Source organism: Agarivorans sp. D1326 (assembly GCF_056958115.1).
The window spans coordinates 57672-173014 of sequence record NZ_JBTWEN010000008.1; the positions used below are offsets into that span (position 1 = coordinate 57672).

Below are 115343 nucleotides of genomic sequence, written 5' to 3' on the forward strand. Positions count from 1 at the left end.
TGTGACATTGTATTGCCACTGGTAGCAATTGCGACTCCGATTGAATACACCCGTAATCCGTTACGTGTATTTGAATTAGATTTTGAAGAGAACTTAAAAATTGTTCGTGAGTGTGTAAAGTACAACAAGCGCATCATCTTCCCGTCTACCTCTGAAGTATACGGCATGTGTACCGATGATGAGTTTAATGAAGACACTTCACCGCTAATTACAGGTCCAATTAACCGTCAGCGCTGGATTTACTCGACCTCTAAACAGTTATTAGACCGAGTTATTTGGGCTTACGGCAAGAAAGACGGCCTTAAGTTTACCTTGTTCCGTCCATTTAACTGGATGGGCCCACGCTTAGACAGCTTGAACTCAGCACGAGTTGGCTCTAGTCGCGCGATTACTCAGCTAATTTTGAACCTAGTTGAAGGCACACCCATCAAGTTGATTGATGGCGGCGAGCAAAAACGTTGTTTCACTGATATTTCTGAGGCCATTGAAGCCTTGTTCCGGATTATTGAGAACAAAGACGGCTTATGTGATGGACAGATCATCAACATTGGCTCGCCAGACAACGAAGCCAGTATCAAGCAAATGGCTGAAACTTTGGTTGAGAAGTTTGATGCTCACCCACTGCGCGAAAAATTCCCACCGTTTGCCGGCTACCATTTGGTAGAAAGCAAAACCTTCTACGGTGACGGCTACCAAGACGTGCAGCATCGTCGCCCAAGCATTCGCAACGCCAAGCGTTTACTTGATTGGGAACCAAGCATTATGATGGAAGACACCATCGAGGAAACCCTCGACTTCTTCTTAAAAACAGCTGTTGATGAGTAATAATGAGTTCGAAAGACACCATTAAAGTTGGCCTTCGTATAGATGTTGATACTTTTCGTGGCACGCGCTTAGGCGTGCCCAAGTTATTAGACATCTTTCAACGCCACAATATTAAGTCGTCGTTCTTCTTCACCGTTGGACCCGACAACATGGGGCGCCACATTTGGCGCCTTTTGCGTCCTGCTTTCTTGAAGAAGATGCTCCGCTCAAAAGCCGCCAGCTTATACGGTTGGGATATTATCTTTCGAGGCACCTTTTGGCCCGGCCCCGTGATCGGTAAAAAGCTTGCTTCGGTGATTAAAGATACCGACCAAGCAGGCCATGAAATTGGCTTGCACGCTTGGGATCACCATAAGTGGCAGATGAAAACCGACAGCATGTCACAAGCCGAACTGGGTAAGGAAATCCGCAAGGGTTATCAATTGCTTGAAGAAATCACCGGAAAAGACGTGCAATGCAGTGCAGTGGCCGGTTGGCGCTGTACCGAAACCACCCTAGACGAAAAAGAAGCCTTTCCATTTCGCTACAACAGCGATTGCCGAGGTGAATCTATTTTTGTTCCCAAACCAGGAATGGCACCACAAATTCCAGTTACTTTGCCGACTTACGATGAATTAATTGGCCAAGACGGCGTAGACGAAAGCAACTACAACCAAGCCATTCTTGATCGAATTAAAGCCGATGCGTTAAATGTTTACACCATTCATGCAGAGGTTGAAGGCATTGTTTGCGCAGAGATGTTTGAGCAGCTGATTATTAGTGCTAAACAGCAAGGCATAGAGTTTGTACCGCTGTGTGAGTTGTTAGATCAAGATTATGTAACTTGGCCACAAGACAGCATATTAAATATAGAAATGGATGGGCGCGAAGGCTGGTTAAGTCATCAAGCCTCGGTTGTTCGCCCTCATACCAGTTAAACCAGGAAGTACCATGCGCCACTTACGAATTAACCTAGCTACTTGGGTGCCGATATTCTTTATCATTTTGTACCTATTACCTTTGGGTCTGCGTGATCTTTGGTCTCCCGATGAACTGCGTTACGCTGAAATCTCGCGAGAAATGGTAAGCAGTGGCGACTGGGTAGTTCCTCGCTTTAACGACTTACGCTACTTCGAAAAGCCAGTAATGGGTTACTGGATGAACGCGGTCTCACAACTTGTTTTTGGCGAAACTAACTTTGCGGTGCGTGCTGCTTCAGCCTTTAGCGCTTTAGGGGCGGCTTTTTGCATATTTTTGCTGCTCGCGCGCTTCGCCTCTCGCCCAGTTGCTTGGTTAAGCTCCGGCATTTATTTAAGCATGTTTATGGTGTCTGGCGTGGGCACCTACAGCGTATTGGACAGCATGCTTAACCTTTGGCTAACCGCCAGCTTTAGCGCCTTTTACTTTGCCATTCGCAGCGAAGAACTGCGGCAACGAGCCAAATATTATGGTTTGGCAGGTTTTTATTGTGGCTGTGCGGTACTAACCAAAGGCTTTTTGGCACTAGCTTTACCTGTGTTAGTGGTTGTTCCCTACATGTTTTGGGATAAGCAGTTTAAAACCATTTTGAAATGGGGTTGGTGGGTAATGCTGCTGGCCGTTTTAGTTTGCTTGCCATGGGGCTTAGCCATTCATGTAGCAGAGCCAGACTACTGGCACTACTTCTTTTGGATTGAGCATATTCAGCGCTTTGCGGCAGACAACGCCCAGCACTCGGCGCCTGTTTGGTACTACCTGCCATTTTTAGCGGCTGGCGTTTTACCTTGGTTATTTTGGTCGCCCAGTGCAATTGGTCACTTAAAAGGCCAAATGCACTCGCCATTGTTACGCTACGCCTTATTGTGGGCGATATTGCCGCTGCTATTTTTCTCCATGGCTAAGGGCAAACTCGCTACCTATATTTTGCCAATAATGGCACCGCTGGCGATCTTGTTTGCCTTTGGTATTCAACAGGCTTTTGCCAAATCCTGTAAGGGTTTAACCTGGGGAAGCTGGTTAAATGCAGTTTCATTTGCACTACTTGCGGTTACCACCTTGGTACTGCATTACGCAGGCAAACTGCCATTAGACGCCGAAGAAGCTTACCGCCCATGGTTGCTATTTAGCATCTTTGCTTTTTGGTCGGCCATGGCCTTTATAGCCATTAAAGCCACCAGCTTAAACGGCAAAGTCGCCAGCTACATGCTAATGCCTTTGGGTCTATTCATGCTAGCTTGGGCAACCTTCCCAAATGTAAGTATCTACTCAAAAATGCCGGCTAAGTTCATGCAGCAAATCTCGCATTTAGTAGAGCCGAATACGGTGTTAGTAGCCGATTACCCCGATACTATGTCGGCGTTTAACTGGTACTTTAAGCGTGAAGACGTGTACCTAGTAGGTCAAAAAGGCGAGGTGCGTTATGGCTTAGAATACCCAGATGCCCAACATCGCTTTATCGAAACCAAGCACTTAGCTGAATTTATTGAGCAGCAACGCCAGCATGCGCCAGTAATGGTTTATTACCGCGATAAACCGGATATGGATGGCACGCTGCCTGAAACCACCGAGCGTATCGACAAAGGCCGCTATACCATCCTTTATTATCAAGCAGCAACTGACTAAATTATGCTTAATATAATGCTGATCGTGGCGTCTATTGGCTGTAGTTCGTTAAGTCAGTATTGGCAGAAACGTGCGGCTTTGCTGTTTGCCGCTCAACCAAATTTAAGCACGCTCGAGAAACTACTGTCTAAACCTTTATTATTAGGCATTATTTTCTTGGGCTTGGGCGCTATTTTTTGGCTAGGAGTATTAAGCCAGTGGGACGTATCGGTTGCTTACCCGCTGTTAAGCAGCAATTTTGTCATCATGTTGCTTATCTCTAAGTTTGCATTTAATGAAACGGTTACTCCGCGTCAGTGGTGTGGCGTGGGGCTGATTGTATTAGGTGTCGCCTTTCTTGGTGGCGTGGAACAGTTTTTATGAAAAACCATCCGCAAAGTGTGGTGTTAGCCTTACTAAGTGTCGCCTTTATTTCGCTGGCTCAGTTAGCCATGAAATGGGGCATGACCCAATTAAGCCTGCAATTTCCAAGCTTGCAGGAGCTTTGGCATGCAGCGCAGTATAGTGCTTTAGTCTCAAATTATTTGCCTTACTACATTAGCGTAGTAGCTGGTTTAAGCTTTTATGCCTTATCAATGCTGTGCTGGGTAATGGCATTAAAGCACCTGCCTCTTTCACTTGCTTACCCCATGCTTAGCTTAAGCTATGTTATCGTGTATGTAGCAGCCATTAGTTTACCTTGGATAGGCGAAGCATTTAGCTGGCCAAAGGCTCTAGGCATAGTGCTGATACTAGCAGGGATCTATTTGGTATTTCCGAGCAAAAAGGCCAAGCAAAATTAAGCGCGGTGTTTGTTGTGCCTTTATGTAAAAGGGGTGAAGCCTGCGCTGTTAAATATGTGAATACTCAAGTATTGTTGGATAGATACGATAAGTTATTAATAAGTCGCATGGAGTTTGCGCCAATATGAAACGCTTTTTCGACCTGCTTGCCATTGTTTTTTTACTGTTGCTGGCAACTTCGGTCTTTTTCTTATTCTCTTTCCATCCCGATCGCTACAAAAGCGATTTTTTGCATTGGTTCAATCAGCAAAGCGACTGGCAACTTAACTACAACAATACACAATGGTCACTCAACAAACCTCTCAGCATAGAGGTATTTGACTTAGAACTCGCCAAATCTGGCCAAGCAGCCATGCTCACTAAACAAGCCAAGCTAAACTTAGCCTTGATGCCTTTGTTGCAGGGTAAAATTCAGATAGATAGCCTGCTACTGGAACAACCACAACTAGCACTTACCCAACAACTGTTTAGCCAAACATCAGACAGCAGCGAGCCTACCGAAGCCAACAACATCAGCTGGTTAAACGCAGTTCAAATCAATCAGCTATTGCTCAAAGACGGCGACTTACTATGGCAAGACCAGCAACAGTCTTACCGACTAGAACGCTTTGAATTAGCTATAGAAGACTGGCAGATTGATCTTAACGAACCCGCGCCAAGCCATTGGCAATTCACCTTGCATAGCTCAGCTCAGCGACTTACAACCCCATGGCAAGACATCATGTTGCCACAGCTAAGCCTTGCCTACGGCCAGCAGCAGTTAGTGATAGAGCACATCGGGGCCGACCTATTACAAGGCTCGGTTTATGCCTCGGCCGAACTGAGCAATAAGCAACTCACCATACGCGAGCTCGCTTTAAACAACTTTAGACTAGAGCACTTTGCTCCAGAACCTAGTGCTCAAGAACCTAGTGCTCAAGAAAATCAAGCTGCAGCCCCATCAAGCAGTGAGCAAGATTGGTTAAATAACTTGCCTGAACTTGCTTGGTTAAGCAGTATTCAAATTGACAATTTATTGCTAAACCAACTTAGCTTAGCCACTCAGTTGCAAGGCCACAATGTGGTGCTGAACAAACTAACGGCAGAGCTAGAAAATATAGCCAGCCCATGGCCTTACCAAGCCAACAAGCTGCGCGGCGAATATGCTTTTATTGCCGATGAGTTAGGTATTGACCACATTCAATTCAGCGATCTTACCGCTAGTGGGCAAATAAGCGATGGCCTATTTTCCGTAGATGCCTTACGTAGCCAGCTATTTAAAGGGCAGCTAGGTTTGTCATTAAGTTATCAATGGCAACAGCAAGCGCTGACTCTGCATCAATTGCTGCTAAGCAATAATGAAATTCCGATCCAACCCAATTGGTTACCTGTAAGTGACAGCACTACAGCAAACAACCAAGAGAAAAACTTAGAGAAAACCCCGGCACCATTACAGCAGCTAAACATTGAACAACTTGAGCTACAGCAAGTGAAGCTGCTGTCTTACGCTGATCAACTTCCCTTTTCGGCTACCGGTTTAAATGTTGAACTGCGTCAACTGCAAGTAATTCAAGATGGTCAGTGGCAAAGCATTGACCAACTTTGGCAACCACAAAGCCAAGTTTTTATTGAAGCTCCAGAGCTGGCTTATCGCGGTATGCTACTCAGCCATGTCAGCTTCGACTTGGGTGCAGACCAAGAGATTGGCTATTTTAACTTGTATGGTGAGCTGCCCTTAGGCCAATTTGAGTTGCAGGGACAAGCCTTATTAGATCAAGAGCACAAACCTTGGCAAGCTGAAATCTCAGGCCTATTGCTCGATATTAGCCCACTGGCGCGCTTAGCCAATAATCGCCAATTTAGTTTAGTGGGAGACCTAGAGCTTGCGGGAAAGTTAAGGGGTAAGCTCAATGACTTTGGCTCAAGTATTGATGGCTCGATTGATTTTCACAGTCAGTTAATTCAACTGCCAGGTGCCGATTTAGAAGTGACCCTCGACCAAATTATTGAAAGCCCGCGGCAATATTATGAAAAACCCAACCCATTTATAGCCAGTGGCTGGCCGATATTTTGGCAAGATCCGCAAAGCTTGCCTAAAGGCATCACCCAATTTACTAACCTGGCGCTACGCGCAGAATTAGAACAAGGCAAACTAAAATTGGCTCCTCAAGAATTATCCGGACTACGTTATGGACTCACCCTAGCGGGTGAAATTGACCTAGCTAAGCAACGCTACAATCAACTAAAGCTTGTGGTAGCCGACCAACCTTGCTGGCGTTTAGTTCATACGGTACATGGTGCTTGGAGCAAGCCCCAAGTGAGTTTTGATCATTACCTTTCGCCACGCCGCTTCTCAGTTGATCAGCAAGACTTTACTCGAGCTCCCAGCATACCGCAGTGTCGTTACCCATTAACAGAAGAAAGCTTGCAGTAATAACGGTTCACTCGCTTAACGTTGCCAAAGCTAATGACATAGCATGTTCGATAAAGCAGTCGCGCAGCGGATTTTGACTGCTGTCTTTGCGCCAAACAAAGTTAAAGCTTCTACGCATATCTAGATCTGGTGTATTTAGAGCAATCAGCTCGCCCGCTTTTATCGCCTGTTCCACACTACGAAAAGGTAAGCAACTTAGGTAAGCCCCGTCGGCGACTAAGGCCACTAAACTGGGCACATGGCTATACTCTCGCCATACTTTGAGCTTGGTGATTTTGCCATGAATGGCGCCGTTAAATATATCTCTGGTTCCAGAGCCTGTCTCACGCAGTACCCAACGCGCTCGGCTTAGCCGAGATAGATTTACTTGCTCTAGCTCAGCTAAAGGATGCTGCTTACCCGCCACCACGACCAGCTGGTCTTCACACCATACTTGCTGGGTAATCCGACTATCTGAACAATGTCCTTCAATAATGCCAAGTTGCAAACGGTAGTCGAGTAAGCCCGCTATCACCGCTTCGGTATTGCTGATTTGTGGGCTAATCGCTAAGTCGGGATAAGTTTTATCTAAACCGGCGATGATTTGCGCTAAGAAGTACTCGGCAATGGTTTGGCTAGCGCCAACACTGAGTTCGCCACTGATCACTTGCTGGCCGGCAAAGCCTTGCATAATGTGCTGACTTTCCATCAACACGCGCTTGGCTCGCGGGCGTAACCAATGCCCCCAGTGATTGAGGCGAAGACGCTTACCTTGACGCTCAAATAGCTTTTGGCCTAAGCCTGTCTCTAGCTGATTTAGGGCCATGCTGGCAGCAGATTGGGTCATTGCCAGTTGCTGAGCAGCAACACTCACACTGTGGGTTTCGGCAATAGATACAAACACCGATAACTGCTTAAGGCTAAAGCGATAAAGATGTTGCATATAAGTTTTCCTGATTGTGCGAGCCAAGTATATTTACATACTAAATATACTTGGATTTACACACAAGAACAGCTGGAGGATGTATCTAAACGCTTAACTATCGAGTTCAGCCTGAGGCTTAGGTAGGATGACATAGAAACCTTTGAATTCAGCTGCCACTTCTTTGTTATGGCACACTTGAACAGTCACGGTCATTTTGCATTTTTTGCCTTCAATGAGCGGCAGTAAACTGCCTTTCATTTTGCTCTTCTTCACCTTGGCTAAAGCATCTTGGTCAATCGCTTTGCGATGTTTAATCTCCCCTTTAGCCAATACGATGTCACCTGCAAATCCATGCTCTTCTAACATCAACCAAATCATTCCCCAACCCGACAATACCGCCTGGCTGTATATGCTGCCAGCAAACATGGTGGAATGCGGGTTGCCGTTTCCGGCAATAGGTAATTTAGTGGTCAACTCGTTACCGGTGTATTGATGTAAACGCACACCCATTTTTTCGCTTAGAGGAATTTGTTGGTTAAACATCTGTTGTAGCTGAGTACATAGCTTGGGTTGCCTTACAAAGCGGTGCTCTGGCGACAACTCTTTAACCATTTGCTGTACTTTAATTTTCACTTTATCGAAGGTAGGATTGCCGGCAGGTTCAAAACCGCAGCTGGTAAAAAAGGCTTGGGCATCTCCACGTGCGTTTACCACAATGCGTTCTACTCCTTCATCGTGAGCGGCTTCTTCTAAGGCCATCATCAATAAAGTGCCTAAACCTAGTTTTCGCTGCTCAGGACACACCGCTACATGGCGAATCAGTGCCTCTTTATTATCACTTAAAAACAAACGCCCAACCGCTAAAGGTTCACCTTGGCGGTCACGAATCATGCGGTGAATACTGTGATCATCATAGGCATCTCGTTCACTGCCTAATGGCAGCTGCAAAGGCTTGTTCAATACTTCCCAGCGAAATCGATAATACTTATCCATTTCACCCGATGCATCCGGACAAATTACCTTAAACATGGCGGTTCCCTTCTTGCTTTGCTAGCAGACCTGCTGAAGCTCTCCAGTGTCTTACTATGACACTTGTCATTAACAATAATTCACTCAGCATAGCCTACATTTATTTTGTAGCTGCTTTGCCAACTTTACATATTGCACTTAATTGCAACAATAAACCAACACTTAACATGGTAGTTAGCATGTCCATCACACTGTGGTAGTTCAAAAACCACATCAGCCATAAATAAACAAAGTAAGCCAACCAAGAAACGAAGCGTTGTTTTGGCAAGACCCTATGAATAGCCAGCTGTAGACTAAAAGCAACAGCGGTATGGGTGCTGTAATCTAAGGCTAAACGCGGCCACCATTGCCAGTAGTTATCAGCAAACATCAACGAATAGCTAATCAAAATACTCAGCAATAAAAAACCACTAATTTGCTTAAGCTGCTGCCGAGAGTCACTGCCATCAAAAAGTCGCCATCCCAGCCAAAGCAGCACAACCACTAGCAAGGGCGTGTATAGATCAGCCAATAAGGCTAAAAGTTGGTTCAACAAAAATTACTCCAGATGCATCAAGCAAGCCGACAAGCTTATACCAATCACACTAAGTACGGGATCAGAAATATCGCAGGAAAAATATTCGAGAATAAGGCAGGATTTTTCGATAAGTAGTTATTCTACAATCAAAAATTCTAACGCAGTTATCGAGTATTTTAACCAGATAGAATGAACAGTTACTTAGTACGATTGGTATTACTATTGCCTAGCATTTACATATAGAATGCTTATTCGATAACACGATATTAAAGTAGGTTGCTGCTCAATGTTCAAAAAAAGCGTAGTTTTCTTAACCGTGCTAATGGTTAGTGCTGTTGGAGGTCAATTCTTTAGCCAATACCAATATCAGCGTCAGGTAGAGCAGCTAACCACCAAGCTCAATCAGCAACACGCTTGGTCTTACCAACAAAGCCTAATAAGTAAAGACTGGTTCACTCGCCAAGAGCAATGGCAAATTGAGGGTAACTTTGCAGATCTTGGTTTAGAGCCACAAGCTTTCACCATCATGCTGCAGCATAAAATCAGCTTTTGGCCCTTATGGCTTAGTGGCGAATGGCAAGTGGATGAGCAACAAGGCGACTACCAACAATGGCTGCAAACCAATCAATTAAGCAGTATTCCCCATCTTGGTCAGTGGCAGGCCAACTTACTTACCCAAAATTTAAAGCAATCGCTAAGTATCGATAGCTTCGAGCACAACTATTCGCAGGTAGACTTGCACTTTCATCCCTTGCTGATTACGTCAAATAGCGACCTAGATTTTGCTAAAGGCACTGCCAGCCTAAACTGGCAAGGTATGGAACTAGACGATAGTTCACAAAATGGCGACCATATTCATCTACAGCAAGTGAGCGCTAGTGAGCAGTTTAGCCAACGCCAAGGTTGGACACTTGTAGAAAGCGCCAACTGGTCAATAGAGCAACTAACCCTACAGCTAGAGCAAGGCAACACCTTGTTAGATTTGCAAAACTTAGTAGTGAGTAACCAGTTTAGCGAACAGCAACAACGTGCATTTATGAGTGTAGATAGCTCTTTGGAACAATTTGATTTTAAAGAAGCGCAACAAAGATTTACCTTGAATGAGCTTGTTTTAACTTCCAAGATCGGCGGCGTTCCAATGCAAAGCTTGATAGCTCTTGCGGGGGCTAATCAACAGCAGCGCTCAGAGCAAGACTTAGATGCCTTGGTGCAAGAGCTTATTTCAGAAGGCATAGAGTGGCAGCTAGAACAATTAGCATTAAAGATTAATTCTAATTTTCAAGATCTTGCCATGGTTGGAGATATAAAGCTCTCGGGCAATGCAAAACTTCTGCCCTTTGAGCTAAATGCCGTAAACAGCCCATTGCAGCTTCTCCGCTATTTAGATCTAAATGTAGAACTAGATGCCAATGACAGCTTGTTTAACTACAGCCCCTTATCGGCTTACATTATGGCGCTGCGTAGCGCGGGTTATTTAATTCATCAAGATGGCCGCGACCAGAGTAAACTCATTTTTAATGACAGTGAATTTACAATGAATAGCCTACCGGTGAACTAAAGCTGACTTAACCAAGCAAACACAGCAAGCCTATTGATTTTTTCACACCTAGCCCTGAATTCCTAGCCAAAAAAAACGGCGCACTAGGCGCCGCATAAACAGGGATTAGAAAAAAACACACTTGTGTACTGCACTACTGTTGCTGCTGTTTCTTCAACTGCTCCATAAAATGGGATTGCGCTTTTGAAGATCCGGCACGCTCTGCCTCCTCAACTAGGTTTAAGGCCCTAGAGAGGTCATTCTTTTCTACCGCTTTACTAATCTGCTCAAGATAGAAGTTCTCAGTATCGCTGAGCATCTCTTCTTTAGTTTGGCTAGCCACTACTGCTGTAGTTGCTGTTGCTGCCGCGGCAGTGCTCGCTGACTCAGCTTTTACTGGTGCTGGCTCAACGGGCGTAACATTCTGTTGGGTTGTGCTTGCTGGTGTAGTAACAAAAGACGAACTAAACAACACGTCTGCAAAGCGAATATCTAAGTTACCAATAGGCGAATGCTTAGAGTAATATTTAAAGGTAGCTGGTAACCCCCCGCCCGTTTTTTCTTCATAAACAGTTTTAGGGTCTATCAATTCGGTTCTTCCAGCAAAGTCAGTTGCCTTGCTATAAACCAGCAAGTAACGAGCACGCTTAGCTTGCTCTGGCAACAATTCCTGTTTCATGCTGAGGAAGCCTTCCGCATTTAAGGTACTGTCTTCAACTCGAAGCACTTCTTTTAGTCTTTCATCATAGAAAATAACAGTAGGTACAAATACCGTTCTGCCAACAATGCTATCTAAGTAAAAGGTAAACTGGGTGATGTTTTCAGGAATCAACAATGCTGCGGTGTAAGAGTTTCCTTCAGGAAAACGCACTACCGGTGATTTTTCAGTAACATCAATCCGATTTGTTCTATCTAAGGCTAATAACTGGTATTGCAGTTGCGAAGGAAGTAATGGTGAAACATTATTTGACTGCAGATTGGCAGCAATTTTTGCCTCATCTACATATTGGGTGTTCCAAGTGCGAAACGGGTCAGTGACTTCAAAAGGCTTTTCATCACTAGAGCTTGAACAGCCGCTAGCTAATATACAGCCCACAATTACCGTTAATACTTTTTTCAAATTTCCACCTCTTAATTGTGGGCGCTAAACGCTTAGCGCCCACTCCTTGGTTGAGTACCTAATAAACTGTACTCAGCTTAGCTGGGTTTACCACCAAGCTTCAACCATGGCACCAATTTTTGTTAAGTCGTACTTATCGGCACCATCTGTTTTAATCTCACCCGTTACCGCGTAGAAGCGAACTACAGGACGAGACCACATGAAGTGACCCACTTGGAAGTTTTGAGACAAAGTAACTTTCCATGCATCACTACCTTTGCCGTCTTGCTCAGTAGCTTGGAAACCAGCTTCTACAGCAGTGGCCATGAACTCATTCCAGTGGTGTTGTGGACGAACCGCAACGCTGTACTCATTGTTTTCTTTAAAGTTACAGGCTTGACGGCCATCTTCACACTCAATGCGTAACCAGTTGGCGTTGTATTCCATAGCAGTCATTTCGCCGAAGTTAACTGCGCCATCTAAAAATACACCGTAGCTGTCTGCGTTAACATCACGAACATTCGACCAGTTGTGACCCGCTGAATTAGAGATGGTTAAAGCGGCAGCATCCGTCTCGTAACGACCGGCTAGTTGGAACCAACCATTGCTTAAACCTTGACGGTATGAAGCAAAGAATTGGTGGGCAGAATCATTATCGAAACCGTCTTTTTGCGCACCGGTAGCAAAGGCATAGTTATAGCGGAACTTCAATGCACCTTGCTCGCTTACCTTGATGTCGTGCCAGTTAAGCATTAATTGGTTCACTTGACCATCGGCAGTATCAGGGGCGCCAGCACCAGAGCCCGCTTGAGTCCAACCTAAATCTAGTTGACCTAAACCTACATTCAGATTATCAACACCAGCACCCGAACCATCGGCACTCATCATGAAGTAATCACTTAAACCGCCTTGCTCACGACCATAGAAGCGTTTACCCGCCCATACGTAAGCATCTGGTTGAGAAGCAAAGATACCTTTACCGCCACCGTAGAACTGAGCTAGACCAATGGTATCGCCCCAAGTTGGCGAGTAACCAGGAGTGTTTAACATTACATTCATGTCAAACTGAGCGTCGCCATTCTCAAAACCTTGAGTAAGCATGAACTCCATCCAGTTACCTTCGTTACCTAGACGGCCAACACCATTAATTACACCGTAATCACCTTTGATAATTCTGATTTCATCGTCAGAAGTTTCTTGAGCATAACGGCCGTAACCAGAGAAATTAGGGGTACCAGCGAATGAGCTAAGTGAGGTTGCCGCGGACGCGACTGCAATTGCAATTGTAAGCGCTTTCATTTTCATTTTGTTCAACTCCGTGTGAATCTTGAAATTTTATTGGAAGCTTTTTTTATATATGGCCAACTAGCCATGGTTTAGCAGTATAGAGCTCAAAATAAGATAAATAAGTGACCTCCATCACTAATGAAAACGCTTGCAAATAGCGGCGATCACAAAATATACAAATTTCATACATTCTGTTTCATGAAATATTCTCGAAATCCACATCATTCCAAGAAAGCACTTACACACATAAGACATTGAATTAAAAACAAAAAATACCCACAAACCAAAGGCATGAAACAGCCATGAAACAAATGATGTTTTTTCACATCAAGAAGTTCATTACAAAAATCGAACTATGTGAGGCATATCAAACAATTTTTCCCAAGTAAACATATGCACATTTTTGAACGCTACCATTAGCGTTAACAAGCTATGTTAACTAGGCATTTCAAGGCTCTCAGTTATTTTCATTTGACCTTTTACTCTAAAATTTAAACAAGAAAGAGTGAAACAGATGTTAGCGCACACCTCTATTCGATAAGAGTTCAAACCTCATTGCAGCAGATTTCCCCCTCCTTCAATTAAGACGAAACTCAACTAATGTTTTTTTGGATGAGCGATAGCCATGCCAAGCTAAGAAACTTGTCACGCATGCACTTGTATTAAAAGAAATAGCGAGCAAAGGCCGCACTACATATAGCTTACAGCCAGTTAGCAAGTGGGAAGAAACAACACTATCTAACGAAAAATGACAGCTTCTTTCATGGCTTTCCTATTACGAAATCTTTTATTGAAGCGGATCACTTTTTCGAATTGAGGCGCTAAACAAGCAAAGCTCAACTGTTAACATGCCATGTGAAAGCGCTTACACATCAAGGTATTTAGAGAGGTTGAACCAATGTTGCATCGTTATACCGCACAATCCAGTTATCACGGCCAAGTAAACGACTTGATGAGCCCAGGATTAGCGGATGAGTTTATTCAACCTTGGTACGTACCATTAAGTACGACTCCAGCAGATACAGGAATTGCTTTAGGTGGCATTGGCAGTGCTTATACCTTTACGCCAGCGGGTACAACGCCGCTATTACATATGCTTCCCGGCCTGCATTTAAGTGACCAACAGCGTGATAGCCTGCGTTTAGAAGACTTCTATTTAAGCCAAACTCCGGCCGACCAGCAACAGCTGGTAATTGTTAATCTCAGTGATTTTCAGCAAAAGCAAAAATTCTTTGCCCTAAGCAAAGCTGAACAAGCACCGCTATTTACGCCTGACATGAATGTTGAGCAACAACTTGCCACGCTTCAACTGCTGCTTAGTGAACCAGAGTTCTATCAGTGGAATGCTGCAAACTTAGAGCGATGGAAAGTAGAACTATCCAGCAAGACTCAACAACTGATTACAGCCGCTAAGCAAACCACCCAGCTGAATATAAGTTGGCTATTAGACTTTTACGATGGAGCCTTAGGTCTGCAGCAACAATCACAGCAGGCCTTAATTGGCGATTGGGAGTCAGAACAATACAACGGTGTAGCGGCTTGGCCTTGTGAACAAATAGACTACAGCGCACTGTATCCGGTGGCTAAACAACAGTTTAGCGGCCAACAAGCGATTCAAGTGAGCAAATACCACTACAGCCCGGTTATTCCAAACCATGAAGATTGGGCAGCGTTACCAATAAGCTATACCCGAGTGGTATTACACAATACCAGTGGCCAGCGACAAAGCTTTAGCCTAGTGAGATGCCTAGAGAACCTTTCTGGTTTTCAGGCAATTAAACAGCGTCCAGGGGTTCAAGATGCAGCATGTAGCTTGGTAAGAGCAGCCAATGCTCAGCAAGCTCATGCCACCAGCTGGCAAACAGAAGGCAGCCATCACTACGCCATAGAAATGAGCGGTAAAGCTAGCCCTGGCGTGGATTTTGACGGCCAAACCTGTATTTCGGTATCGGCGCCAACGCAGTGTTGCGTGAGTGCAAAACCTTATTTTTATAGCGACACCAGTGCCCAACAGATTGCCGGAGCACTCGCCAGTGGCCGCTTTGCACAGGCGGTTGACCGTGGCATTTATAGCGGGCGCGAACTAAGCTCAAGCGCCTTATGTGTTAGTGGCGAGCTAGCCCCAGGCGAAAGCGTTGAGATCTTATTCTCGCTGGTTCTCGACTTCCCACATATTCAATTACCCGGCTTAAGCAGCCAGAAAAAATACCGCCAGTTCTACCCTGAGTCGCAAGGCCGCGCCATAGCCATATGTAAGCACGCCATTGAAATAGAGCCTCAAGTGCAAACAGCCCTAGCGACGGTTAATCAACAATTAATGCCCGATGCATGCTTGGATACGCTGCCCATGTCCGCCAGCGGCAAGGTCGAAACCCGCACGCTAGCGCTAAACACCTTGTCATTTTTGGCTGAAGCTACAGTGTGGGATGAACAAGATCGATTCTTAGTACGAGAGTGTGCCGACTATCCATTTTTCAATTCCTTAGACGTTTACTTTTACGGTTCATTCTCGCTGTTACAGTGCTTCCCACGCTTAGATGGGGCAGTAATGCGCCACTTCTCACAGGCAGTTTTGGCGGAAAACAACATTGTTCGCCGCCACCACGAGTATGTAGGCCTGCCGCATGCAGACCTACCCAACAGCAAAACCGAAGGCCCTCGCGCAGTGCGCGGCGCGGTGATTCATGATCTCGGCAGCCCCTTTGATGCTAAACCCGATGCCTATGATTGGCACAACGTTAAAGAGTGGAAAGATTTAGCCCCCAAATACATTTTAATGCTGTTGCGTCATTATCGCTTTCACGGCGATAAGGCTTTGCTGCAAGATTGCTGGGAAGCTTGCCAAGCAGCCATGCACTACCTACAAGCAATGGTTGAGCCTGGACAATGTTTCCCATTAACCCGTGGCACCGACGACACCTTTGATAACCTGTCTTCACACGGTATTTCGGTATATTGCGGTTCTTTGTGGATAGCCAGCTTAGAAGCTTATGCCTGCATTGCAGAACTGCTAAACAAAGCCAGTATTCCGCAAGAATACCGCTACCTTGCCAGCCGCGCTCGTAAGCAATTTCAGGCCAGTTTATGGGATGAAAAAGCCGGCTACTTCCACTTTTATGTTACGCCTTTGCAAATTGGTGACGTAACAGAAAAACGGCGCGAGCAACTGATCACCAGCTTACTCGACAGCCCATTTTCTCAGCAGTTAAAGCTAAAGCAAGACAGTTGCTCTGTGGAACTGGTGGAAGCGCTTAACCGCTGGTTATCTACTCCTGAACTGTTAGAACTTGGTGAGCTAACAACAAGCGTTGAGCGCTTGTGGGCTAAGCACCATAGTAGCCAAACTTGGCCGATTGACGCCGAAAACCCAAAATTATGCCGCCAACTTCGTAAATTAGCGCTAGTTGCCTTGGGCGATTTTTGGCAACCCTCATGGTTAGATAAGATAAGCCTAGACAGTGATGACAGCTTTGCCGATCAGCTATTGGCCGATAGCTACTGCCGGATGTTGCAATTGCCTGCAGTCTCTAGCGAGCAACAACAACGCCGCGCCCTAGAGTACGTTTATAAACACAACTACCAAATAAACAGCGCGCGAGTGGGAGCAGCCAATTTAGTTAGCCGCTACGGCGAGACTAAAGAGTGGGATAATTTTCAAGCTCACGATGTGTGGATTGGGGTGCAATACTCTTTAGTAAACGCCATGGCTGCCCTGGGCATGCAACAGCAAGCAGCCGATTTACTCAGTGCCTGCTACCGAAACTTGTACCTAGATGCTCGCGTTCCTTTTGCAGCACCTGAGGGCTTTAACGCCAGTTGCCGTTTTGACGCCACGCAGTTTGCCCAGCTAGATGAGCCAGCAGCAATCGAGCTTAGCAAAGCGCTTATCGAGCTAGGTTTACTTTATGCCGATGGCCGAATAGCCGCCGATATTCCACGCCAGCTCAGCGAATTTAAACTGCGCAGTGCCGTAGTGTGTCAACAATTTCAGTTAGACAGCCAAACGCTGTTTTACGCCCTTCACCATACCGGATTGAAGTACACCGCTGGTCGTTACTTCCGCCCTGGAATGATCTTTTCACTGCCTTTGGTTAGCTCAACAACCAAATCAGAACAGCATTCAGCTTAATAATTTGAGGTAAATATGAACAAGCAATACGGTTACTTCGATGACCAAAACAAAGAATACGTTCTAACTACGCCAAAAACGCCGATAAAGTGGGCGAACTATGTAGGAACTTTAGACTTTGGTGGCTTAATTGATACCACTGGTGGCACCGTAGTATGTAAGCAAGATCCGGCGTTAAACCGTATCACTAAGTATATTGCTCAGCTGCCTCAGTCTGAGTTCAAAGGCTCAACCATTTACATACGTCGTAAAACTGAGCAGGGCTACCAGCTGTTTTCTCCGTTTTATACGCCGTGTTTAGAAGCTTTAGACAAGTTTGAGTGTCGCGTAGGTTTGTCTTACACCCGCTGGGTTGTGGAAGCACAAGGCCTACTAATTGATGTAAAAATCTTTGTACCACAACGCTCTAGCACCTTATTGCAAGACATTAAGGTGACTAATATTAGCCAGCAAACGCAAGCAGTAGATGTAGCGCCGGTGTATGAATTCACCCACTTCGATGCATTAAAGCAGCTGGTTAACGCTGACTGGGTTCCACAAACCATGACCCTGAAGGCTCACGCTGAAGATAGCGGCCATGTAGTGTTAGAACAATACGCCTACATGAAACGCGATAGCGCAGTTAACTACCTAAGCTGTAACCGCCCTGTTGATTCATGGGAAGGTGATCGCCGAGCATTTTTAGGCGATAACGAATTTGGTTCTTGGTCTAAGCCTTTGTCGTTACAAGAAGAAAGCTTAAGTAACTCTGAATGTGACCGCGGCGATAACGTAGGTGCCTTGTTGGTTAAACTGGGCGAACTGGCACCAGGACAAACAGAGCGAGTAATCACTCAACTTGGCCAAGTACCTAGCTTGCAAGAAGCTGAAGCAGACATTGCCTTATACCGCAACGAACAAGCCGTTGACCAAGCCTTTGCCGAGCTTAGCGGTTTCTGGGAAAACTATCTTGATGTAATGCAAGTAGACACCCCAGACAACGCCATGAACTCTATGCTAAACGTGCACAATCCACGTCAATGTCATACTACCAAAAATTGGTCTCGCTACTTGTCGCTTTACCAGCTAGGTTATGGCGCCCGTGGTATTGGCTTCCGCGACTCCTCGCAAGATTTAATTGGGGTAATGGCACATATGCCGCAAGAGGCACGCGAATTTGCCGAGCGCTTGTTGTCGGTACAGCTAGAAAACGGCTCAGCCATGCACCAGTACTTCCCGCTCACTATGGAAGCCAATGAAGGTGACTCACGAGAAGAGCCTGATTGCCCAGATTACTACGGCGATGACCACTTATGGATTGTGCTTACTGTTGCACAATACTTAAAAGAAACTGGCGACCTAGAGTTCTTAAACAAACCCATTACTTACTACAGCAAAAATCTGGAGCTGGCCGACCGCAGCCAAGGTAGTGTTTACGAGCACCTACTAAAATCCATTGATTTTACTTGGAACAACATTGGTGAGCATGGCCTACCGCTATTGGGCTTTGCCGATTGGAACGATACGGTTAACTTACCAAGTGGCGCAGAATCTTTATTTGTTGCCAACCTATTTGGTAAAGCCTTAAAAGAGTTAATCGACATTGCGTCAGCCATTGATGATAAAGCCAACCTAGAGCTGCTTAACGGCTACTACCAAGAAATGAAACAACGGGTGAACCAACATGCTTGGGATGGTGAGTGGTGGGTACGCTACTTTACCAACGAAGGCGAGCCTATTGGTTCTCATAAAAATCAACATGGTAGCTTATATACCAACGGACAGTCTTGGCCGGTTATTTCAGGTTTTGCCGAAGGCGACCGGATGCTGGCAGGCCTAGATGCTGTAAACCACAAACTCAATACCAAGTACGGCATTATGTTATCGGGCCCTGGCTACAACGGCTTTGATCCTCAGCTTGGTGGGGTAAGTACTTACCCACCGGGAGCAAAAGAAAATGGCGGCATTTTCCTGCACTCTAACCCTTGGGTAATGATGGCTGAAACCATTGCAGGCAACGGTGACCGAGCTTTTGAGTACTACAACCAAATTAACCCGGCTTTCCATAACGACAACTTGGATGTGTTCCAATCTGAACCTTACTGTTACCCACAAAACATATTAGGTGCAGAGCACAAACAATTTGGTATGGGGCGCAATGCTTGGTTATCTGGTACCTCAGCTTGGACTTACGTGGCGGGAACCCAATACATACTAGGTATTAAACCTACTCTGGTAGGCCTAGAAGTTGACCCATGTATTCCTAAAGCTTGGCCAAGCTTTAGCGTGAAACGTCGCTACCGTGGCGCCCAGTACAATATCACGGTGAGCAACCCTCAAGGCGTTAGCTCAGGCGTAGCAAGCATTAAAGTTAACGGTGAAGCAATTAGCGGTAAGGTGCTTCCGGTGTTTAACGATGGTGAACATCAAGTAGAAGTAGTGCTAGGCTAAGCCACGCAACAAACACAAAAAAGCCAGCGTAATGCTGGCTTTTTTATATTGTGTCATTGCTTAGAAAATATTAAGGCTGAGCTAAAGACTCTTGAGTTTCACCATCAAACAAGTGTACGAAGGTGGCATCCAAAAAGATGTCTAATGCACTGGGTAATTTAGTGTGCTCAGCCGGCGCTTCGATAATAATGTTCTGTCCACCAAGTTCGGCTTTTACATGCATAGTTGCGCCCAATAGCTCACTATCTGTGAAAGTCGCTTTGGCAGCAATCACATGGCTAGGCTCTAGCTGCTTTTCATGCAAATGAATATCGTTAGGACGAATGCCCAAGGTTAGCTCTTGGCCTTCTTGCAACTTCCCAACGAACTTCTCAGGAGCTTTAATCTCTTGGCCTGCGAGCTCCAATAGCCACTCACCCTGCACCTGCTTGGCCTTAGCTGGGATCATATTCATTGACGGAGAACCGATAAAACCAGCAACAAACTGATTTTTAGGTTGGGTAAATACTTCGTAGGGCGTGCCGATTTGAGCAGTAACCCCTTTGTTCATTATCACAATGCGGTCGGCAAGAGTCATTGCCTCGACCTGGTCGTGAGTCACGTATAAGGTGGTTACGCCCAATTTGTTGTGCATATCTTTGATTTCTGCACGCATTTTGCCACGCAGTTTAGCATCTAGGTTAGACAGCGGTTCATCAAACAAGAATAGCTTAGGTGTACGCACCATAGCACGCCCCATAGCAACTCGCTGGCGTTGACCACCCGACAACTGCTTAGGCTTGCGATTAAGGTAATCAGTTAGCTGCAGCATCTCGGCGGCCCACTCTACCGACTTCTTAATCTCTTCTTTCTTAACCCCTTGAACCTTAAGTGCAAATGCAATGTTTTCATACACTGTCATATGCGGGTAAAGCGCGTAGCTTTGAAACACCATCGCTAAGTCACGGTCTTTCGGGTCAACATCATTCAGGCACTTATCACCCATTTTTATTTGACCCGAAGTGATGGTTTCTAAGCCGGCCACCATCCTTAAGATGGTTGACTTACCACAACCCGACGCACCGAGTAATACAACAAATTCACCATCACTCATCTCTATGTCGAAACCTTTTACGATTTCGACCTTACCGTAGCTCTTACGAAGATCTTTAAATGACAGTGACGCCATAATTATGCTCCTGCGCGTTGTTTTAGAAACTGCTGAAAGTAAGTAGCACTTTGTTTAGGTACCCGTTGCTGGGTATCGTAATCGACATATACGATGCCAAAACGCTTTTCGTAACCAAAGGCCCACTCGAAGTTATCCATTAAGCTCCAAGCAAAATAACCTTTTAATTCAACCCCTTGCTCAATGGCATCGGCAACCGCATTTAAATGTGATTGATAGTAATCACAGCGCTGCTGATCAATCACCTTGCCATCTTCTAGAGTATCTGCCCCTGCCATACCATTTTCAGTAATAAAAATTGGCGGGAGTTCATAGCGCTCATTTAGCTTGGTGAGCAAGCCAGTTAAGGCTTGTGGACACACTTCCCAACCCATGTCGGTGCGCTCAACGCCCTCTAGGGTCACCTGTTTAGGGCCATTATCGGTGGCTTTGATCACATGGCGGGTGTAATAGTTGATGCCCAAGTAATCGATGGGCTGTTTAATTAGCTCCAAATCACCCGGCAGAATGGTTGGCCACCATAGCGGCTGCTGCTGGCGAATAGCATCTGGGTATTGCCCCTCGATGATTGGCTGCAAAAACCAATGAATGCCTTGCTGCTCGTCAAAGTCGGCTGCCAACACATCTGCAGCATTATTCGGATCTGCTGGATAAGCCGGAGTGAAGTTAAGCACGATGCCATGTTCGGCACTTGGGGCATTCTCACGCATCTTAGGCAAGGCTAAACCATGGGCTAAAAGAATATGGTGGGCAGCCTGAAAGCCAAACTTATCTTCAGTTAAACCGGGGGCATGTTGACCATAACGATAGCCTAAGAAGGCACTACATAAGGGCTCATTAAAGGTGGCATAGCTATAAACATCATCACCAAGCGCTTTGGTCATGATGTCGGCGAATTCAGCGAATTTATACGCAGTTTCACGACTTAACCAGCCACCTCTATCTTCGAGGTATTGCGGTAGGTCCCAGTGATATAGGGTCACAAACGGCTTAATACCTAGCTGTTTAAGTTTAGCAATTAGCTGTTGGTAAAATGCGATACCTTTGTCATTAACTTGACCTTCTACCGGCATAATCCGTGGCCAAGCAATTGATAAGCGATAGGCATCAACACCTAGCTCTGCAATCATCTCTAGATCTTCTTCCCAGCGGTGGTAGTGGTCACAAGCAATGGTGCCATCATCACCGTTGGCTACTTTTCCTGGGGTGGCGCAAAAGCGATCCCATATGGATTCGCAGCGCTCATCTTCTTGGTTAGCACCTTCAATTTGGAAGGCAGCTGTCGCTACACCAAAAATAAAGTCAGAACGGCGAAACGGGGACGACTTTGGAAAATCAAAAGACATACAACAACCTCAAACTGCGCCCAATGGGTCGCATGTTACACATTTTATGGGATTAAAAAGACGACCAGTTTTCACTGGAGATCGATGTTAGCTATAAATTTGAAAAAACTTATAGCTAACACCAAGCAAGGAGTCGTTTAATGCTGGGGGGGAATAATCACATTCAAACTCCTTACATATAGATAAGCTTGTTAACTAACTGGTGGGGCAGTAGATTCACGCACAATAAGCGAGGGCTCTAATTGCACACCGTTTACTAAATTTTTGTCGGCCAAATTTTGCAACACCATATTGGCGGCAATGGTGCCCATTTCCTCAATCGGGAAACGAATGGTGGTGAGCTTAGGGCGCAAATAACGTGAATAGAACATGTCATCGTAGCCTACCACCGAGATACGCTCAGCCGGTGATTCGTTATCTCGCGACAAAATGTCATAAACACTAATAGCGATGTTATCGTTACCACACACCACACCAGTAAAATCGATGCCACGTTGAAATAACTTAGCCGCCGCTTTGGTACCACCATCTTCTTGATACAAACCTTCAACAATAAGTTGTGGATCGTATTCTATGCCCGCTTCACTCAGCGCATTTCGATAACCTTGCAGACGCTCTCGAGCATCAAAATGCACCAATGGGCCGGTGATCGAAGCAATCCGAGTATGGCCTAAATCAATTAAATGCTTGGTGGCCAAATATCCACCTAACTCATTGTTTAAATAAATACAGCGATGCGCTAACTCAGGCACATAGCGGTTTAATACAAATACATTTGGGTTGCGGGTACACAGCTCAATCAATTCGTCATCACTCATGGCTTGAACCACCAGCAATATGGCGTCAACACGGCGCGAATTAAGAAAACGAATAGCTTCACGTTCTTGCTCGATATTATCGTGCCCACTAGTGGCAATAAGGTGCTGACCTTCTTTGCGTAATACCGATTCAATACTGTGCATCATGGGACCGAAAAATGGACCCGATAAAGTACCTACTACAATCCCAACACTGTAAGAGCGGTTGGTAGCCAGAGCCTGTGCAAAAGAGTTAGGTTGATAACCCAATTTGTCCATGGCGGCCATAACTCGCTCGCGATTAACATCGGAAACTTTGTTATTACCGTTCATTACTCTGGATACGGTTGCTTGCGAAACACCCGCTAGATCAGAGACTTCCTTGATTGTTGCCATTATTACTATAGCCTCTCTGTATTTGTAAGCGCTCTCACACAAAACCTTTCGGGGCACAGTCAGATTTTAAGTTTACTCGTGAAAGCGCTTTCTCTTAATATGACCGATTAAAGTCATTTGTGTCAATTGCCTTTCTAGGCAGCAAATCTGATATGTGAGCCGCCGCAAAGTTTCGATTTTATTGATGAAAATTAAACCTGCAGCCAAAAAGTCATAGGCCCATCATTGACCAAAGATACCTGCATATCGGCAGCAAATTCACCTGTTTCAGTAGGCATTCCGCGGTCACGACAAGCGCTAACAAAGTATTCATAAAGGTGATTGGCCTGCTCTGGGCTAGCGCCTTTAGAGAAGCCTGGGCGTAAACCTTTGTCGGTATCTGCCACCAAAGTGAACTGGGATACCACCAATAGGCTGCCACCCGCTTGCTGCACGTTAAGATTGGTTTTGCCTTGTTGGTCGGCAAAAATACGGTATTTAATTACTTTTTCACAAAGCTTAGTGGCCTTTGCTTGGTCATCACCTTGCTCTACACCCAACAACACTAATAACCCAGGTCCTATTTCACCAATAGTTTGATCAGACACACACACGCTGGCTTGTGTCACCCGTTGAATCAACGCAATCATTCAGACTCCTCAATGATACTACTGCTATCTTGTACTTGTTGGCCCTCGGTAAATTCGCCTAAAGCGGCGGTAATTTCGGCGCCAATTAACACCACTATCCAACTCACATATACCCATACAAATAAAATGGGTATGGTGGCGAGTGCACCATAAATAACTTGGTATGAAGGGAATGAGGCAACATAGAAAGCAAAACCTCGTTTACCCAGTTCAAACAACAAGGCCGCCACCACAGCACCACTTAAACCATGGACAAAACGGATCGACTTATTTGGCACCAGCAAATACAACAAACAAAATGCGCCTACAGAAAATAACAAGGGCACCGTGCGAAGCATTTTATTCCATATACCTAATAATGTTTCATCGGCAAACAGCTGCATGGAGAAGATGTAAGAACTTAGCGCCAAGCTACCGCCCATTAACAAGGGGCCTAAAGTTAGAATCATCCAATACATAGGAAAAGCACTACGCCAACGGCGTTTTTCCTCAACCCGCCAAATCATATTCAGGCTCTTATCAATCGCCGAAATGAGCATTAAGGCCACTACGGCTAAAGCTGCGATACCTACTGCTGTCATTTTCGATGCGTTTTCAACAAAGCCACGCAAGCTCTGCTTCACCACTTCACCAGAAGCCGGTACAAAGTTACTAAACACAAAATCTTCGATTAAGGTTTGAAAGCCGGAAAATACTGGGAAGGCGCTAATAATTGAAAACGTTACTGCTACTAAAGGCACTAAAGACAGCAAGGTAACGTAAGCTAATGAGCCGGCGATCATGGTCAGTTTTTCTTGTTTTATCCGCTCAAACAAGAAAAGCGCAAACGCTTTGCTTTGCTGGAAAAGCGCTTGCCAATTAGGCGTGTTTTTCTGCCCGCTCATGATTCATTTCACTCCTTTGCATTATCTCGCTAAAGGATGAACTAGTTAATGACGCAACTCAAGTTTAACAAGGGCTTAAGCCACAAACTTGGCTAAAAAAAGCTGAACAAAAGCTGATGTTTTTTTGAACTGAATCACATTAAGTGCTAGACTCCCGCCCCATTTCCTTTCGTTCTTTATTGGATCCTAAGAACATGTTTGAATTTCCTAAATTTCGGGGAGCAACAGTCAAAAATGACTTACTCTCCGGTTTAACGGTTGCGCTAGCTTTAGTTCCTGAAGCAGTTGCCTTTGCCTTTGTTGCCGGCGTAGAACCTTTAGTAGGTTTATATGCAGCATTTATGGTGGGGTTAATTACCGCTGTAATTGGTGGCCGTCCAGGTATGATCTCGGGTGCAACTGGCGCGCTAGCGGTAGTAATGGTGGCCTTAGTCGCAGATCACGGTGTGGAGTATTTATTTGCCACTGTGGTGCTCATGGGTATTTTGCAGGTCTTAGCTGGGGTCTTCCATTTGGGTAAGTTTATCCGCATGGTGCCACACCCGGTAATGCTAGGCTTTGTAAACGGCTTGGCTATTGTGATTTTCTTGGCTCAGCTTGGTCAGTTTAAAGTGCCCAATGCCTTTGGCGAACTAGAGTGGATGCAAGGCAGTCAGCTTTGGATCATGTTAGGCTTGGTGGCTATCACCATGGCAGTTATTCACTTCTTGCCAAAACTTACCAGCGCAATCCCTGCTTCTTTGGTGGCGATTGTGGGTGTTACCGTAGCAGTGCAGGTATTAAACTTAGATACCCGCACAGTGGTAGATTTTGTACGCGGTATGACCGGTGACGCTAACGCAACTATTGCTGGCGGTTTACCAAGCTTCTCTATCCCAAGCGTGCCATTCAACTTAGAAACACTGAAAATCATCTTCCCTTATGCCATCGTACTGGCGGCTATCGGCTTAATTGAGTCACTACTAACCTTAACCGTAGTTGATGAAATGACCGGTACCCGTGGACACGGTAACAAAGAGTGTATTGGCCAAGGTGTGGCTAACGTAACCACTGGCTTCTTTGGTGGTATGGGTGGTTGTGCAATGATTGGCCAGAGCATGATTAACATTCGCTCTGGTGGTCGTGGCCGCTTATCGGGCATCACCGCGGCACTAGCACTACTGGGTTTCATTCTATTTGGTTCTTCACTGATAGAGATGATTCCTCTCGCCGCTTTGGTCGGTGTAATGTTTATGGTTGTGTTAGGCACCTTTGAATGGGCCAGCCTGCGCATGATTAATAAAGTGCCTAAAGCTGACTTCTTTGTGATTGTGCTGGTATCTGTCGTCACCGTATTTACCGACTTAGCGGTAGCGGTGGTGATTGGTGTAATCGTATCTGCGTTGGTATTTGCTTGGAACCACGCTAAGCACATTTACGTAACGACCACTAGCGTAGATGACGACCATAAAGTTTATGAGTTGGATGGCCCCTTGTTTTTTGGCTCAACGGCTAACTTCTTAGAGCTGTTCAATCCAGCTAACGATCCAAAAGATGTAGTGATTGATTTTGCCAAGTCGCGAGTAAGTGATCACTCAGCGATTGAAGCCATCGATACCTTGGCAGAGCGTTACGAAAAAGCCGGTAAAACTCTTCACCTTAAGCACCTTAGCCCAGAGTGTCGTAAACTGCTAACTAAGGCAGGAAGCGCGGTGGAAGTTAACTTAATAGAAGATCCAAGCTATAAAGTGGCCACCGACACCCTCGACAACTAAGCCTATCAGTAACTAAATCTAAAGCCGCTACTCGTTTGAGTTAGCGGCTTTTTTGTGCCCTTCATGCTAAGTTATCAATAGGTTTTTTATCTAAAGGCCAAACGGTGACGAATACCTACTTATCCGACTTAGGGTTGCTCATTTATGCCTTGCTAATTGTCGCGGTGGCGCTGCAAGTAATGCTAAAGCGGCGGCCTGTGGGAGTTACTTTAACTTGGCTACTGCTGATATTTGCACTGCCACTAGTAGGTATTATCTGTTATCAACTGTTTGGCGAACGTTACCTAGGGCGACTGCGAGCCAAACGTGCTCGCCTAATGGAAACTAAGTACAAACAAAGCGTGCACCTGTTTAATAGCTCCCCCCACGTAGTAAAACAATCCTGCTCCGATGTAGCGGAGCCGCTAAATCAACTTACTCGTCGGCTACTTGGTTTGCCAATTCTAGGGGGGAATCAACTCACTAACTTTGAAGACTCTCTGGAAACGTTAACCCAGCTCACCACAGACATACAGCAAGCAAAATCTAGCATCTACATGGAGTTTTACATTGTTCAGCAAGGTGGGTTGCTTGACCCTTTACTTACGGCACTAGCCGAAGCAGCTCAACGAAAGGTGAGTGTTTACTTACTGGTAGATTCGGTTGGTTCGAGTGAATTTCTTAAGTCTAGCGCTTCATCTCAGTTATTGGATGCTGGTGTAAATGTAGTAGAAGCACTGCATGCCAACCCAGTGCGCATGTTGTTACAACGTATCGACTTACGCCTACACCGAAAAATTGCAGCGATAGACCAACAAATTGCTTATACCGGTTCAATGAACTTAGTCGACCCACGCTTTTTTAACCAACAGCGCGGTGTCGGACAGTGGATAGATCTCATGCTAAGAGTAGAAGGCCCTGCAGCTTTGAACCTACAAGCGGTAGTTGCCTACGACATAGAAATGGAAACCGGCGAAGCACTTATCGAACAGCTTGATTTACTTTCTACTACGGCTTCGGTAGGCCAACAACGAATGCAAATAATGCCATCAGGGCCGGGTATTTTTGGCGACCACATTATTCAGCTGCTACTTACCTCGCTATACCTCGCTAAAAAACAAATAGTGCTCACCAGCCCTTACTTTGTGCCTGACGAAAGTTTACAAATGGCGCTGGTTACCGCGGCCAGCAGAGGTGTTGAAGTAAACCTGATCCTACCCGCTAGGACCGATTCATTTTTGGTCCGCTACGCAAGCCACTCTTTCTACCAGCAGCTACTAAATGCCGGGGTAAACATCTACAAATTTAACGGTGGCTTGTTGCACACTAAAAGCCTGTTAATAGACCAACAAGTTGCTCTAGTGGGAACAGTAAACTTAGACATGCGAAGCTTATGGCTAAACTTTGAGGTGACTTCGATTATCGATGACAAATCCTATGCTGAAGATCTAGATCGCATCATGCAGCATTATCTTCAACAAAGTACACGTATTAATGCACTCGCTTGGCGAAAACGGCCAATTTACCGTCGGCTATTAGAGAATATCATCCATATATTCAGCCCATTGCTATAGAAGTCGACAATCAAAAGCTCCAATCCGACCAAATCAAAATCGCATAAGTATGCAAAACCATTTGTTTCCAAGCTCACTAACCCAGCCCTTTTCAAGTAGCTAAAAGTGTAACGCACCTTTCAGAAAGGCCAATAGCACTACAATATGCCAATAAAATGAATAAGGCTTTCATAACAGCAAATATGCGCTAGGACACAGTTATAGACAATAACCACCCATAAAAAGTGACTAAATTCATAAGAACCACTCTAATTGATAAAAATATAACCATGGTGAATAACTAGCCTTGCTAGACATTTAAGGGACTAATTAGGTTTACTTGTGAGTTATCAACAACCCAGTGCAATTGCTCCTAGAAAATTGCAATTATCAGCATCGTCTGTAAAGCAACTAGCTATACAGCATCAAGCGGACGAACTCGCGCAACGTTACCAACGTTACTTTCAAGCCAGTATTGCGAGCAATCAGGAAGAGGTAACCAAAATCTATCAATTACGGCATCGCGTTTACTGCGAAGAATTTCAGTTTGAGCCAAGCAATCACCAGCAAATTGAGCGCGATGTTTACGATAGTTATTCCCATTACTGCCGAGTTCAGCACCTTAACTCCGGCTTAGATGCTGGATGCCTAAGAATGGTTAGCCCCAGCAAGCAGCAAAGCATACCTTTGCTAGACACCGGCCAAACAGTGATTAGTCATCAAGAGCTACATCCCGATAATTTTGCTAAAGAGAGCATTTGTGAAGTGTCGCGGGTGGCCCTAGACACTCAGTTTCGTCGCCGCAAAATCGATCTCAAAAATGGCGCTGCGCCAGCTGGAGCGGGTTTAAGCGCATTTAGCCAAAAGGAACTGCGAACCTTTCCCTATATCACTATGAGCTTGTATTTAGCGGCATCAATTGTTGCCGAGCAGTGCGGAATAAAACATGCGTACGTAATGGTTGAGCCCAAACTTGCTCGCAGCCTTTCTATGTTCGGCATTAAAATGACCAGAATTGGGCCAAATATCGATTATCATGGCATCCGCGCGGCTTACCATATTACGGTTGAACGTTTCCAAGAACACTTACCGCTGTTATATCAACCTTTGTTTGAACTAATAAAACAAACGGTCAACCCCAGCCCTGCACTATTAGCGAGCACTAATCAGTTAGATGCAGTGGGCCAGAATAGATAGTTACTTCAGGTATAAACATGCAATAAAAAAGGCAGCCTAGGCTGCCTTTATAAATCTTAGCTCACCTTAAGCTTTAGGCGGGCGAGATGCACGTTTACGCTCATTCTCAGTTAAGTGACGTTTACGAATGCGGATGTTCTCTGGTGTTACTTCTACCAACTCGTCGTCATCAATAAACTCAAGCGCTTGCTCAAGGGTCATTACGATTGGCGGCGTAAGTACTTGCGCTTCATCGGTACCTGATGCACGAACGTTCGTTAGCTGCTTACCTTTCAAACAGTTTACTGTTAAGTCGTTGTCACGAGCGTGAATACCCACAACCTGACCTTCATATACTTCATCAGCATGCTGAGTAAACAAACGGCCACGCTCTTGAAGATTAAACAAGGCGTACGTTAAGGCTTTACCGGTTGCATTAGAAATAAGCACACCATTTTGACGTTGACCAATTACTCCACCTTTGTGTGGACCATAATGATCGAAAGTATGGTAAAGCAGACCAGAACCTGAGGTTAAGGTCATAAACTCGGTTTGGAAACCAATCAAACCACGTGATGGGATCATGAAGTCCATACGAATACGGCCTTTGCCATCTGGCGCCATGTCAGTTAGCTCGCCTTTACGCAAACCAAGCTGCTCCATAATGCTACCTTGATGCTCTTCTTCAACATCAATAGTCACTACTTCATAAGGTTCTTCTAACTGGCCATCTACAGTGCGCAGAATTACTTCTGGGCGAGATACCGCTAGCTCGAAGCCTTCGCGGCGCATGTTTTCAATCAAAATACCTAGGTGTAGCTCACCACGACCAGAAACACGGAACTTATCTGGATCATCAGTCTCTTCAACACGTAGTGCAACGTTATGAACCAACTCTTGTTGTAAACGCTCAAGAATGTTTCGAGAAGTAACGTACTTACCTTCTTTACCAGCAAACGGAGAAGTGTTTACTTGGAAAGTCATGGTTACGGTAGGTTCATCCACTGACAAGGCAGGCAATGCTTCTACATTGGTTTGATCACAAATGGTGTCAGAGATTTTTAACTCGCCTAAACCAGTAATAGCGATGATGTCACCGGCGTTAGCTTCGGTTACTTCATGGCGATCTAGGCCTAAATAACCTAATACTTGACCTACTTTTCCGTTCCGGGTTTTACCATCGGCACCCACAACAGTGATTTGTTGGTTTGGTTTAACACTGCCGCGTGATACACGACCAACACCAATAACACCAACATAAGAGTTGTAATCAAGCTGAGAGATTTGCATTTGCAAACCTTCGCCTTCTTTAGCTTCAGGTGGAGCAACGTTATCAACGATAGCTTGGAACAAAGGTTCCATGTTGTCAGTTTCTACGCCTTCTTCTGAGCTAGCCCAGCCGTTTAACGCAGATGCGTAAACCACTTGGAAATCTAACTGGTCATCGGTAGCACCTAAGTTATCGAACAAATCAAATACTTGGTCCATTACCCAATCAGGACGAGCGCCTGGCTTATCAATTTTGTTGATTACCAGAATAGGTTTTAAACCTTGGGCGAATGCTTTCTGAGTAACAAAACGGGTTTGCGGCATTGGGCCTTCTTGGGCATCTACCAACAACAATACAGAGTCAACCATAGATAAAACACGTTCTACCTCACCACCGAAGTCGGCGTGTCCAGGGGTATCTACGATATTGATGTGGTAATCGTTCCACTCAATCGCCGTGTTTTTTGCCAAAATGGTAATACCACGTTCTTTTTCAAGATCGTTTGAGTCCATTACCCGCTCTTCAGCATCACCACGCGTTTGTAGGGTTCCAGATTGCTGCAGTAATTTGTCTACCAGGGTAGTTTTCCCGTGGTCTACGTGAGCAATAATGGCGATGTTTCTTAACTTATCTAGCACGGCTTTCAGCCCTTTTTATTGTGAGGTAAAAGTAAAAAGTGCGCCATTGTACATATAAACGGCAAATTCTCATAGTTTTAAGTTGATCACGGTTTTTCCGCTACCCAATTAGGGTATGATAGCTAAGGCCAAAAACTCACTGCACCAAAATGGACAAGAATGGCACCAACAAAGTGCAAAGCTCTGCACTAAATTGATGCCTAATCAATTTTTAGCCATTAAAATCAGCACCTTATGTGTTGGCATAGTTTTAGCTTGATGCAACACAACCACGATTATTCGTATAAATAACTATTAAATCGATTGAACCATCAATTTTGATGACACTGGAGGTTAAAAACATGTCTGCAGAAGTTTTAGCTTTGCTTAAAGAGCAAGAAGTTAAATTTGTTGACCTACGCTTTACTGATACTAAAGGTAAAGAGCAACACGTATCTATTCCATCTCACCAAGTTGACGAAGATTTCTTCTCAGACGGTAAAATGTTTGATGGCTCTTCAATCTCAGGTTGGAAAGGCATTAACGAATCAGACATGGTATTGATGCCTGATCCAGCTACTGCTGTATTAGACCCATTCACAGAAGAAGTTACACTAAACATCCGTTGTGATATTCTAGAGCCTTCTACAATGCAAGGTTACGACCGTGACCCACGTTCTGTAGCTAAGCGTGCTGAAGAGTACATGCGTTCTACTGGTATTGCTGACGCAGCATACTTTGGTCCAGAGCCAGAGTTCTTCTTGTTTGACGATGTTAAATACAAAACTGACATGTCAGGTTCTATGTACAAAATTGATGCTGATGAAGCATCTTGGAACTCAGACAAGCACTTCGAAGACGGCAACACTGGTCACCGTCCTGGCGTTAAAGGCGGTTACTTCCCAGTAGCTCCAGTTGATTCTTCACAAGACCTTCGCTCAGCAATGTGTCTAGTTCTTGAAGAAATGGGTCAAACTGTTGAAGCTCACCACCACGAAGTAGCTACAGCTGGTCAGAACGAAATCGCAACTAAATTCAACTCTATCGTTGAAAAAGCCGATGAAACTCAGGTTCTTAAGTATGTTGTTCATAACGTAGCTCACGCTTACGGTAAAACAGCAACCTTTATGCCTAAGCCAGTTGTTGGTGATAACGGTAGCGGTATGCACGTTCACCAATCAATTTGGAAAGACGGCGAAAACTTATTTGCTGGCGACCTATACGGCGGCCTATCTGAAACTGCATTGTTCTACATTGGCGGTATCATCAAGCACGCTAAAGCTATTAATGCTTTTGCTAACGCTTCAACTAACTCTTACAAGCGTTTGGTACCAGGCTTCGAAGCACCAGTTATGCTAGCTTACTCAGCGCGTAACCGTTCAGCGTCTATTCGTATCCCAGTAGTACCATCGCCTAAAGCGCGTCGTATTGAAGTACGTTTTGCGGATCCAACAGCCAACCCATACTTAGCATTCTCTGCAATGTTGATGGCTGGCCTTGACGGAATCAAAAACAAAATCCACCCTGGCGACGCTATGGACAAGGATTTATACGACCTACCTGCAGAAGAAGCGGCTGAAATTCCACAAGTGGCAACTTCACTTGAAAATGCACTAGCGAACCTAGATGCTGACCGTGAATTCTTAACTGCTGGCGGCGTATTCAGCAACGATTACATCGATTCTTACATCGCATTGAAATCTGCTGACGTTGAGCGCATCAACATGACAACTCACCCACTTGAGTTCGAATTGTACTACAGCGTATAAACAAAACGTTACACGGCTTAAAAAACCCGCTTTAAAGCGGGTTTTTTTATTGCTTTTCAATACGTTTTTGCCCACCTTTAGCAAGTTGAATGGAGGAATTATCAATGAGCAAATGGTTTGCTATAGCTTTATTAATCAGTGGCGCAGTCTTTGGTACCCAAGCTGCTGACAAAATTTATCAATGGGTTGATCAGGATGGTGTAACGCATTTCTCAGACCGCCCTCAAGTTGGCGCCACTGAACTCAAGGTAGATGTTGCTCCTCCGGCCACTGACGGCCCCATTGTGACACCGCGTACCCCACTGAAAAAGAAACAAAAGCCTATTCAGTATCAAGTTAACATCACTAGCCCGAGCCATGAGCAAACCATTCGAGATAACGAAGGCAAAATCTCAATCAGTGCTAGCTCTACCCCGCTTCCCTTAAACAGCATGGGCTACAAATTGGTGCTTGATGGCGTACCACAGGGGCAAATCACTAAAATGGGTAGCTTCCAGCTCACCAACATTGATCGCGGCGCCCATACAATTCAGGTGCAGCTAGTTGATGATTCAGGCAAGGAAATTGCATCGTCTAAGCCCATAACCGTATTCTTGCACCGCGCTAACGCATTTGGCGCAGGAGCGGCCTCAGCAGGGGGAGGCTAATTAGTCACTCTCTGCTTTTTGAGGTTAAACTCAGTGCAGGAGCACCAAAATGGTGCGTATCATTCAGGAGAGAGTAGTGTTAGATATTTCTGGGCTCGAGCGCTTAGTATTGGAAAATCAAGTAACGGCCATAGTGCTGCTTGATGCAGAGCTAAAGATTCAATACGTTAATGCTTCAGCTGAACAACTACTCGGTCAAAGCGCTAAGCGGCTTATTGATGAGCCGCTGGCCACCCAAGTAAAACATAGCTCACTGGACCTCAGTAAACTGGGCACCGTATGTAGCTCTGGGCAAAGTTTTACCGATAATGAAGTGACATTGGTTTTCGATAGTCATCATGCGTTGGTTGAGCTATCTGCTACACGAATCAACAACCAAAACCAAAATTTGCTGATGCTGGAAATGCGCGCCATCGGCCAGCAAAAGAAGATCTCTCAAGAACTTTATCAACACGCCCAGCAACAAGCAGCGAAAGAACTGGTTCGCGGCTTAGCTCATGAAATTAAAAACCCGCTTGGTGGTTTGCGTGGCGCAGCGCAGTTGCTAGAAAAAGAGTTAGTTAACCCAGAACTGAAAGAATTCACCGGCATTATTATTGAGCAAGCTGACCGCTTAAGAAAGCTAGTTGATCGTTTGCTTGGCCCTCAGCGTCCAGGCTTGCATGAACTGCACAATGTGCATTCAGTACTCGAAAAAGTACGCCAGCTGGTTAAGCTTGATCTACCAGAAGGCATTAGCGTTGAGCGCGACTACGACCCTAGCATTCCAGATTTTGAGATGGACCATGAGCAACTGCTTCAGGCTTTCCTCAATATTGTTCAAAATGCGGTTCAAGCCTTGGGTGAAAAAGGCGGGAGTATCAACATTATTACCCGTACCGCTCATCAAGCAACAATTGCCGGCCAGCGCTTTAAATTGGCTGCAGAAATCAGAATTATCGACAATGGACCAGGCATTCCAACCGAACTGCTCGATACCCTATTCTATCCAATGGTAACAGGGCGCGAAGGTGGTACCGGTTTAGGATTGTCTATTGCACAAAATTTAATTAATCAGCATAAAGGGAAGATTGAATGTGCCAGTTGGCCAGGTCATACCGAATTTACCATTCACCTTCCTCTCAGACGTTAAGGAAGTACTAACATGGCAGCAACAATATGGGTCGTTGATGACGACAGCTCCATTCGGTGGGTGTTAGAAAAAGCGTTAAAGACTGCAGGTTACGATTGCTTGAGTTTCGCCGACGGTGAAATGATGCTTCAGCAGTTAGATTATGAACAGCCCGACGTAGTGATCTCAGACATTCGCATGCCTGGTATGGACGGTTTGAGCTTATTGGAAAAGATCCAAAGCCATTTCCCTGAGATGCCGGTTATTATTATGACCGCCCACTCAGACCTAGATAGTGCAGTAAACGCTTACCAGCGCGGCGCTTTTGAATACTTACCTAAGCCCTTTGATATCGATGAAGCAGTGGCTCTAACCGAGCGCGCAGTAACGGTTTCTCGTGAACAAAAAGGCAATAAAGCAAATAACAAACCTAGCTCGCCAGCACCAGAAATCATCGGCGAAGCGCCTGCTATGCAGGAAGTCTTTCGCGCCATAGGGCGCTTATCTCGCTCAAGTATTTCGGTGCTGATTAACGGACAATCAGGTACCGGTAAAGAGTTGGTAGCCCACGCTTTACATAAACATAGCCCTCGCGCCAGCGGAAGTTTTATTGCGTTAAACATGGCGGCTATTCCAAAAGATCTTATTGAATCAGAGCTATTTGGCCACGAAAAAGGCGCGTTTACTGGCGCCAACAACATCCGCCATGGCCGTTTTGAGCAAGCCAATGGTGGTACCTTGTTTTTGGATGAAATTGGCGATATGCCGCTGGATATTCAAACCCGCTTGTTGCGTGTTCTGGCCGATGGGCAGTTCTATCGCGTAGGTGGCCACTCACCAGTGCAAGTTGATGTACGAATCATCGCAGCTACCCACCAAAATCTTGAGAAAAAAGTGGCCGAAGGCGACTTCCGCGAAGACTTATTCCACCGCCTAAACGTAATTCGTATTCACTTGCCGTCATTATGTGAGCGCCGTGAAGACATTCCGGCTTTAGCTAAGCACTTCTTAGAAATAGCCGCAAAAGAATTAAATGTAGAAAGCAAATTACTGCACAAAGATACTCAACGCTTTATGATGCAGTTAGCGTGGCCAGGTAACGTTAGACAACTAGAAAACGTTTGTCGTTGGTTAACGGTAATGGCCAGTGGCCAAGAGGTGCTGCCAGCGGACCTTCCACCAGAATTGAGCCAACCAGTAGTGGCAGAAACAGGCGAGACAGCCGATGCCAATTGGCGTTCGCTGTTAAAAAGCTGGGTTTCTCAACAGTTAGTCTCCGGCCAAATAGACATTCTTGGTGAAGCAATGCCTGACTTTGAGCGAATCATGCTAACTACCGCCTTAGAGCATACTCACGGTCATAAACAAGAAGCTGCTAGGCTTCTGGGCTGGGGGCGCAATACTCTCACCCGCAAACTTAAAGAGCTAGACGTAGAAGCCTAGAACACGACGAGCAGCAAAAAGGAGAACAATGAGTTCTCCTTTTTTGTATGAACGCTACAACTATCGATGTTGTTAAGCCTCCACCAGAGGCGCGCTTTTATAACTGCAGGATTTTTGCGGACAAACTTCTCGCTTACCAGCTGCTGTTTTCTTAATGACTAATAACTTCCAACCACAATCCGGGCAAGGCTTGGCGATAGGCTGGTCATTCACTGCATAGGAGCATTTAGGGTAAGCGTTGCAGGCATAAAACGTTTTACCATAGCGGGATTGTCTCGCGGCTAGCTTCCCCTTATTGCATGATGGGCAGTTTATTTCAGGCGTGCTTTGTGCCTGCGGTTGAGCCGATTCAATATGCTGACAGCTAGGAAATGCACTACATCCAATGAACATGCCGTAACGCCCTTGGCGCAGCATTAACTCTTCACCGCATTCTGGACACTCAGTCCCAGGCAGTACTTTATCCAAAGAATGATCTTGCTGGTGCAAAGCTCGGCTATAGCCGCAGCTCGGATACTGGCTGCAGCCTAAAAAGGGACCTGATTTACTATTTCGATGCTGCAGTTCACCACCGCATTTAGGACAAACATCGTATTCTTTTTCTAAGGCGTGTTCGTGGGCAGAAAATAACTTTGGATCTATCTTTGACATGCTGACACCTCGTTAAACTTTGCTAAGCATAACAAAATGGCGCGAATAGGCTATTGATTCGACGCAAGCGCAGCCTTTATCGAAGCAATAATTGGTGCACAGCCCTGATGGCAGCGCACCTTTTATCGTTGAGTCAGAGTTTAATGCAGCGGACCATCACCCAAATCGAATAATAACTCTTCCATTTGCTGATAAGCCGACTCACTGCCTGGAACATTAAATAGCACCATTAAAATGACCCATTTTAAATCTTCCAGTTCTAACTCTGGTCCATCAAGTTCCATTACGCGGTCAATTACCATTTCGCGAGTTTCCGCGTTAAGTACCTTCATCTGCTCTAAGAACAGTAAAAAGCCTCGGCACGGTACGTCCAACTTGGCAATTTCTGGTGCGGTATACACCCGTAATGAGGGAATCTCAGAAGGATTTAAATAAGGCTGTTTGTCGCTATCTTGCAAAGCTGCAAGCTGCTCCAACCAATCTAGTGCCTTATAGATTTCTTCTTTATGAAACCCTGCGCGACTGAGCTCTTCTGTAAGCTCATCGTGATCCATCAACAGCTCTACATCACTATGAATGTAGGTTTCGAACAGATACATGAGGATATCAAACATAGTTAGTTCCTCCTCAGCTTGACGTAACCACCTGGCACAACGGCCACAACACCCAATATCTCTAACTCAGTTAACTGAGCCAGTACAGCATCAACAGGTTGTTGAGTGCTTAAGACTAAATCATCAATTGTTGTAGTCTCATAAGCTACGTTATCCAACAATTGTCGATAAGGCAAATCTTGTTCTTGCATATTTTGCTCCACCGCATACAACGGCAAAGCTGATTGCCCAGAAAAAACACCCAACTCTTCTATTATATCGACCGGACAAGTCACCAATTTAGCTCCTTGTTGAATCAAATGATGACAACCGGCATGCAAGGGGTCATCAATAGAACCCGGCATGGCAAATACATCACGGCCTTGTTCAGCGGCGTAATTCGCAGTGAGTAAGGAGCCACTGGGAAACCCCGCTTGCACCACTAAGGTTGCTAAACTTAAGCCACTAATAATGCGATTACGTCTTGGAAAATGATTGGCTTTGGCGGCGGTACCGGGCCAAAACTCGCTCACAATTGCACCCTGTTCACTGATTTGATGCGCTAGCGCCTGATGACGCTTTGGATATACCCTATCTAAACCCGTTGCCACAACCGCAATAGTGGCATCAGCTTTAGCTAACAGCGCCCCTTTGTGAGCGGCAGCATCAATTCCCAACGCCATACCGCTAGTAATGGTGATCCCTTGCTCTGCAAGTTGCTGAGCAAAACGCTTGGCATGATTTAAACCCGAAACGCTAGCATGACGACTACCTACTATTGCTAGCTGAGGTTTATCTAACAGTGCGGGATTACCACGCACAAATAGCAACAGAGGAGGACGTTGGATATTGCGTAAGCATTCCGGGTAGCGTGGGTCAAAACACCCCAATAAGTGGCAATCGTCTTGTTCAAGCCAGGTTAGTGCTTGTTCAATGCGTGCTTGTTTGGGTTGCAGTAGTGCAGAAATTTGCGGAGGGCTAAATTGCCAAGCAGCCAATTGGCTGGCATCAGCAGCAAATAACTGCTCGACACTGCATTGGCTTAAAGCAGCTTGCAAACGTGCCATCGAGAAACGGGGCACGCCTGCAAGTTTAAGATATTGAACTACCGATAAATTCGGTAGCAACTATAGGTTCTCCACCAAATAGTGTGGGCGAAGAATGACCTTGCTATCGGTAATAATCGCGTAGCTCAATTTCTCATAGCTCTTAAATACCATCAGCTCACCCACTTTCTCGTTAGGCAGCGATACGCGCTCGTCATCGCTATTAAAGGCACGGTCGAAGTGATTAGCGGTTTCTTCGTAAGACTTACGCCTTACTTTATCAATCATCACTTTCCCAGGCTGCGCCACGGCAAACATATCGCCAGGGGCCACGTTATCGCGAGTACCTTTGTTTATCACCACTACATCGTAACGGCTCATTACTGAGGTATCAGTTGCAGCAGAAAGAATGTAGCCACTACTTTCCAACTGTTTGTTATTTGGAATGAAATAAGCAGGCAAACGATCTTGGTCTGGTAGCTCCAGCATAATATCGCCTTGGCGAATTTCTTTTAATACCTGCGTCACCTTAAACTGAGTGATGTTGTCTTCATGCTGACGCTCAGACACTCCAACGCCAATAAAGTTAAGCACCTGGCCTAGTTCTTCTTTAGTTTCCGGATCATAATATTTGTCCGCAACGCGATATATTCCGTAGTACTGGCCTGGCTTAGTTTCGCCACGAGCATACATTGCACGGCCAATGGCAATACGCGACTGCGCATCATTGTCACCAAGCACATAAGGTGCGCCTTTCAGCATATCTTCATCGGCAATATGGTCATGTGATAAAAATGCGCTAATTGAGGCCAGTGGCACCGTAGGAATAGGGCTCGCCTTTTCTTCAATGCGTGCCTTAGGCGTGACTTTTACAATACGCTTACGCACTAAACGAGGCTCACCGTCTTCATAAACTAACGATAAGCGATCACCTGGGTAAATCAGGTGCGGATTCTCAACTTGTGGGTTGTATTGCCACAAGCGCGGCCAAAGCCACGGAGAATGTAAATACAAGGCTGAGATATCCCATAAGGTATCGCCTTTTTTCACAACATAGACTTCGGGAAAATCCTCCTTTAGTTTCAGTGTGTCAGCAATAGCACCTCCCACTAAAAACAACAAAGAGGCCCAAAGCCAAACTAATTTTTTCCCTTTCATAGTGTCTCCCAGCGACATCCCTATATCCAAAGCTGTTTTTTAGTCACATAAATGACTAGAATTACCGACAATCTACCAAAACCTGATTGAAGACAGAAGTTATGGCTGTACTTGAAGTATTGCGTTTTCCTGATGAACGCCTGCGTACTATAGCGCAACCCGTTAATAATATTGACGATAAAGTTAAAACTATAATCGAAAACATGTTTGAAACCATGTATCAAGAGGAAGGAGTTGGCCTAGCTGCGACACAGGTCAACATTCACCAGCAAATTGTAGTGATTGACGTATCAGATACGCGAGATCAACGACTTGCGTTAATTAATCCTGAAATCATCGAAACCGATGGCGAAGCATTAAATGAAGAAGGTTGTTTATCGGTTCCTGAATATCGTGCCCAAGTGCCAAGAGCAGAAAAAATCAAAGTGAAATCTTTGGATGCCGACGGTAACGAGCAGATATTTGAGGCTGAAGGCCTACTGGCTATTTGTGTGCAACACGAACTAGACCACTTAAAAGGTAAATTGTTTATCGATTACTTGTCGCCTCTTAAGCGCCAACGAGTAAAAACCAAACTCGAAAAACTTGCTCGTCGCAAGTAAGCAACCACAAAGGTACAACACAGCATGACGCCATTGCGGATCATCTTTGCCGGCACGCCGGATTTTGCGGCGCGCCATCTAAGCGCATTAATTGCCAGTGACCACCAAGTCGTTGCGGCCTATACCCAGCCAGATCGCCCGGCGGGTCGCGGTAAAAAGCTGCAAGCTAGCCCAGTAAAGCAGCTAGCGCTTGAGCACGGCATTGCAGTTTACCAACCGGAAAACTTTAAGAGCGAAGAAGCACAACAGCAGTTAGCCGCGTTAAACGCCGATTTAATGGTTGTAGTGGCTTACGGTTTGCTGCTGCCTCAAGTTGTTTTAGATACACCGCGTTTAGGTTGTATTAATGTGCATGGTTCTTTACTACCTCGCTGGCGTGGAGCGGCACCGATTCAGCGCTCAATTTGGGCTGGCGATACCCACTCGGGCGTGACCATCATGCAAATGGACATTGGTTTAGATACCGGTGACATGCTGTTATTAGATGAAGTTGAAATCGCCAAAGATGAAACCAGTGCATCACTGTATGACAAACTGGCCGAAGTAGGCCCGCATTCTCTGGTTAAAGCTGTTGAAGGTTTGGCAAACGGAGAGTTGAGCGCTACACCGCAAGACGATAGCCAAGCAAATTACGCCAAAAAGCTTAGTAAAGCAGAAGCCTGTATTGATTGGCAACAAGATGCCGAATTTATTGAACGCTGTATTCGCGCCTTTAATCCTTGGCCTATGAGCTACTTCACCCTAGCGGATAAAAACATCAAGGTATGGCAAGCCAGCGTACAGCAGCACTCAGGCCAACAAGCTCCAGGCACTATCATTGCGGCAGATAAACACGGCATTGTAGTGGCCACCGGCAAAGATGCTTTGCGCCTTGAGCAAATTCAAATCCCAGGCAAGAAAGCCTTAGCCGCCGCAGACGTACTAAATGCTCGAAAAGAGTGGTTTGAACTTGGTGCTAAGCTGGAGAGTGCTAATGGCTGAACAGCCAAAAAATAAGCAAATAAATGCCCGCGCAGCCGCTGCAAACATTTTGTATCAAGTGGTAGACCAAGGCCAGTCACTAAGCCAAATGCTGCCACGAGTATTACCTCAAGTAGTGGCGCGCGATCACGCCTTGGTAAAAGAGCTATGTTTTGGTGTGCTGCGTTGGCTACCGCGTTTTGAAGCGGTTTTGCAACAGCTAATGGATAAACCGCTAAAAGGCAAAATCCGTAATGGTCACTTTTTGCTAATGGTTGGCTTGTACCAGCTGTTCTATATGCGAGTGCCAGCTCATGCTGCGGTGTCGGAGACGGTATCTGCCACCAGCCAGTTAAAACTGCACAGCCTAAAAAAACTGGTTAATGGTGTATTACGCAATGCCGAGCGCCAACGCGAGCAATTAGAGCCCCAGCTAACTGCCAACGACAGCTTACAATATTGCCACCCGAGCTGGATAAGCAAACGCTTAAAAGCCGCTTATCCAGAACAATGGGCGCAAATACTCGAAGCTAATAACCAACATGCTCCAATGTGGATAAGGGTTAACGCACTGCAAGGTGAACGCGATACTTATCAAGCAGAGCTAGCGGCTTTAGAGATCGCCAGCCAAAGTTCCACGCTGGCGCAGCAAGCCTTATGTTTAGACAAAGCACAACCCGTGCATAAACTACCTCGTTTCGCCGAAGGTGCATCTTCGGTTCAAGATGGCGCCGCGCAAATGGCAGCCAGCTTATTGGATGCGCAGCCCGGTGAGCGTGTATTGGATGCCTGCGCTGCACCAGGCGGTAAAACCTGTCACATTCTAGAACTACAACCAGCATTAGCTGAGCTGGTTGCAGTAGATACCGAACAAGCACGCTTAAACCGTGTAACAGAGAATCTTGAGCGAATAGGTTTAAAAGCAACCTTGCATTGTAACGATGCCAGCAAACCTGAACGTTGGAATGATCAGCCTTTCGATCGAATTTTGTTAGACGCCCCCTGCTCGGCCACTGGCGTTATTCGCCGTCATCCCGACATCAAATGGTTGCGCCGTGATAGCGATATTGCAGAGTTAGTGAAGCTACAAAAAGAAATCTTAGAGGCACTTTGGCAGCAGCTAAAACCCGGTGGAGTTATGCTTTACGCGACCTGCTCGGTGTTGCCCGACGAAAATAGCCAGCAAATTGCGGCATTTTTGCAACAAACCGCGGATGCTGAACTGGTGCCAATTAACCAAGATGAAACAGCAACTCAACCTGGTTGGCAACTTTTACCCGGCAACAATAACATGGATGGTTTTTATTATGCTCGACTACGGAAAACCCTTCCTTAGGCTTGCCTTTCACGCCATCAAGAGTAACACTAAAAAATAGCAATAAACGCTTAAGGTATTGTTAGCAAATGAAAATCATTATTCTTGGAGCGGGCCAAGTAGGTGGCACGTTAGCGGAAAACCTCGTGGGTGAGAAATCAGATATCACCCTGGTAGATACTAACCAAGACCGCTTGCGAGAGCTGCAAGATAAGTTTGATTTACAGGTTGTATTTGGTCATGCCGCCCACCCCAGCGTATTACGTGAGGCGGGTGCGCACGATGCCGACATGTTAGTCGCGGTAACGAACAGCGATGAGACCAATATGGCGGCTTGCCAGATTGCTTACACACTGTTTAATACGCCAAATAAAGTGGCGCGAATTCGCTCTGAAGAGTTGCTCGCCGAGAAAGAGGCACTGTTTTGCAATGAGGCGGTTCCGCTCGACCACTTGATAGCGCCCGAACAACTGGTTACCGACTACATCAGCCGTTTAATTGACTACCCTGGCGCATTGCAGGTGATGCAATTTGCCCGAGGTCGAGTAGGTCTGGTAGCGATTAAAGCCTACTACGGCGGTCCTTTGGTAGGTAATGCCTTATCGGTATTACGCGACCACATGCCCGATATTGAAACCCGAGTAGCAGCAATTTTCCGCCAAGGCCGCGCAATTCGCCCTCAAGGCACCACTGTGATTGAAGCAGATGATGAGGTGTTTTTTGTAGCAGCCAGCGACCATATCCGCAAAGTAATGGCCGAATTGCAGAAACTTGAGAAACCTTATCGACGCCTAATGATTGTTGGCGGCGGTAACATTGGCGCCGCGCTAGCTAAGCGCTTAGAAAGCCAATACAGTGTTAAGCTTATCGAACGCAACCAACGCCGCGCCGAGCAACTGGCAGAAATGCTAAACAATACCATCGTATTTTGTGGTGATGCCTCTGACCAAGAGTTGCTCAGCGAAGAGAACATCGAACAAGTTGATGTATTTATCGCAGTAACTAACGATGACGAAGCCAACATCATGTCGGCCATGTTAGCCAAACGTATGGGCGCTAAAAAAGTGATGGTGCTAATTCAACGTGGTGCTTACGTAGAGTTGGTACAAGGCGGCACTATTGATATTGCTATCTCACCGCAGCAAGCGACTATCTCAGCCCTGCTTACTCATGTTCGACGGGCCGATATCGTAAATGTTTACTCACTGCGCCGTGGTGCAGCCGAAGCCATTGAAGCCATCGCGCATGGCGATAGCAATACATCAAAAGTGGTGGGGCGAAGCGTTGGTGAGTTAAAGCTTCCTCCCGGCACAACCATTGGTGCAGTAGTGCGCGGTAACGAAGTGATCATTGCCCACGACGATACGGTGATTGAGCAAGATGACCACGTGGTGATGTTCTTAGTGGATAAGAAATTTATCCCTGAAGTTGAGCGTTTATTCCAGCCTAGTCCGTTCTTCCTGTAGGTTTTTTCACATGATGATTGCCCCCGATCTCAGGCCCATCATGTTTGTGACGGGTTTGGTATTGTCCAAACTCAGCCTACTAATGTTAGCGCCCTTAGCCTTGGGAATGGCTTACGACGAGCCAGATTATGTCGAGTTTTTCTATACCATTGTCATCACACAATCTGTGGCTTTTGCCCTCATTCGCTGGGGTAAACGGCCCAACTTTAAACTCTCAGTGCGTGGCATGTTTTTGCTTACCACCACAGTTTGGTTAGTCGCCTGCTTATTTGGTGCACTACCTCTTTATCGAATAGACCACATTAGCTTTACCGATGCCTTTTTCGAAACCATGTCTGGGCTTACCACCACTGGCTCCACAGTGCTGGCGGGCTTGGATGAAATGCCCAAAAGTGCGTTGCTGTGGCGCTCTATGCTGCAATGGCTCGGTGGAATAGGCTTTATTGTTTTAAGTGTAGCGATTTTGCCATTTTTGAATGTTGGCGGGATGCGTTTATTCCAAACCGAATCATCTGATTGGTCTGATAAAAACACCCCAAAAACCAAAAATGTCGCCAGCAACATGCTCAAAGTGTATTTGTTGCTATCCATTCTTTGTGCCGGTGCTTATCACCTAACTGGCATGGACTGGTTTGAAGCGATTAATCATTCAATGACCACCATTTCAACTGGCGGTTACTCCACCTCCGATGAATCAATGGCGCATTTTAGCAATGCCAGCCACTGGGTAGGCAGCGTATTTATGTTACTAGGCGGCCTTCCCTTCTTGCTCTTGGTGCAATCGATTCGCCATAAAGATCCTCGCTACATCTGGAAAGACGCTCAAGTTAGGGGATTTGTGAGCTTAATTTTGGTGGTGGGCGGCATGATGAGTATTTGGCTATGGATGCACGGTACCTTTTCACTATTGGATGCGCTGCGCATCAGCATCTTTAATATCATTTCAATTGTTACCACCACCGGTTACGGACTCACCGACTTTAGCCATTGGGGTAACTTCACCACCGTGTTATTTATCTTTTTAATGCTGGTTGGCGCTTGCTCAGGCTCTACGTCTGGGGGAATAAAAATATTTCGTTTTCAACTGGCTAGCGGATTATTTTCGCGCCAACTAAAACAGCTAGTTCACCCTAATGGCATTTATCCACACCGCTACAATGGCCGTTTAGTCAGCGAGCAACACATTCGCTCCTTGGTGGCTTTTATTTTTGCCTTCTTCTTTACTCTTATCTTGTTAGCCAGCGGTTTAGCCTTGCTGGGTTTAGACCCAATAACGGCATTATCAGGCGCAATGACCGCCTTAGCTAACGTTGGTCCAGGTTTGGGTAGAGTAATTGGCCCCGACCATAACTTCCACTTACTGCCAGACTCAGCCAAGTGGCTGCTGTCTTTAGGGATGTTATTAGGGCGATTAGAAGTACTAACAGTACTAGTATTGTTTCTGCCAGCCTATTGGCGTTACCGTTAATTTTGGCGGCGATTTCGCGCCAAATAGGGGTTTAACCACCACCATAAGCCAAGGTAAACCAAGTACAAACCTACAATTATGGTTTTATGTTGGTTGGTGCCTGTATCCACAATCTCAAAATCAACGTTCATAATGTGGCAATACAGCCAAGCAATCACAATCGAACTGTAGATAATCGAGAAGCGCCACAAAGTAAGTAACAATGAACGCAAAGCACCAAGTAGCATAAGCAATACCTAAGCAAATAAGCCCAACGGAGAGCGACTAAAAGCCACAACGAGTATTTGGGCAAACACAGCAATAGCGGCTAAACCGGCCAATATTCTCACTAACTGATTTGGCGCGCGCTTAAGAGCAAACATCCCCAACACAATATACACCACCAAAAGCACCACTTTAGCGGTCAGCCAATCTTGCGCGATGGGGTATTGCTGCAGCATCACGCAAAGCAAAATAGCCGCAACCAGCAAGCCAGTATCAATAATATGCGGTAGCACTTTTAACCAAGTACGCTTGAGTAATGACGAACCAAATAAGGCAAGAATCCAGCGAAAAATAAAGCCTAATATGCTTAACATTGCCAAGGTCATATGTAGGTGTTTTACCATTGGATAGTATTCGAGCATTGCTTGTCCTTTCTGTATTCGCAAATTTTAGTCCGACCAGTGTATTAACTTGCATTTAATACCACAAACCTTTTTCTTAAATAACAAACTCACAACATCTGCTAGGTAGCTGATTAACAAAAGAATAACTGGACAATAGTCACACCATGGCAGCAATACTGCTGTTTTATTCATCAATTCATCGCTAATAACGTGATCTAGCTCTCTTGGGGGATCTGCTAAACTGTGGGAGAGTGTCGCCACTATCTTATCTTTTTATTAACAAATGCCGGAGCTGGCCATGTCAGAAGCACCCAATATGCTACCTGCCATCGACATATTAATGTGTCATACAGGAGCCTCGTTTTTAGATGCATGCCAAGAATTAGGCGTAGACCCTAACGAAATGGCAGAATTTGGTTCCGCAGACCCAATAGACTCACAAGAAAATTAAATAAAAGGCAGCGTTAGCTGCCTTTTTCATTTATAACACCGCCTAATCCCCGCCTAAAAATTCAGCAATAACTAAATAAAATTATACTTAAAAGGCTTTTACAACATAGTCTTAGCTTAATTTGCAAATAAGTGTAAATAGCTCACTTCTTCACTAGCTTTGCTTTCGTTTTTACGGGTACAATCGTTCAGATTTATGCCTATTTGTAGGTATTTTTAACCAATACTTCGCTTTAAAAATGGATTAAACGGGTATCTCATGTCACAGCTGTATCGAGTGAATTTCATCTGTAACGGCAAAACCTACGAGCTGTATGCTAAACACGTAAATCAAGCCAGTTTATTTGGCTTTATTGAAGTGGGTGACTTTGTATTTGATGCCCGCGCCCAGTTGGTCGTTGACCCCAGCGAAGAAAAGTTAAAGACAGAGTTCTCTGGAGTAAATCGCACCATGGTACCGATGCATAACATCTTACGAATTGATGAAGTGGACAAACTAGGTAAATCTAAAATCCATGAAGCCAGTAACATAACGCCCTTTCCTTCTGCCATTTACACGCCTAAACCATGAACCAACAGAGCCCTATAGATTGGTTTAAACTAAAAGCACAGTTTGGCAACGAACAGTTGCTTAAAGTGTGGTTGACAGATGTTGTTAATGGCAGCGAACAAGAAGCTCAACAGATTAGACAAGCCATTGAAGACGGCAAAGTAAATAGCGGCTTATTACAACAGCTTCAAGGCATAGCCGCTTTGGTTTGTAGCCCGGCGCTTAGCTCTTGGGTTAAGCTGTTGAAACAGAGTGAACAGCCCCAAGCAGATCTTGAAAAATGCTTAACTTGCTACCTTGAGGTAGTAACTGAAATCACTCACTACCTCCAGCAACACTAGGGTCTGTTGATCTTTGCTGATGGTTTTTGCAGCAATTTATTAGCCATTTAGGCAAGGCAGTGAGTGTGCAGTTAAGTGGGCTTAATAATCACCCGCTAACGCTGAATAAATGGCTAAGAAATGCTGCCCGAAGGGTTCGGATAAGCGAACTTTACTCTTTGTTAAGCACTTCTTGCTTAGCCCACTAGGCTTCTAAGTGCTCGCCGCGATTAAAGCCCGCTTATCTCGAACAAAATTTCAACACCAAAGATCAACAGACCCTAACTACGCTGTAAATGTCGTAGTTAAGGTTTTTTCACCCAATCGCCCGAGTGAGATTGAATATAAGCGCCACTATCACTGCGCTCAATCGCTTTTTTGCCCGCCAGCGCAGCCACTTGTTGCTCAGTTAAACCGTTCTCTTTAGCAATTTGCTTGTATTTGGCTAAACGCTTTTGGTTAATACCATCCACTAAGGCTTTTACTTCAGCATTGTGGCTAACAATGCCTAACAAACCATTGGTTTGCTCACCCACCCAACCATTATTCTTTGCTTCACCTAAATCCAAGGCCGCCACAGAAAAGCTAAGGCTTAACAGTAAGGCTAGTATCCAGCTATTCCTTTTCATCATGCTCTCCTAAAACAGTCCGCTTTCATCACTAAATAAATCATCAAGTTGCTTATCAACGCGCACTCTAATTTCATGATCAATTTTTACATTTAGATTAACCGTAATCGGCTTATCTACCGCTACCTCTACCTTAGGTGTACAGGCCGCTAGGCCTAACACTAAAACTAGGGGGAAGAAGAAGTATCGTCTATCCATTGCTGCAGTTGTCCTGACAGTTGTTCGCCAATACGCAAACTACGTAGTAGCTGATAAATGTTTTCTTGGTGACGATAGTTCAATGTCACCAACCGTGGGCTAACCTGCTGATTGCGCCCAATAAGTTTTACCTGCATGTCGAGTTGCCCATCTTCGGCAAAATCGACTTCAGCTGCAAGTGTTTCATAATCAAAGTCTTCTAATAAGCTTAACGCAAAATCGAGCGACGGGTGTTGTGCTTTAATCGCCACCAGCGATTGGTGAGTAAGCGCAATATGCCCTCTTGGCTCTTCAACAGCCAGCCTCCCTGCTGCAATTGCGATGCCTTGCTCAGCAAAATGTACTGGTAGATTGCCCGATACCGATCCTTGCATGGTTAAGCCTAGTTCGGGATAAAGCTTCACTAACTCGGCGAGTTGCACCTTTTCCAACTCAAGATTGGCGACATTAGGTAACGCTAGCGCTAGCTGAGCTACCTTCGCTTCGCCGCCCAACACCTTAAAGCCAATATTTCGCATCATTACGCTCTGCCACTGCGCCAATGGAGCAAATTCTGTTTGCTGCCAAGTAAGGGCTAACTGCGATAAAGGTATGCCGATATCCCATTGCGCTAAGGTGAATACTCCAGAATGCTGCCAGCCCAACTGAGGCTGAAATTTGAATTCGCTAGTTAACTCTCCACCGTCAAAGCGGAGTTCTCCCCATAGGGCATTAATATTGTGAGCCTTAAGCTCCCCATTAAGCTGCTCATTCTTCCAAGTAAACTGCAGCTCAGCCGCTGCTGACAATAGATTGGCTGGTTTAGGTAAAGTGTAAAAATGCTGCTGAAGCGCAACTAAGTCTTCACCGTTTAAGCGGCCGGTAATCGCCAACTCAGGCTGCAACTGCCAACGCCCTTCCCCTTTAAGCTGCCACTCTGCAACGTTCAGCTGCCATTTATGCTGTTCAAACTGCCAATCGGCTGCCGGTAGTGCTATTTCATCAATGCTAAAACCAGAGTGGGAAGCGGCTAACTGCCAGTTTTCCCAACCAAACAACTGCGCATCAATTGTTGCTGCTAAGCTTGGCAGTTTTAGATTGGCGTTAACCAGTAAGTCATCCGAGAAATTTGCCGCAATAGAAAACTGCAGCTTGGCCAAGCGCTCGTCAGCTAACCAAGCTTGCTCAAAGTGCTTAGCTAACGTTTTGAGTAGAAGCGGCGCTAGTTGCCCGCTTAGCTGCAAGGTCTGCGCTTGCGCAGCAACGCTTAGCTCAATGTGACTGCCTTGTGTTTCACTTAAGCTCAACTGCCATTGCTGATCTTGCTGGCTTAGCTTTAGCTTTCCTTCAACAAGAATTTGCTTACTGTGCTTTACAGTTAGCAGCTCAACTTCAATACGGCTGCCATTAAACGCCACAGGAATGCTGAGAAGCTGGGTAAATAGTTGTTCAACCGCTACTTGCCATTGGGCAGGTTCAAAGGTGGCGCTTCCCTGATTGTCTGAGCTCAGCAAACAACTCAGATCCAGCTCTAGATGCTCAACCCTTAACAACAGGGGAAAGCTGCTTACCTTAAGCCCTTCAATATTTAGCTGCGGGCAAGCTCCCCACGCGCCTTTGCCTAATGCGGCTTCCATTTTAGGGTTTGCGTAACAGGCAGCAGTAAACAACACGCTAAGCACCATGCTTAGTTGTAAAAATGTAGAGAGGCCCAAGAATAGGGGCTTGTGGTAACAACCACCCAAGCTAGATTCCTTTATTGCTATATCTCTAGCAGGAATACTAAGCGCTTTTGAGTGGAATAACGAGAAAACAAACAACACAATAAGCATTTGGGCTTGACGAATTGGGACTATCCGACAAAAACTTAGTAAAACCAGCAGCTAAGGCTGCAAAACAGAAAACAACTATGGTTATACCAATCACACTAAGTAAGTGATCAGCAATAAGGCAGGAAAAATACTCGAGAACAATGCAGGATTTTTCGATAAGTAGTTATTCCACAATCAAAAATTCTAAGGCAGTTATCGAGCATTTTAAGCCGGTAGAATGAACAGTTACTTAGTACGATTGGTATTACACAGCAAAGCAGGAGGAAGCGCTAATGCCTTGGTGGTGGTTTTTAGTCATGCTCATCATCGTGGGCATGGTGGTATATCAATTATGGCGTAATGTTCAGCAGCGTCGCTGGGACTCAGCCCAACCGCTACACAGCCTTTGGGTAACTGTATCAAAACGCGATGAAATCCCCATTACTCGTCCCGGTAAAGAAAATGAAGATAGGCATAAGCGTTATCGCTATTTTGTGGAGTTCACCCCAGTGGAAGGCGGTGAGTCTCGCCGTTTTCAAATAAAACGTAAGCAGTTTCAAGATCTTACTCAAGACTTAACCGGTGAACTCACCATTCAAGGAAGCCGACTAGTGAGTTTTGAAGCTGGCGAACCGCCCGCGGATAGCAGCGAAGGACAATAGCGCTACCAGTAAGCCAGCGGCGATTAACAGTGCCCCTAAAGCATGATAAGCCGCTAATTGCTCACCTAAAAAAGTCACGCTCAGCACGGCGCCAAATAAGGGCATTAAGTGAATGTATTGGCCAGCGATATTGGCTCCCACGCTTTTAACACCATAATTCCAAGCCAAATAAGCCAGCAGAGAAGGAAAAACCGCTACATAAGCCAATGCTGCAATAGCATCATTAGACACTTCAAACGCGGCTTCAGGTAAATTTAGCCAATAAAATGGACTCAGCACTAAGGATCCAACAACCAGCGTGCAACCTAGAAATGCTGCTCCACCTAGCTCGGCGGGTTTATAGCGTAAGCCAATGGAATAAAGCGCCCAAACTAAAGAGGATAAAACAATCCAGCCATCGCCTTGGTTGATGCTAAAAGTCGCCAACTGCTGCCATTGCCCTTTCACCAACAAAGCCAATACACCAACAAAAGACAATACAATGCCGGCCATTTGCCGCAGGGTTATGCGCTGTTTGAGCCAAACCCAACTCACTAGCAAAATAAATATCGGAATCATCGAGTTAATAATCAGTGCGTTAGTGGCAGTGGTATTTTGTAAACCGATATAAACACAGGAGTTAAACCCCGCCACACCCAAGCAGGCCAAAACCGAAATACGTAGCCAATTTTGGCTAATCACTTCTCGCTGACGCCACATACTGCGATAAAGCAAGGGCATGGCAATCAGCATGGCTAAAGTCCAGCGCCAATAAGACAAAGACATCGCTGGCACTTGTTCTGAAATATAACGCCCAGTAACAAAATTTCCGGCCCAGAATAGTGGCGGTAGAACCAGCAAGCCATAAGCCAGTAGCTTTCCTTTCATAAAACCTTCCCTCTCTACTCTAGACGTCAGCGACTTAGGGCTGTTAGGGTATAGCATCGGGCTGGGATTTGCAGTACTATCCGCCATCGCGCGGTAGCGCTTTCTAAAACATTACTATTTCATGGATAACGATCAATGAGTCTAATAGAGGCGATTAATGCAGGACTGCATGTGACGGCAATTATTTTGCTGGCAGGTGCGCTGTACTCTGAAGCCTTTTTGTTCCGCCGCGGAATGACCCAAGATGATGTAAAAAAGTTGCTGTTGGCCGACGCCACCCACGCTTTTTCTACAGTATTGATTTTTATCACCGGCGCTTTACGGCTGTTTTTGTTTCACAGCACTAGCCATACTTACCTCGACAACCCTTTCTTCGCCTTAAAAATGCTGTTGTTTTTTGTAGTGGTATTGTTGTCTCTTTATCCTTCAGCCACCTTTTATCGATGGCGTAAAGCCTTAAAACAAGGCAAACCCTCGATGATTAGCTATCGCCAACACTCCTCGGTTATTTGGTTAATTCGCCTTGAGCTAGGTGTATTGTTACTAATCCCAATGCTAGTTACGCTAGCACGTGCCGGTTTTGGCAGCTAAGGGCCTCCTTTAGTTACCTTGCGAGAACACCGCTGCCCTGCTTAAGCTAACTTGCGCTTGACCCCCCCCGAGCACCACCAAAACGCCACTAATGAGCAACAGCCCCTAGATATTTCTGTTCTTATTCATACGCTTGTTGTATAGATAAATGCTGATATTTAGCCAGCAGGGGTTAGCACTATGAGTACATCCAATTATCAACTCAGCCAAGAGCATGAGCTGGCCACGGTGTACCCAGAAAAAATTCAACCTTACTGGGCTAAACATGCCAGCGAAGCCAGTTTTGTTGGCGCGCAAGGCTTAAGCATAAAGTATCTAAAACTAACGGCCGCCGAACCCAACAACAAGGTAATTGTGGTTTCACCAGGGCGAACCGAAGCCTATTTAAAATACGATGAACTAGCTTACGATCTGGCCCAACAAGGCTACGACGTATTTATCATCGACCACCGCGGCCAAGGCTTATCTGACCGTGAAAGCGCCCGCTGGCAACCCGGTGATGTAGCTAGTTTTCAATACTACGTTGATGATTTAGCCACGCTTATTGAACAGCAAGATTTGCTAGCTAATTACCAACAGCGGTTTATATTGGCGCACTCGATGGGCGGCGCTATCGCTGCTCATTACTTACAACAGTTTCCCAATACTTTTACTGCCGCCGCTCTATCTGCGCCAATGTTTGGCATTAATCTAGGCATGCTACCTAAGCCAATTGCCACCAGCTTAGCAGCGATTATGAGCAAACTTGAACAGCGGTTTAAGCGCGGCCCCTACTATGCGGTTGGCCAATCAGATTACAAACACTGCAGCTTTAATAATAACCACTTAACTCACAGTGAGCAGCGCTTTAAGCAGATGCAAGCCGTGTACTTGGCCCATCCCAAAATTCAGCTAGGCGGACCAACCAATCGCTGGTTAGATCAAAGCTTTACCGCTATGCAACAAATCATCGAACGCGCCAACACGATCAGCGTTCCACTACTATTATTACAAGCAGAACAAGATGAAATTGTAACCGCTGCGGGCCAGCGCGCTTTTTTTCAAGCACTAGGGCCTACAAGCGCGGCATCGGCACAATTCAAGATTATTGCTGGCGCAAAACACGAAATACTGTTCGAAAGCGACTCGATGCGAAACCCTGCTTTAAGCAGTATTCTCAACTTCTTCGAACAGCACGCTAATTAAGAGCTAGGTCGCTTTTGCGGGCTAGCTAAGGAGCATCATTATGTATCAGCTTATAGCCACCGATCTCGATGGCACATTGCTCAACGGCGAGCACCAAATCTCAGAATACACGCTGCAAACCATTACCCGTTTGTATCAGCAAAACGTTAAATTTTTAATCGCCACTGGTCGCCATTACATAGATGTGCGCCCCATTGCCGATCAATTCGATTTTCCAATGTATTTAATCACTTCTAACGGTGCCAGAGTGCACAATAAGCAAGGTGAAGTGCTATTTAGGGCCGACTTAAACTCACAAAAAATCGACCGCATTTTGGATATTTCTTCTCACTACACACTACATCGCAATATTTACCATGAAGATAACTGGTACGTTGAACAAGAAAACGAATATGTCCGCTCGTTTAATCAACACTCTGGCTTTGATTATCAGTTAACCGACTTCTCCACCTTAGAACACCAACATATTTGCAAATTGTTTTTTGTGGCCGATCACGAGGTATTGAACAAGCTAGAAAAAGACTTCATCGAAGCCTTTGGCGATAGCCTAAATATCACTTTTTCCCTGCCCGACTGCTTAGAAGTAATGGCGCAAAAAGCCAATAAAGGCGAGGCACTAAAAGCGGTACTGGCACAGAAATCGATAGCGCCAGAGCACTGCATTGCCTTTGGTGACGGCCTTAATGATAAAGAAATGCTTAGTCTAGTAGGAAAAGGTGTGATCATGGCCAACGCGCATGACCGTTTGAAGTTGACTTTACCTCACTTAGAACAAACACTTAGCAACAAAGAAAATGGAGTAGCTGAATATTTGATCGGCACTTTTAAGTTGTAGTTGTCATCTTAAGGAAAGGTAATGAGGCTTGTTAAAACACTTAGCTTAGCAATTTTTAGTTGTATCACATTGTTAGGGTGCTCCCAAACGCCTCCGCCAGAACCGCCAAAAAAAGTAGAGCCCGTTAAGGTACCGGTAAAACTTAACCCGCTTACTCCGCTAAAAGGGAGCCTCACCCTAAGCGCACCAGGCGCTATCTTCACTCCTTGTCAGGGAGATAAACAATACTGGGTTGAACTGTCTTCAGCAGATAAACAAGTACTTGGCCGTTTTGCAAACAACGCAAGCATCTACGTAGAGCTTATGGGCCGTTTTGCCAACGTGGGCAAGCAAGCGCCTCAAGCCGATTACTTGGCCAAGATCACCCCAGATGAATGGCAATACCTAGCTTCTGAAGGCCCAGGCTGCAAGCTTGATATTGCCGAGCTTAGTGCTTGGGGCAACGAACCGGGCTGGCGAATAGATATAGAAGACAACAAATTGTTACTCAGCACACTGTCGGGCGCAGCCAATAAAACCATTACTCGCAGTGGCATTGATAAGGGCCTGCACTACTGGCAAGCCGGCAGCGAGCTCTACCTCAGCGTTTCTAAACAACAGTGTTTAGACACCATGGCGGACAGTGTTTATTCCTATAGCGCCGAGTTAACTTATAAAGGCAAAATCTACCAAGGTTGTGCACGACGCCCATTCCAACAGAATGTGGAGCAACTTGCTGGCTACTACAAAGTTAAGCTTCCCACTGCATCTGGCTCTGGGCGCGTAGTAGATTTAAGCCTAAACGCCGACTTTAGTGCCGAACTGCAAAACACCTACCTTGAAGAAGAAAAAACCTTTAGCGAGAAGGGCTACTGGTACCCGCTTAATGAATCCAGCTTGGCCTTAACCTTAAGCCAAAGTAACCACCAGCAAGTGAAAAGCGACATGATATTTGACTGGGACGGGCGACTACTGCGTTTACGTAACCCAGAATCACAACAGCAAGGCAGTGCTGGGCTAAACATGATGAAAATGGATGGCCCCGCTGTAGCTTTAGGCACCAGCAAAAAAGTCTACCACCAACGTACCTTTGAACCTGCTACCTTAATGGCCAGCAGCGACTACGACCCTGAAGTTGAAGCAGCCTTAAAACAATACTTTAAGTTGCACCGCACCGAACTAAACGGCACCAAATACCAATGGTGGAAGTTTGATCTAAATGGCGATGGCAAAGACGAAATCATTACCTATGTAGACTGGTGCGGCAGCGGCGGATGTAGCTTATTGATATTTGAAGCCAGAGATAACAATCACCGTTTCTTAAGCAAAACCACACTGGTACACAGCCCCTTCTTTTTGGCTACGTCTAGCAATGCTCGCTGGCAAGACTTACTACTAGAAGTATCTGGCGGCGGAGCCACTCCAGGCCTGCGTTTACTGCGCTTCGACGGCCTAAGTTACCCACTTAACCCAAGCATGCAACCAGAAGCACCACAGCCAGCTCCAGTAAGCGGGATTACCTTCCATGCAGAAGCCTTTAGCAAAGGGGCTGGACGAGCATTAAACTAAGCTCACATCATTTGCTAGCTCAATACCTAGGCTAGCGGTACAATGCCCCTGATTTTTCAGGGGCAAGTTATGACACAGCAATTCGACGTTATCATTATTGGTGCAGGCGCCGCAGGCTTAATGTGTGCGGCTACCGCCGGCTATCGCGGGCGCTCGGTTTTAGTGATTGATAACGCAAAAAAAGCAGGCCGAAAAATCCTTATTAGTGGCGGCGGTCGTTGTAACTTTACTAATCAAAGTGTTAGCCCAGACAACTTCTTATGTGGTAACCCGCACTTTGTTAAATCCGCTCTGGCACGCTACCCCTCAAGCAATTTTATAGAGTTGGTCGAGCGCCACGGCATCGAATACCACGAACGCGATCATGGCCAATTGTTCTGTAACGACAGTGCTAAAGACATTGTAGACATGCTGCTCACCGAATGCGATTGGGCGGGCGTTACCATTAGCCTACGTAGCGAAATCAAATACGTAAAACAGCTCGATGAACAACAGTTTGAAGTGCACGCTGGAGGTCAATGCTACCAAGCCAGCTCCTTGGTAATCGCCACTGGCGGACTATCTATGCCTAAACTGAGTGCCACTCCATTTGGCTACAAATTGGCAGAACAGTTTGGCCTTAAAGTACTGCCCACTAGAGCCGGTTTAGTGCCATTTACTTGGCATAGCGATCAAAAAGAGCGCTTTGAAGCCCTTTCGGGCATCGCGGTGCCAAGTTGCATTACTGCCGCTAACGGCAAGCAATTTAGCGAAGCGCTATTATTTACCCACCGCGGCTTATCAGGCCCCGCTATATTGCAAATATCTAACTACTGGCAACCCGGTGAAGCAGTAAGCATTAACCTGTTACCCAAACAAGATGCCGCCTCCTTAATCGAACAGGTATTATCGCAACATCCCAAACAAAGCCTAAAAAACACCTTAAGCCAATGGCTGCCAAAACGCCTTGTAGAAGCACTATTTGACGAAACCACGCTAGCCAAAGCACTTAATCAGTTAGGCCATGGCGAACGCGACAGTATTGCAGCCAAGCTAAACAACTGGCAAATAACCATGAATGGCACCGAGGGCTACCGCACCGCTGAAGTCACCCTTGGCGGCGTAGACACTAACGAACTCAGCTCCAAAACCATGCAAGCCAATAATGTAAAAGGCCTCTACTTTATTGGCGAAGTAATGGATGTAACCGGTTGGCTGGGGGGCTTTAATTTTCAATGGGCATGGGCCAGTGGCGTAGCCTGCGGCCTAGATTGTTAATCAATTTTAGGAATGGCCGAAATATGGACAAAGAAAACTACCTAGCATTTTGTAAAGCAGAACTGCGTAGCGTGTTTGAAAACACCAAGGCAGGTAAGCCGAATGACAAACTTAAATACCGCGTTGAAGGCCTGTTTCACGCAGCAAAGTTACTAGGTTTACTCAGCACCGAGCAAGCAAACGCCATCATAGAGTCAGAACACCAAGCTGTATTTGGAGAAAGCGTTAGCGAAAGGCTAAAGCGCAAAAACCAACTCAAGCAGCTAAAAGAAAGCGATCCCGATGCCTACTTTAATATTCCAACAGTAGAGCGCCTTTAAACGCTGTTTAGCTTAAAGCTAAAGCCTAATTGTAGTTTTTGCATATTGACTGGAAATCAAATTAGAGCAACCACTACTTTTTGCTCTAGGGCAATTGTTATTTCATACGATTACAACAACCACTATAGGCGTTCTCACCCATGGCAAACGTAACATCATACTCATAAGCAAAATCAGACATATCATCTGAACATTGTTCTGTTTTACTTAGTGAAATTGTAATTTTGCCTTCTTTAGAATCAGCACCCTGTATAATCCAGCGATTAGTGTGATTGTTCGAAGCTAGCTTTTCCTTTAGTTCAAACATGGTGATATTGTCATCAATGTCACTATATTTAATCACTCCACCTTCTACATCTAAACCCCAAAAAGGTTCAGTACCTAAGCATTGCAATTGGGTCGCACTCGACGATGCGACTCCCATGAAGCCTAGGACCACGAGTCCTAGACAAGTGCTTAGAACGGATACGACTTTTCTCATACTATAAATCTTAAATTAGTTGACCAAGCAAACGCCATCATAGAATCAGAACACCAAGCTGTATTTGGCGAAAGCATAGGTGAAAGGCTCAAGCGCAAAAACCAACTCAAGCAACTAAGAGAAAGCGATCCCGATGCCTACTTTAATATTCCAACAGTAGAGCGCCTTTAGTCGCTTTCAGCTTGCTGCAAAGACCTAGTTATAATTTTTTGCATATTGATACAGCTGAGTAATTCTCGCTTTAACTAGTTCAGCTTTATAAGCGTTTCTAGAAAGATTATAAGAACTACCAAAATTGACTCTATTCCAATTTTCGTTGATAAATTGCAGCTCTGAGTCTCTAAATGCAATCCACTTACGTTGGGAAGCTTTTAATGACTTAAATTCTTCCTCATTAAGCGCGGTCTTCAGAAGTGTATAAGCCTTATTAAGTTCCTTATCGAGAAAAGCGTGGTAATCTGCATATTCTGAAATAAAGTCTACATTTTTGCTGTCACTATTCGACAATGCCACTTCATATTTTCCGGAAGTTATCTCAAACTCACCTAAGTAATTAGGGGCATCAGGGTTATCAATAGAAAAGGCGCTCCCTGAGAATAAAACTAAACAGACAGAGATAACTTTTATCCAGTTACGTTTTTTCATGCTACCAACCTTTATAAATATTGTTACTAAATATGTTCCACTCAGCATTTCTGCGGTTTGTTAGCCCCTTGTTAACTTTTCCCTGAGATTTATTCCACGCTTTCCACGCGCTTTCCAAATTTATGTAAGAAGTTGTTGCTTTGGGATCATTAACCAGCTTAACAACACTAGACTTTTTAAAGCCGTTAGTTCCGATATTAAATGCAAGAATGACTAAGGCATCAAACTGCCATTGTGTAATGGAAACTTTGATACAAGCTTTTACACTATCCACAAAGGGCTTGAGATCGGCTTTAAACAAAATATCTGCTTCCGCTTTTGTCGTTCCATTCTGATACTTTGGCCATTCAGCAAGACTAATCAAGTGCCCATATCCAATAGTTGCACCCTCAACCCAAGCTGATATATCTAGCCCGTTCTGATCATCATATGGTTTTAATCTGAGCTGTTCTATCCCTTGAAGTAGTGTCACTCCTTTAGCGCTAAGCTGCTGGGTAGACTTGGTAAATGAGGTTGCGGTTAGTTTTTCATTAATCTTTCGGTGACTGCCGCCATTGGCATCAATTCTTCCATCGGGGCGCACCATGCCCACGACTTTCTTTTGAAAGGCCTTAATTGCAGCAACGGTTTTAGAATTTTCTGGTTTCGACCCTAACTTGCCGTCTTCCACTAACTTCTTAGTTGGTGGAATGAGCCCTATCAGCTTGTTTAGTGCAGCTTGCACTGCTTTTATGTCATTAGGTTTATTAACCCCACCCAAGCCTACAGATTGGGTGATTTGTAACTTAGCCATTGTGATTCCTTGTACAAAGCTATATTTATAAATTTTTATGATGACCTTTTGCTAACTACAATGCTAACGCTACCAGTGCGCAAAGAAGAGCTTAAAATGACTTTGCCCCATTTATTTTTTAAGACTCAAAAAAATGAACAAGCCCTTATTAAATAACTTTTTCAATTTCTATGTTCAGCATATCTTCAAAAGAAGAAAAAGAATCAACTCGGTCTATACCAATTCGATCTCTAAACTGAAATTTATCAGAACTACTTTCGTAAACTAGAATCCCTGAGCTATCCTCACCGACAATTATCACATCTAATTCATCACTTCTTAAAGATTCTCGAAAAACTTCATTCATCTCAACTATATCTAGAGATGAGCCATTTAAGTCTGTTTCAGAATTTTTGGTACCATAAATAATAAGTCCGTTAAATTCTAAGCCGTTTACCAATTTCAAAAAACTTAAGAATTCTTTTGGTAACTCTATAGAAAATAAACTTCTAACTGTTCCTACCAACTCAATGACTTCGATATCGGTAGCAGGTGGCTCCAACACCTCCCCCCATTCCGAAGCTATGCTTCTAATTTTTTCTAATAACTGTTGCATATCAATAAATCCAACTATTTTACGTTCATCGGGTAAAGAAAACCGGGGGGAATCGGAAACTCAACTATTGCTGTACTACCATATGGAATATCGCTCGTTAAATCCTTCTGAGCATTAGTTATAGTATAGTGCTCAGAGTTATTTCTAATTAATACTAGATTTGAGAAGTCATTATCTCCACCGTCGTCAATAGGTATCTTATGGTGTACGTTGTACCCCTTTGGAACGCCTCCTTGTGCAACTTTTGCAATTTGAGCATCGCTTAAGCCTGCTGCTTTCATAAGGTTAACTTTCTCAGCATCATTGCCTATCGACTTTAAGAAGTTCTTTCTAACAGAAGAGTCAAATTTTTTCCTCAACTCAGCCAATGATTCTCTACTTCGACGGGTATAGTGGATTTTTCGAACTTCAATATTTTTCAAGACAACTGACTTACCTTTATACTTTCCAGTAAATTCTGAACTAATATTCCGATTTACCCTCGAAGGACCAGGTGCAGTTTTAACTAGTGACTTAGGGTTTAAAACCATCCCAACGGCAGCGGTACTGGCACCAAGCCCTTCCCAATCACCCTGCTCCCAATTCACAGACACAGTATCAGCAAACTGTTCCATTCCATCAATGCCTGTATTAACACGATGTATTGTTCTATCCACTGCACCGGTTGTAAAACCAAATGGGCGGGTCACATAATCAATAGGATAATATGCTGTATCAACAATGGTATAAGCGGCATCATAAGCCACCTCAACAGGGTTCGCGACTATTGCCTCTATTGCGGCTTGAGTGCTCTCTCCCCAAAACTTTGTGATACCACCAATGAAATAGGCTGCATTCATTAATGGGTTACCATCTTCTTTACATAACCCTAAGGGGTCTACCCAGTTAGTTGGGCTTGGGGTGTATTGATAAAGGTTTAAGCCACCGAGTAACTCAATTGGGTCTTGTTGTATGTACCTGCCCTGCTGCGGGCAGTAGTAGCGGTGAAAGTTATAGTGCAGGCCGCTCTCTTCATCAAAGTATTGACCCTGAAAGCGCAGCGGGTTGTCTATTTGCTTAACGCTTAGTTGTTCTATCGAACCATAGGCTTGGTAATGGGCTTGCCATACTATATTGCCTTGCTCGTCGCTTAAGCGAACAGGCGTACCAATATGGTCGAGGTGGTAATGATAAACCTGACCTTGTTTAATCATCGCTATGGGGCGGTGGCTATTGGGCTCGTATACATACCAGGTAAATTGGCCTTGGCTATGCTCACCCATTAGTTGATTACCTTCCCATAAATAATCGGTTTGCCCTTGGGCGGTAATTTTGCAGCTGCGACGGCCTAGAGCATCATAGTGGTAAACGGTGTTGTCGCCACTTTGGCTAAGCCTAACCAGTTGGTTTAAGCCGTTAAATACGCGTTGCTGACGCACCTTACTTTGGCTGGCGAGTACTTGGTTACCATAGCGGTCATAACGGTAGCTACACAGTTCATCACCCAGCAGCTTGTCACCCAACATGTCGGCTTGTTTGGGGTTGGCAAAACTATCCAGCTCAAATTGCTGGTTATTAGCATTGTGGCTAGTAGCCTTGGTGAGTTGGCTAAGTGCATCGTAGCTGTAGTTATTGTCGCCCAGCTCGCTGTCACTCACGCCTAAAAGTTGATCGCCCGCATCAAAACGGTAATGACGCTCAATACGGCTTGGAGCCTGTTCAGGTTGCTCTAACTGCCATTGCTGGCTTAACAAGCGGCCTTGTGCATCATAGTGATTATGCAATTGGTGGCGCTTGCTTAGCTCGCGGCTTACTTCTTCACCAGCAGCGTTAAAGCTGCGACTTATCACAGGCTGCTGGTTAAACCATATCGCAGATAAACGCCCTTGTTCATCGTAGCGATAAGTTAAGGCATTGCCATCGGGAAGTTGAGTGTGGCTGCGCAATCCTTGTGAATTCAATTGATAAATAGATTGCCAATTGTCTTGCCAGTTTTCTTGCAACTGGCCGTTAGCGAAGTAGCTAAAACGTAGTTTGCGCGCAGCATTGTTGGCTTGGCTCAACTTACCTTGTAAGTCATAAGCAAAATCGTTAATCAGGGTAATGCCATTAGCGGTGCTGCGCTGCTCGGTTACCTGACCTAGAGAATTGCGTTTTAGCTGAATCAGCCGCTCACTGTTTTCTGCAACTTGAGTAAGCTGCCCTGCTAGGTTGTATTGGTAATGCTGCTCGCGGCCATCAAAACCAATGGTTTTGCTAATACGTTCGCAACTGTCATATTCCAGTTGATAAACCTGCTCGTCGCTGCGTGTAATGGAGGTAAGATTGCGTTCTTTATCGTAACAAAAAGCCAACCATGAACCGTCGGGGTTAATCTGTTTAGCTGGCTGCGACAAGCCTTGATATTCGTAGCTTGTACTGCGCCCTAGCGAGTCGGTCACTTTAGTCACTCGCCCTGCTTCATCATAGCTATAGACCCTACGCTGACATTGCTCTGGCGAATCCTGATGATAAGACAAGACCTCAACAATATTGCCACGCTCATCGCGTTTGTATTGGCCAACCCAGCCCTTTCCATCTACTTCGCCATTGCACTCACCAATGGCGTTATAGCTATAGCGAATTAACGCATCACCCACTTGCTTGGCGCTCAACAAGCCTTGCTCATTCCACCAAAATTGTTGATTAGGCTGGTTACTAGCAGTTTTACTCACCAAACGGCTTTGCGCATCGTAGCGGTATTCGGTTACAACACCTTGTACATCGGTTTCTGTGGTTAACAAACCAAGGCTGTTGTATTCGCGCTTAAGCGATGAGCCGTCGGCATAGTCAACCTGTGTAACAAAACCCAAGCGATTATAGCTATAACGAGTAAGATTTTGATTTGGCGCTAGCTCAGCGTCTAACTGGCCCTGCGCATTGTAATGGTAACGAGTAGTCGCGCCATTTGGGTCTGTTTCACTAATTTTGCGCTGTAGTTCATCGTATTCAAATAACCAACAAGCGCCGTCGGGCGAAACTTTTTTAAGGATTTGACCTTGTGCGTTATGCCAGTAAGTCCAACAGTTTCCGTAACTATCAAAGCTGCGGCTAAGGCCTTGCTCTAGCTCATACTCAAATCGATAGTGATAATGCTCGTTATCGCCCCATTGCTCTATACACCGCGCGTTTTGCTCACTGCCATCCCAAGAAAAGTAATGAGAAAACCCCGAAGCGCGGGTTCGTTGAATCAATAAACCTAGCTGATAACGATACTGTTCTTGCTGACCCAAACGGTTGGTCGCAGTGCTTAAATGCCCTTGATCATCATAGGTATAACTTGCATAGCTTTGCGCTGTTTCGGCTTTAGAGCTGAGTAATTCAACCAGCCGACCTTCTAGGTCATAGCGTAGGAACAGTTGTTGGCTATGGTTGATTTCAATCTGGGTTAAGCGAGGAGCAACGGAGTAGCTAAGTCGATAATGCGTATCGACACCATCACTGATTTTGGTAAGCAGCCACTGCTCTTGCTGTTTAGAAAACTGCAAAGTTTTGCCATTGGCACTGCTAATAACAATGTTTTCAAGCTGATGTTGCAACACCGTGCCCGATTTAACCTGGCTACTTTTAGCGCCTACGACCACATAAGGAAAATGCTGCTGGTGCCCTAGTGAATCGGTAAACAACCAACCCGCTTGCTCACCCTGTAACTGTTCCAAACTGTAGTGAAAATTACTTCGCCAGCCTAAACCTAAACCCACATCTTGATGCGAAAGACTTGAGCGATAAGTGCGCTGCCAAACTAACTCACGATGACCTTGCAAGCATACATCGTCTAATTGCAGTACCTCTTCACCACTGCTCATTACAATGGGATCACCGCAAGTTTGGGTATCGGGGTGGTCAACAGCTTGAGTGACATCATCACTGCTATTTTGGTTTTTACCCTGCTGTTGGGTCTTCGAGCGCCCTCCTGGAGCTTTGGGTTCATTTGGGACGGATGAACTCCAAGAGGGCCTCGAAGCTGGAGAATGTTGAGGAATAGCTTTTTCAGCTTGGCGCTGAAACCACACCTCACCATTCGTTAACGCGGTAATTAATTTCTGATGCGGATCGCCAGCCAGCGTGGTAGTGACCAAACGGTATAAACGGCGTAAACCTTTGCCGTTGCTATCTGCAGCACCTGCAAAGTTAGCTAAAAATGCTGCTGCTTTTTCGGCATCACTAAAGGCTGGCTTGTTGCCCACATTACGTTTGCCGGTAAAAAAGTCATAAGCAAAGCCGTCAATTCCAGTGACTACTTCTTTTTGGGTTCCATCCATACTGCTCTTTTACACCACTAGGCGACCCACGCGAGCATCATTGCACTACGGTAAGTCTGATCAGAAATATCCAGTTGAAAACTCAAACCAGCATGTTTTTGCTGCTGATAGTGAGTAAATAAATGACACAAATTAAACAAGCCAGTACAGGCCGCTAAGTCCCCGACTCTGGCGTCAGCAAATATCACTTGGCTGCGCGAACCAACGCTATTTTCAAAACATTGAAAAGCCGCTAACCAACCATCCATTAACTCACTGCTTAAGGCACTTGGCATATAGCATTGAGTTAGCTCTTGTCCGCACTGGCCACGATAACGTTGGATTAACGCCGCCACTGTTGCAGCAATGCTTTTATCTGAGGTTTGCACCTCATAGCTGGCCCAAGGCACAGCAAAACCACGCTTAGCCGGCTGTAGCCGAGCAGCGATGAAACACTCACTAGCAATGCTAGCGGTTTGCTCAAGAGCTTGCTTTGCAGCTAAACGCTCATCTTGATGATAAGCCAGCACTTGAATTGAGCCTGCTAACTGCTGATTAAATAACTTAAGCGCTTGGCGCAGCGCTAATTGCATGGCGCAGCGACCATAGGGAAACAAATACACTTTTTTGCTTTGCGCTAACTGAGGTACCAATGCCAAAGTATCTTGATAAACTTGGCTTTTTGCCTGCTCTAGAGGCGCTTCAGGCAGCAATACAAACACCGCATCAGCATCGACTTTTAGCTTGGCTAGCTCGGCTCGATCTGCTTCATTAAAGCTGTAGTGACGTAGAGCCTGCTCGCCCTTAATGCTTACGGTTGCGGTAATCTCATCATCGCTTAAACCAAAAATAGCGTTTGAATCGCTGTATTCACCAAGCTGCAGGGCCTCAATATCTAGCTGCAAGTTCATGCCTAGCCTATTAACACCGTAGGGTTACCTACTACAATTTTGCCGCCATGGGCGGTTGAATCGCCTAATCGCGCTACTGCTTTACCACCAACCGTAACCGAAGAGGAACCCGACTTAATCGTATCTGGCGGTCCAATGCACACCAACTTATCACCCACGCAAGCAACTGGCATTCCGCCAGCGGTTACCGTACCGTTGCCGCCAACCACCGGGCCACCAACATGCGGTACTTTGTTTTGCACTTTAGGACATACATGAAATGACCCAAGCATTGCTACTGGCTTACCCATTATGTCCCTTAGTTCAGTGAAATAGCTGGCGCTTTAAGCGCGATAGAGGTGCCGTTAATCGATACCGAGGTACCTTTGATATCAATATTGCCGCCACTTGAAAGGGTGATAGAAGCGCCACCCGCTTTAATGGTGATTTTGCTGCCAGCCACTAAATCGATATTTTTGCCAACATCTATTACTAGGTTCTTACCTACTTTCTCAGACTGGTTTTCGGCAACGTCAATGCTGAGATCTTTACCAATTTTTTCAGTTTGGTTTTGTTTGATTTCGGTTTGTAGATCTTTCTCTGCCTGCATGTAAAGCAGCTCTTTACCGGCATCGTCATCAAAACGAATTTCGTTAAAGTTACTCTCGCCACCGCCTTTGGTTGAGCGAGTCTTTATTCCAGACTGCGATTTTTTACTAGGTAAGCCATAAGGCGGCATCTGGTCGCCGTTGTATAGCGCGCCTGTAATCACCGGTTGGTCAGGGTCGCCTTCTAAAAAGCTAACCAGTACTTCCTGGCCCACTCTTGGCAAGAAGAATGCGCCGTAACGGCTGCCTGCCCAGTTTTGCGAAACCCGAATCCAACACGAGCTGTTACTGTCGCTTTTGCCTTCGCGATCCCAGTGGAATAGCACCTTAATACGGCCATATTTATCTACATGGATCTCTTCACCCGGATCACCCGTCACCAAGGCTGTTTGGGCGCCATGAATCACCGGCCGAGCCGTGGTTTGGGATGGTCTGAACAATACGTCAGCCGGGATGCAAGAGAACTGATTGTGTAGCACTTGGCCGCTGTTTTTAGCTGCGCCAGTTTGGCTGGTAATGGCAACACTCAAACTAAGTTGAGTAATTAAGTAGCTTTTCCCTACCTGAGCGGGATCTTCATGTGATTTAAAACCAAAGTACTGACCAGCGCTAAAAGTAGCGCAAGTACTGCCACCTCGGCACACTAAGGCATCTCGCTGCATTGCTTCTAAAGCTACGTTGGCAGCATTTTGCAAAGCAGGGTTAAATTCAGAACCGGCATAATACTCAAACACTTCGCCATTTTGCTGTTGTTTGGTTAACGCCGTATTTTGCTGTTCACCCTTTGGTTTTGCGCTTGGTTTTATAAAGTCGTAACCGCCTTTACTCGCAATACCCGGAGTGATGTTTAGGTTACCACTCCAAGAGAACACGTGAGATTCTGACAATGAGCCGGTGGTAAAGGCTACTTTGCTTTCTTCTGCTTCGCGGTAGGCACTCAAAGCATCAGCCAATACAACACTGTGCTTGGCCTTGCTGTGTTCAATAATGTAAAAGATGCCTGCTTCTTCAAGCAAACGATGCACAAAGGCAAAATCACTTTCGTTATATTGAACTTTGTAACCCAAAGTTGGGTAACTTCCCTTAAGTTCACTTTTTACTTGCACGCCGTGTTCTGCAAAAATCTTTTTTACGATTTCGTCAGCGGTTAAGCTTTGAAAAATTCGGCAATTACTACGCTGCTTAAGAAAGTGTAAATTCGACACGATCTGTAGTTGGTAATCTTGGTATTTTTCGCCTTCAGCTTCACTAGGAACACGACTACCTAGAGAAGTAATACTGGCAACAACGCCATTAAAAAAACGGGTAACACTGGCTTTACCTTTTAGATAATCTAAATTAATGGTAACCGGTTTTCCAATAACGTCGGACTCAGATATTACCTGTCCATTTGTATAACAAGAAACATTAATAGAGAAAGGTGAAGATATACCTTCCTGAATATCAAACTGAGTAAGATGTAATACATCTTTACCCAATGGCGTTTCTATTTGAATGATATTCTTACTTTGACTTGCCTTTTCCATATGCTTCATGTTCACGCTAGTTAAAAAAATAAGCGGGATAGATTAACTACCCCGCAGAAAACCAATTACATTTGTTGGCCTTTAACACCGCTGTAACCGTAAACAAGCGGAGCTTGAACATTGTTTTGGTCATCGGTAGGTGTAACAGTCATCATCATTTCTGTGTAAGAAATAGTGATGTTTTCAACTGGGCGGTCATCTTGAATTGATACTGAGTAGCTAGAAATCATTGCGTCAGTCAGTTCAATTTTCATGATTTCTTCGATTTTCTCACCTTGCTTAGTAATGTGGAAAACCGCTGGCTTACCCTTACCAATAGTGGCTTCTTTGAAAAGATCTGGAGAAGCTTTATCTTGCATTTTAGTGATGTTGATATCACATAAACGCGTTGCACTCGCTTCACGATCTTGAGCAGTACCAGTGTGAGAAGAGATTTCACGTGCTACTGACCAATCTACAGACAAAAGAGTAATTAAGTCTTTGTACTGTTCAGCTGTCGCTTCACCCTTGATATCGCCGTACTTCAAATAAGTATTCGCTTGCATGCTAATTTCCTTTAGCTAATTAAGTAAAAATAACCCTAATGGGTATGTTTTAATGCAGCGTTTTAACACGCGCAATTTTATTAGTCGAAACCGTAAAACAATTTAATAAATGTCAAAAACATCAAAAACTGAATAACAATCACAACCCAATTAAGTGGTACATTATAAATATTTTGATCAATAGTGAAAACACTAATTACAACATTTCGACACAATAAGTATCTTCAACTAAATCTACGCTAATTTTCTCTATATTAAGGCGTTGAGATATGGCTTCTAATACCTTATTAGAGATCACAGGCAACAATTCATTTTGAATATTATTTTGAATTGCCCTTGCGCCAACATCAGCATTTTGAGACTGGCTGTTTAGGTGTTCGATGACCGCTTCAGAAAAACTTAATTCTGCTTGGTAATTTCGAGCAAATCGCTGCTCAACTCTACCTAGCTGTAAACGCACAATTTGATTTAGCGTGTCGCGGTTAAGTGGCACAAATGGGATGAGATTTAGGCGACCAATAAAGGCTGGCTTAAATACTGCGAGTAAATCATCACTTAGAGCGTGTTTTAGCCCTTCGATATCAGGAGCTGTTTCTTCATCTTCAAATAATCCGGTGGTAGTTTCGGTACCCACATTTGAAGTCATGATGATGATGGTATTTTTAAAGTCGATGTCTCGACCTTCGCCATCTTTAATAGTGCCTTTATCGAACACTTGGTAAAAAATGTCTTGCACGCCCGGATGGGCTTTTTCCATTTCGTCTAGTAGCACTACGCTGTATGGCTTACGGCGCACGGCTTCAGTAAGAACACCACCTTCTCCATAGCCGACGTAACCAGGAGGTGAACCCACCAACAGAGAAACCTTATGCTCCTCTTTAAATTCCGACATATTGATAACCGTTAAGTTATCTTCGCTGCCGTATACTTGCTCAGCTAGGGTTAACGCTGTTTCTGTTTTACCAGTACCGCTTGGCCCGGTTAGCAAAAACACACCGTTTGGCTTGCGCTCATCACTTAGCTGAGCACGCGCTGTTTGCACCACTTTACTAATGAGCTCTAGTGCGTGGTCTTGACCAACAATTCGCTCGCCCATCTTTTGCGGCAAACTTAAAATGGTTTCCACTTCGTCTGATTGCATGCGGCCCAAAGGTATGCCAGTCCAATCGGCAATAACTTCGGCGACTAGCACTTCGTCTACTTCTAAAAACACCATTGGTTGGGCAACTTCTGCCAAGCTCGCTTTAATTTCTACCAGCTGCTCGCGGGCATTTTCTTCGGTTTCTTCCTCAGCATTGAGAATGCTATCGGCATGTTGCTTAGCTTGAAGCACCATGCCTTGCTCGTCTCGCCAAGTAGCCTCTGCTTGCTCAAAGGCACTTTGGGTATCAGCCAATTCTGCATTGAGCTGCTGCAGCAATTCTTGATGCTCTGAACCGGTTAACTGCTCGCGTTCCAATTGCTCGATTTGCGCAACTAACTGTTGTTGTTTACGTTGTAAACGCTCTACTTGGCTAGGGGTAGCGGCTTGGCTCATCGCCACACGGGCACAGGCGGTATCAAGCAAAGCAACGGCTTTGTCGGGTAACTGGCGAGCATTAATGTAGCGGTTAGATAAACGCACTGCGGCTTGCAAGGCTTGGTCGCTAATTGATACGCGATGGTGCTTTTCCATCACAGGTAGTAAGCCGCGTAACATCACAATGGCTTTTTCTTCGCTTGGCTCTTCTACTTTAACCACTTGGAAGCGGCGCGTTAACGCTGCATCTTTCTCAAAGTACTTTTTGTATTCGGCCCAAGTAGTTGCCGCAATAGTGCGCAGTTCACCGCGCGCCAGCGCGGGCTTAAGCAGGTTGGCTGCATCATTTTGGCCAGCTTGGCCGCCGCTACCAATTAAGGTATGCGCTTCGTCGATAAACACAATAATAGGTGTAGCTGAGCTCTTCACTTCACTGATTACTGACTTAAGACGATTTTCGAACTCACCTTTCATGCCTGCACCAGCTTGCAGCAAGGCTAAATCTAAAACATGAATCTTTACGTTTTGCAGTGATTCGGGCACATCATTGTCAGCAATGCGCTGCGCTAAACCTTCAACTACTGCAGTTTTACCTACACCGGCTTCGCCAGTAAGTATCGGGTTGTTTTGGCGACGACGGGTTAAAATGTCGATCATCTGGCGAATTTCTTCGTCGCGACCAAGTATTGGGTCAAGCTTGCCTGAGCGCGCTTGCTCGGTAAGGTCGATAGTAAACTGATCTAAACTTGGTGTTTTGCCCGAGCCTTTAACTTGGCTTGCAGTTGCAGCTTCGGCATTTTGATTAAGCGTCGGCCATACATGCGCCAGCTGAGCCGGGTCGATGTTTTCTAACTGCTTCAAGAAATGCATGGTGCTAAAACTAAGGGTATCGTCGTTTAGCAAGGCATGAATAATGTGGATAGGCGCAATATTGTCTGCGCTGTATTCAATAGTGGCGGCCATCCACGCGGCGCTTAATAAGCTGACAATTTGCGGCGATAAACCAGGAGTTTGCTGATTACCGGTTTTAGCCCGCTCTAGATTGCGATTTAGATCGGCAGTTAATGCATCAATATCTACCGCAAAATGCTCGGCCACCAACATAAGATCTTCGGTTTGGCCTTCGCACATCGCTAATAACCAATGCTGGATCTCTACACTAAAATGACTGCGGCTATTAGACAACGCAGCGGCCGCTTCTAGGCTCTGCTTGGCTGTGGGCGATAGCTTCTCAACCATTGATTTTAAAGTCATTGTCGACATCTGTATTTCCTATAATCCTTTAAACAAAATCTACTACGCGATGGGGATTTTGGTTTGTTCATCCATTCGCTTACTGTTAATGGTTAGCGCGCTACCTTGGCCTAAGCCCAAACCGGTTTTACCTAAACGCGAACTAGGCATATCTCGATAACGGGCCATTAGGCTCCAACGAGGACGCACGTGCGCGGGCAAGTATTCGGCGACGGTTTCTTGTAATAATGAAAGTGTTTTACTGCCCGGCAAAAGTTGCTGAGCCCCTTGCGCATTGGCTGCATGAATTTCAATTTCTAATGCAGAACCTACATCCCAAACCTTGCTGCCAATGGTGGCACTGCGTCCTAGTTGCGCATGTTGTCCTTCTGGATTAACCCGGCTCGCTAAGCTGGTTTGCTCTTCATCACTTAGCGATAGCCATTGTCCTAAATGCTCATTAATCACAACCTTGCAGCCTGAAATAAGCTCTACAATTTGCTTTAAACCTTGCGCACTACGAATAGACTGAGCAAACAAACCACCTAGGTATTGCTGGGTATGATTTGAAGTACCAGATAAAGAGTGCAAGGCACTAGAAATAGGATCTTTCTTGTTGGTTTGTTGCTGACGCTGATACTGCAGGGGGAACTGATATTTCTCCCAAGCGCGGTGATATAAAGAAATCAGGCGATGATGGAAAATATCCAGAAAGTCTCGCATCGACTCGTCTTTCTGCTTGCAACGATCCATTACCCATTCACTGTAGTGACGGGGCATCACACCACTTGGACCAGTTAAACCAAAGAAGTTAACAAACACTGAATAAGGCTGGTTTTCAGAAACAGGCGCTTCTACCCGCTCCAAAGCTTTACCCGGAAAACCTAAGTTTTGCGGCACTTTAAAACGTAAGGCCTCATTCTTGGGTAAAGTATCAGAACCCACACCGCTGTGCTGTGCACCTCGGCCAGCTTGGATAGCAACCACGCTGTGGTGGAAGTCTTGCTCACTGCCACTGTTTAAGGTGTCAAACAGCTTCATATCAGCTCCTTGTCACCAGCCATCGCCGGCCAACGGTGTAATACATTGCTGGCACCCAAGTGTTTAATCGATAAACGGGTGAAGCTGTTTATGGTGGTGTACTGAGCGAAAAAGTGCGCCAATACGTTGCCAAAAAAGAACAAGTTAATACCGGAGAGTTCTTGATTAACAAACTCCAAAATAATGTCTGAACCGTGGCAAAAACCCACTCGGCCATTTTGCACAACCCGAGCTGTCGCCCGCTCGATGTTTACCTTAGCGATAGCTTCAATCAATACTTTGGTTTGTGGTGATTGCTTAAAATCGTAAAGCTGTAATAGCTCTTGTAGCAACTTAACCGCATTAGGCTGAGCAAAGTGATTAAGGGTTAGATGACTAGCCAACTGCCAACGGGAAGCATCAAACATAGCGGGGCGAATAGGCTCGCTAAAGGGCAATAAGCAACGGACATTCTTAAGCGAATCGGCACGGCTTGGCACCACTATCGATGGCTGTCCACCACCAAAAGGCAAGCGCGCTGGCAAATTACGGTTACTGCATAATGCTTTAGCTGATACCAACCACTGTTCATGCTGCTCGATATCTAAGGCTTTAGCGTCACCATCAACCACTGCTAAGTAGCTTTCAACACCGGGTTCGTCGTGTCCACCAGCCCATTTGTTTAGTTCACGGCGTAGCGTCCAGAACAAATTGCCCGCTTGAGGGTAATGCGGTAATTGGCTACCGTAAAACGGCGTCACATCTACACTGTTATCGTGTTGATCGAAGGCTTCTACTTCGGTCACTCGCACTACTTCGGATATATCTGCATCTCGATAGCGAGGCACTAAGCGGTGTTCGAAACGAGCGGGGTCTAAACGTAAAGGCTCCAGCTCATCCTCAAATAGGTTTATCACTGGCACACAGCCCAGCAAAATATTATCGGCGGTAAGTTGCTTCGCCAGTATGTCTGAATCGCTATCAAGATAAATGTATAAATCCACCTCATGCTGGTCACCAAACCAACTAGGATCTAAATCTTGTAGCTCAAAAAACATGAACTTTTCAGGGCAAAGAAAGTGCTCAACCAGCAAGCGATAACCATTAAAAGTTCGCTGATCATAAGGCACCACTTTTTCATCATCAGCAAAACCCACCGCACTAATATGGCGAGCCTGCAAGTAGTGGTTAGCTTGTAAACTGCCCGGAGAGGCAAACGCCAATCCCACACTCGATTGGAAAATTAGTTGATAAAGCTTGTAACTAAGCTGCGGTTGTCCGTGAATGTAGAAACGCATTTTTTGCACGCCCACATCACTAAAGGCCACATCATCAAACTCACAACTTAAACGCAGCTTTATCACCGCTGCAGCATTCTTTTGAAAGTTAGGGCGTGGCGCTTTAAAAGGCGCGCCTTCAAAGCTCGCTTGAGTAACTTCTACTGGCCACATTTCGGTGTCGTAGCAAGTATTAAAACGACAACTTTTGTAACCCGGCACTTGAGTTTCTAACTCGGTGCCTTTGGGGATCATCAAGCTATAGTCAGTAACATTTTGCGTGCTCATTTTGATTACCGACATCGACGGAATTGGCGCGTGGTAATCGGGATATAGCTGCCCTAACAAGGCTTCGGTTAACTCTGGAAAACTGTCATCAAGCTTTTGTCTTACCTGTGCCGTAAGTAACGACACTCCTTCGAGTAAACGAGAAACATGTGGGTCTTCCACATTTTCTTCGCTCATACGCAAACGGCCAGCCACCTTGGGATAGCGCTCGGCAAACTCGGCGCCCATATGGCGTAAGTAAGCCAGTTCGCGGTTGTAGTACTTTAACAGCTCGTCACTCATGCTCTACTCAACTATTTTTATGCCAAGGCATACCGGTTCAACTTCAGAGTCAAAGGTCATTTCCTCTGGCTCAGGATCGGCATGACAAAGAGCATGAATACGCAAGCGTAATACCCGATCAAGCGGTTGCTCTTCACTTACGGTTGTCACCGATAAATCAATAAAACGAGGTTCAAATTTGCGAATGGTTTGCTCTACAATTTGACACAACATCTCGCGGCCATCTTGGCTACTCAAAGGCATAGATGAGAAGTCTGGCAAACCATAACTAAATAAAGATTTGTCCAACTCGCTGTACCATTCAGGCCAGGTATGCCAATGCAATTTGGCGTTAAGCAAAGCCTCTAGATCACGGCGAATACTGCGCCGATAAGCTTGTCGCCCGTAGCTTGAATAGATATCACTGCTTGCTGCATTCTCATCCAAGTTATTACTTAACCTGTCGAGTAATGAAAGCTGCAAAGCGGGTTGAACAGTGCTCATTACTCTGCAGCCTCGGTGGCTGTTTCTACAGAGAACGACTCCAACTGAGAAACAGCTAATGCGTCATCATTTACTAACCACATTTTTTGCCCTCGACCTTGGTAAAACTCAGAACCTAAAATGGCTTGCCAATCGGTTTCTCTGCCTAGCTTTTCAGCATCGCTTTGGCTGTTTACATAGGTCATTGGCAAGAACACTTCGCCTGAAGGGCCATCTTTAATGTCTAACTCGGCGCGGCGCCAAATGTGCTCAAACAAGGTGGTTTCTGGCAGTAGTTTTAACCAAGTGATGTCAGAAAACGGCACAAAGTAATACAAACCATTAGAGCCAAATACTTCTAGGTAACCCGCTAAGCTGTCATCTAAATCACGCAGCTCGTTACAGTTTTTACCGTTAATCTCTACTTCAGCTGATTGGCGTAAGCTTTCTAGTTGCTGAGCAGCTTGTTCAAACTCAGTTTTGTTGTCACTTAACTGTGCCAAGCGCACTTCCACCAAAGGCGCTAAAGTTTGCGACGCGCCCGTCACCAAACTTGCGGTATCTCCACCAGCTGCAAAATCTACCCGCGATTGCGCGGCATGCACTAGTTGGCGCATGTTTAAGGCACCAGGAACACACTGTGGATGCTGCTTAACCAACAAGTCCAACTGCTGATCAGCACGCTCTAGCTGGCCATCAATACATAACAATTCAATAAAACTGCTGCGTGTATCTAAGTCCTTAGGCATCACTTTTAGGTGAGCAATGGTTTGTGCGATTGCTTCACTTAATTGTCCTTGTTGAATCAACTGCTTTATTTGTTGTTGCATCTGTTTATCCTGCTTGGTTATAGCTTGGAGATAACTCAGTTATCAGGCGAATACTGGAGATCATTTGGTCGAGCTGAAAATGCGGACGCAAATGGATAATGGAGTAATAATGACCAGGTTTACCGGCTTGTTCTTTAACTTGAATCTTGGCTTCGTTTAGCGGGTAACGCGCTCGAATTTCGTCGGAGGCTTCATCAGAAGCGGTGGTGTAAGCATGCAACCAGCTTTGTAGGTCACGCTCAATCAAGTTAGCGTTATCAAATGAACCAACTCGATCTCGCCCCATCACTTTTAAGTAGTGGGCAAAGCGAGAAACACACAATACGTATTGCAACATCGACGATAAGCGCGCATTTACCGCTACCGATAAACTGTCGTAGTTTTTCGGTAAGTTGACGGAGGCATTGCTATACAAAACTAGGTGTTCTGTATGCGGAACTGTAGACACTGGAATAAAACCGCTGTCAGACAATTGCTTCTCTAAACGGTCGCCCACTTGCAAATTCACCGAGGGCTTAGCCGAGCGCATATGGCGCGAAAACTTAAAGCGAGAACTGGGTAAATCGAATACCAAACCGTGCTTGTATTGGCCTGGCTGCAAGCCACGAATTTGGCTAAACCAGCCAGATTCTTTAAAAGCGCGCAGAGCCACGGCAGCGACACCGTATGCCGCGTTGCCCCATAAGTAGTCACCTTCGGCATCGTTAACTTGCTCAACAAACATGAAGCCTTCTTGGCGACGGCCATCTTGTTGATAGGGCTCACGCATTAAAATATTGGGCGCGGTAATGCCTAAAAAGCGGGAGTCTTCTTGGCTACGCAGCTTGCGCCAATTAATGTATTCAGCTTGCGAAAACTGCGCACTAATATCTCGAACTGATGCCAGTTCACTGAAAAAATCGACACCAAACATTGATGGCGCAGCGCCAGTTACAAAAGGCGCAAACGCGGCGGCGGCTGCATGGCTAATTGCCCTAAGCGCATCAATGTCGTTAGTAGGCATGCCACGTTTGGCTTTGTGCGAGATTTGGTAGTCACCCACAATCATGCCAAAGGGTTCACCGCCCGGCATGTTGAACTCATTAGTATAAATAAGCTTGAACAGCTCGCTTTGATCAAACTCGATGGCACGTGATACGTCACGGCAAAGCTCGCGCCAGTTAAGGCTAATTAACTTAACCTTGGCAACCAGGCTGTGGTCTTGAGTACCTGAATGCTCTGTAAGGTATTTCACCCCGCGCCAACTGGCTTCTAAGTCCTGAAACCGTTGATGGTGAATAATCGCGTTCACTTGGTCATTTAAACGCTCATCAATGTCACGAATGGCACGCAGCAAAATCGGCCTTAGGGTTTCCGCCGTCCAGGCCGCGTCATACTGTTGATTGTCACGTTCTAACCAAATTCGCAGTGCTAGATAGGCGTCTTCTGCCGCTAAAAACTTATCCACCACTTGGCTCTGGGCACACCAATCCACATCAACATGTTGAGTATCTAACTCAACTTGATGCAGGCTCTGGCTATCCACAAAACTCAGTGGTGGTAAAGTTTGGCTCATGGTCATAGTAATAAGGCGGGCCTTGCGACCCGCAATCTAGTTATCCGCCGATTTCAGGGATTTTTGCGACTAAGCGCAGTGAAGTAGTCAGTTCTTCCATTTGTAACCAAGGACGTAACCACGCAACTGCGTTGTACGAACCAGGCGCACCCGGAATCTCTTTTACTTGAACTTTGGCGTCAGCCAATGGGTATTTAGCTCGGATTTCTTGACCGCCGCCCTCAGAAGCATTCACGTAATTAAGAATCCAGCGGTTAAGCCAGTTTTCAACGTCTTCGGCTTCCATAAAGCTACCAATCTTGTCGCGCGCCATTACTTTTAGGTAATGAGCAAAACGAGAGGTGGCCATCATGTAAGGCAGGCGAGATGAGATAGCCGCATTTGCTGTTGCATCTGGGTTATCGTATTTCTTCGGTTTTTGACAGGTCTGCGAACCAAAGAACACCGCGTAATCAGTATTTTTGTAGTGACAAAGCGGTAAGAAACCTAACTTGCTAAGCTCTGCTTCGCGACGGTCGGTAATACCAATTTCGGTAGGACACTTAAGATCTGGGTCACCGTCGTCAGATACAAATAGGTGAGAAGGTAAGTTTTCAACTTTACCGCCACCTTCAGCGCCGCGAATTGCCGTACAGAAACCATATTTAGCGAAGGCTTCAGTCATCCGTACACCCAGTACGTAAGAAGCATTCATCCAACAGTACTCGTCGTGCTCGGTGGTTTGTGCCATACCAGTTTGCTGATCAACTTCGAATTCTTCGTAGTTAAACTCTTCAATTGGTGTAGTTGCTTCACCGTAAGGTAAACGCGCTAATACACGAGGCATCGCTAAGGTTACAAAGCGTGAATCATCGCTTTCGCGGAATGAACGCCATTTAGTGTATTCAAGAGACTCAAATACTTTTTCTAAATCACGAGGCTTGCTAAGTTCTGTCCAGTTATCAAAGCCAAACAAGGCTGGCGAAGAAGCTGATAAGAACGGCGCAAAACCAGCGGCAGCAACGTTCGACATTAAGCTTAACGACTCGATATCTTCTGGGTGATTAGTAAATTCGTAATCGCCCACCAAGGCACCATAAGGTTCGCCGCCTGGCGTGCCAAATTCAGATTCATACACTTTTTTGAAGATCTGGCTTTGGTCAAACTCAACCGCTTTACTTAAATCTTTGTGCAGCTCTTTTTTGCTCATGCTAAGCACACGGATCTTAAGTGTTTGGCTGGTTTCAGAGTTCATCACCAAGTAATTAAGACCACGCCAAGAGCCTTCTAGCTTTTGGAAGCTCTCGTGGTGCATCACTTCAGCAAGCTGCTTAGAAATTAGCTCATCAATACCGGCAATGGCTTCTCTAAAAGTTACAGTTAAGTTTTTATTCCAACTCACTGTTCCCTTTAACGCTTCATCGGTAAGCGTACGTAATAATTCTTCTGAACGAGAACTATCGGTTTGCTTAGTGGCACCAATCGCTTGTTCTAAAATTGAACCTTGTGCTTCTTCAACACTTGGATCTAGAGTAGTTTGGCTTTCTACGCTCATTCTGACCCCTCCGCACTAGGCTCTTTTTCAAGCTCACCTTTTAGCTTCTGCAGAGAATCAGTATTGTTAAGCACTTCTTCTAAGATGTTTTCCAGATCTTCTGAGCGGTCAACCTTAGTCATTAAGTCACGTAGTTTATTACGGGTGTCCATTAACTTACGTAAAGGCTCAACTTGGTTAACTACCGCTGCTGGATCAAAATCTTTCATTGAGCTGAACTCAAGCGCTACTGACATTTGTGAGTCGTCATCAGCCAGCTTGTTATCAACTTTAAATTCCAGTTTAGGATTCATGCGCTTAAGTACGTCATCGAAGTTATCACGGTCAATTTGGATAAAACGACGGTCTTTTAGTGGCTTCAAGGCTGCGGTGTTGTCACCCGCAAAATCGCCCATAACACCGACTACAAAAGGTAGTTCCTTTTTAACTGCAGCCCCTTCAGTTTCTACATCATAAGTGATGTGAACTCGTGGCTTGCGTACCCGAGACAACTTGCCGTGGATACTGTCCATATCAATCTCCTTGTTCTTGATTAACACGCAGAGCGCTAAGCACCACGTTAGTCCTGTGATTCCGATGAAATACCAGTCAATCGGAAATAACCGGTCCGAGCATCGTTGTCAGAAATCAGTTCTTGCAATAGATCTGGCAAGCTCATTCCACTCCAACGAACCACTTGTTCAATGGCATAAGCCATTGGCGAGTGAGGCTCGGTTTGCTTAAAGAACTCAGCAATCTTGCCGAGTTGTTGGATCGCGTCTGCGCGATTTCTTAGTTGATTACTGGGTCCTTCTGGCTCTGCCTCACCGGACTGTTCATCAGATTCTGTTAGTGTTTCTTCAGTTACCGTTTCAAGCTCAACCGCGCTAAGTTTGTCGGCAGCCAAGTAACGCACTGCCTCCATGCAATCGGTTAAACGCTTAACTATGTGCGAACTAGGTTGTGGCTCACCCACCGCTTCATCCATTGCTGCAGATAACTGCAAATAGGCTTGAGAAGCCGCTTCAATGTCTTGCAGTAATTCTGTGAAAAACGCGGTACTGGTGGCTTTTACTGTGAGGGTGATGTCTTCAAGCTTTACTGCGCCAGAAGCATGGCGCTGGTTGCGCTTAGTTTCTTCTAAACGCTCAACTTCACTGGCTTGTTCAAACTCCCACAGCGAATACGGCTGCTCTTCGATTAGGTCAGTGAGTGGCACGCAGGCAATTGGCATTAACAGAGTGCCTTCGCCGTCGTAGCCGTTTAGGCCAACTAACGGAGCAACACGTGTCACTAAGCCATCTTCATCAGGGCTTGGATATAAATGTTCCCAATGGTTTTCAATTAAGGTGCGCGCAATATCAAAGCCTTGGCGTAAGCCTTTAAAGCCTTTGCGGCGCACTAAACCTTCGATTAACCAAGCCGCTAACTCTAAGTCTTTACAGCTTTCAACCAGTACTTCAGGTACTTGATTGATAATCGGGTCCCACTCATTAGCAAAGCTAAGTAAGGGTTCGTTATCCACCAAAGCATTACGTTCCGCGGCGCGAGCCGTATTACGCACATCTTTGAGGGTAAAATACGTAGATAATGGCGATGCGTCTAAACGCGGGTCTTCGCCGGTTGGTAAGTCTTCTGACACAGGCTGTGCAAGTTTTTCAAAATCAATATCAGACAATTCTTGAAACATTCGCTTAGCCTCTCACCGAATTACGACGATTAAAAAACACCGGCACGGTGTCATCACAATGCTCTTCTTCGCTATCAGCATCGCTTTGGCTCACCTTAACCAGTACACAGCTCACGTTATCGCTAGCGCCTTTTACCAGTGCTGAATGCATTAAAGCCAAGCCAATATCAGAGACGCTATTTGCTTGCATGCACATGGCTAAATCGGTGTCGTTAAGCTCTTTAGTTAAACCGTCTGAGCACAGTAAAAACTGATCGCCAGGCAATAGCTGACCAGAATTTTGGTCAACGGTGAGTTCATCACTTACGCCAATGGCGCGAGTAATAACATTTGAAAGAGGGTGATCTTCCGCTTCAGACTCAGGGATTAACCCCTGCTCCACCATGTCCATTACTTGGCTATGATCGCGGGTTTTACGCTGTAGATGATTTTGCCGCATCAAGTAGATACGGCTATCTCCCACCCATAAGCAATGATAAAAACCATCGCGCACATGCAGTAAAACAGCGGTACTGCCGGCGGTCTTACCATCCAAGTGTTGCTGCGAAAAATTGATGATTTGCTGGTTAGCTTGCAACAAGGCCTTACGTAAACAATCGATGCTTAAGCTGGCTGCTGGGGTTTGCTCAACACACTGCTTAACACTATCAATCACCATTTGGCTAGCAACATCACCTGCTGCATGTCCACCCATGCCGTCGGCTACTACCCATACGCCTTCTTCACGTAAATCAAGCACTGCATCTTCGTTGTAAGGGCGAACCTTGCCAGGATGGGTTTGCGCAAAACTAACAAAAAATCCATCCATCAGAGTTGGACTAGCTACCATCCCCATTGCTCCCATTGACCATCTAACATGGCTGAAAATTGGCTTACTAATGGCAAACTTTCGCTCACCAAACTGCACTCAGGAACTAGCTCAGAGCCACTAGTCCACCAGATGCAGTAACGATCTAAACGCTTACGTAATTGCTGATGCAGTAAATGTTCAGCGCTAATCGCCTGCTCACTTTGCAACACTAATTGCTCGCTCTGCTTAGCATGGTTAAGCAACGGGTTGGCGGCTTTGATGCCATCTAACCAATCCAGTTCTGCCACGCTTTCTGCCCAGCGAACCACGTCGGTATCATCATCCAGCAGCTTTAATACTTTTTCTTCGCTTAGCTCGCTCCACTCACGTTGCTGCCATACATCAACCGGTACTTGGTTAATCGGTTTGGCCATAGTGAAGTAAAAGTGTCGGCCTACTTGGTCAACACTAGGCATTAAGGTGCCTGCAATAGCAGATTCACCACATACCCCAGCGGAGAGAGCAAAGTGCCAAATAGGACTGGTTAGGTAACAATCTAACCAACGCTCACCTTGCTGCTCACGACTTACTGCAATAACGGCTTGCAACCATTCACTCCAGCTGGCAACAAAATCACTCGGTAAATGGCTTTGAATAAAGTCACCGCGTGCTGGCACTTTGCCAAAATAACCAAAACCGTTTACAGCGTTACTGGACATGAGAACCTCGCTAAGTCTTTAGACCAGAATGGGTGCATAGCGGTTGTTGGAATCAACTCCAACTGCACTTTGTTCCCCTTAAACTCAATATCCAACACGTTATCTTTACGTGAGTCAGGGCGCTGCTTAGCTAAACCATCAAGCATACGGAACAAGCCCCAATGCCCTGGGTAAGTCTCTGAAATAGAGTGACCTGATTTAGGCGGCACAAAGGCTAAACGGGTACTACGGCTAGAGTCGGTTGGCCAAATAAAGTGAGAGGTACGCTGCGGACCATGGCGATATACCAATTCTTGTTCGCCCAACTCAACCCGGAAGTTATTAATGTGGCCATCTAAGTAAAGCGGCTTAAGGCCAAACTCCACCCGTGGCGTTTGCGAGCCAGGCTCAAAAAATACGTCGCGAATACGGCGAGCTTGTTGGAACACTTTTAGTGAGCCTGGGTCGATGCCTACCGAACGCTCTAACTTCCAGTTACGTTTGCTGGTATCTACAGAAGACTTCAAGTAACGCTCAAAGAAGGTATCCATTGTGCCGCCATAACCAAAGAAGCGACCAAAGTCTTTTAAGCGAACTTCATCAGCCGCTTTGCTATCAAAGGGATACTTTCCACGAATCGCTGCGCGATATTCTTTGTAAACACTGTCTTTCCAAATAGCATTAACATGTACCTGAGCGCCACGTTTAGCCAACGAAGAGGTTTGACTAGAAAGCTCGCCTAGCATGGTTGAAAACGGCGCGGGTAAATCTTTGCGAGAGCGACGTAACGCACTAGTAACCGCAGCTTGGCTGTTGTCATCCATCAAACTGGTGTAAGCCCGTTTGTTGTTTGACTCAGACAATACTTCTAGATAGTCACGCAGTTGCAGTAAAGAGACATGCATGCCTTCTAGATCGGCTTCGCTAATGTTCAAGAAGTCTTCAAATTCTGCTTCTACTTCAGCGCCTGGCAAGGCCAATTTTGCCTTCGACATATCGTTTGGTAAGAAACGGTTAATCCGTGCTTTTTGATTCTTCAAAGCGACATCAGCAACGTTGCCAGCCACTTCACCGGCCATTTTTGTGTTATCACTCATTGCCACTTCGGTGAGACGTAACTCTTTCTGCACCGCCAGAATAAAGCTTTGCAGAGGTCGCTCAGAGCCAGTTAAATTCTTAGCTAGCACTGCGCCATCTTTCGCTGAAGCGTAAGGGCGGAGTTGCACGTCGGCCAGCAATTGCTCCCACTCAAAAACGTAATCACGGAAGTAGCGTTCACTCACCGCTTTAACCACTTCATCACGAGTTGCTTCATCTATCGATAAGCTGTCGCCGTATACCCAGCTGTCTTCCATCAAGCGTTTTACAATGCGGTTATTTTCAATGCGGAACAAACCGTGGAAGCCGCTGTAGGTATAAAGGCCTGGAATGCCTTCGTGTAGAGGCTCACCACTATTGCGGATGAATACTTGGCGACCTTGACGACCAAATACATCACTCAATCTAAAGTCAGCTACGTGGCTAGACAAAAACTCTATACGTAAACGTTGATAGGCACGTTCGGCCAAAGGCATACGGGTTAACACGCTACGCGCCTGAGCAATCGCGTTGTCATTAACCGGGATAAGGTTAATTCCTTCAGCAAACAGGTTTCGAGTATGGGCCATTAAGTCTTGGCGAAGGCCTTGGTTAATTTCACCCGGTAAACGGCGCTCGTAAAAAATCTCAAACCAGCTATATATTTGTTCAATTTCACGGTGCTCGGCATCGTAAATCATCAAATAGGTTTTAAGCGTTTCGTAGAGGTACTCGAGGTATTCTTCGTTCTCGGCCAGCTCATGAGTAAGCGACTCAGTTAAGTAGGTCGCAAAGAAGCCTTGTAATGCTCGCTGATAGGCCATTTGTGCCGGTTGGCCAATTTTTTCCCCCTGATAAAGCCCCATGCGATGAACATCTTCATTCACCAATTGCTGGCTAAAACCAGCTGGTAAATCGCGTAATGCATTAAGTGCCTGAACTAAGGTAATTACGTCGGTGTCGGTAGACAAACCGGGTTTAACAATGGCCTTATACTGATCCACTGCGGCTTCGCTGGTATCAACCAATTGTTTGTTCCAACTGTAACTGTTGTACCAAAGCAAACTACAGGTAAGTAAGCTAACCACGCAGCCACCAGCAACAATGCGTCGTGTCCACATTGAATGTTTTTGGTGGTGACGATTCACCGAACCTACAAACTTTTCTGGGAAAATTACGTCTTCAAGCAAACGCTTAATGAAGTAGCCCTTAGTTTCTCCACCTTGCTGTTTTAGCGGAACTTGCCCTAAACCTAAGCCATTTGAGGTTTCGGCCATAACCCGGTCAATCGGTTTACCCTCTTGGGTGGCACTAGCAATGTATAAACCGCGCAACATCGGCGCTTCTTCAAAGGCATTTGGCGAGAATATTTCTTTTAAGAAATCATCAATGCTCGATTGCAATAGATGCATTTGCTTAGGGAATTCGTACATTAAAGTACGCTTATCTATATCGCGCTCTTGCTGTAAACGAACGTTCAAGCGAGTTTGAATGCGTTTCAAAAGACCGTGGAACTCACGATTAAATAAACCCACTACGCCAGTGTCAGCATTCTCAGCAGTAAGCGGGAAAGTAATTCCCCAAATTTGCTCACGTTCGTTAGCGTTTAAGTCGGCGAAAAATTCACTAAAGCCGGCAATCAAGTCAGCTTTAGTAAGCACCACATAAACCGGGAACTGCATACCTAATTGGTTCTTAAGCTCCTGAATACGTTGCTTAATCGCACGCGCATGTAAGTTGCGCTCGGTACGAGTTTGTTGAATTAGGCTAGCCAAGCTAACGGTAACAATTGCGCCGTTAATCGGACGTTTAGTACGGTATTTTTTAAGTAGACCTAAAAAACCTAACCAAGCTCGAGAGTCTTTAGCGCTGTTGCTGTCTTGGGTGGTATAACGGCCAGCGGTATCAATAAGTACCGCTTTGTTTGTAAACCACCAATCACAATGGCGGGTACCACCAACACCAGCTAATGGGTCATCACCTAGCTTGTCTTTTAGTGGAAACTCTAAACCTGAGTTTTGCAGCGCGGTAGTTTTGCCCGTGCCAGGAGGGCCGATCATAATGTACCAAGGAAGCTGATATACCCCTTGGCCCTTAGCCAAACTTGAATTTTTAAGTACGTCTAAAGCGGTAACCACGCGCTCGCGTAAGGTTTCTACCTCACGACGGCTTTCTTCGTCATCGCCATGCTCATCTTGACCATCGAGTAACGATTGCACCGCTTCTTGATTTTGCTTAGTGCTACGAACGTGCTGCCAAAACTGATAGATAATGCAGATTAATGCCAGCGTAATGATGGTGAACCATCGAGCACTGGCGCTACCTAAAGGCTCGGCACCTGCAATCGCAATCAATGGCCCACCAAACCAGATCAAAAAGGCCAGCGCCAAAAAACCCAGCAAGGTGATTGCCCATTTAGATTTAAGCATTTGTACTAAGCGTTGAAAAAACAAACTGTTAAACATTTCTCAATCCTTTAAGTTTGCTTAATAAAGCAAATCAATCTCTACTCGACGGTTCAACGCACGCTCAGATTCGGTGTTGTTACTCGCTCGAGGATCTGAATCACCTCGCCCTTCTGGCCATAAGCGCCCTTGTAGCAAGGTGCCTATCGACATACTGTTAGCAACGGCAGTGGCGCGAGCCAAAGACAAGTGCCAATTTGAAGGGTAGCGACTAGTGAAAATAGGTTGGTTATCGGTGTGGCCGGTAATCAGCACTCGACCAGTGGTGGACTCAAGCGCCCGCGATAGTTTTTGCAGAACAGGAACTACCGAAGACTTCACTTCGGCGCTGCCAGGGCTAAATAGCTCACTTGAGTTGATGGTGATTCTAATCCGGTCACTCAGCGGTACAATTTCAAGCAACTGACGGTCTACTTCAGTTTGCAAGCGCTGTTGCAACATCAATACTTGTTGTTCATCAACTTCAGCAGTATTGGTGGTGGTGCTTTCCCAGCGGGCTAAGGTATTAATTTGGTTGAAAACTTGGTCTGAGTAGCTGTTAATGAAATAGCTACAAGCCATATAGATAGACAACAGCAATACACCAAATATTGCGGCAATCACCCAGATAGGTAATCCGCCATTAGCTTCACTGCCGATGCTGACACTGGCTTGGCTTTTGGGAGAAAGCTCAATATCGGCTTCGCCATGAATAGCTTGTAAACGCTCAAAAGCCTGCTGGCGATATTCTTCAAGCTTGTCTTGGCCGCGTTCTTCTACGCGCATTTTGCCAACAAAACCGAGTGACAAGCACAAGTATTGCAGCTCAAGCAACTGAGGTTTGGCGTGCGGTGCAGCAAGGTTTTCATCTAACAAGGTAAAGAAGTGTTCACCGCCCCACGTTTGCGAATGAAACGTAGACAACAGGCTATCGCTGGCCCATACCGACTGGCCACCCCAGTTGGTGTTCAATACTGTTTCATCAATAAAACAACATACGCAGTAACGAGAAGCTTCGATAATTTCGGCACTCACCTGCTGGTGACGTAAGTTGGCTTCGTAGTCACGAATTTTATCGATACAAACCTGACGCAATGAAGCGATATCACCGTGTTTTACGGTGCAACGAATCTGTCCCACCATCGACAAAAGTGCACTAGCTTCATCAATCAGCGGGTTATCGCCAAACTTTGGCAATTGCACACCACGCTCTTTGTTTTTAGAAGGCGTAATCACTACGGTGCATTCAGCCTCTGCTGCTGAAGCTGCAATTTTGCCCAAGTCGCTTACTGGCTTATTGCCACCGCGACTCCCTGGTCGAGGCTTCATTACTGTCGCTTCTGACATCTTATTTCATCCTTGGAACATTAATTACTGGCTAATTGCCCAAATTTGCATTTCAAGCTCGGGATAGTTACCCGACAGATGGATGGCTACGCCACCACTGGCACTAAGCCGTGACCAGTAATCGTTGCTTTTATCCAATTTGAAATAGTGAAAGCCGGCGTGATATGGAATTTGTCGCGGCGCTACCGGTAAGCCAATGGCAGAAATACCTGGCAATTGGTTATTCACCAAATCTCGAATGTGTTCAACCGGTCCGATTTTCACTTGAGCAGGGAAGCGCTTGCGCAATTCATCCGGGCTGATGTTGGCGTTTACCGCTAACACGAATTCGGCGCGTTCTAATAAACCTTTGTCTTGAACTTGGGCGATTCGGATACCGTAGTTGGTTTCGTCCAGTGCAATTTGTACTGCCGTTTGCTCCAGTACCATGCTCATAAACTGGTTAAGCACCACCATCACATCGCCAAATACACGAGTGAGTTCATCGTGTTGATAACCTGGAAGTTGTGGAGCGCGTTTATCTTTGCTAGAAAAAGTGGCTAGCTCGCCCGCCAAACCAGCTAACTCCTGGAACAACCGTTCTGGGTGTAAGCCGTTAGTTGCCAAGATATGAGCAATCAATGCGTCGTAACGGTTTAATAACTGCAACATCAAAAAATCTGCTATTGAGCTGGCACTGCCCTGGCCTGCGCCAATACGTGCAGCTAAGGCTTCGGCACGTTGGCGTAACATGCCATGCACTTCGGCCAGTTGTTGCTTAAGCACCGAGTTAGCTTGTGCATTTAAACTTGCGGGAATAAATTTCTCGTCGAGGCTAACTTGCCCCTCTTCCGAAACTTCAATGATCTTAGCGATAGCTAAGGTGTCGTAGCCCGATAAGTTGTCACTTTCTAACTTAAGCTCAAAGCCAGCCTGGGCTAGTTGCAACACTTCCACCGCGTCGTTACCAATGTTGGTATCTACCACCTCATGATCAACAAAACGGTAGCGAGTCACACTACGACCTTGTGCCGATACATTCAGTCCATTGGACTTTTCGGTAGGTAACGCCAAATACACCAACTGATCTCGAATACTGCTGTCCAGCGATAACGCTTCAGGCAAAGGATCACGAGTGGGGCTAACCATTGCCGCACCATCTTGCAGACACGCGCTAATACTACTTAAGCCGAATTTACCGTTACTTAATAGGGAGCGGTCTACACTTAGCTCTGTTACTCCCCAGTAGTAACTGGATTGCTGCAACAAATTCTGCTGCAACTGAAAATTCAAACTGCGTTCTTGCTGCTGAAAGTGTTGAGGACGCAAAAACATCCCCTCGCTCCACGCGACACGACAAAAGTCACTCATGTTTAATCCCGAAATACTGCTTATGGATTGCCAACAAATACAGCGAGCTCACCTACGTGAACATCAAAGGTTTTGTAATTAGTAGGGTCGACAGTGACCACTTCACGCCAGCTGGCGGTGTCAATGTCTCGGTAGGCGACAAGCACGCCGGCATAACGAACGCCAGGCGATAAAGAAAGCTTGTATTCAAATTGGCTACCGGGTTCAAATTCAAACTCGGTGCGATTGATTAGATCAGGGCCAAGCACTTGTGAAGCGTCATCGTACAAGGCGAAGAAATCTTGGCTATCAAACAAGGTGCGTGAAGACAGCTCAAATACTTTAACCACTACAGGCGAAGCTCGGCCGGTGATATCTGGGTTAACATTGTTGGCTACATGAAACTGTAGCTTTGAATATGGTTCGACTACGTAGTTGGCTACAGTACAGCCCAACATTGACATACTCAGTAGCACACTAAGTACTAATTTCCCTACTTTGCTCATCGTTGTCCCTTTTGCTCTATGCTTTTTAAGGTTGATTCATAAGCCTTGGCAAAATCTTCCATGTAGAAGGCATTGCTGTTTTGGCTAAACTCATTTTCCAAATCACTGTAGATCGAACAGTAACGGTTCCAGCTTTTATGCTTTTCAATTGCCGAATACATCTTGGCAATTCCTTTGGCGTTCTGATCTTTGGATTCTATCGATTTAGGGTCGAGCAGCTGCATAACACCTGCTACTGCACCTTCAACCCCAGATAACAGCGCATATTCATGGCGCTCTAAATCGATAAACGCTTCTTTAACGGCTCGTTCTGGAGGTAAAAATCCAGCCGTTTTGCGTTGTAATAAGTTATGAATGGCATCTTCGGCATTAGTAGAAAACTTAAGCGGGTTGTTTTCATTCCTTCTGAAAGTCGTTTGATTGATGCGACTGTTCTCTTTAAAGGCTGCGCGATTGTGTAAGGTATTCATGATGCCATCAAGGGAGTCGCGAGTTATCACGCCCAACTGATGCCACCAACGTACAGGGTTATCCTGAGAAACTAGCTCGGGAGATATTCCCATTCCTTCCAAAAATGCGGCCAGATGAGCTTGCTCATCTGCGCTAGAATACTGTGGTTTAACGGCAGCTGCAGGCGCTGCCGGAGTAGCTTGCTTGGTAGTAGCAGCTGCAAAAGCGAGTGGATCATTGGCCATTGTATTTACTACTGCAGCAACTGGCTCTGCTACCGCAGGCTGCTTAACTTCAGGAACAGCAGCACTTGGCACGGCAGCTGGTTGCGGCGGAGCGCTAACGGCAACGGGTTCTTGTGGAGCGGGACTGGCAAACAAAGCATTCCAATCTTCCGGAATGCTGGACTGCTCATCATTCATCGATTGTGGCAATGCAAAAGCGTCATCAAGATTGGCATTAAGCTTAGCGTCTAAACTACTGCTGTTGTTTGCAATAGGCTCTGGTTCAGCCAATACACCAAAATCTTCTTCAAGATTAGTTGCTGGCATTGCAGCTGGAGCTTGAACAGTAGGAGCAGCTGTGGCTACCTGAGCAGAACTTGGCGCTTGCTGAGCAATAGCTTGAGCGGATATCGCCACTTCTATTTCGTAGTCGCCAATCGCTAAGGTATCACCGTCGTTAAGCTGATAAGGCTGGTCTTTTGCTAAGGCCTCTACCGAGCGGTTAACAAACACCCCATTGGTAGACGTATCGTATAGCCAAAACTGCCCATTGTTTGACTCAATGCGGGCGTGACGACTAGAGATAACTCTTTCTGGATCGAGCAAACACCAAGAGCATTGGCTTGCCCTACCAATGGTAATAACTGACTCCCCTGACGTAGTAGAGAGGGTCTTCTTCTCTTCCACACCAGAGGTAAATCTGTGATAACTAATCACAGATAAACTCAAATTCATAATCTTCCGTCCCTTAGAAGTCTTTTTATTTTGAGAAGAACCCATTCCCTCAAAAATACTAGTGATTTAGATATCACTAGAAAAAGAGCCGCTATTATTACACTTAATAAATAATCCAATCAATAGAGATTATAATAATTTTAACAATAAAATTTTTCTGGCTTTCTTTGTGTTTTGATATTTTTATTGTTAGCATCCAAGCCTTTGTTTTAGCTGCATTGAGTGTCGGATTTCTTTACAGTGAACAAAAAACAAACAAACGCAATAGTCATTTTAAATAACATGAATATTGTTCTTGTATGGCTACAAGTAATTTAAAAGTAATATAAATAACAAAATATAAAGAATTCTAAATAAACGGTAAAATTTAATTAATATATTTGTCATGCATTATTAAAGTAATGTATATGGCTAGCGAATTAGGGTAGTACTCATGGATGATGCAAACAAAGATCAAGCTGCTTCGCCAAACACCAAGGCTGAAAATAAAACTGCAAGCTCAACGGCATCAGATAAAACCGTTGTAAACAACACCGAAACAGCAACAAGCAAAAAAACCAATGCACGCTCCAACAAAGAGCAAGTGATAAATCGGGTGATTAAAAAGCGCTACCAAATCGAAGACCTAGTGGGTCATGGTGGTATGTGCGATGTTTACCGAGCAAAAGACTTGTTGCTAGAAGCAGCTGGTGACAGCCAACCTTATGTAGCCATCAAATTGCTGCAGAAAGAATTTCATGACCAACCAGATGCTGCTCGAATTCTTATCCGAGAAGCACGCAAGACTCAGCGCTTAAGCCACCCAAATATCATCCGAGTACATGACTTCGGGGTAGATCAAGAAGATTACTACCTAGTTATGGAATGGTTAGATGGGCAAACACTTGATGAAGTCATTAAAAGTCATCGCCCCAATGGCCTTACCTTTAAAAGCAGCTTGGCGCTACTCACTCAGTTAACCTCGGCGCTTCGTTATGCCCACCAAAATGGCGTAGTACACGCCGATTTAAAACCGGGAAACATCATGTTATCTCGAGATGGCACCATTAAGATTTTTGACTTTGGTGTATCTCGCGCACTCAACCTGAATGCCGATCAATACGCTGCCGACAAACCTGAAGAAACTTCACCAGTTAGCGGATTTACACCAACTTATGCCTCGCCAGAGTTGTTAGATGGCGCCGCACCAAGCATTGCAGACGACGTATTTGCGTTTAGTTGTATTGCCTACGAGTTGTTGTCGAGTAAACACCCCTTCAATCGCAAAACCGCTAACCAGGCGGCTAAAGAAAACATTACTCCTAGTAAGCCAAAGCATGCGCCTTTGTTACGTTGGGGTAAGTTGAAGCGCGGTCTCAACTTCAATTTGAAACAACGAGTAACCGATTTAGACCAAATCGAAAAAAGCCTTACCCAAAGCTTTTTAAAGCCCAGTTTAAGTGTGATTGCCATTGTTGGTGTTGCCGGTGCGCTCAGTTATGGTTTCCAACAAATGGATGGTCAGCTAAAGCATAGCCAACAAGAATTAAGCCGACTACAGCGGGAGAACTCAGCCAATCAAGACTTAGTGAGCTTAAGCCCGCAGCAGTTTTTGCCTATGCTAAATACCATTCCGGCAAAACAGCATGTGCCAAAACAAGCCTTGCTAAGAGACAAGCAACGTTTGGTGATCGATTTCTACGAGAAACAAATCGACGATTTACTTAATAATCGCCAAAACGCTTACCCTGATTATTACGCTATCCAATCTTTGCTGCAGGAAGTAAACCGCATTTACCCAGATTCATACAGCTTGGCCTTAATTGCTGAAGACGTGAACCAAGGGTGGATGGGCACGGTTGAAGCATTGGTTCAGCGACTCGACTTACATTTAGAGCAAGGTCGTTATCAACATAGTGAAGATGGCGATGACGTTTACACGATTTACCAAGATTTACTGCAAGTGAGAACTGACTACCAGTTTGCGCCTAACGAAAAATCTGAACAGGTATTTACTCAGTTATTTGATAAAGCGGCCGACCAACTTGATGTGGTTGCATTAGCGCAAATGATTGAAACAGGTGAAACCTTCTTCGCCAACAGCGAACAACAGCAAGAACGTATTGCTCGAGCACTTGAGCTAAAAACTGCCATTGCAGCTATGGCTAGTTACAAACAAGCTATCGCCGATGAGCAAGAAGCAGAGTTTCCCTATCAAGCCGCTGAAGTATTTTACCAAAACCACTTTAGCCAATTACAAGAGCGTATCAATGGCCTTACTCGTGTGAAAACCCTAGATAAAATGGCCAAAGAAGTAGACAGCATGGCAAAAGACTTGCCCGACGATTTTTCTCACTTAGTTGAAACTCGCCAAACAATGGCCAACAAATACCTTCGCTTCTCTGATTACTTGCTGAAAAAACGCCGCACCAAAGAAGCTGGCGCAGTAATGAAGAAAGCCCAAGACTTGATGACGAAGGTGCAAGATGCACGAGTGGCAGATAATGCCTAACAACGCTGTTGCCCGTTAGTTCAAAATAAAAAGGCCGAGAAATCGGCCTTTTTTCATTTCGCTGCGCCCATGTCTTCTCTCATTTCAGCCAAAGCTAGAGCCCTTAGCTTCGTTAGCTATCTGCGGATAAAAGCCATTACCTTTTAATGGTTTACGAAAACAACTACCCACTAATGCACCTTTCAGAATGTAGCCATACTCAGGTCTTTTAACATGTATAAAAGGTGTTCAAAAACGCGAGAATGCTCACAGCACACCCCAGTTAAATTATATAATAATACAATTGATTCGGAGAGACGTTATTAGTAACTAAAGGGACTACCTATGCGCATACAAAAAAAATTAGCTTTAAGTGCCACCATGTTTACCGCTTGTTTAGCTTTTTCGGCTCAGGCCTATGTTCAAGATCCGCAGCTTACCGAGTACCGTGCAGATAAAGGTAAAAGCTCGGTTTGGTTGTCTCATGAAGACTCAAGTGGCGGCTTAGGTGATGTTGGTAGCTCTAAAGATAGTGCCTTTGGTGATGAGGGTTCTTCTCGCTTTCGCTTTAAGCGAGACGTATCAAACCATGACTTCAACTCTAAACCAGGCTTAAGCCAAATTGTTAGTGGTTTACCTGCCAATACCGATATGAGCTTCTCACTTTATTACTGCGACAAAAAAGGCGCTAACTCTCCTACTCAATTACACTTTGGTGTTCGCGAAGTGATCCCCAATGCTCCTTTGGCAGGCACCGTGTTAGCAGATGCTAAAGCGCACGTAAAAGACCTAGCACTTGCGCCTCAAGGCGATAATAAAAAGTGTTTCAGACAGGTCGCGGTAGATTTCAACACTGGTAACAATACCCAAGTGGAGATATTTAGCTTATTAGAAGTCGACACTAGCCAAGAACTTAGCTTAGACAAAGAACTTGAAGTTCGAGTCGATGGGTTCGCAATAGAGAAAAAGTAGCCTCAATATTCTAAGCATAGTGACGGCGTTCCTCGCTAAAGCCATCACTATGCTTATGCCAGATCTTCTCCTCAAAATCCCGCATACATTTGATAGTTTTAGTCGCTCAATGAAACCGGTTACAGATGTTTTATCACATCAGGTAATGTTTATTCATTTAGAAAAACGCCATTTGTAAGATCCTGCTCACAAGCCATTAACAATTACACCGATCAAGGTCACAGACACTTAACCTTAGGTGGTGATTTTGTAGCCGCCGCTGGAAAATTAAAGTGAGAGAAACATTCAGGCTTTAGATTTAAACAACTGAAATAAAACAAAAAATCAGATTTATAACCCTTTTTTAGCGGCTGACTACGAGTTAGCACAGCTAATCAAACTAAATGCGAGAGATATATGGACATACAAAAACCGCAACTCAGCCTGCTACGCTGCGCACTCATTGCTGGAGCAAGTTTAATAGCCAGCAATGCTTACGCTGCAGGAAAGCCAAGCATACCTGTTGATGGTAAACGCTTATTTATTTTAGGTCAGGACCAAGTCTCTATCGAGCAATACATGGCTGACCCTTCATTACCTCGACCACATGGTTTTACCATGTACACCACCCTCACCCGCGGGGCGACCGAAGACGTCACCAACTACTGTTTTAAAGGTTTAGATGGCTTAAAAAACCTCGACAACTACAACTCCAATCAAGCCCAAGGCTGTGCCGATAATGAGCGCCGGAACCAATGGGGATCAGGCGTGCAAAACGCGCAATGGGTGATTGAAAACTATCAACCTGAAGTAGTAGCACTTGGCATGTTTTGTCCTGGAAACGCGCAAGCACCCAGCTTATATAACGACGGCGCTTATGACGACCTGTTAATTGAGTTAGCGGATTTTTTTAAACATCACAATGAAACCGGTTTCTTTTTGCGAACCTGTTACGAATTTAATGGCGATGCCCATGGTTTAAGCTTCGAACATTTCCGCGGCATCTTTAAACATGTACGTAGCTTTTTAGACGCCCAAGGGGTAACTAACGTCGCTCATGTTTGGCAATCGGACGCCTACCACGGAACTGGACGCCCGAGTAATCAGGCCCTTGGTAACACCGAACAGGGCTATTGGCCCGGTAAACAATATGTAGATTGGGTGGGGGTATCGCAATTTAACAGTGATATTAACGAAGAAGCAGAGATTGCCGAAATTGAGGGCCTACCGTTATTTATTGCTGAAGTTACTCCACATGGCGATCTAGGTGTGCAATACGACTACAAGCTTCCCTTCAATTCGAGTCAGCAAGTTGCTCAAGGCAGTGCTAACCCAGTAACTATTGTTAATAACCTCGATTGGTTTACTGAAAAAAATGCCGAAATCATGCGTACAGTCAATAAAGCATGGCATTACATCAACGCAGACTGGACCGCTCAACCGCAGTGGGAAAGTGCTGCCGACCAAGCGGGCGCTAACTTCTTTAAATACACTGACTCTCGTGTGCAACAAAACCCTGAAATTAAGCAGCACTTTATTGATTTAGTCAGTTCAGAAAATGGCTTTATTTTGGCAGGTGAGCAAAACAATGGTCCAGTATTCTCAAATTGTTCTGCACAGCCCAGCAGCCCAATTAACCAGGGACAAAATCTCAACTACAGCTGCACCATTGTTGATAGCCCAGAGGGAGTAAGTCTAGTTGACCTAAACATTAACGATATTGCCTACCCTAGCCAAAACCTTGGCAATTCAGTTTACAACTGGACTATCGCCGCTAGCGACTTACAAGCTGGCAGCAATAATCTAACGATTACAGCCGTAGACGCAGCAGGCTCTAGCAGTAACCACAGTGTTAATCTTGAAGTGATCAGTGCCAATACCCAAGTGGCTATTCAAGCCAGCGGCAATATCGAAATTGTGCGTGGCCAATCGACAGAAGTAACTGTGAGCGCTAGCGACAGTGATGGCATAGCCTCAGTTAGCTTGCTGGTAAATGGTCAAAGCCAAGCAAACTTGGTAGCAACTACCGCGCCCTATGTTTTTACTCTTGCCAGCCAAGTTGATGGTAACGATGTAAGCAGCATTCAAGCATTAGCCACAGATACCACTGGCGAAACCACTTTAAGCGAAGTAGTAAACGTAGTAATTAAAGATGCGCCTGTAGTAGAGCCAAAACCAGCTTTTGGTATTAGCTATGTAAACGACACCACCATGCGTGTTTACCATCTTGATGAAGGATGGACTGCGACTTGGAACTACTTATGTATTAACGGTGATTGTCGACCAGCTACACTAGAAAATGGCGAATACTACCGCGAGGTAAGTGCTACTTTAGGCCAAAGCTACGACATCGAATTTAAAGTACAAGATGCAGTACTGAGCCAATACATCGTGAGCGATACAGCAGTATTTGAACAAGGCACAAGTGGTGGCGAAACTCCACCTAGCAACCAACCACCTACTGTGTTTGTATCCGCTCCTAACGGTTCGCTAAACGAAGGTGATAATGTCACTATCACCGCAACAGCTAACGACAGTGATGGTTCGATAAACTCAGTCAACTTTTACCTTTCAGCACCAGGTGAAAATGAACAGCTGTTAGCCAGCGATAACGCTGCCCCTTACCAAACAAACATTACCAACCTAAGCGCTGGCACTTATCTATTGCGTGTTGTAGCCAGCGATAACCAAGCGGCCACAGCAAGCGACAGCACTAGTTTCTCGGTGAACACTAGCGAACAAACTGAAGAGCCTACGGAAGAATTTGGCATAAGCTATATCGATGACAATACCATGCGGGTTTACCATGTTGATCAGGGCTGGACGGCTGACTGGAACTACCTATGTATTAATGGCGATTGCCGCTCAGCAAACTTAGACAACGGCATCTACTATCGCGATGTTTCTGGTGCACTCGGCCAAAGCTACGATCTAGAGTTTAAAGTTCAAGACAATAGCCTAAGCCAATTTATTGTTGAGCGAAAAGGCGTAGTGTTTTTAGCAGGCAATACACCGCCTAGCAATCAAGCTCCAAGCGTTAGTTTAAGCACTAGCCCAAATACCGTGCTTACTGGTGAAACACTTGCTTTAAGCGCGACAGCAGAAGACCGCGATGGCAGCATAACAAGCGTAAGGTTTTACGCTGCAGCACCCAACGCAACAGAAAGCTTAATTGCAGAAATCAATAGCGCGCCATATACAACAACTATTAGTAATGTGATTGCTGGCGTTTATCAACTTCGTGTAGAAGCTAGCGACAATGATGGTGCCACTGCAGAAGATTCTGCAACAGTAGAAGTACAAGCAGGTAGCCAACCCAACATTAACTTAACTGGCCCTGCGACGATTAAGCAAGGCGAAGACTGGATCATTACGCCAAGCCTTGCCAACTGGCCAATTGCAGAAGGCGAGCAACACTTTCACTTAGTTATTGATGGCGAAGACTTAGGGCCTCAGTATTCAAGTGCAGCCATTACCATTAGTGACCTCGCGGTAGGCTCTCATACTGCAGTAGCAAAATTAGCCAACGCTGACCACAGCTTTACTGGAGTAGAAGCAAGTTTGAGTGTAAACGTTGAAGCCTTTATCAACGACACGGTAACTCTAGTTAATGACCCGGTATTAGGTAATTACTTAAGTGCAGGAAGCGATGCCAGCCAGCCAGGGCTAACGCTTTACACCTTTGATGTTGATAATACAGGTGCCAGCCAATGTAACGGTAACTGCGCCACCACCTGGCCTCCATTTATCGTGAACTCAGCCAGCGAGATTAAAGCCCCAAGTGGCGTAAGCGGATTAGGTGTTAGTGCCCGTCAAGATGGCAGTTTACAACTCACCTTAAACAATGAACCGCTTTACTACTTCTCTGGAGACAACAATCCAGGCGATACCTCCGGCCACGGCATTAATAGCGTATGGTGGGTGGCAGATTTGCCTAGCGCAAGTTTCGCCGACAATACTTGGCAGAAATCGGTAGTGCCAGCCTGCGCAGATATGTACAGCGGAGGCTCTATCCCTATCTATGGTTACCATATCTATACTCAGAATAACCAAGTGATCTTCCAAGCGGGCTCTGAACTCGCCAGCAAAGTATGGGGGAGCAATGCCCGTACGGTATTCTTCCGCAACAATAGCGAAGGCCGATTAAAACTGCTGGGCAGTGTTGAAGCTACGCGTAACGGTGACAGCGCAGCCATGACCGTGCCTAGTGATTGGCTCACTGGCAACAGCGTTTACTACGTGTCTTTTGAGCGCCTAGTCACACCACTAGAAAATGAGTTAGGTGATGCGCTTGCTTATCACGACAGTGCCTTATATGGCTTAAACAAAGGCTGCGTGAATGGTGCTTACACCGGTGAATCAGAAGACTTTGCCGGCTGGTTACGCTTCCAACACCCACAGGGATTTTTTAACGACCATAACGTATTTAACGAGCGTATCGATCCCGTCAACCAAAGCGCTGGCCATTTTAAAAATGTTCCACGTTTCACGATTAGTTTGTTACAAGACGAACCCGGTAAAGACTTGCTGTTCCAAGTGGATTTAACTTACGAATCCTATTCAACTCTCGACTCAACCATTGATATTACCTGGTCGGGCATTGAGGGTAGTGAAGAACGCGCCGGCGGCGGTAGCCCTCGACATTCATTAAGCAATCAATGTGCACCAAGCGATGCCAATGGCAACATCGCCATCTGTAACCTTGGTCAAGATCTGTCTTATGGCCAAAACATTGACTGGGAACTACGCGTTATTCCAAAAGACAGCGCCGACTTTAACCTTTACACCCAAATGCTTTACTACGTGAAAGGCCATGGTTGGGCAAAAGAATCGAGCGATCCACGCGCCTTACTCGGTGGCGAGGCAAGTATCGATGCCTTTGGTGCCAACGAGTTTGAACGCGCAGCCGCATTTATGCAGCACGAGCACACTTCATCGTTAAAAGTCGTTCGAGACTTTGTTGAACAACACGAAGACTTACGTGTAAACATCGGCGACGATGTTAACCCCGGCTTTAACACCTGTGAAAGCTGCCATATTAACGATGGCCGTAGCCAGGTGATCTTTGATGTGCCCAATGTTGGGCCACGTATTGCGCCGCCACTTATTGGTTTGGGTTTGTTAGAGCAAGTTAACTTTGCCGGTAAAGCAGGGTTTGGCTGGGAAGGTAATCGCGCCACGATTGAAGACTCTGTGCGTTTTGCCCTAGCAACCGACTTTGGCGTGAGTAACCCTGACGCCACTATGGTGGAACGCCTCACCAACTACAGCCAATTTGTTGGGGTGCCACAGCGGGATAAGAGTTTGTTGTTTGATGCCGATGTATTGGCCGGTGAAGAGTTGTTCAACAACGCTATGCAATGTAGCAGCTGTCATACCGAAACACAGATAACAGCCAAAGGTGATGTGATTCGTCCATATTCAGACTTACTCACACACGACCTTGGTGATGGCTTGTTTAGAACCGCGCCACTGTGGGGTTTAGGCCGCACCGCTGATGTTGCCGCATTTAGCATGGACATGATTGTAAATGGCCAGAAAAATGCTGCTCATGCGGTCGCTCAGCGTGAATCTCGCCCAGCCGACGAGAGCACGGTGCTATTTATGCACGATGGTCGCGCCAAAGGATTAGACGCAGCAGTGCGCGCTCACAATGGTGAAGCCAGCGCAGCACGAGAGGCTTTTGAAACGGCCACACCAGCAGAGCAAGAGCAATTGCTGAAGTTTTTGCGCTCTCTGTAGTGAGCATAATTTAAGCTAGCCCCCGTTTTTGCTTATTCACATCAGCAAGAGCGGGGCTTTTTAATAGGAGCATGTAATAATGCTTGCAACATCAAATAGCCGCCAGCCATTTCATAGCCAACCGCTAAGAGAGCGCCTAGTGAAAAAAATTGCCGTATTCGCCGATGTACAAAACATCTACTACACCTGCCGAGAGGCCTACGCAAAACAATTTAACTACCGTAGGTTATGGCAACAATTGCAAGAGCAGGGCAGCATTGTTGCAGCCTACGCTTACGCCATTGATCGCGGCGACAATCAACAACTTAAGTTTCAAGATGCATTAAAACACATTGGTTTTGATGTAAAACTAAAACCCTTTATCCAGCGCAGTGATGGCTCAGCTAAAGGTGATTGGGATGTAGGCATTACTATTGACGTGCTAGAGGCAGCACGAGAGGTAGACATGGTTGTGTTGCTATCTGGCGATGGCGATTTTGCCATTCTGTTGGACAAAATAAACCAAGATTATGATGTAGAAACACTGGTGTATGGTGTGCCTAGCCTTACCGCTCATGCCTTGATCAACTCCGCCAGTTTATACCAAGCTATCGAACAACCGCTGCTTCAATAGCAGCTCAATCCACTCGGCTTTTAGCAGTTTTCGCCGCTTATTCTTCCTAAGCGTCACCAACACTTCTGACAAAAAGTCCCTTTAGCGTGAAAAACTTGCTATTTTTTACCCAATTGTTCGCGTTTTCGGCTATTATCGCGCCCCCAATGCTAAAGCAGCAGCGGTAACACTATTATTTTTCCCTCGAAGAGGACGCCATTGTGAGCCAAACAGATTTTTCCACTCTTGCCCTACACCCCGATCTACTTAAAAACTTAGAGACTCTGGGTTATAGCTCAATGACGCCGATTCAAGCGCAAAGCCTACCGCTGATTTTGGACGGTAAAGATGTGATTGCTCAAGGTAAAACCGGCTCGGGCAAAACTGCTGCCTTTGGCCTAGGCTTGCTTAATGCTTTAGAGGTGAAACGCTTTCGCATTCAAACCCTAGTATTGTGCCCAACTCGCGAACTGGCCGACCAAGTGGCCAAAGAAATTCGCAAATTGGCGCGAAGCATTCACAACATTAAAGTGCTTACCTTATGTGGCGGCATGCCTTTTGGCCCGCAAATCGGTTCTTTAGAGCACGGCGCGCACATTGTAGTGGGCACGCCAGGGCGCATTGAAGAGCATTTACGCAAAGGTACATTACGTTTAGACAACGTGAAAAACTTAATCTTGGATGAAGCCGATAGAATGCTGGAAATGGGCTTTCAATCGGCCATTGATGCGATTATTAAGCTGGCTCCCAAACAGCGCCAAACCTTGTTATTTAGTGCCACTTTCCCCGAGCAAATCGAAAGTATTGCCAACAACATCATGCGCCAGCCAGTGCGGGTAGAAGTGGCCAGCACCCACGACAACAGTTCTATTAGCCAACACTTTTTTAAAGTAGATGATAATGAACAACGCATGCTAGCGTTGCGTTTATTGCTATTACAACATCGCCCTAAATCCAGCGTTGTGTTTTGCAATACCAAGCGAGAAGCTCAAGAAGTGGCCGATGAACTTAGCTTACTCGGTTTTAGCGCTTTAGCCCTACATGGTGATTTAGAGCAGCGCGAACGAGACCAAACTTTAGTGCAATTTGCCAACAACAGTGCAGCAATTTTAGTGGCTACCGACGTAGCAGCTCGTGGCTTAGATATTGACTCTTTAGATGCAGTATTCAACTACCACCTAGCGCGCGATACCGAAGTGCATGTACACCGCATTGGCCGAACCGGTCGTGCCGGCAGCAAAGGCATTGCCTGTTCTTTCTTTAGCGATAAAGAGCACTATAAAGTGGCCTTACTTGAAGACTACCTTGGCCGCAGCATTAATGATGAAGAGCTTCCATCAATGGCTTTGCTTAACAAAAAGCCAGCCGCTCCACTTATGGCTACCTTGCAAATTGATGGCGGTAAAAAGCAAAAAGTGCGCGCTGGAGATATTCTTGGCGCACTCACCGGTGAAAATGGCATTGCAGGCGCACAAGTAGGCAAAATTAACTTGTTTGATAACCGCGCCTATGTGGCTGTAGAGCGAGAAGCACTTAAACGTGCACGCAAAAAACTGGAAGACGGTAAAATGAAAGGACGCTCTTTTAGAGTTCGTCACCTGCCTTGCTAATAGTTGCCAACAACTCGCCAGTTTTTCCTGGCGAGTTGTTTAGGGTCTGTTGATCTTTGCTGATGGTTTTTGCAGCAATTTATTAGCCATTTAGGCAAGGCAGTGAGTGTGCAGTTAAGTGGACTTAATAATCACTCGCTAACGCTGAATAAATGGCTAAGAAATGCTACCCGAAGGGTTCGGATAAGCGAACTTTACTCTTTGTTAAGCACTTCTTGCTTAGCCCACTAGGCTTCTAAGTGCTCGCCGCGATTAAAGCCCGCTTATCTCGAACAAAATTTCAACACCAAAGATCAACAGCCCCTAATAAGTATTGTAATTAAATACTAGGCTGCCGCCTTTCAGCACACTGCCATAATTAAACAGCAAACCTATACTCACATTATCTAACCACCCTTCCCCGTAAGCGCCTGTTCCCATTAGCAAATCAAAGCCAAACTCGTAATAATGCGGTGTTTGAAAGGCCTCGTTAGTATTCCCCCCTAGATCTACACGCGAAGCAGAAAGCTGCCCGGCAAAAGAAATATCCAACATGCGCCCAATAGGATGAGAGTAATACAGCGTATTTCGCCAAGAACTGGCCGCAATGTCTACTTGGTGCGAGGGCACATCAGCGCCAAAGCTTTCACCGTACATATAAGCAAAGCGCGAACGGTACTTAAGTTTGTGTTTGGTCCAACGCTTTTGATACTGCAAGGCTAGACTGGGCTGTAACATCCAAGCGTTCAGCGAAAAGTTAGTTAACACCCCATCGAATAACGGCTGAAAAATCTGACTAATCGAATTGTTGTAAATGTACTCTTGCTCTAAGCGTCGGATACTGCCTCCCAACTCGGCAGTAAACCGCCAATTCTCAAGGCCATCCCAATGCGCACCGCCAGCTAAGAAGCCAGAATAAACTTTAAGTTTTTCATGGTCACGAGTGGGGTCTAACTCTTCGTACAAGGTGATATCGTGAAAACGTTGGGTATAACCCAAACGCCCGGTTGCGTAACTTTCCCACGCTCTGCCATGCCAAGGCAAAGCTAGCGTTAAAGGTAAAGTGATAGTTTTTAGCTCATTTTTCAGCCGGTTAGCGTCATCACCACCCAAATTGTCATCATCAATGGGAATAAAGCCTGAAGGGTCAAAGTTAACAAAGCCAATGGTTACCGTTTCACGGTCATGAATCACTGCATCGGCGGCAAAGGTACCTGCCAAGTTACGCTGCAATACTGGCAATATCTCATCTTCTAGGTGACCTTCTACCAATGCGGCTTGGCTATAACTTGCGGACAACAACAAGCTACCAGCAAGCCAATAGCGGCTAGCTTTCCGAATATTCATCCATGAATAAAACTGCAACGACGTCTCCTGTTTAACGGTGAGTAATTAGCGTTTTCGTTTATCTAAATGATAGCGCAGAGCCATAGCAATACAGATCCGCAACTCTGCCAAAGGCCATTCGGAGTCTAAAGGGAGCAGCAAAGCGCGCTGCTTTTGATAAACAAACAATCCCGGAAACAAGGTTTGGTAGCTGTTCACCAAGCTAGTTTTACAGTTTACATATAAACCCAAATACTCGGCCTGCTTGGCGTTCCATGCAACCCGTAAAGTACTGCCCGATTTACTTTGTTCGGTCACAAAGGACAGTTCTCCCCACTTTAAGGTTTCTAGCAGCTCCCCCACCCCTTCAGAACCTGCAGCAACTTCCAGTATCTCGGCCCTTAGCCTTAATACTTGTTGCTGCACCGCTGCAGGATAGCTTGAAATGGCGGCCTGTAATTCTGGCTTTAAGGGCTTATCCATTACCACTGCTTCGCTGTGTTTATCGCTCGCTGAAATAGCGGCCAAGAAATAAGGTGCTGCTGGTAACGCCCCGCGGCCCCTTCTAACTCGATGCCATAGTTGGCTAGGCGTAAAGCCATTACCGCATAAAAAGCATCTATAGCGCCGGCTTTATTAAAGGCAAAGCAGCCATCGAACTGCTGCCAAATCTCGCTCAAACGTGCTATTTCAGTATTAATCTCAGCAGATAAGCTGACTGGCCGGGCTTGTTTTTCAAACTGAAAAGGTAAGCCTTGGCGAATTGCCGTAAAGCCGGCATGTAGCTCCGCCAAATAGCTACGAGCTTGAGCACGCAAATCGATTTGAACAGGGTAAAGCTCGCCTAAGGCTTGTTCATTTATGTACTCACTAATGGCCAAAGAGTCATGAATGACCAAATCATCGACATGCAATACCGGTACGAGTTTACTGGGTGACAACTTAGCAAGTTGCTGCTGATAGCCCGCTTCACCAAGTGCGATAGCATTGCAGCTAAACTCAAGCTCTGCCAACTGCATACAAAGGTAAGCCCGCAATGACCAAGTAGAGTCTCGCCCGACAATGAGTTGATAATGTTGCGCCATATTAGCCTCCTTGCACAGCGGCTTTTAGTCCTCGCTGGCGACTGTAAATAGTGAGCAAAATACCCCCTAATACTAAACCCGCCGAGAGCATAAAGCTAAATCCAAGCGGCTCACTGGCAAAAGCCCAACCGCCCAAAGCTGCAATAAGTGGCACCAATAACTGCAACACAGCAGCTTGGCTCGCCGACAATCCACCCAAAGCGATGTACCAAATCCAATAACCGAGTCCCGATGCTAGCGCACCAGAGCTAAGTGCCAGTAGCAAGCCATAAGTACTTAAGGCTGATTGGGTCACCAACCAAGGCAGCAATACCACTAAAAAAGGTAAACTACGCCAAAAATTAAAACAGGTATCTCTACTAGGGCTTAACGAACCGCGACCATTTAAGGTATAAATGCCCCAGGCGCAGCCTGCCACCACCATGAGTATAAAACCTAGCACCGATACCGACGCTTGCTCACTGGGTGCTAGCAAAATAATCAAACCACTAAACGCCAAAACAATGCCTGCCAGCTCGCCCAAACGTAAGCGTGCACCGTTAACTATCGATATACCCACCATGCTTAGCTGCACCGCGGCAAACAATATTAACGCACCGATGCCGGTGTCTAAGTAAAGGTAAGCAAAGGAGAAGCAAGCCGCGTAGCTAAACAACATTAAACCAGACCACCAACTGCCTTTACTTTGAACCTTGCCAGAAGATGACTTTAGGCTAAGCAATATTGCTAGGGTAACGGCGCCCGCTAATAAACGCACTGCGGTAAAACTAGCAGCATCAATTTGCGGCTCGCCTAGTGCTAAGCGACATAGCACCGAGTTGCCTGCAAATGCAATTAAGGCCACCACGGTAGCCAACCAAGTTGTTACAGGGGATGCTTTATTCACTGTCTGACCATACCGCAAACTCATTACCGCTAGGCTCGCAAAAATGAAAACGTCGACCACTAGGGAAACTAAAAATGTCTTTTACTATTCTCCCACCTGCCGCTTCGACTTTAGCCAAGGTTTGCTCAAGCTGTTCACTATAAAAAACCAGTAAAGCAGCACCATTTTCAGTACTAGAAGCTAAAGGAGCGTGGAAAAAGCCGCCATCTAAACCTTGACCAGAAAAGGCCGTATATTGCTCACCAAAGTCTTCAAATTGCCACGCAAAGGCTTGACTAAAAAACTGTTTAGTCGCCGCTAAATCACTGCTGGGAAACTCAACATAGTTTAATTTTTCGTGCTGATTCATTACGCGTTCCTTGGCTATTTATTTGAATAAATTATAAAAACACAGTGCCTTCAAAATAGGTTTTGGCATGACCCGCAATAGTGACTCGATCGCCAAGCTGCTGACAATGCAATACTCCACCACGCTTAGAAGCTTGGTAGGCCAGTAGCTCATCTTTACCCAAGCGCTTAGTCCAAAACGGTGTTAGACCCGCATGAATTGAACCAGTGACCGGATCTTCAGCACCGCCATTGGCTGGCCAAAAATAACGTGAAACAAAATCATGTTCTTCACCGGGGGCTGTCACTACAACATCATAAGGTGCTAAGGTTTTGAGTAACTCTAAGTCAACCTCAAGGGCCTCTACTTGGGCCTGCTGTAGGTAGACCAGGAAATACGCTTGTTGATTTCGCCATACTTCACTGGGTTTAACCGATACACCATCAAGCAACGCCGACGGCGTTTCAAACTCCATGTGTGGTGGGCAACTCGGAAAGTCCATTGCAATTAAACCACTATCACCACGGCGCGCTTTTAGTTCACCCACTTGCAAGGTAGTAAAGTGGAGTTCTTGCAGCGTGGGTTGTTGATTAAACAAAACATGGGCTGCTGCCAAAGTAGCGTGGCCACAGAAGTCAATTTCACAGATGGGTGAAAACCAACGAATAAGGTAGGAGCCCGGTTCGTCGGCTACTAAGAAGGCTGTTTCAGAAAGGTTATTTTCAATAGCAATTGCCTGCATTACGCTATCTTCTAACCAAGCTTCTAAGACAATAACCGCAGCAGGGTTGCCGCCAAAAAGATCACGGGTAAAGCTATCTACCTGATGCATTTTTAAGTTCATAACAGTCCTTGTTGATTAAACTAAAGTCTAATAGTTAGCAAGCCCGCGGGTATGCTTGGCTCAAGAGAAGTTACCCAACTGATCTGAACAGTTGACGAAAGATCACGAATACACCTTTACATTACCCCAATATACGTTACACTTCGCTCGCTGGTAAAGGTTACAGCGGATATTTATGCCCCATACAAATACGTTGATTTTTCGCAATTTCACCCTGTTTGTTCGTAAGTAATTTCTGCATCTTTCGGCACCCTAGATTTATCTATTTTTGGATAAATTTTATTTATTATTTTTGGAGATTACTCATGGCTACAGGTCGCGTAAAATGGTTCGACGAGCAAAAAGGTTTTGGTTTCATCGAGCGTCCAGACGGTAAAGATGTATTCGTACACTTCCGTGCTATTCAAAGCGAAGGTTACAAAACTTTAGCTGAAGGCCAAGAAGTTACTTTTGAAGTAGAAGAAGGTCCAAAAGGTCCTCAAGCTGCTAACGTAAAAGTTGCTTAATCTGGCTTATAAGGCATAAGTCTCCAATTAGTCTTCAGATTAATTAGACACTAGCTTTAAGCTTAAAAAACGGTCCCTACGGACCGTTTTTTGTTTTTCAGCCTCTAGCTTAATTAACTAAAGACTCTGCCGCAGCGGCTGCAACATGAATGGCCGTGGTATCGTATAAAGGCAAGTCACAATGGCTTTGTTGTACTAATAAGCCAATCTCTGTACACCCCAAGATCACCGCCTCGGCACCTCGCGCTGCTAGCTCAGCAATTTCTGCCAAATACCGTTCTCGAGAGTCAGCACTGATTTTACCTAAGCACAGCTCTTGATAAATAATCTGATGAACTGTCTCAATTCCCTTTTCTTGTGGAACCAAGGCTTCTAAGCCGCGCTGCTCTAGTCGCCCTTTATAAAAATCTTGCTCCATAGTGAAGCGGGTACCTAATAACCCCACTTTCTTAACACCATCCTCTAGCAATTTATTAGCAGTGGCATCGGCGATATGTAATAAGGGGATCTGCAGCGCTTGCTCCACTTCTGCCGCAACTTTATGCATGGTATTAGTGGCAATTAATAGAAAGTCAGCACCCGAAGCTTGCACCGATAACCCGGCGTCCACCATTTTATTGGCTAAGGTAGCCCAGTCACCTTGATGCTGTAGAGCCTCTATTTCAGCAAAATCTACGCTCACTAAGTTAATCTTCGCTGAATGCAATCCACCCTTTGCCTGCTTAATGGCTAAATTTAACTGCTGGTAATAGCTAAGGCTTGATTCCCAACTCATTCCACCAATAATGCCAATAGTTTTCATCGCTAACAGTTACTCCTGTTACCACTTAGTGGGTTTCTCTATTTCATAGAGCTCGTCGGCAATACTATCGATACGATTTTGTACTACTGCCTGAGCATCTTGTAAGCCTTGATTGTAGTAAAAAGCCCCTATTTCTTCAGAGAAGAAATCCAACAAAAACTCTGCATCAAATTGGCCTATCTCAATGTCCAATTGCTGCTCACAATAGCCTTGAATTTTGTTTACCAACGCCGTTTTCTGCTCACTAGAAAACTCTATTTTTGACATGACTAGTCCTTATTCAAGCACTGATTAATCTGCTCTTCAGTTTTTATCTGTTGCTGCCAATAGCCCACATTTATCCAGTGGCCAAACTTAAAACCCACACGTTCAAACTCTGCCACTTTATGAAAGCCCAAATACTCATGCAGTTTAATGCTTGCTGGATTTGGTAACGCTATACCTGCAATTACGGTGCTTATAGGGTAGTCGGATAATCGCTCTAACAAGGCTTGATACAATCTCTTACCAATGCCTTTACCTGCTGCGCTATTGGCAATGTAGATTGAACTTTCTACTGAGAAACGATAAGCACTCCTCGGCTTCCAAGGGCTCACATAGGCGTACCCGAGAATTTCACCAGCTTCTTCAAATACCAACCAAGGCAGTTGTTTCTGAATACTGGCGATACGCTCCGCCATAACTCCTTGACTCACTAGCTGCTCTTCAAACGTAGCACCACTAGTCTCAACGTAATAATTATAGATTTGGCAAATCTGCTGACTATCACCCTCTCGAGCATCCCTAATACATTCTGTCATAAGCTAAACATCCTTACTTCTGCTCAACAATTGCTCAACTCCAGTCAAACTTACAACCTAAATAAGCAACGGTTTTTCAACACAATTACCTTTTTACATATTGGAATGACCTAATTATCTTAACTGTCATAATTATTGGCTTTAATATTATGAAACCCCATTTAAGCAAACGCTTTAACGGAAGTTAATCAATAAGTTGGAGAATTACTCCAGAATTTCAGGGACTAGACATGCGACTCACACTAATGCTTATACTTATAATAAGCTCAAGCCCCAGCCTAGCGTTCAATAGTTACAAACTTCATCCTTTGCCTAATGAGCGAATCAACGAAAACGCCCAAGTTAACTATTTATATCAAAACACCAGCAAAGGGCCATTTAGGGTACGTATTGAAGGCTTAGTTGGGCATGTTGAGAATTACGCAATCTTAAAGATCAATTGTGCGGCAGATGGCGGCGTTCAAGTACACCATAACCTAGTTAGCAATAACAACGCTCGACTAAACAACCAACAAGCTTTTCCACCTTTTAATCAGGTATTTAGCCCTAAACAAACTAATGCCTTAAACAATCAAAAGAGCTTTCAGCTTACTCACGCAAGTATTAACATCGGCAACCTTAGCATTCCAGCATCTACCATTTCACTTGCCGGTTTTTCAGAAACTTACCAACGAGTAAAAACACTCTGCTCAGAGCAAAAAATCGCCTCAAAACGTTAGCGCTAACACAGTTTAATTAAAAAGCTCACGAATTTGTCATACAAACTTGAATGCACTTTTTAGCTTCTGTATATTTCAATCAAAACGGAAAAACAGGCTAATAATTAAACGAATTATAAAGATATTTATCAAGGAACTTTCGTGAGAACATTAGCAACAATGATTGGATTGCTTAGCACGCTGTCTTTTCAATCATGGGCATTTAATAGCCATTTGGTAGAAACCACTCCTGCGGAGTTTATCAATGCCAATGCCCAAATAAACTATCAAAGCTATACCACTAGTAAAGGTAAGCGCCCAGCGGGAATCCGTGGGTTAGTTGGTATCGTCGATGGCTATGCAGTTTTAAAACTAAGCTGCGCCAATGATGGTAGCGTTTCGGTTAAACACAACCTACTAAATGGCCCAAGCCAACATGTATCTGTTGATAACCAAGCACTTAAAACTACTCTTAGCCAAGTTAACTATAGCTTGAGTTCGATGGAGCAAGTTGAACAACTAAAACAAGGCAGATACTTGTTATTTAGTGAGCAAGCTATTACCACTGGAAACTTAAAACTAGATAGAAAGGCAATATCGCTTAAAGGCTTTACCGCCACTTATGATCGCATGCAGCACTTATGTACTACTGGCCATTTTGATTTGGCTATGCGCTAGATAAAAAAGAGCAGCCAATGGCTGCTCTTTATATCGCTCTGACTACACTGATTCTTTCACTCAGCCTACCCTAATTGCTTAGTAAAATGATGGCTCTTAATATCAAAACCATTACGTAAGTAAAAGCGGTGCGCACCAAAGCGCTGCACACCAGAGCCTAAATGAAACTGCTCGCAACCCTGTTGTTTAGCGTAATTTTCCAACCACTGTAGCAACTGCAAACCAACTCCTTTAGAGCGTGCGTTTTCTATCGTGACTAGATCATCTAAATACAAATGCTTTCCCCAAGACAGCTTCCAGCCGATAACAAAACCAGCCACCGCAGCCACTTGCTCATCCATGGTTAAATAAGCCAATTGATAGCCCTGCTGCAGCTGTAAGCTGATTTGCTCAATCAACTGCTCCTTACTAAAGCTGGGGCGAAGCAACAACATTACGTCGGCAAGTTTGGCTAAATCATCTTGAGGCTCGAATAACTGAATACGCATTGCTTCTCTCGATAAAATATTTACAGTGTTTTCATCATCCACACATCACAACCGCTGTGAATGCTATTAACAAAAGGCTCTGACAAATGGTTAAAACCTAAAGACTGGTACAAGGCAATAGCCGACTCCATGGTGCTTAAAGTATCTAAGTAGCACTGCTGATAACCACGTTGTTTTGCTTCTTGTAAACAATGCTTGGCTAGGGCCTTACCAATACCTTGGCCTCGGCATTGTGGATTAACAAATAGCTTACGTAGCTCACAGGTTTTTGAAGCATCGTCTAATTCTGCAATACCTCCACAACCTACAACTTGGTTTTGCCGCAACGCCACCCAATAACCCCGTTGAGGCTCACGGTAGTTCAGGCTCATTGCTTCTACTTCTGGATCAGAAGGTCCAAAGCCATCACCTATAGCGCCAAATTCACGGCCGCCACGCTGAATAAGCTGTTTAACTGCTTGGTTATGAGAGGCATCAATGGGATGAATCGTAAAACTCAAAACCATCTCCTAGTATTAAGCTTTATACTGTAGAAAAATCAAAGCCTTGTTAGAAGGACTCTAACAAGGCTGTTTGACAATATTATTTCGAGGCTACGCTGGCAGTTTCTTCTTCAGTGTCAGGGTCTGCAAACACCTCGGCCACAGAGCTACGGGTTAACTCACCCTTAAGGTTGCCATCTTCATCTACCACCGGTAAAGAGAACTCGGTTTCTAAACTCTCGGTAAGTACACTTTCAATGATCGCATCAGGTGAAACCGTAGGCACATCTTGATACTCACAAGATTCAAACTGCTCATTATCTTTGTTGATTGAAGCTTCTTCTAAAGCATCTTGAGTAACAATGCCTTGATAACCTTCTTCGGTTACGTGGTAGGCATAATCACCCTTGATTTTCTTCATCTGCTGTAAAGCTTCACTGATGGTATCGGCCGTAATCCGGCGAGCAGGTGGCTGCATCACGGTTTCTACCGTTAAGGCGCGAGCTCTGTTCACGTCTTTAACAAAGGCTTCAACGTAATCTGTTGCTGGGTGCAACAAAATGTCGTCTGGCGTGCCTTGCTGAACCACTTCACCATCTTTAAGGATGGCAATTTTGTCGCCTAAACGTAGTGCTTCATCTAAATCATGAGTAATAAAGATAATGGTTTTATGCAAGGTTTCTTGTAGCTCGATGAGCTGATCTTGCATTTCACTGCGGATCAGCGGATCAAGAGCTGAAAAGGCTTCGTCCATCAACAGTATCTCTGCGTCGGTACATAAAGCGCGAGCTAAACCAACCCGCTGCTGTTGTCCGCCAGAAAGTTGCGCCGGATACTGCTGCTCGTAACCATTTAAACCTACGGTATCTAACCACTCTTGGGCTTTAGCTATGCGTTGCTCTTTAGCCACACCTTGTACAGTGAGGCCATAAGCGACGTTTTCAATCACGGTGCGATGTGGCATTAAACCAAAGCGCTGAAATACCATCGACATTTTATGACGACGAAAATCTTGCAACTCTTTAGAGCTCAACTTCATCACGTCGGTGCCTTCAATGCTAATCACCCCTTCAGTAGGGTCGATTAAGCGATTGAAGTGACGAATAAGGGTAGATTTACCCGAGCCCGATAAGCCCATAATGACGTAAATCTCACCCTGTTGAATCTCAAGGTTAATATCTTTTAGGCCTAGCGTGTGGCCAGTATCAGCTAAGATCTTGTCTTTGCTTTCTCCGGCTTTAACCCGCGGCATTACCTGTTTAGGATTCTCACCAAATAGCTTGTACAAGCCCTGAATTTTAACGAGCGGCTCAGTCATGCTTTAGTCCTTGAAGGTGAGCTTGGGTGCGCTTGGCGTAGGCTTGCGACACACGGTCAAAGATAATCGCTAAAGCAACAATGGCTAAACCGTTAAGTAAACCCAAGGTGAAATATTGGTTAGTAATAGATTTTAATACTGGCTGGCCTAAGCCTTTTACCCCAATCATGGAGGCAATAACTACCATTGATAAGGCCATCATAATGGTTTGGTTAATCCCGGCCATAATAGTTGGCATCGCAAGGGGCATTTGCACCCCAAACAAACGTTGCCAGGTGCTAGCGCCATAAGCAGTGGCGGCTTCTAGTACTTCTTTGTCCACTAAACGAATACCAAGATTGGTTAAGCGAATAACTGGGGGAATGCCGTAAATAACCACCGCAATCACACCGGGTATTTTGCCAATACCTAACAACATCACTACGGGAATTAAGTACACAAAGGCAGGCAGCGTCTGCATCACATCGAGCATAGGCGTAATAATGGCTTGGGCACGATTGGAGCGAGCCATTATAATACCGATGGGTATGCCCAAGGCGATTGCCAGCATGGTACAAACGGTAATAATGCTCATGGTTCGCATCATGTCTTCCCACATGCCAAAGTAGCCCACCAACAACAGCGATACCACTGAACCAATTACCAATTTCCAAGATCGACTGGCTAAATACACTAATCCGGCACAAACAATGAGTACCAACCACCAAGGCGTGGTGATTAGCAATTTTTCAAACCAAACTAAAAACTGCAGCAGGGGATCAAAAAACGATTCGATGGCCTCGCCATACTCGCGGGAAAAATTACGATAAGCACCATCTAAAGACTTACGAATAACGGTGAGATCGGCTCGACTCATTTGTGGAAAACGTTCCAACCATGACGAATCCGCCATAACAAACTACCTCTATATAAAAACGCGAAAGGCCAACCTAAGGTTGGCCTTTTTGTACTTAAACTACATACTGGCTAGGGCTTTACTTACCTTAGCGGCAACATCTTCTGGTACCCAAGCCTTCCAACTTTCTGGATTCTCACTTAGGTAGTGATACATAGCGGCATCACCATCGGCTTGGTTATCTTCCATCCATGCCAATAGCTCGTTCATTTGCGCATTAGTAAACGAACGCTTAGTGATGTATTCATAAGCAGCGGGTGCTTTGCTAGCAAAATCTTCAGTAGTTACCGAATGCACCGCCGAAGGTGGATACATAGTTACTTTAGGGTTTTCACAGTCTTCTTGAGTAGTACAGGTCAAGAATTCTTGCTCGTCGATACCATTACCAGTATCCACTTTAACCATTTTGTATTTACCTAGCACTGCGGTAGGTGCCCAGTAGTAACCAAACCAACCTTGCTCACGAGCGTAGGCTTTTGCAATTGAGCCAGATAAGCCCGCGCCTGAGCCTGGATCAATCAATTCAAAACCTGATTTTTCAAGTTCTAAAGCGTTAAAGAGGTTGTTGGCAGAGATTTGGCAGTTCCAGCCAGCTGGACAGCCATAGAAGCCGGAAAGCTCTTTGCTTTCTGGGTGAACAAATAATTTAGCGTGTTTTTTAACACCTTCGATAGTGGCGATTTCTGGGTATTGGTCAACTAAGTATTGAGGAACCCAAAAGCCTTCTTCGCCGCCGTCAGATAATGATTTACCTGCAAAACGTAAGCGCTTTTCAGCAACACCACGTTCTAGCGTTTCTTTAGCAGAGTTAGTCCATAACTCGGGGGCAATGTCTGGTTCGCCTTTTTCCATCATAGAGACGGTAGTTGGCATGGTATCCCCTGGCACCAATTCAGCGTCACAGCCGTAGCCATGTTCTAAAATAAATTTATCTACATTGGCAATAACTGTTGCAGAACTCCAGTTCATGTCGGCAATGGTTACACTGCCACAGCTGTCTTCTGCTTGAGCAAAACCGCTCACCAGAAGCAGTGCTGCGTATCTTAGCTTCATATCCCTATCCTTCCCTTTGTGTGCTTTCTTAGCGCCTAGGATCATACACTTCAAATAATTAGAGTTCAAATTAACTGCTGTGTATACCCTGCGCCTTAAGTATGGGATATACTCCCGAAAAAACCAATTTGGCCCGCTACCACTTATGCAAAAACCTGCTTACTGGCAAGACGTTCTCATTTCTTTGCGAAAAATTATTCGCGCGACCGATCTACAATCTAAACGGATTGTGAAAGCCTGTGGATTAACCATTCCGCAAGTTATGGTTTTAAGAGCAATAGAAGATTTAGGAACCGTAACAGTGAAGCACCTCTCTGATGAGGTATCACTAAGCCAGGCTACGGTTACAACTATCTTGAATCGATTAGAAGAACGCCAATTGATTGAGCGAATTCGCAGCGCAAGCGATCGACGCATTGTTAACCCGCGGCTCACCGAGCAAGGTATTGGTATTCTCACAACAGTACCGCCACTGCTACATGAAGAATTTATTCAGCGCTTTGAAAGCTTGCAAGACTGGGAAAAAACGCAAATCCTGTCATCTTTGCAGCATATTGCATCAATGATGGACGCTCAATCCATCGACGCATCACCCTTATTAGATATTAATGCACCACATAAAGATCTAAACAAATAAACCTAAAATAGTTATAGCTCAAACTAATTTTCAGTATCAGCAGCAAGACCCGAAAGGCTCAAGATGTCGGTAGCAACACCATCTAAACTATGTTGATTTTTCTTCGCCCAATACTGCTTAATGCCCTGCTCTCCTTGTTTGCTTGCCCAATTGGCCAAATCGTCACGCTGTGCCACAAAGTCATAAAAGGGCACCGACATGCCACACGAGCTTTGCACCATATCAATGTCTAGCAAGTAAAGCTGCCGCGCTCCTACTTGCTCTGGAAACAACTCAATATATTGCTGCCACTCAGCATCACCACGGTGTAGCGCTTTAGCTTGGCCATATAACCGTAGAATCACAGGCTTGCCTTCAAAGGCGCAAAACATAATGGTCATACGCGAGTTTTGTTTTAAGTGGGCGGCTGTTTCGTTACCGCTACCGGTTAAATTGAGCCACACAATTTGCTGCTGGTTAAGCACCCGAAACGAGTCCATGCCTTTGGGTGATAGATTCACCTTGCCTTCGGCCGCTGCTGTAGCCACAAAAAACATCTTTTGCTGTGCGATAAACTCAATATGCGGGGGAATCATCGCACTAAATTGCTTGCCCATTTTTACCTCAAAACAATAATCAAAACCTATGCTTACTTACTAAGGTAACAAGCAATGTTTAATTCTCACTACATTGCCCAGCAATTAATCATCAAGGAATTATAAATTTGATCTGAGTCACGCTTTGCAATCTTATCGTATACCTCAAATGCTGCCCTATCTAAGCTATACAAAAGCATGGAGGCTATATGCACAAGACTCTCTTTTTGATGATATTTTTATCATCAATATGTTCTGCTAAAACCTTAAACATTCCCGGCTCGCCAAACGGTAATACCTTGCCCTTTGTGCTGGCCAAAGAAATCGTTAAACGCAGCGATATTTATGACTCTGTAGGTTACCCCTATGGCGATGCTGGCGAAATTTCCTTTGCTAAAACCGTTGCCGATTTAAATGATGGAGTACTCGATCTTTTTTGGACAGCCACCTCGGCCGACCGCGAGCAACAACAAAGTGCAGTGTATTTTCCGCTATACCGCGGCACCTTAGGTATGCGCTTAGGCATTGTTGAGCAAGAGAAAAGTGAAACCTTTAAACAAGTAACCAGCTTTGCGCAAATGCGCCAATATATTCCCTGCCAAGGTAAATTGTGGGCCGATACGGCCATTCTTGAAGCTAACGGTATTAAAGTGGCTAAGAGCTTGGGTTACGGCAACATTTTTGCGATGTTAGAAGCTGACCGTTGTGACTACTTCCCACGGGGTATTTTTGAACCTTGGAGCGAAGTTAAACGTGAAGCCAAATATAAGCTCACAGTAGATAGCTATGTCATGTTGCGCTACAAAATGCCGTTTTTCTTTTTTGTCAAAAAAGACAATCAAAGCTTAGCCAAACACCTCAACGATATTCTTTATCAGATGTTTGAAGATGGCAGTTATCAAAAAATGTTTCTTAATGATCCAGATGTAAAGAATGCCTTAGAACTAGGCAAACTAGAAAAACGTACCATTTTTGATTTAGAAAACCCCTACCTTACTGACAAAGTAAATGCCATTCCGCAGAAGATTTGGTTTGACCCACTGGCTGGACAATAATTTATGAAAACAATTACCGCAAAACTCGCCTCGCTACTTGTTGTTGTTATTCTCGTGTCTGGGGTCATTGTAATCAGCGCATTATATTGGCTTAGCAGCGCGTCGTTGAACCAGCAATACCAAAACGACAAGTTAGCCCTCACTAAACAAATGAGCATTATTCTTAAAGAACCGGTGTTTGTGTATGACTTCGATGTCATTAAAGCCACGATTGATGCCTTTATCGATGAGCCGATGATTGCAGGCATCAAGGTAAGTGATCAGCGTGGCAAGCTAATGGCCGAAAATCACGACTCTGGTTTTAGCCCAGATGAAACCATTAGCATTGATTTAGATTGGGATGGTAAGCCGCTTGGCACCATCGAAATTGGCATCACCAAACAGGCCATTAACAGCGCCCTAAGCAATGAGTTAAGCGAGGACATCCTTACTATTATTTTCATGACCGCGCTAATTATTGTGTTGCTGATTCTAGCGCTACGTAAAGTGATTATTGCACCGCTAGCCAATGTGAATAGGGTACTGGCAGGCATTGCTCAAGGCGATGGCGATTTAACCGCGCGCATTCCCGTAACCAGCGAAGATGAAATTGGCCAACTTGGCCACAACTTCAATAGCTTTATCGAAACCGTACAAAGTATTGTTCAAGATATGGCCGAGGCCGCAACCCAACTAGAACTAGTATCTGAGAGCGTGCGGGTAATTAACGACAAAAACACTGCCAATACCTTTGAGCAAACAGAGCTGACATCTACCTCATTAACCAACTTGCAGCAGCTAGGCATCGCCACC

Annotated in this window: 103 protein-coding genes (2 of these 103 cut by a window edge); 42 read left to right on the top strand and 61 right to left on the bottom strand. The window is 45.3% G+C overall.

Annotation, left to right across the window (positions count from 1 at the left end; all coding sequences use genetic code 11):
• From arnA to ACYFDN_RS15510, 6 genes are all read left to right on the top strand, one after another.
• Positions 1-825, top strand: partial view of a bifunctional UDP-4-amino-4-deoxy-L-arabinose formyltransferase/UDP-glucuronic acid oxidase ArnA gene (gene arnA / locus ACYFDN_RS15485; RefSeq protein ID WP_483511831.1) — the 3' portion only. Its footprint begins 1152 nt before the window's first position; 825 of the gene's 1977 nt are visible here — the last part of the coding sequence; its start codon lies beyond the left edge, outside the window; it ends in the stop codon at positions 823-825.
• A 2-nt stretch (positions 826-827) separates the two neighbouring features.
• Positions 828-1742, top strand: a complete 915-nt coding sequence (gene arnD, locus ACYFDN_RS15490) for a 4-deoxy-4-formamido-L-arabinose-phosphoundecaprenol deformylase (RefSeq protein WP_406610141.1) — start codon at positions 828-830, stop codon at positions 1740-1742.
• 13 nt (positions 1743-1755) lie between these two features.
• A complete protein-coding gene (gene arnT, locus ACYFDN_RS15495; protein ID WP_483511832.1) occupies positions 1756-3405 on the top strand; it encodes a lipid IV(A) 4-amino-4-deoxy-L-arabinosyltransferase in 1650 nt (549 codons plus the stop codon).
• Positions 3406-3408: 3 nt separating this feature from the next.
• Complete coding sequence (locus ACYFDN_RS15500) at positions 3409-3768, top strand: EamA family transporter (protein ID WP_016399874.1); 360 nt, start codon at positions 3409-3411, stop codon at positions 3766-3768.
• Entirely contained in the window at positions 3765-4187 is a 423-nt protein-coding gene (gene arnF, locus ACYFDN_RS15505; RefSeq protein WP_483511833.1) for a 4-amino-4-deoxy-L-arabinose-phosphoundecaprenol flippase subunit ArnF, read from the top strand. The genes ACYFDN_RS15500 and arnF overlap by 4 nt, the downstream gene beginning before the upstream one ends.
• A gap of 124 nt (positions 4188-4311) precedes the next feature.
• The gene (locus tag ACYFDN_RS15510; protein ID WP_483511834.1) at positions 4312-6600 is read left to right on the top strand and encodes an AsmA family protein; all 2289 of its coding nucleotides are present in this window, start codon (positions 4312-4314) and stop codon (positions 6598-6600) included.
• 7 nt (positions 6601-6607) lie between these two features.
• Here the strand turns inward: ACYFDN_RS15510 and ACYFDN_RS15515 are convergent, their stop codons facing one another.
• From ACYFDN_RS15515 to ACYFDN_RS15525, 3 genes are all read right to left on the bottom strand, one after another.
• Positions 6608-7522, bottom strand: coding sequence for a LysR substrate-binding domain-containing protein (locus ACYFDN_RS15515; protein ID WP_483511835.1), 915 nt, complete (start codon positions 7520-7522; stop codon positions 6608-6610).
• 93 nt (positions 7523-7615) lie between these two features.
• The gene (locus ACYFDN_RS15520) at positions 7616-8533 is read right to left on the bottom strand and encodes a bifunctional GNAT family N-acetyltransferase/hotdog fold thioesterase (protein ID WP_483511836.1); all 918 of its coding nucleotides are present in this window, start codon (positions 8531-8533) and stop codon (positions 7616-7618) included.
• A 100-nt stretch (positions 8534-8633) separates the two neighbouring features.
• A complete protein-coding gene (locus ACYFDN_RS15525; protein ID WP_483511837.1) occupies positions 8634-9068 on the bottom strand; it encodes a hypothetical protein in 435 nt (144 codons plus the stop codon).
• 268 nt (positions 9069-9336) lie between these two features.
• Between ACYFDN_RS15525 and ACYFDN_RS15530 the strand changes: the two genes are divergently transcribed.
• Complete coding sequence (locus ACYFDN_RS15530; RefSeq protein ID WP_483511838.1) at positions 9337-10608, top strand: YdgA family protein; 1272 nt, start codon at positions 9337-9339, stop codon at positions 10606-10608.
• Between the two features lie 133 nt (positions 10609-10741).
• Here the strand turns inward: ACYFDN_RS15530 and ACYFDN_RS15535 are convergent, their stop codons facing one another.
• A complete protein-coding gene (locus ACYFDN_RS15535; RefSeq protein WP_483511839.1) occupies positions 10742-11707 on the bottom strand; it encodes a MalM family protein in 966 nt (321 codons plus the stop codon).
• 87 nt (positions 11708-11794) lie between these two features.
• A complete protein-coding gene (locus ACYFDN_RS15540; protein ID WP_152783754.1) occupies positions 11795-12991 on the bottom strand; it encodes a carbohydrate porin in 1197 nt (398 codons plus the stop codon).
• Positions 12992-13871: 880 nt separating this feature from the next.
• Here ACYFDN_RS15540 and ACYFDN_RS15545 point away from each other — a divergent pair.
• Together ACYFDN_RS15545 and ACYFDN_RS15550 are read left to right on the top strand one after the other, a co-directional pair.
• Positions 13872-17102, top strand: a complete 3231-nt coding sequence (locus tag ACYFDN_RS15545; RefSeq protein ID WP_483511840.1) for a GH116 family glycosyl hydrolase — start codon at positions 13872-13874, stop codon at positions 17100-17102.
• Between the two features lie 15 nt (positions 17103-17117).
• Entirely contained in the window at positions 17118-19532 is a 2415-nt protein-coding gene (locus ACYFDN_RS15550; protein ID WP_483511841.1) for a glycoside hydrolase family 94 protein, read from the top strand.
• A 70-nt stretch (positions 19533-19602) separates the two neighbouring features.
• Here the strand turns inward: ACYFDN_RS15550 and ACYFDN_RS15555 are convergent, their stop codons facing one another.
• From ACYFDN_RS15555 to ACYFDN_RS15575, 5 genes are all read right to left on the bottom strand, one after another.
• A complete protein-coding gene (locus tag ACYFDN_RS15555) occupies positions 19603-20700 on the bottom strand; it encodes an ABC transporter ATP-binding protein (RefSeq protein ID WP_483511842.1) in 1098 nt (365 codons plus the stop codon).
• 2 nt (positions 20701-20702) lie between these two features.
• A complete protein-coding gene (locus ACYFDN_RS15560; protein ID WP_483511843.1) occupies positions 20703-22046 on the bottom strand; it encodes a GH1 family beta-glucosidase in 1344 nt (447 codons plus the stop codon).
• Positions 22047-22237: 191 nt separating this feature from the next.
• Complete coding sequence (locus ACYFDN_RS15565) at positions 22238-23239, bottom strand: LacI family DNA-binding transcriptional regulator (protein ID WP_016399887.1); 1002 nt, start codon at positions 23237-23239, stop codon at positions 22238-22240.
• A 191-nt stretch (positions 23240-23430) separates the two neighbouring features.
• Positions 23431-23868: a D-aminoacyl-tRNA deacylase gene (gene dtd / locus ACYFDN_RS15570; protein WP_483511844.1), complete on the bottom strand. Its 438-nt coding sequence runs from the start codon at positions 23866-23868 to the stop codon at positions 23431-23433.
• Positions 23865-24752 (bottom strand): virulence factor BrkB family protein, encoded by an 888-nt coding sequence (locus ACYFDN_RS15575; protein ID WP_338623238.1) that lies wholly within the window; start codon positions 24750-24752, stop codon positions 23865-23867. The genes dtd and ACYFDN_RS15575 overlap by 4 nt, the downstream gene beginning before the upstream one ends.
• Before the next feature lie 194 nt (positions 24753-24946).
• Here ACYFDN_RS15575 and ACYFDN_RS15580 point away from each other — a divergent pair, with 194 nt between their 5' ends.
• The 3 genes from ACYFDN_RS15580 to ACYFDN_RS15590 all read left to right on the top strand — a co-directional run bounded on the left by ACYFDN_RS15580 (position 24947) and on the right by ACYFDN_RS15590 (position 29235).
• Positions 24947-26506 carry a SulP family inorganic anion transporter gene (locus tag ACYFDN_RS15580; RefSeq protein ID WP_016399890.1) on the top strand — a complete coding sequence of 520 codons (1560 nt, stop codon included), beginning with the start codon at positions 24947-24949 and terminating at the stop codon, positions 26504-26506.
• A gap of 104 nt (positions 26507-26610) precedes the next feature.
• Positions 26611-28059, top strand: a complete 1449-nt coding sequence (gene cls / locus ACYFDN_RS15585) for a cardiolipin synthase (protein ID WP_483511845.1) — start codon at positions 26611-26613, stop codon at positions 28057-28059.
• A gap of 321 nt (positions 28060-28380) precedes the next feature.
• The gene (locus ACYFDN_RS15590) at positions 28381-29235 is read left to right on the top strand and encodes a PEP-CTERM/exosortase system-associated acyltransferase (RefSeq protein ID WP_483511846.1); all 855 of its coding nucleotides are present in this window, start codon (positions 28381-28383) and stop codon (positions 29233-29235) included.
• 66 nt (positions 29236-29301) lie between these two features.
• Here ACYFDN_RS15590 and typA read toward each other — a convergent pair whose 3' ends face one another.
• Entirely contained in the window at positions 29302-31122 is a 1821-nt protein-coding gene (gene typA / locus ACYFDN_RS15595) for a translational GTPase TypA (RefSeq protein ID WP_016399893.1), read from the bottom strand.
• A 341-nt stretch (positions 31123-31463) separates the two neighbouring features.
• Between typA and glnA the strand changes: the two genes are divergently transcribed.
• The 4 genes from glnA (at position 31464) to glnG (ending at position 36071) form a co-directional block, all read left to right on the top strand.
• The gene (gene glnA, locus ACYFDN_RS15600; protein ID WP_016399894.1) at positions 31464-32870 is read left to right on the top strand and encodes a glutamate--ammonia ligase; all 1407 of its coding nucleotides are present in this window, start codon (positions 31464-31466) and stop codon (positions 32868-32870) included.
• A 104-nt stretch (positions 32871-32974) separates the two neighbouring features.
• Entirely contained in the window at positions 32975-33517 is a 543-nt protein-coding gene (locus ACYFDN_RS15605; protein ID WP_483511848.1) for a DUF4124 domain-containing protein, read from the top strand.
• A gap of 49 nt (positions 33518-33566) precedes the next feature.
• Positions 33567-34649, top strand: a complete 1083-nt coding sequence (glnL, locus tag ACYFDN_RS15610; protein WP_016399896.1) for a nitrogen regulation protein NR(II) — start codon at positions 33567-33569, stop codon at positions 34647-34649.
• 12 nt (positions 34650-34661) lie between these two features.
• Positions 34662-36071, top strand: a complete 1410-nt coding sequence (gene glnG, locus ACYFDN_RS15615) for a nitrogen regulation protein NR(I) (protein ID WP_016399897.1) — start codon at positions 34662-34664, stop codon at positions 36069-36071.
• A 72-nt stretch (positions 36072-36143) separates the two neighbouring features.
• Here glnG and ACYFDN_RS15620 read toward each other — a convergent pair whose 3' ends face one another.
• The 4 genes from ACYFDN_RS15620 to ACYFDN_RS15635 form a co-directional block, all read right to left on the bottom strand.
• Positions 36144-36722 (bottom strand): DNA topoisomerase family protein, encoded by a 579-nt coding sequence (locus ACYFDN_RS15620; protein ID WP_483511850.1) that lies wholly within the window; start codon positions 36720-36722, stop codon positions 36144-36146.
• A gap of 140 nt (positions 36723-36862) precedes the next feature.
• Complete coding sequence (locus tag ACYFDN_RS15625; RefSeq protein ID WP_016399899.1) at positions 36863-37336, bottom strand: DUF494 family protein; 474 nt, start codon at positions 37334-37336, stop codon at positions 36863-36865.
• 2 nt (positions 37337-37338) lie between these two features.
• Entirely contained in the window at positions 37339-38442 is a 1104-nt protein-coding gene (gene dprA, locus ACYFDN_RS15630) for a DNA-processing protein DprA (RefSeq protein ID WP_483511852.1), read from the bottom strand.
• Positions 38443-39519 carry a LysM peptidoglycan-binding domain-containing protein gene (locus tag ACYFDN_RS15635; protein ID WP_016399901.1) on the bottom strand — a complete coding sequence of 359 codons (1077 nt, stop codon included), beginning with the start codon at positions 39517-39519 and terminating at the stop codon, positions 38443-38445. It abuts the gene before it with no gap.
• A 101-nt stretch (positions 39520-39620) separates the two neighbouring features.
• Between ACYFDN_RS15635 and def the strand changes: the two genes are divergently transcribed.
• The 5 genes from def to ACYFDN_RS15660 all read left to right on the top strand — a co-directional run bounded on the left by def (position 39621) and on the right by ACYFDN_RS15660 (position 45330).
• Positions 39621-40121: a peptide deformylase gene (def, locus tag ACYFDN_RS15640; protein ID WP_220719421.1), complete on the top strand. Its 501-nt coding sequence runs from the start codon at positions 39621-39623 to the stop codon at positions 40119-40121.
• A 24-nt stretch (positions 40122-40145) separates the two neighbouring features.
• A complete protein-coding gene (gene fmt / locus ACYFDN_RS15645; RefSeq protein WP_483511854.1) occupies positions 40146-41102 on the top strand; it encodes a methionyl-tRNA formyltransferase in 957 nt (318 codons plus the stop codon).
• Positions 41095-42417 (top strand): 16S rRNA (cytosine(967)-C(5))-methyltransferase RsmB, encoded by a 1323-nt coding sequence (gene rsmB / locus ACYFDN_RS15650; protein WP_483511856.1) that lies wholly within the window; start codon positions 41095-41097, stop codon positions 42415-42417. The genes fmt and rsmB overlap by 8 nt, the downstream gene beginning before the upstream one ends.
• A 68-nt stretch (positions 42418-42485) precedes the next feature.
• Positions 42486-43862, top strand: coding sequence for a Trk system potassium transporter TrkA (gene trkA / locus ACYFDN_RS15655; RefSeq protein WP_152783785.1), 1377 nt, complete (start codon positions 42486-42488; stop codon positions 43860-43862).
• 10 nt (positions 43863-43872) lie between these two features.
• The gene (locus ACYFDN_RS15660; RefSeq protein ID WP_483511858.1) at positions 43873-45330 is read left to right on the top strand and encodes a TrkH family potassium uptake protein; all 1458 of its coding nucleotides are present in this window, start codon (positions 43873-43875) and stop codon (positions 45328-45330) included.
• On the opposite strand, the gene ACYFDN_RS15665 is transcribed toward ACYFDN_RS15660, so the two are convergent.
• Positions 45327-45557 carry a hypothetical protein gene (locus ACYFDN_RS15665; RefSeq protein ID WP_016399907.1) on the bottom strand — a complete coding sequence of 77 codons (231 nt, stop codon included), beginning with the start codon at positions 45555-45557 and terminating at the stop codon, positions 45327-45329. The genes ACYFDN_RS15660 and ACYFDN_RS15665 overlap by 4 nt on opposite strands.
• Positions 45558-45566: 9 nt before the next feature.
• Positions 45567-45956, bottom strand: a complete 390-nt coding sequence (locus tag ACYFDN_RS15670; protein ID WP_016399908.1) for a SirB2 family protein — start codon at positions 45954-45956, stop codon at positions 45567-45569.
• A 280-nt stretch (positions 45957-46236) separates the two neighbouring features.
• On the opposite strand from ACYFDN_RS15670, the gene ACYFDN_RS15675 reads away from it, so the two are divergent.
• From ACYFDN_RS15675 to ACYFDN_RS15685, 3 genes are all read left to right on the top strand, one after another.
• Positions 46237-46389: a hypothetical protein gene (locus ACYFDN_RS15675; protein ID WP_016399909.1), complete on the top strand. Its 153-nt coding sequence runs from the start codon at positions 46237-46239 to the stop codon at positions 46387-46389.
• Between the two features lie 258 nt (positions 46390-46647).
• The gene (locus ACYFDN_RS15680) at positions 46648-46959 is read left to right on the top strand and encodes a DUF1820 family protein (protein ID WP_016399910.1); all 312 of its coding nucleotides are present in this window, start codon (positions 46648-46650) and stop codon (positions 46957-46959) included.
• Entirely contained in the window at positions 46956-47279 is a 324-nt protein-coding gene (locus ACYFDN_RS15685; protein ID WP_483511860.1) for a hypothetical protein, read from the top strand. The genes ACYFDN_RS15680 and ACYFDN_RS15685 overlap by 4 nt, the downstream gene beginning before the upstream one ends.
• Before the next feature lie 284 nt (positions 47280-47563).
• On the opposite strand, the gene ACYFDN_RS15690 is transcribed toward ACYFDN_RS15685, so the two are convergent.
• Genes ACYFDN_RS15690 through ACYFDN_RS15700 form a run of 3 tightly spaced genes read right to left on the bottom strand, consistent with a single transcriptional unit; the run spans position 47564 to position 49809 of the window.
• A complete protein-coding gene (locus ACYFDN_RS15690) occupies positions 47564-47887 on the bottom strand; it encodes a YdbL family probable chaperone protein (RefSeq protein WP_483511861.1) in 324 nt (107 codons plus the stop codon).
• Positions 47888-47896: 9 nt separating this feature from the next.
• Positions 47897-48085 carry a YnbE family lipoprotein gene (locus ACYFDN_RS15695; protein ID WP_016399913.1) on the bottom strand — a complete coding sequence of 63 codons (189 nt, stop codon included), beginning with the start codon at positions 48083-48085 and terminating at the stop codon, positions 47897-47899.
• On the bottom strand, positions 48055-49809 hold the full coding sequence (locus ACYFDN_RS15700; protein WP_483511863.1) for an intermembrane phospholipid transport protein YdbH family protein: 1755 nt from the start codon (positions 49807-49809) through the stop codon (positions 48055-48057). Before ACYFDN_RS15700 ends, ACYFDN_RS15695 begins: the two co-directional genes overlap by 31 nt.
• Positions 49810-50168: 359 nt before the next feature.
• Between ACYFDN_RS15700 and ACYFDN_RS15705 the strand changes: the two genes are divergently transcribed.
• Positions 50169-50537, top strand: a complete 369-nt coding sequence (locus ACYFDN_RS15705; RefSeq protein WP_040306597.1) for a DUF2500 family protein — start codon at positions 50169-50171, stop codon at positions 50535-50537.
• On the opposite strand, the gene ACYFDN_RS15710 is transcribed toward ACYFDN_RS15705, so the two are convergent.
• A complete protein-coding gene (locus ACYFDN_RS15710; protein WP_483511864.1) occupies positions 50484-51404 on the bottom strand; it encodes a DMT family transporter in 921 nt (306 codons plus the stop codon). The two genes, ACYFDN_RS15705 and ACYFDN_RS15710, sit on opposite strands and share 54 nt — an antisense overlap.
• Before the next feature lie 135 nt (positions 51405-51539).
• On the opposite strand from ACYFDN_RS15710, the gene ACYFDN_RS15715 reads away from it, so the two are divergent.
• From ACYFDN_RS15715 to ACYFDN_RS15740, 6 genes are all read left to right on the top strand, one after another.
• A complete protein-coding gene (locus ACYFDN_RS15715) occupies positions 51540-51995 on the top strand; it encodes a DUF2214 family protein (protein ID WP_016399917.1) in 456 nt (151 codons plus the stop codon).
• Positions 51996-52175: 180 nt separating this feature from the next.
• Positions 52176-53180, top strand: coding sequence for an alpha/beta fold hydrolase (locus ACYFDN_RS15720; protein ID WP_483511865.1), 1005 nt, complete (start codon positions 52176-52178; stop codon positions 53178-53180).
• A gap of 40 nt (positions 53181-53220) precedes the next feature.
• Positions 53221-54015, top strand: a complete 795-nt coding sequence (locus tag ACYFDN_RS15725) for a Cof-type HAD-IIB family hydrolase (protein ID WP_483511866.1) — start codon at positions 53221-53223, stop codon at positions 54013-54015.
• A 21-nt stretch (positions 54016-54036) separates the two neighbouring features.
• Positions 54037-55563: a copper resistance protein NlpE N-terminal domain-containing protein gene (locus ACYFDN_RS15730; RefSeq protein ID WP_483511867.1), complete on the top strand. Its 1527-nt coding sequence runs from the start codon at positions 54037-54039 to the stop codon at positions 55561-55563.
• Between the two features lie 69 nt (positions 55564-55632).
• On the top strand, positions 55633-56820 hold the full coding sequence (locus tag ACYFDN_RS15735) for a BaiN/RdsA family NAD(P)/FAD-dependent oxidoreductase (protein ID WP_483511868.1): 1188 nt from the start codon (positions 55633-55635) through the stop codon (positions 56818-56820).
• A 23-nt stretch (positions 56821-56843) separates the two neighbouring features.
• A complete protein-coding gene (locus tag ACYFDN_RS15740; RefSeq protein ID WP_483511869.1) occupies positions 56844-57140 on the top strand; it encodes a hypothetical protein in 297 nt (98 codons plus the stop codon).
• A gap of 97 nt (positions 57141-57237) precedes the next feature.
• On the opposite strand, the gene ACYFDN_RS15745 is transcribed toward ACYFDN_RS15740, so the two are convergent.
• The 25 genes from ACYFDN_RS15745 to tagH all read right to left on the bottom strand — a co-directional run bounded on the left by ACYFDN_RS15745 (position 57238) and on the right by tagH (position 88751).
• Positions 57238-57564, bottom strand: coding sequence for a hypothetical protein (locus ACYFDN_RS15745; RefSeq protein ID WP_338623185.1), 327 nt, complete (start codon positions 57562-57564; stop codon positions 57238-57240).
• 252 nt (positions 57565-57816) lie between these two features.
• Positions 57817-58266 carry a lysozyme inhibitor LprI family protein gene (locus tag ACYFDN_RS15750; RefSeq protein WP_338623183.1) on the bottom strand — a complete coding sequence of 150 codons (450 nt, stop codon included), beginning with the start codon at positions 58264-58266 and terminating at the stop codon, positions 57817-57819.
• 1 nt (position 58267) lies between these two features.
• Entirely contained in the window at positions 58268-59059 is a 792-nt protein-coding gene (locus ACYFDN_RS15755) for a glycoside hydrolase family protein (protein ID WP_338623179.1), read from the bottom strand.
• A gap of 148 nt (positions 59060-59207) precedes the next feature.
• Entirely contained in the window at positions 59208-59654 is a 447-nt protein-coding gene (locus ACYFDN_RS15760; protein ID WP_338623176.1) for a YrhA family protein, read from the bottom strand.
• Positions 59655-59668: 14 nt separating this feature from the next.
• Positions 59669-63934: an RHS repeat-associated core domain-containing protein gene (locus tag ACYFDN_RS15765; RefSeq protein ID WP_483511870.1), complete on the bottom strand. Its 4266-nt coding sequence runs from the start codon at positions 63932-63934 to the stop codon at positions 59669-59671.
• A 17-nt stretch (positions 63935-63951) separates the two neighbouring features.
• Complete coding sequence (locus ACYFDN_RS15770; protein ID WP_483511871.1) at positions 63952-64824, bottom strand: hypothetical protein; 873 nt, start codon at positions 64822-64824, stop codon at positions 63952-63954.
• Positions 64825-64826: 2 nt separating this feature from the next.
• Positions 64827-65114, bottom strand: coding sequence for a PAAR domain-containing protein (locus tag ACYFDN_RS15775; RefSeq protein ID WP_016399932.1), 288 nt, complete (start codon positions 65112-65114; stop codon positions 64827-64829).
• 8 nt (positions 65115-65122) lie between these two features.
• On the bottom strand, positions 65123-66937 hold the full coding sequence (locus ACYFDN_RS15780) for a type VI secretion system Vgr family protein (RefSeq protein ID WP_483511873.1): 1815 nt from the start codon (positions 66935-66937) through the stop codon (positions 65123-65125).
• Between the two features lie 65 nt (positions 66938-67002).
• The gene (locus ACYFDN_RS15785; RefSeq protein WP_016399934.1) at positions 67003-67482 is read right to left on the bottom strand and encodes an Hcp family type VI secretion system effector; all 480 of its coding nucleotides are present in this window, start codon (positions 67480-67482) and stop codon (positions 67003-67005) included.
• Positions 67483-67678: 196 nt separating this feature from the next.
• On the bottom strand, positions 67679-70264 hold the full coding sequence (gene tssH, locus ACYFDN_RS15790; protein ID WP_483511875.1) for a type VI secretion system ATPase TssH: 2586 nt from the start codon (positions 70262-70264) through the stop codon (positions 67679-67681).
• 33 nt (positions 70265-70297) lie between these two features.
• On the bottom strand, positions 70298-71275 hold the full coding sequence (gene tssG / locus ACYFDN_RS15795) for a type VI secretion system baseplate subunit TssG (RefSeq protein ID WP_483511877.1): 978 nt from the start codon (positions 71273-71275) through the stop codon (positions 70298-70300).
• Positions 71272-73101 carry a type VI secretion system baseplate subunit TssF gene (tssF, locus tag ACYFDN_RS15800; RefSeq protein ID WP_472589737.1) on the bottom strand — a complete coding sequence of 610 codons (1830 nt, stop codon included), beginning with the start codon at positions 73099-73101 and terminating at the stop codon, positions 71272-71274. The genes tssG and tssF overlap by 4 nt, the downstream gene beginning before the upstream one ends.
• A gap of 3 nt (positions 73102-73104) precedes the next feature.
• Positions 73105-73584, bottom strand: coding sequence for a type VI secretion system baseplate subunit TssE (gene tssE / locus ACYFDN_RS15805; RefSeq protein ID WP_016399938.1), 480 nt, complete (start codon positions 73582-73584; stop codon positions 73105-73107).
• Positions 73584-74393: a type VI secretion system accessory protein TagJ gene (locus tag ACYFDN_RS15810; RefSeq protein WP_016399939.1), complete on the bottom strand. Its 810-nt coding sequence runs from the start codon at positions 74391-74393 to the stop codon at positions 73584-73586. The genes tssE and ACYFDN_RS15810 overlap by 1 nt, the downstream gene beginning before the upstream one ends.
• Positions 74394-74397: 4 nt before the next feature.
• On the bottom strand, positions 74398-75954 hold the full coding sequence (gene tssC / locus ACYFDN_RS15815) for a type VI secretion system contractile sheath large subunit (protein WP_016399940.1): 1557 nt from the start codon (positions 75952-75954) through the stop codon (positions 74398-74400).
• A gap of 34 nt (positions 75955-75988) precedes the next feature.
• Positions 75989-77482, bottom strand: a complete 1494-nt coding sequence (tssC, locus tag ACYFDN_RS15820; RefSeq protein WP_016399941.1) for a type VI secretion system contractile sheath large subunit — start codon at positions 77480-77482, stop codon at positions 75989-75991.
• Positions 77479-77994 carry a type VI secretion system contractile sheath small subunit gene (gene tssB, locus ACYFDN_RS15825; protein ID WP_016399942.1) on the bottom strand — a complete coding sequence of 172 codons (516 nt, stop codon included), beginning with the start codon at positions 77992-77994 and terminating at the stop codon, positions 77479-77481. The genes tssC (ACYFDN_RS15820) and tssB overlap by 4 nt, the downstream gene beginning before the upstream one ends.
• A 47-nt stretch (positions 77995-78041) precedes the next feature.
• The gene (tssA, locus tag ACYFDN_RS15830; RefSeq protein ID WP_220719470.1) at positions 78042-79151 is read right to left on the bottom strand and encodes a type VI secretion system protein TssA; all 1110 of its coding nucleotides are present in this window, start codon (positions 79149-79151) and stop codon (positions 78042-78044) included.
• Between the two features lie 4 nt (positions 79152-79155).
• Complete coding sequence (locus ACYFDN_RS15835) at positions 79156-79980, bottom strand: PP2C family protein-serine/threonine phosphatase (protein WP_227981479.1); 825 nt, start codon at positions 79978-79980, stop codon at positions 79156-79158.
• Complete coding sequence (tagF, locus tag ACYFDN_RS15840) at positions 79974-80660, bottom strand: type VI secretion system-associated protein TagF (RefSeq protein WP_483511880.1); 687 nt, start codon at positions 80658-80660, stop codon at positions 79974-79976. Before tagF ends, ACYFDN_RS15835 begins: the two co-directional genes overlap by 7 nt.
• Positions 80642-84181 carry a type VI secretion system membrane subunit TssM gene (tssM, locus tag ACYFDN_RS15845; RefSeq protein ID WP_152783835.1) on the bottom strand — a complete coding sequence of 1180 codons (3540 nt, stop codon included), beginning with the start codon at positions 84179-84181 and terminating at the stop codon, positions 80642-80644. The genes tagF and tssM overlap by 19 nt, the downstream gene beginning before the upstream one ends.
• 21 nt (positions 84182-84202) lie before the next feature.
• Complete coding sequence (gene tssL / locus ACYFDN_RS15850; protein ID WP_016399947.1) at positions 84203-85507, bottom strand: type VI secretion system protein TssL, long form; 1305 nt, start codon at positions 85505-85507, stop codon at positions 84203-84205.
• 24 nt (positions 85508-85531) lie between these two features.
• The gene (gene tssK / locus ACYFDN_RS15855; RefSeq protein WP_152783839.1) at positions 85532-86857 is read right to left on the bottom strand and encodes a type VI secretion system baseplate subunit TssK; all 1326 of its coding nucleotides are present in this window, start codon (positions 86855-86857) and stop codon (positions 85532-85534) included.
• Positions 86858-86877: 20 nt separating this feature from the next.
• A complete protein-coding gene (tssJ, locus tag ACYFDN_RS15860; RefSeq protein ID WP_016399949.1) occupies positions 86878-87342 on the bottom strand; it encodes a type VI secretion system lipoprotein TssJ in 465 nt (154 codons plus the stop codon).
• Complete coding sequence (tagH, locus tag ACYFDN_RS15865; protein ID WP_483511881.1) at positions 87339-88751, bottom strand: type VI secretion system-associated FHA domain protein TagH; 1413 nt, start codon at positions 88749-88751, stop codon at positions 87339-87341. The genes tssJ and tagH overlap by 4 nt, the downstream gene beginning before the upstream one ends.
• A gap of 433 nt (positions 88752-89184) precedes the next feature.
• Here tagH and ACYFDN_RS15870 point away from each other — a divergent pair, with 433 nt between their 5' ends.
• From ACYFDN_RS15870 to dbpA, 5 genes are all read left to right on the top strand, one after another.
• Positions 89185-91242, top strand: coding sequence for a serine/threonine-protein kinase (locus ACYFDN_RS15870; protein WP_338623134.1), 2058 nt, complete (start codon positions 89185-89187; stop codon positions 91240-91242).
• Between the two features lie 324 nt (positions 91243-91566).
• The gene (locus ACYFDN_RS15875) at positions 91567-92193 is read left to right on the top strand and encodes a hypothetical protein (protein WP_221077436.1); all 627 of its coding nucleotides are present in this window, start codon (positions 91567-91569) and stop codon (positions 92191-92193) included.
• Positions 92194-92589: 396 nt separating this feature from the next.
• Positions 92590-97914, top strand: coding sequence for a family 31 carbohydrate-binding protein (locus ACYFDN_RS15880; protein WP_483511882.1), 5325 nt, complete (start codon positions 92590-92592; stop codon positions 97912-97914).
• A 139-nt stretch (positions 97915-98053) separates the two neighbouring features.
• Positions 98054-98527, top strand: a complete 474-nt coding sequence (locus ACYFDN_RS15885; RefSeq protein ID WP_040306697.1) for an NYN domain-containing protein — start codon at positions 98054-98056, stop codon at positions 98525-98527.
• A 200-nt stretch (positions 98528-98727) separates the two neighbouring features.
• A complete protein-coding gene (gene dbpA, locus ACYFDN_RS15890; RefSeq protein WP_483511883.1) occupies positions 98728-100116 on the top strand; it encodes an ATP-dependent RNA helicase DbpA in 1389 nt (462 codons plus the stop codon).
• A 303-nt stretch (positions 100117-100419) separates the two neighbouring features.
• Here the strand turns inward: dbpA and ACYFDN_RS15895 are convergent, their stop codons facing one another.
• Genes ACYFDN_RS15895 through ACYFDN_RS15920 form a run of 6 tightly spaced genes read right to left on the bottom strand, consistent with a single transcriptional unit; the run spans position 100420 to position 104564 of the window.
• A complete protein-coding gene (locus tag ACYFDN_RS15895) occupies positions 100420-101460 on the bottom strand; it encodes a Solitary outer membrane autotransporter beta-barrel domain (protein WP_472589725.1) in 1041 nt (346 codons plus the stop codon).
• A 27-nt stretch (positions 101461-101487) separates the two neighbouring features.
• A complete protein-coding gene (locus ACYFDN_RS15900; protein ID WP_472589724.1) occupies positions 101488-101904 on the bottom strand; it encodes a DUF1801 domain-containing protein in 417 nt (138 codons plus the stop codon).
• On the bottom strand, positions 101904-102506 hold the full coding sequence (locus tag ACYFDN_RS15905) for a glutathione S-transferase N-terminal domain-containing protein (RefSeq protein ID WP_483511884.1): 603 nt from the start codon (positions 102504-102506) through the stop codon (positions 101904-101906). Before ACYFDN_RS15905 ends, ACYFDN_RS15900 begins: the two co-directional genes overlap by 1 nt.
• 1 nt (position 102507) lies before the next feature.
• Positions 102508-103392, bottom strand: a complete 885-nt coding sequence (locus ACYFDN_RS15910) for a DMT family transporter (protein ID WP_483511886.1) — start codon at positions 103390-103392, stop codon at positions 102508-102510.
• Complete coding sequence (locus ACYFDN_RS15915) at positions 103385-103741, bottom strand: VOC family protein (protein ID WP_483511888.1); 357 nt, start codon at positions 103739-103741, stop codon at positions 103385-103387. Before ACYFDN_RS15915 ends, ACYFDN_RS15910 begins: the two co-directional genes overlap by 8 nt.
• A gap of 31 nt (positions 103742-103772) precedes the next feature.
• Complete coding sequence (locus tag ACYFDN_RS15920; protein WP_483511889.1) at positions 103773-104564, bottom strand: PhzF family phenazine biosynthesis protein; 792 nt, start codon at positions 104562-104564, stop codon at positions 103773-103775.
• 305 nt (positions 104565-104869) lie between these two features.
• Between ACYFDN_RS15920 and ACYFDN_RS15925 the strand changes: the two genes are divergently transcribed.
• On the top strand, positions 104870-105070 hold the full coding sequence (locus ACYFDN_RS15925; RefSeq protein ID WP_016399963.1) for a cold-shock protein: 201 nt from the start codon (positions 104870-104872) through the stop codon (positions 105068-105070).
• Between the two features lie 109 nt (positions 105071-105179).
• On the opposite strand, the gene ACYFDN_RS15930 is transcribed toward ACYFDN_RS15925, so the two are convergent.
• The 3 genes from ACYFDN_RS15930 to ACYFDN_RS15940 are packed head-to-tail and all read right to left on the bottom strand — an operon-like array spanning position 105180 to position 106672.
• A complete protein-coding gene (locus ACYFDN_RS15930; protein ID WP_483511890.1) occupies positions 105180-105872 on the bottom strand; it encodes an aspartate/glutamate racemase family protein in 693 nt (230 codons plus the stop codon).
• Positions 105873-105890: 18 nt separating this feature from the next.
• The gene (locus tag ACYFDN_RS15935) at positions 105891-106139 is read right to left on the bottom strand and encodes a DUF2164 domain-containing protein (protein ID WP_016399965.1); all 249 of its coding nucleotides are present in this window, start codon (positions 106137-106139) and stop codon (positions 105891-105893) included.
• Positions 106140-106141: 2 nt separating this feature from the next.
• Positions 106142-106672, bottom strand: a complete 531-nt coding sequence (locus ACYFDN_RS15940; RefSeq protein WP_472589717.1) for a GNAT family N-acetyltransferase — start codon at positions 106670-106672, stop codon at positions 106142-106144.
• A gap of 230 nt (positions 106673-106902) precedes the next feature.
• On the opposite strand from ACYFDN_RS15940, the gene ACYFDN_RS15945 reads away from it, so the two are divergent.
• Positions 106903-107391: a hypothetical protein gene (locus tag ACYFDN_RS15945; RefSeq protein ID WP_483511892.1), complete on the top strand. Its 489-nt coding sequence runs from the start codon at positions 106903-106905 to the stop codon at positions 107389-107391.
• Between the two features lie 141 nt (positions 107392-107532).
• Positions 107533-108048, top strand: a complete 516-nt coding sequence (locus ACYFDN_RS15950) for a hypothetical protein (protein ID WP_338623109.1) — start codon at positions 107533-107535, stop codon at positions 108046-108048.
• A gap of 65 nt (positions 108049-108113) precedes the next feature.
• On the opposite strand, the gene ACYFDN_RS15955 is transcribed toward ACYFDN_RS15950, so the two are convergent.
• From ACYFDN_RS15955 to ACYFDN_RS15975, 5 genes are all read right to left on the bottom strand, one after another.
• Entirely contained in the window at positions 108114-108536 is a 423-nt protein-coding gene (locus tag ACYFDN_RS15955; protein ID WP_338623107.1) for a GNAT family N-acetyltransferase, read from the bottom strand.
• Positions 108537-108556: 20 nt separating this feature from the next.
• The gene (locus ACYFDN_RS15960) at positions 108557-109036 is read right to left on the bottom strand and encodes a GNAT family N-acetyltransferase (protein WP_483511893.1); all 480 of its coding nucleotides are present in this window, start codon (positions 109034-109036) and stop codon (positions 108557-108559) included.
• Between the two features lie 82 nt (positions 109037-109118).
• On the bottom strand, positions 109119-110336 hold the full coding sequence (locus tag ACYFDN_RS15965; protein WP_483511894.1) for a quaternary amine ABC transporter ATP-binding protein: 1218 nt from the start codon (positions 110334-110336) through the stop codon (positions 109119-109121).
• On the bottom strand, positions 110329-111228 hold the full coding sequence (locus ACYFDN_RS15970; protein ID WP_016399972.1) for an ABC transporter permease: 900 nt from the start codon (positions 111226-111228) through the stop codon (positions 110329-110331). The genes ACYFDN_RS15965 and ACYFDN_RS15970 overlap by 8 nt, the downstream gene beginning before the upstream one ends.
• 63 nt (positions 111229-111291) lie before the next feature.
• Positions 111292-112284 (bottom strand): ABC transporter substrate-binding protein, encoded by a 993-nt coding sequence (locus tag ACYFDN_RS15975; RefSeq protein ID WP_152783869.1) that lies wholly within the window; start codon positions 112282-112284, stop codon positions 111292-111294.
• A 145-nt stretch (positions 112285-112429) separates the two neighbouring features.
• On the opposite strand from ACYFDN_RS15975, the gene ACYFDN_RS15980 reads away from it, so the two are divergent.
• Positions 112430-112921: a MarR family winged helix-turn-helix transcriptional regulator gene (locus ACYFDN_RS15980; RefSeq protein WP_016399974.1), complete on the top strand. Its 492-nt coding sequence runs from the start codon at positions 112430-112432 to the stop codon at positions 112919-112921.
• Between the two features lie 23 nt (positions 112922-112944).
• Here ACYFDN_RS15980 and ACYFDN_RS15985 read toward each other — a convergent pair whose 3' ends face one another.
• Positions 112945-113517, bottom strand: a complete 573-nt coding sequence (locus tag ACYFDN_RS15985) for a pyridoxamine 5'-phosphate oxidase family protein (RefSeq protein WP_483511896.1) — start codon at positions 113515-113517, stop codon at positions 112945-112947.
• A gap of 188 nt (positions 113518-113705) precedes the next feature.
• Between ACYFDN_RS15985 and ACYFDN_RS15990 the strand changes: the two genes are divergently transcribed.
• A complete protein-coding gene (locus ACYFDN_RS15990) occupies positions 113706-114551 on the top strand; it encodes a hypothetical protein (protein ID WP_483511897.1) in 846 nt (281 codons plus the stop codon).
• Positions 114552-114554: 3 nt separating this feature from the next.
• Positions 114555-115343: the 5' portion of a methyl-accepting chemotaxis protein gene (locus ACYFDN_RS15995; RefSeq protein ID WP_483511898.1), read on the top strand. The gene runs 690 nt beyond the window's last position; only the first 789 of its 1479 coding nucleotides appear in the window; the start codon lies at positions 114555-114557; its stop codon lies beyond the right edge, outside the window.

Bases quoted from the DNA above. Each gene is read 5' to 3' on its own strand.
- ACYFDN_RS15715 (WP_016399917.1), top strand. From the start codon at position 51,540: ATGAGTCTAATAGAGGCGATTAATGCAGGACTGCATGTGACGGCAATT.
- ACYFDN_RS15675 (WP_016399909.1), top strand. From the start codon at position 46,237: ATGTCAGAAGCACCCAATATGCTACCTGCCATCGACATATTAATGTGT.
- ACYFDN_RS15990 (WP_483511897.1), top strand. From the start codon at position 113,706: ATGCACAAGACTCTCTTTTTGATGATATTTTTATCATCAATATGTTCT.
- tssB (WP_016399942.1), bottom strand. From the start codon at position 77,994: ATGGACAGTATCCACGGCAAGTTGTCTCGGGTACGCAAGCCACGAGTT.
- arnD (WP_406610141.1), top strand. From the start codon at position 828: ATGAGTTCGAAAGACACCATTAAAGTTGGCCTTCGTATAGATGTTGAT.
- tssH (WP_483511875.1), bottom strand. From the start codon at position 70,264: ATGTCGACAATGACTTTAAAATCAATGGTTGAGAAGCTATCGCCCACA.
- ACYFDN_RS15515 (WP_483511835.1), bottom strand. From the start codon at position 7,522: ATGCAACATCTTTATCGCTTTAGCCTTAAGCAGTTATCGGTGTTTGTA.
- ACYFDN_RS15730 (WP_483511867.1), top strand. From the start codon at position 54,037: ATGAGGCTTGTTAAAACACTTAGCTTAGCAATTTTTAGTTGTATCACA.
- ACYFDN_RS15565 (WP_016399887.1), bottom strand. From the start codon at position 23,239: ATGGCAACAATCAAGGAAGTCTCTGATCTAGCGGGTGTTTCGCAAGCA.
- ACYFDN_RS15975 (WP_152783869.1), bottom strand. From the start codon at position 112,284: ATGAAGCTAAGATACGCAGCACTGCTTCTGGTGAGCGGTTTTGCTCAA.
- tssK (WP_152783839.1), bottom strand. From the start codon at position 86,857: ATGAGTGACTTTTGTCGTGTCGCGTGGAGCGAGGGGATGTTTTTGCGT.
- ACYFDN_RS15765 (WP_483511870.1), bottom strand. From the start codon at position 63,934: ATGGATGGAACCCAAAAAGAAGTAGTCACTGGAATTGACGGCTTTGCT.
- trkA (WP_152783785.1), top strand. From the start codon at position 42,486: ATGAAAATCATTATTCTTGGAGCGGGCCAAGTAGGTGGCACGTTAGCG.
- tssC (WP_016399941.1), bottom strand. From the start codon at position 77,482: ATGAGCGTAGAAAGCCAAACTACTCTAGATCCAAGTGTTGAAGAAGCA.
- ACYFDN_RS15665 (WP_016399907.1), bottom strand. From the start codon at position 45,557: ATGCTACTTGGTGCTTTGCGTTCATTGTTACTTACTTTGTGGCGCTTC.
- fmt (WP_483511854.1), top strand. From the start codon at position 40,146: ATGACGCCATTGCGGATCATCTTTGCCGGCACGCCGGATTTTGCGGCG.
- ACYFDN_RS15725 (WP_483511866.1), top strand. From the start codon at position 53,221: ATGTATCAGCTTATAGCCACCGATCTCGATGGCACATTGCTCAACGGC.
- ACYFDN_RS15605 (WP_483511848.1), top strand. From the start codon at position 32,975: ATGAGCAAATGGTTTGCTATAGCTTTATTAATCAGTGGCGCAGTCTTT.
- ACYFDN_RS15695 (WP_016399913.1), bottom strand. From the start codon at position 48,085: ATGGATAGACGATACTTCTTCTTCCCCCTAGTTTTAGTGTTAGGCCTA.
- ACYFDN_RS15780 (WP_483511873.1), bottom strand. From the start codon at position 66,937: ATGGAAAAGGCAAGTCAAAGTAAGAATATCATTCAAATAGAAACGCCA.
- ACYFDN_RS15985 (WP_483511896.1), bottom strand. From the start codon at position 113,517: ATGGGCAAGCAATTTAGTGCGATGATTCCCCCGCATATTGAGTTTATC.
- ACYFDN_RS15940 (WP_472589717.1), bottom strand. From the start codon at position 106,672: ATGACAGAATGTATTAGGGATGCTCGAGAGGGTGATAGTCAGCAGATT.
- ACYFDN_RS15875 (WP_221077436.1), top strand. From the start codon at position 91,567: ATGCGCATACAAAAAAAATTAGCTTTAAGTGCCACCATGTTTACCGCT.
- ACYFDN_RS15670 (WP_016399908.1), bottom strand. From the start codon at position 45,956: ATGCTCGAATACTATCCAATGGTAAAACACCTACATATGACCTTGGCA.
- ACYFDN_RS15625 (WP_016399899.1), bottom strand. From the start codon at position 37,336: ATGTTTGATATCCTCATGTATCTGTTCGAAACCTACATTCATAGTGAT.
- ACYFDN_RS15560 (WP_483511843.1), bottom strand. From the start codon at position 22,046: ATGTCTTTTGATTTTCCAAAGTCGTCCCCGTTTCGCCGTTCTGACTTT.
- ACYFDN_RS15740 (WP_483511869.1), top strand. From the start codon at position 56,844: ATGGACAAAGAAAACTACCTAGCATTTTGTAAAGCAGAACTGCGTAGC.
- tssE (WP_016399938.1), bottom strand. From the start codon at position 73,584: ATGAGCACTGTTCAACCCGCTTTGCAGCTTTCATTACTCGACAGGTTA.
- ACYFDN_RS15750 (WP_338623183.1), bottom strand. From the start codon at position 58,266: ATGAAAAAACGTAACTGGATAAAAGTTATCTCTGTCTGTTTAGTTTTA.
- tagH (WP_483511881.1), bottom strand. From the start codon at position 88,751: ATGAATTTGAGTTTATCTGTGATTAGTTATCACAGATTTACCTCTGGT.
- ACYFDN_RS15770 (WP_483511871.1), bottom strand. From the start codon at position 64,824: ATGAACTTGCAGCTAGATATTGAGGCCCTGCAGCTTGGTGAATACAGC.
- ACYFDN_RS15920 (WP_483511889.1), bottom strand. From the start codon at position 104,564: ATGAACTTAAAAATGCATCAGGTAGATAGCTTTACCCGTGATCTTTTT.
- ACYFDN_RS15965 (WP_483511894.1), bottom strand. From the start codon at position 110,336: ATGACTGAGCCGCTCGTTAAAATTCAGGGCTTGTACAAGCTATTTGGT.
- tssC (WP_016399940.1), bottom strand. From the start codon at position 75,954: ATGACCATGAGCCAAACTTTACCACCACTGAGTTTTGTGGATAGCCAG.
- ACYFDN_RS15530 (WP_483511838.1), top strand. From the start codon at position 9,337: ATGTTCAAAAAAAGCGTAGTTTTCTTAACCGTGCTAATGGTTAGTGCT.
- ACYFDN_RS15955 (WP_338623107.1), bottom strand. From the start codon at position 108,536: ATGCGTATTCAGTTATTCGAGCCTCAAGATGATTTAGCCAAACTTGCC.
- def (WP_220719421.1), top strand. From the start codon at position 39,621: ATGGCTGTACTTGAAGTATTGCGTTTTCCTGATGAACGCCTGCGTACT.
- arnT (WP_483511832.1), top strand. From the start codon at position 1,756: ATGCGCCACTTACGAATTAACCTAGCTACTTGGGTGCCGATATTCTTT.
- ACYFDN_RS15900 (WP_472589724.1), bottom strand. From the start codon at position 101,904: ATGGATAAGCCCTTAAAGCCAGAATTACAGGCCGCCATTTCAAGCTAT.
- ACYFDN_RS15760 (WP_338623176.1), bottom strand. From the start codon at position 59,654: ATGCAACAGTTATTAGAAAAAATTAGAAGCATAGCTTCGGAATGGGGG.
- tagF (WP_483511880.1), bottom strand. From the start codon at position 80,660: ATGTCCAGTAACGCTGTAAACGGTTTTGGTTATTTTGGCAAAGTGCCA.
- glnG (WP_016399897.1), top strand. From the start codon at position 34,662: ATGGCAGCAACAATATGGGTCGTTGATGACGACAGCTCCATTCGGTGG.
- ACYFDN_RS15880 (WP_483511882.1), top strand. From the start codon at position 92,590: ATGGACATACAAAAACCGCAACTCAGCCTGCTACGCTGCGCACTCATT.
- ACYFDN_RS15835 (WP_227981479.1), bottom strand. From the start codon at position 79,980: ATGGTAGCTAGTCCAACTCTGATGGATGGATTTTTTGTTAGTTTTGCG.
- ACYFDN_RS15635 (WP_016399901.1), bottom strand. From the start codon at position 39,519: ATGAAAGGGAAAAAATTAGTTTGGCTTTGGGCCTCTTTGTTGTTTTTA.
- ACYFDN_RS15500 (WP_016399874.1), top strand. From the start codon at position 3,409: ATGCTTAATATAATGCTGATCGTGGCGTCTATTGGCTGTAGTTCGTTA.
- tssG (WP_483511877.1), bottom strand. From the start codon at position 71,275: ATGAAGCTGTTTGACACCTTAAACAGTGGCAGTGAGCAAGACTTCCAC.
- ACYFDN_RS15970 (WP_016399972.1), bottom strand. From the start codon at position 111,228: ATGGCGGATTCGTCATGGTTGGAACGTTTTCCACAAATGAGTCGAGCC.
- ACYFDN_RS15520 (WP_483511836.1), bottom strand. From the start codon at position 8,533: ATGTTTAAGGTAATTTGTCCGGATGCATCGGGTGAAATGGATAAGTAT.
- tssA (WP_220719470.1), bottom strand. From the start codon at position 79,151: ATGTTTCAAGAATTGTCTGATATTGATTTTGAAAAACTTGCACAGCCT.
- ACYFDN_RS15575 (WP_338623238.1), bottom strand. From the start codon at position 24,752: ATGAGCGGGCAGAAAAACACGCCTAATTGGCAAGCGCTTTTCCAGCAA.
- ACYFDN_RS15540 (WP_152783754.1), bottom strand. From the start codon at position 12,991: ATGAAAATGAAAGCGCTTACAATTGCAATTGCAGTCGCGTCCGCGGCA.
- ACYFDN_RS15945 (WP_483511892.1), top strand. From the start codon at position 106,903: ATGCGACTCACACTAATGCTTATACTTATAATAAGCTCAAGCCCCAGC.
- ACYFDN_RS15775 (WP_016399932.1), bottom strand. From the start codon at position 65,114: ATGGGTAAGCCAGTAGCAATGCTTGGGTCATTTCATGTATGTCCTAAA.
- ACYFDN_RS15930 (WP_483511890.1), bottom strand. From the start codon at position 105,872: ATGAAAACTATTGGCATTATTGGTGGAATGAGTTGGGAATCAAGCCTT.
- ACYFDN_RS15510 (WP_483511834.1), top strand. From the start codon at position 4,312: ATGAAACGCTTTTTCGACCTGCTTGCCATTGTTTTTTTACTGTTGCTG.
- ACYFDN_RS15720 (WP_483511865.1), top strand. From the start codon at position 52,176: ATGAGTACATCCAATTATCAACTCAGCCAAGAGCATGAGCTGGCCACG.
- dtd (WP_483511844.1), bottom strand. From the start codon at position 23,868: ATGATTGCGTTGATTCAACGGGTGACACAAGCCAGCGTGTGTGTGTCT.
- ACYFDN_RS15705 (WP_040306597.1), top strand. From the start codon at position 50,169: ATGCCTTGGTGGTGGTTTTTAGTCATGCTCATCATCGTGGGCATGGTG.
- tssJ (WP_016399949.1), bottom strand. From the start codon at position 87,342: ATGAGCAAAGTAGGGAAATTAGTACTTAGTGTGCTACTGAGTATGTCA.
- ACYFDN_RS15680 (WP_016399910.1), top strand. From the start codon at position 46,648: ATGTCACAGCTGTATCGAGTGAATTTCATCTGTAACGGCAAAACCTAC.
- ACYFDN_RS15915 (WP_483511888.1), bottom strand. From the start codon at position 103,741: ATGAATCAGCACGAAAAATTAAACTATGTTGAGTTTCCCAGCAGTGAT.
- ACYFDN_RS15810 (WP_016399939.1), bottom strand. From the start codon at position 74,393: ATGCAACAACAAATAAAGCAGTTGATTCAACAAGGACAATTAAGTGAA.
- tssL (WP_016399947.1), bottom strand. From the start codon at position 85,507: ATGTCAGAAGCGACAGTAATGAAGCCTCGACCAGGGAGTCGCGGTGGC.
- glnA (WP_016399894.1), top strand. From the start codon at position 31,464: ATGTCTGCAGAAGTTTTAGCTTTGCTTAAAGAGCAAGAAGTTAAATTT.
- ACYFDN_RS15785 (WP_016399934.1), bottom strand. From the start codon at position 67,482: ATGCAAGCGAATACTTATTTGAAGTACGGCGATATCAAGGGTGAAGCG.
- rsmB (WP_483511856.1), top strand. From the start codon at position 41,095: ATGGCTGAACAGCCAAAAAATAAGCAAATAAATGCCCGCGCAGCCGCT.
- tssM (WP_152783835.1), bottom strand. From the start codon at position 84,181: ATGTTTAACAGTTTGTTTTTTCAACGCTTAGTACAAATGCTTAAATCT.
- ACYFDN_RS15870 (WP_338623134.1), top strand. From the start codon at position 89,185: ATGGATGATGCAAACAAAGATCAAGCTGCTTCGCCAAACACCAAGGCT.
- tssF (WP_472589737.1), bottom strand. From the start codon at position 73,101: ATGAGTGACGAGCTGTTAAAGTACTACAACCGCGAACTGGCTTACTTA.
- ACYFDN_RS15660 (WP_483511858.1), top strand. From the start codon at position 43,873: ATGATGATTGCCCCCGATCTCAGGCCCATCATGTTTGTGACGGGTTTG.
- ACYFDN_RS15550 (WP_483511841.1), top strand. From the start codon at position 17,118: ATGAACAAGCAATACGGTTACTTCGATGACCAAAACAAAGAATACGTT.
- ACYFDN_RS15745 (WP_338623185.1), bottom strand. From the start codon at position 57,564: ATGGGAGTCGCATCGTCGAGTGCGACCCAATTGCAATGCTTAGGTACT.
- ACYFDN_RS15710 (WP_483511864.1), bottom strand. From the start codon at position 51,404: ATGAAAGGAAAGCTACTGGCTTATGGCTTGCTGGTTCTACCGCCACTA.
- ACYFDN_RS15620 (WP_483511850.1), bottom strand. From the start codon at position 36,722: ATGTCAAAGATAGATCCAAAGTTATTTTCTGCCCACGAACACGCCTTA.
- ACYFDN_RS15755 (WP_338623179.1), bottom strand. From the start codon at position 59,059: ATGGCTAAGTTACAAATCACCCAATCTGTAGGCTTGGGTGGGGTTAAT.
- arnF (WP_483511833.1), top strand. From the start codon at position 3,765: ATGAAAAACCATCCGCAAAGTGTGGTGTTAGCCTTACTAAGTGTCGCC.
- ACYFDN_RS15685 (WP_483511860.1), top strand. From the start codon at position 46,956: ATGAACCAACAGAGCCCTATAGATTGGTTTAAACTAAAAGCACAGTTT.
- ACYFDN_RS15545 (WP_483511840.1), top strand. From the start codon at position 13,872: ATGTTGCATCGTTATACCGCACAATCCAGTTATCACGGCCAAGTAAAC.
- ACYFDN_RS15925 (WP_016399963.1), top strand. From the start codon at position 104,870: ATGGCTACAGGTCGCGTAAAATGGTTCGACGAGCAAAAAGGTTTTGGT.
- ACYFDN_RS15555 (WP_483511842.1), bottom strand. From the start codon at position 20,700: ATGGCGTCACTGTCATTTAAAGATCTTCGTAAGAGCTACGGTAAGGTC.
- ACYFDN_RS15980 (WP_016399974.1), top strand. From the start codon at position 112,430: ATGCAAAAACCTGCTTACTGGCAAGACGTTCTCATTTCTTTGCGAAAA.
- ACYFDN_RS15690 (WP_483511861.1), bottom strand. From the start codon at position 47,887: ATGAAAAGGAATAGCTGGATACTAGCCTTACTGTTAAGCCTTAGCTTT.
- ACYFDN_RS15735 (WP_483511868.1), top strand. From the start codon at position 55,633: ATGACACAGCAATTCGACGTTATCATTATTGGTGCAGGCGCCGCAGGC.
- glnL (WP_016399896.1), top strand. From the start codon at position 33,567: ATGGTGCGTATCATTCAGGAGAGAGTAGTGTTAGATATTTCTGGGCTC.
- ACYFDN_RS15580 (WP_016399890.1), top strand. From the start codon at position 24,947: ATGTTTGAATTTCCTAAATTTCGGGGAGCAACAGTCAAAAATGACTTA.
- ACYFDN_RS15935 (WP_016399965.1), bottom strand. From the start codon at position 106,139: ATGTCAAAAATAGAGTTTTCTAGTGAGCAGAAAACGGCGTTGGTAAAC.
- ACYFDN_RS15905 (WP_483511884.1), bottom strand. From the start codon at position 102,506: ATGGCGCAACATTATCAACTCATTGTCGGGCGAGACTCTACTTGGTCA.